Here is a 115,343-nt window from a genome sequence, read left to right on the forward strand (position 1 = left end):
ACAGGGCATTGGCTTTTTTTCTATTTATGTGTGGATAACTTTACATGGCCGATGTAAAATCCGCTCCTTGTCTGTCACTCAACCAGGGAGTACGTCTACAGTGTCTTTGGAGCATTGGAATCTTTGTCTGCAGCGTTTGCAGAGTGAGTTTTCCACATCTCAGTTCAACACTTGGATTCGTCCATTGCAGGCGGAAATGATGCCTAATGGAGAATTGTGCCTAAGTGCACCAAACCGTTTTGTGTTGGATTGGGTGAGTAACAAATATCAAACGCGCATAAAAGAGCTTTTGTCTGAGTTTGCAGGTGACGATCTTGCGCCTGCATTAAAGCTCGCAGTGAAATCACAAAATTTTGCTCAAGCAAACCAGATATCAACGCCTCCTCCACCTATTTCAAATGAGCCAGCGATTAGCCCTTTAAATAATGAAGTGGCGCGCGAGTCCGGTTATCGTCCGGGTTTTGGCTTAATGGATGAAGAAGAAGGCAGCCCAAATGCTGACCTTGAATTTGAAGCACCATTAACCTTATCTGGAGCGGGATTACGCGGAGAGCTTGAACCTTATGAACAGGGGCAGCTGCCATTAACCGCGCCCAAACGTAAAGTACAAGTGGAAGGTGGTATTAACCACGGTGCCAATCTGAACAACTCCTTTACCTTTGATAACTTCATCGAAGGTAAGTCCAACCAGTTGGCTCATGCGGCCGCCTTGCAAGTGGCCGAAAATCCAGGCGGTGCTTACAACCCTCTCTTTATCTATGGTGGCGTTGGTCTGGGTAAAACTCACTTAATGCAAGCCGTTGGTACGGAGATGATGCGTCATAATCCGAATGCCAAAGTGGTGTATTTGCACTCTGAACGCTTTGTTGCCGACATGGTAAAAGCCCTTCAGTTAAACGCAATCAACGATTTCAAGCGTTACTATCGTTCGGTAGACGCGTTACTTATTGATGATATTCAGTTTTTTGCTGGCAAAGACCGCACCCAAGAAGAGTTTTTCCACACCTTTAACGCCTTATTAGAAGGCGGCCAACAGATGATTTTGACCTGTGACCGTTATCCTAAGGAAATTCAAGGGTTGGAAGACCGTCTGAAGTCGCGTTTTGGCTGGGGGTTAACCGTGGCCATTGAGCCGCCAGAATTGGAAACTCGTGTGGCTATTTTGATGCGCAAAGCAGATGAAAGCGGCATTAAGTTATCTTATGATTCTGCTTTCTTTATTGCCCAGAAAATTCGCTCTAACGTCCGTGAATTAGAAGGCGCCTTAAAGCGTGTTATCGCCAACTCGCACTTTACTGGACGAGCGATTACTCCGGATTTTGTTCGCGAATCGTTAAAAGACCTTTTGGCCTTGCAAGACAAGCTGGTAAACATTGATAATATCCAGCGAATTGTGGCGGAATACTACAAAATTAAGATCAGTGATTTGCTGTCGAAACGTCGTAGTCGTTCTGTTGCTCGTCCTCGCCAAGTGGCGATGTCGTTAGCCAAAGAATTGACCAACCACAGCCTGCCAGAAATTGGTGACGCTTTTGGTGGTCGTGACCATACGACAGCCTTGCACGCGATTCGCAAGATTAAAGAACTGCAAGATACGGATTCGGATATCCGTGAAGACTACAAACAATTGATGCGAATTCTGACCACCTGATGGTCTAAGACTTTGAGTTTACGAGGAAAATAATGAAATTTTCAGTCGTCCGCGAGACACTCCTTAAGCCACTTCAACTAGTGGCAGGCGTTGTAGAACGCAAGCAAACTATGCCTGTCTTGGCCAATGTATTGGTGGAAGTGAAAGACCAAGTATTAACGCTTACTGGTTCCGATTTAGAAGTGGAATTAGTGGGTCATGTGCCATTAGACGAGTGTGAAGAAGGCCGAATTACAGTGCCCGCTCGCAAGCTAATGGACATTTGCAAAAGTTTACCTGACAGCGCCGTGATTGAATTCACCCTGGATGACCAAAAAGCGGTGATCCGTTCAGGTCGTTCACGTTTTAGCTTGTCTACTTTGCCAGCGGATGAATTTCCGAATATCCAAGATATGCAAGGTGATCTAACGGTTTCTATCCCACAAAACAGCGTACGTCGTTTGATCGACCGTACGGGCTTTGCAATGGCAAACCAAGACGTTCGTTATTACCTAAACGGCATGTTGCTAGAAGTGGCGGATGGTCAGTTGCGCGTGGTTGCAACCGACGGACACCGTTTGGCGACCGCTGTGGAAGACGCTCAAGTGAGCGGCGACCTAACGCAAGTAATCGTACCTCGCAAAGGGGTATTGGAACTAAATCGTTTGCTAAACGATACCGATGAAGTGGTCGAGCTAACGATTGGTACAAACCATATTCGTGCGAAAGTGGCAGAATATGTGTTCACCTCTAAGTTAGTGGATGGAAAATTCCCTGATTATCATCGCGTTATTCCGCGTAACAACGAAAAAATCGTCATTGCTGATCGTTTGGAGCTTCGTCAAGTGTTCCTACGTGCATCGATTCTTTCTAACGAGAAATACCGTGGCGTGCGTTTGATTCTGTCTAACGGCATGTTGCAAGTCTTCGCCAATAACCCAGAGCAAGAAGAGGCCGAAGAATCTGTGTTGGTGCAATACCAAGGCGACAACATGGAAGTGGGCTTTAACGTTGGCTACTTGTTGGACGTGTTGGGCGTTGTGGACTCTCAGGAAGTGCGTTTGTCCTTGAATGACTCGAACAGCAGTGCCTTGATCGAAGAAGCGCAAAGCCATGCAGCACAATACGTTGTGATGCCAATGCGTCTGTAATCGCCTTTCCGATCAAAGACCTATGACCCGCTTGGTGACTCATTTATTCAATCACCAAGTGGGTCTTCCCCACCCTAAGTAAGGTTTATCTGTTATGCCACTGGTGCGTTTGGACATCTCTCATGTTCGCAACCTTTCTAGTGTGCGCTTCGAACCTTCGCTTCAAGTGAATGTGATCGTCGGCAAAAATGGCAGTGGTAAAACCTCGGTGTTAGAAGCCATTCACCTATTGTCGTTTGGTCGTTCCTTCCGCAGTCATAAGCACAAAACCTATATTCAGCACGAAAATGACGCGTGTCTTGTTTTTGCACAGCTGCATCAAACGCAAGGCAGCCCTATTCGTGTTGGTTTGCAACGTCATCGTGATGGTCAAATTGACGTTCGTATCCAAGGACAACGAGCGCAGTCTGTCATTGAGCTGGCAGAACGTCTCCCCGTGCAGCTGATTAATCCCGATGCCTTTCGATTATTAGAGGGTTCACCCAGCATTCGTCGCCAATTTATTGACTGGGGAGCCTTTCATTTCGATAAAGACTTCATTCCGGCATGGCGAGGCTGGCAAAAAGCATTAAAACAGCGGAATACCTTGCTTAGACGTGGTAAAATATCTCTCAGTTTATTGGCGGCATTTGATCAGGAATTGATCCGACTGGGTGAACAAGTCAATCAATCTCGCAAAGCGTATGTGGAAAAACTCACACCGCATTTTGAACGTGTTTTATCGCTATTAACGTCAGAACTTTCTGTGAATCTTCAGTTTTTCCAAGGCTGGGACGCACAAAAAAACTTAGCGATGGCCGTGGAAGCGGGACGCGAGCGCGATATTGAACTCGGTTACACCCATACCGGACCACAACGAGCGGATTTACGAGTAAAAACCGCCACGGGAGACGCGTTAGATACGCTTTCCAGAGGCCAACAAAAGCTTGTTGTGTCTGCGTTGAAAATTGCACAAGGGCAACTCTTGATCGAAATGGGTCGCCCACTGGTATTTTTAGTGGATGATTTACCAGCCGAGTTGGACGCCAATCATAGACAGAAGCTCTGTCGATTATTGGAGTCGTTAAACAGCCAAATTTTTATTACCAGTGTCGAGCCCGATACAACGGATTTTACTTGGGCTGACACAACAGACGTTCGTCAGTTTGTTATGAATCATGGCGAACTGTCTTTATTGAGCAAAGGTTTGCAGGAGAGTTAAATGAGTGAAAATAATTACGATTCGTCCAGTATCAAGGTGCTCAAAGGGCTAGATGCCGTACGTAAACGTCCTGGCATGTACATCGGCGACACAGACGATGGCACCGGTTTGCATCACATGGTGTTCGAAGTCGTGGATAACTCCATTGATGAAGCCCTTGCTGGTCACTGTGACACCATCACGGTATTGATTCACCCAGATGAATCAATCTCGGTTTCCGATAACGGCCGTGGTATTCCGGTTGATATTCACGAAGAAGAAGGTGTTTCTGCTGCCGAAGTTATCATGACGGTACTTCACGCTGGTGGTAAGTTTGACGATAACTCATACAAGGTTTCTGGTGGCCTACACGGCGTGGGTGTTTCCGTTGTAAACGCCCTGTCCGAAAGTCTCACGTTAACTATCCGTAAAAACGGCAAAGTGTACGAACAGCACTATGTTCACGGTGTTCCACAAGCGCCATTGGCGATTATTGGGGATTCCGACGGAGCCGGTACCACTGTACATTTCAAACCTTCTGCAGACACGTTTAGCAACATTCTGTTCATTTATGACATCTTGGCGAAGCGCCTACGTGAATTGTCATTCTTGAACTCTGGCGTTGCGATTAAATTGAAAGACGAGCGCTCTGGTAAAGAAGACTTTTTCAACTACGACGGTGGCTTGCGTTCATTTGTTGAGCATTTGAACACCAACAAAACACCAATCAACGACATTTTTCACTTCATTTGCCAGCGTGACGACCTAGAAGACGGCATTGCCGTAGAAGTTGCCTTGCAGTGGAACGAAGGCTTCCAAGAAAACATCTACTGTTACACCAACAACATTCCACAACGCGATGGTGGTACTCACCTTGCGGGATTCCGTGGTGCGTTGACGCGTACGCTCAACACCTTCATCGAAAAAGAAGGCCTAGCGAAGAAACAAAAAGTGGCGACAACCGGCGATGACTGCCGTGAAGGTTTGACCGCCATCGTATCGGTGAAAGTGCCAGATCCGAAATTCTCTTCTCAAACCAAAGACAAGCTCGTATCGTCGGAAGTAAAAACCGCCGTAGAGCAAGAAATGGCGAAGCGTTTCTCTGAATTCCTACTCGAAAAACCCAACGAAGCGAAAATCATCGTCAACAAAATGATCGATGCTGCTCGTGCTCGTGAAGCCGCACGTCGTGCCCGTGATATGACGCGTCGTAAAGGCGCGCTAGACATCGCAGGCTTGCCGGGTAAATTGGCCGACTGTCAGGAAAAAGACCCAGCGCTTTCTGAAATCTACCTAGTGGAGGGTGACTCTGCGGGTGGCTCTGCAAAACAAGGTCGTGATCGTCGTACGCAAGCGATTTTGCCTCTAAAAGGTAAAATCTTGAACGTCGAGAAAGCCCGTTTTGACAAAATGCTGGCGTCGGTTGAAGTGGGTACCCTGATCACCGCATTGGGTTGTGGTATCGGTCGTGACGAGTTCAACGCCGACAAATTGCGTTACCACAGCATCGTTATCATGACCGATGCCGACGTCGATGGATCGCACATCCGTACCTTGCTTTTGACTTTCTTCTTCCGTCAAATGCCAGAAATCATCGAACGTGGTCACATCTTTATTGCGCAACCGCCGTTGTTCAAAATCAAACGTGGTAAGCAAGAACAGTACATTAAAGACGAAGCGGCATTGGATCAACACTTGATCGAAGTGGCTTTGGACGGCGCTCACATGCACGTCAACGAAGACGCTCCGGGCATTCAAGGCGAGCCTTTGGCGAAGCTGGTACGAGATTACATTCAAATCGAAGGCGATATCGACCGCTTGGCTCGTGTGTATCCGAAAGACGTCATGGGCAAGCTTCTGTACTGCAAAGCCTTGACGCAAGAAAGTCTAACCAACGAAAGCATTGTTTTAGAATGGGTTGAAGCCATTCGTAACCAAATGCCGCAAGACGCGCGCACCGGTTTCCGTTTTGACTTCTCTGTTGAAAAAGACGACGAACGTAACATCTTCCTGCCAGTGGTCGACATTATGTCTCATGGTGTGTCGAACCGTTACCGTTTTGAAGGTACTTTCTTCAACTCTCCAGAATACAAACGTATTGTCGCGATGTCGGACACCGTGGCTGAATTGTTTGGTGAAGAGTCCTTTATTCAACGTGGCGAACGTCGCGAACCGGTAAAAACCATCAGCGACATGAAAGCGTGGCTAATGAAAGAAGCGTCTCGTGGTATGACCATCCAGCGCTACAAAGGATTGGGTGAGATGAACCCTGAGCAGCTTTGGGAAACCACCATGGACCCTGATGCACGTCGTATGCTTCGCGTCACCATTGATGACGCCGTTGCCGCTGACCAAATGTTCACCACCTTGATGGGTGACGAAGTGGAACCACGTCGTAACTTCATTCAAGACAACGCCTTGAACGTAGCGAACCTAGACGTTTAAGACGGATTATTGACCATAAAAAGCCCCCGATTTCGCGAGAAATCGGGGGCTTTTTTGTTTGCCTAGCGGGCTGTGTAAGCTCTGTTATCAAAGATGCGCTGACAACGCTTTGATGTGTTCTGGTCCAATACCACAGCAGCCGCCGATTAAGGTGGCGCCCTGCTCTTTCCAGCGTTGTGCCCACACTAGATAAGAATCAGGCGTAAGGTCGCTACGCAACTCGTCCAAACCATCATTTGCAGTCGCATTTTTGGGTTGAGGAGGAAATGCGTTGGCGTATGCGCCTAACTGTATGGTGTCTTGGTGTAACGCGGACAAGACGTCTTGTGATAGTTGGATGGCGTCGGCAATGATTTCTGGCTGACAACAGTTAAACAGAATGCCATTCACGCCAACGTTGGCCATCGCTGCGACAGCTTCTTTGACGGTTTCGCCAGAGCGTAAACGGGGCTGATCGGTGGCTTCTGAATCTTCCAATGTAAAAGAAACCCAATAAGGTTTGCTTTGGCCGTCTATTTCATCCACCAGCGCTTTCATTTGCAGGGTTTCCGCCAGCAAGCTTTGGGTTTCGTTTAGCCAAAGATCAACCCGCGGGGCGAGCGCTTCGATAATAGGTCGAGCAATCTGTTCTGCGCGATCCGCTTCGTATAAATCGGCACGGTATGAACCAAATAAGGGCGCTAAAGAACCGGCTACTTTTACTTCTTCATCCGCTTCCTCTGCGGCTTCACGAGCGACGCGAGCAGATTCAATGACCAGTTCCGTCACGCGTTGTTGAAAGACTTCTTCCCCAATATGGAAAGGCACCAAGGCGTAACTGTTGGTAGTAATAACCCGTGAACCAGCGTCTATGTAGGCTTTATGAACGTCTTTGACGATTTCTGGTGCTTCCATCATGGCCAAAGCCGACCATTCTGGTTGTTTAAAAGGCGCGCCGCGACGCTCTAATTCGCGACCCATACCGCCATCTAGAATAGTGATTGAATGCATAACCGCTCCCGTATTGTTAATAGGAGGCATTTTAACCATGAGCGCGACAGATAGACATGGCTTTGATTATAAAATTAGGGTCAATATTTGGTTTTTAAGGGTATAATGCGCCGATATATTAAAAATATCGCCTTACCAATTAAAAAACCTTGGTCTTAGGGGCGTATTCCATAGTTATTCTTCCTGACGGCTTTCCGTTATATTGTCCCGCCAAATACCCCCTATAATGTCTGTATCCATTGCGTTTTTAGCGCAACGGGTGAACAAAACGAGGAATGTTATGAAATTTGGTCTTAAAAAAGCGCTGTCGAGTGTCGCCTTAGTCGGTGCCTTATTTTCTGCTACTGGCTATGCCGCAGAACCGGCTATCGACAGTATTTTGTCGAGCGGTGAACTGAAAGTGTGTTTTGAAGCGGGCTACATTCCTTTCGAAATGAAGACCAAAGACGGTCGTTTTATCGGTTTTGATATCGACATTGCGAAACACATGGCGCGTTCGATCGACGTGAAATTTGTGCCAGTCAACACGGCTTGGGACGGCATCATTCCGGCACTTCAAACGGGCAAGTGCGACATTATTATTGGTGGTATGGCCATCACGCCTCAGCGCAACCTAAAGGTCATGTTTGCCGACACTTACATTGAAATAGGCCAAACGGTGCTGATCAAATCCGAGTTAGAAGACAAAGTGACGTCTTTTCGAGATTTGAACGATCCGAAATACCGACTAGCATCGCAGATTGGCACAACGGGAGCGCAAGCGGCGAAAAAATATTTCCCGAAAGCGACTCTAGATTTGTTTGAAACGTCCGCTGATGCGGTGTTGCAAGTGGCCAATGGCAAGGCGGATGCCTTTGTCTATGACCTGCCGTACAATGCCTTGTATGCGTCTCAGCACAAAGACACAGTGGTGCATTTGGACCAGTCGTTTACGTATGAGCCTTTAGGTTGGGCGATTCGTCAAAACGACCCTAATTTCCTAAATTTCTTGAATAACTACCTTGTTCAAATCAAAAAAGACGGCTCCTACGACCGTATTTACGACAAGTGGTTTAAATCGGATGCCTGGGTCGACAGCATCCAATAACCTTGTATTTTATTATCGCGTTTCAAAGAGCCTACATTATGTAGGCTCTTTTTATAGTTAAGAGAGCTCATGCAAACACAATCTTCACGTTGGCTTGGACACGGGTTATATCTGGTGATCATGGCGGTATTGATTTCTGGCGTGTATTTCGCGGGTCAGAAAATCGATTACTCCTGGCATTGGGAACGCTTATGGTCTTACATAATCAATACCGAATCCCAAGACATTGTCGCCATTACCGATGGAACGGCGGTGGTCGATGCCGCTGGACGACTGTCTATTGAGCCAGACTTTGGCGATGACCCGCAAATCGTGAACGTCTACGACACCTTGGTATCGCGAAATGGCGATTTGATTTTTCAAGGGGACACGATTGCGCGTATCGATGGTTGGCGTTTTGGGCCAATCGCAGAAGGTTTGTGGGTGACCATTAAGATCTCCTTTATTTCGTTGATCTTTGCCGTGTTATTGGGCGTGATGTTTGGTTTGATGCGAGTGGCGCACGGTCAAGTGTGGCGTAATTTGGCGGTGACGTATGTGGAAGTCATTCGTGGTACGCCGCTGCTGGTGCAAATTTTCATTGTGTATTTCTTCATCGGTACGGTGTTTGATTTAGATCGTTTTACCGCTGGTGTGGCGGCCTTGTCTATTTTCACCGGGGCGTATGTGGCGGAGATCGTCCGAGCTGGGATCCAGTCTGTGCCTGTTGGACAGATGGAAGCCGCGCGCTCGCTGGGAATGAATTACGTTGAAGCCATGGCGTATGTGATTATGCCGCAGGCGATTAAACGCACTTTGCCACCGCTTGCTGGGCAATTTATTAATTTGATCAAAGACTCTTCTCTGGTGTCGGTGATTTCCATCACAGATTTAACCAAAGCCGGTCGTGAGGTGGTCAGCGGCAGCTTTGCGCCATTTGAGGTTTGGTTTACAGTTGCCGTGCTGTATTTGGTGGTGACGGGTGGCTTGTCTTTACTTATTCAGCGTTTAGAAAAGAGGTTATCGGCCAGTGACTGATTCAACGACCGCGTCTGCTACTTCAATGCCTTTGATTCAAGCGCGTAACGTCAATAAGGTTTTCCCGAACGGCTGTCATGCCTTGAAAGACGTTTCATTGGACGTGCAACGGGGTGAAGTGGTGGTGATTATCGGACCAAGTGGTTCGGGGAAATCGACTTTCTTACGCACTCTTAATCAACTAGAAACCATCACCTCGGGTGGGATTTTTGTGGATCAAGTGGATTTGACCGATAAGCGCACCGACATCAATGTGGTACGCGAGGAAGTTGGCATGGTGTTTCAGGCGTTTAATCTGTTTCCCCATAAGACGGCGCTTGGCAATGTGATGTTAGCGCCTATGAAGGTGCTCAAACAGAGTAAAGCAGAAGCACAAAAAACCGCTGAGAGTTTGCTAGAGCGAGTTGGTCTTGCGGATCGTATGGGAAATTACCCTTCGCGCTTGTCGGGTGGACAACAGCAACGAGTGGCCATTGCACGATCGCTCGCGATGAAGCCCAAAGTGCTGTTATTTGATGAACCAACCAGTGCGCTTGATCCAGAAATGGTCGGCGAGGTGTTGGATGTAATGAAAGAACTGGCGAAAGAAGGCATGACCATGGTTGTGGTCACGCACGAAATGGGCTTTGCTCAAGAAGTGGCCGACCGTGTGGTGTTTATGGAAGACGGGGAGCTGGTTTTGGAAGAAACTCCAGAACGTTTCTTTCATTCTGATCATCCGCGCTTGCAACGCTTTTTAGGTCAGGTACTCTAACGCTTCGTCTTTTTAGAGCGATGGTTAGAGTACCGAATGAACCAAAAATCCCTCCCTCCGTTAAACTGGCTACGAACCTTTGAAGTCTCTGCGCGCAGTCTGAATTTCACCAAGGCCGCACACGAGCTTCATTTGACTCAAGGTGCCGTTAGCCAGCAAATACGCTTGCTTGAAGGCCATCTTGGCGTGGCGTTGTTTACTCGTCTCCCTCGCGGCTTGGCTCTGACTGATGAAGGCATGTCTTATCTTCCTGTGGTGCAGGATTCTATCTCCAGATTGGCGGCAGCGACCAATGAGCTGTTCAATCAAGATCAACGAACTCCGGTCAAAATCCGCGGTAGTTTGTCCTTCTTTGTGCATTGGTTGGCACCTAAATTGACAGAGTTTCATCGTCTGTACCCTAATATTGATATTCGCTATATCAGTTCCCTTTGGGTGAAAGATTCAGAAGCCGATGACGACTTCGAGATCCGCTGGGGCAATGGCCAATGGCCGGGTTATGTCTCACAGCGTTTAAGCTGGGACAGCCTGTTTCCTGTTTGTTCGCCAGAACTCATCGACCGTTTACCACTGGCGACTACCTCAGACCTTAGCGAGCATACGTTATTGCACGTGTTAGGTTACGAAGAAGGCTGGGGGTATTGGTTGTCGATGGTGAATGACGTAGAGGTGGACCCTTCACGAGGAATGCAATTGGACACACTATTGGCGTCGTTGCGATTGGCTGAGTTGGGTGTGGGGGTCGCACTAGCAAGGTCTTCGATGGTGGAAGACATGTTGGCAGATGGTCGGCTGGTGGAGCCTTTTGATTTGCGTATTCCCGCCAGTGAATCTTTTTATTTGGTGCGTAAATCCGGCACCGAACTGTCGGCAGAGGCCACGGTCTTTTTTGACTGGCTAGAGCGACAAGTCCGTTTATAAATTGGCTAAGACAGAGTGCCCTGTCTTAGCCAATAATTCTACGTCAGGCTAATTACAACGCGGCTTTGATGCTGTCTTCAATAGACGTTGTTGGACGACCAATGAGCGTCGACAGTGTTTTGCTGTCGTCAAACAAGCCGCCTTTCGATGCGCCCACTTCTGAATTCGCCAAAATGGCAGCAAAGCCTTCCGGTAAGCCAACACCGACCAATATCTTGGTGAATTCGGCTTCTGGCACATTGTGGTAGGCCACGTCTTTACCAGATGCCTTGCTGATGGCTGCAGCGTATTCGCTTAGAGTGAAGGCGCTGTCGCCTGCCAATTCATATACTTTGCCTGCTTGTTGGTCTTTCAGTAACACCACGGCAGCGGCTTCTGCGTAGTCGGCTCGTGCTGCTGTAGACAATTTGCCCTCTTCAGCACAACCAACCACACCGTGTTCAAGTGCACCCGCTACACCCATGGTGTAGTTTTCTGAGTACCAGCCATTGCGCAACAACACATGCGGCACACCAGATTCTGCCAACAGCGCTTCGGTTGCGACGTGTTCTTCCGCCAAAATCAACGGCGAGCTGTCTGCACGCAAAATACTGGTGTAAGCAATCAAGGAAACGCCAGCGTGTTTTGCCGCATTGATGACATTGGCGTGCTGAGCGGCACGTTGGCCTACTTCACTGGAAGACACCAACAGCACTTTTTCAACGCCCTGCATCGCAGCAACAAGAGCGTCTTGGTCTGTGTAGTCAGCCTGACGAACTTGAACGCCCTTTTCTGCCAAATCGGCTACTTTTTCTGGATTACGAACCGCGGCAATGATATTGCTGGCGGCGGTTTTTTCTAATAAAGAAGCGATGACCAGACGGCCAAGTTGACCGGATGCGCCTGTGACTAAAATCATTATTTTCTCCTTTGAGTTTTAAGTAGATGAAAGTAGAATACTTCACTAACAAACTTTTAGTAAGTACGTACAAAAAGGTAAGTATGGAAAATATTTTGCAAACCAATCAGAGCGGCATGTCAGGTTTATTTAATAGAGGCGATGTGTTTTCAGATAAATGCCCTTCCCGAGATATTCTGAAACATGTGACCAGTCGTTGGGGAGTGTTAGTGCTGTTTGCGCTGAAAGACGGCGAGACGCAGCGCTTCAGTGAGCTGCGCCGCAAGATTGTTGGCGTGAGTGAAAAAATGCTCGCGCAAACCTTGCAGGCGTTGGAGCTGGATGGGTTTGTGTCGCGAATTTCTTATCCGGTTGTGCCGCCTCATGTGGAGTACAGTTTGACGGAGTTAGGCGTTGAAGTGGCCGCGCGAGTGGCGAATCTGGCGGATTGGATCGAAGATAATATCGCGGATATTTTGGCGATTAAATCCCAAAAAGAAGACAACCTAAACGGCTAAAATCATTCTGTTAGAGCAATAAAATCGCACCATTACCCGTTACTTGCAGGCAATGTGAATACTCACTTACATGCAGTTACATGAGATCACGTTTTTTTACAGAAAATCGTATCAGGCACTATAAAAAAAGCCGCTTTAGGCGGCTTTTGCGGGTGATCATTATAGGCAGAGAAAGGGCTAAATCCCCAGTTTATCTCGCATGTTGTAGTAAGCCGCGCCCACTGCCGTATAAGGTATGCGCAATAAGCGTCCACCAGGGAATTGATATTGTGGCATGCTGGCAAACACGTCAAAGCGCTCCATTTCGCCATCAATCGCGTCCGATAAAATCTCGCCCATGAGATGGGAGTTGGTCACGCCGTGGCCAGAGTAGCCTTGAGCGTAATAAAGATTATCGCCAATTTTGCCGACTTGCGGCATGCGCATCATGGTCAACAGGAAGTTACCTGTCCACGCAAAATCGATTTTAGTGTCTTTCAAGATCGGATACGTTTTCAGCATTTTGGGCACGATAATGGATTCGATCTTCCCCGGATCACGAGCGCCATAAGTGGTTCCGCCTCCGTAAATGAGTCGTCCATCGCCGGACAAACGATAGTAATCCAATAAATAGTTACAATCTTCCACACAACGGTCTGTTGGTAACAGTTGTTTTTGAATGTCTTCTGGCAACGGCTCGGTCGCAATTACCTGAGTACCACAAGGCATGGCTTTCTTTTCCACTTCAGGCAGCAAGCCAAAGATGTACGCATTGCCTGCGACCACAATGGTGTCTGCAACCACGGTGCCTTGCTTGGTAACGACTTTGCCCGGTTTACCCTGCTCTAAACGAATGACTTCGGAATCTTCAAAGATCTGCCCACCGAGTGCTTCAAAGGCGTTGGCTTGGCCAAGAACCAGATTCAGTGGCTGAATGTGACCGCCCTTTTTGTCCAACAAACCGCCTGCGTATCGGTCTGATCCGATGTGATCTTGGATAGACGACGCCGTCAGCAATTCCAGCTCATTGTGGCCATGGGACTCCCACAAGGCTTTTTTGGCTTTCAATTCTTCAAATTGCTTTTTGTTGCACGCTGCAAAGACGTTACCGTGCTTGAGGTCACAATCGATGTTGTATTTTTCGATGCGATGACGAATCAATTCAGAGCCAGCAAACGCCATTTTGGCCATTTTCTGACCAATGTCATCGCCGTAATTTTTGTAGATGTAGTCGATGTCGCGGTTAAAGCTGTTGACGATTTGGCCGCCATTACGGCCTGATGCGCCAAAGCCAATACGCGAGCCTTCGACAACGATAACTCGCTTGCCCTTTTCCGCTAAGCTAAGGGCGGTCGATATGCCAGTAAACCCAGCACCAACGACACAGACATCACAACGATGCTCACCCGTTAGCTGTGGACGAATGGCTTTATCATTTGCGGAGGCCGCGTAGTATGAATTTGCATGAGTAGGGGATGACATAGAGAACCTCTCCTATAGCGTGTAGACGCGTTAATCCGTGCGTCTACAGTAGTGTAAAAAAGCGGGGCTATTAACGCCCCTATTAATCCAACGATGGCTTGCGAGTCTTAGGTTTGGTTTATTTCAGACTGATCCAGGTGTTTTTAATTTCAGTGTATTTTTCCAGCGCATGCCACGATTTATCTCGGCCGTTTCCAGACGCTTTAACGCCACCAAAAGGCACCGTTGTATCGCCATCGCCCCAGGTGTTTACCCACACCATGCCAGACTCTAGTAGACGGCTGACACGGTGCGCACGGCCCAAGTCATTGGTCCAAATTGATGCACCTAAGCCGTATTTCGAGTCGTTCGCCAATTCAATGGCTTCGGCTTCGGTGTCAAACGTCATCACCGCCAACACAGGGCCAAAAATCTCTTCTTGCACGAAGGTCATTGCGTGGCTTGCGTCGGTAAAAATGGTTGGTTTAGCGTAGAACCCCTGCCCTTCTTGATAATCGGGAACGCCGCCTAACGCCAACGTGGCGCCTTCAGCAATCGCACTCTCAATAAATCCTGTTACGGTATCCAGCTGGGCTTTGTCGACCATTGGCCCCATTTTTGTTGCTGGGTCTAATGGGTCGCCGGGTACGTAGGTTTTTGCTGCCTCAAGCAAGGCGACCATGAAGGCGTCCTTGATGCTGCTGTGAACGTACAAACGGGAACAGGCAATGCACACTTCCCCTTGGTTGGTGAAAATGGCCGTTGCTGCGCCTTTGGCAGCCGCTTCAATGTCTTTGCAATCTTCAAAGACGATGCAAGGCGATTTACCGCCCGCTTCTAGCCAAACCCGCTTCATGTTGGATTGACCCGCGTATTGCATCAGTAGTCCTGCCACGCGGCTAGAACCAGTGAATGCTAAGGTGCCAATATCATGGTGCAGCGCAAGGGCTTTTCCAGCGGTGTGACCAAAACCTGGGAGGACGTTGAATACGCCGTCTGGAATCCCCGCTTGCGTTGCCAACTCGGCAATTCTGAGAGCGCTCAACGGCGATTTCTCAGACGGTTTTAGAATGATGCTGTTGCCCGCAGCCAAAGCCGGTGCAATTTTCCACATCACCATCATTAATGGGTAATTCCAAGGCGTAATAATAGCGACAACGCCCAATGGTTCGCGGCTGATCAGTGCCAAATTGTCTGGGTTCGTTGGAGCTATTTCACCGTACAATTTGTCGATGCATTCGGCCGACCAACGTAAGCTGTCGATGGAATCTGGTACGTCGATGCCGACCATCTCCGAAATCGACTTACCCATGTCCAAGGTGTCGATCAAAGCCAATTCGTCTTGGTGCTCTTCTAGCAAATCCGCCCACTTTTGTAAGATGCGTTTGCGCTTATTGGGTGCCATGTTTGACCAGACACCGCTTTTAAACGCGGCTTTGGCCGCCGCGGTCGCCAGATTCACATCGGCTTCGTCACAGCTGGCGACTTTTGCCAACAAGGATTCGTCCGTAGGATTGATACAATCAAACGTGTCACCGCTTTGTGCTGGCGTGAAAACACCATTAATGTAGGCGTTGGAATGCAGGCTAATCGTGTTTCGAAGGGCTTGCCATTCTTGGTAAGTTTTCATATGTAATTCCTTTCTTTGGCGTCCAACAAAAACGCTAAATGGGTTGCTATGAATCTAAACTAACTGAGCAGCGTCCTTTCACACCATATCCCCGTGGGGGTATATCGTAATTTTCCGAATTCTCTAAGATGGCGAAATTGGCTTTAGAACATCGTTTAGTCAGACAAAATAATGAAAAAACTTCTAACAAACTGTCATTTGGAGTACTCAGCTTATGTCAAAGATAACCGTTGCCGCCACGCAAATGCATTGCACGTGGAACCAGCAAGATAACCTTGATCGTGCGGAAAAGCTAATACGTTCGGCGGCTGCCAAAGGCGCTCAAGTTATCCTGATTCAGGAGTTGTTTGAGACGCCGTATTTTTGCATAGAGATCCACGAGCCCTATCATGATTTGGCGACCACGTTGGCTGAAAATGCGGCCTTTAAACGCTTCCAAGCGTTGGCGGCCGAATTGAATGTAGTCTTGCCGTTTAGTTGGTTCGAGAAAGCCGGACAAGTCCGTTTTAACTCCTTGGCAATGATCGATGCGGGTGGCGAGTTGTTGGGTGTGTATCGTAAAACGCACATCCCTGACAGCGATGGTTATTTGGAAAAATACTACTTCAGCCCTGGCGATACTGGCTTCAAAGTGTGGAACACAAAATTCGGTTGCATTGGTGTGGGTATTTGTTGGGATCAGTGGTTCCCAGAAACGGCTCGATCCATGGCGCTGATGGGCGCCGATTTGTTGCTTTTCCCAACGGCCATTGGTTCCGAGCCGAGCCAATCCGATCTCGACAGCATGCCACACTGGACAAACACCATGCGCGGTCATGCTGCCGCCAACCAGACGCCAGTGATTGCGTCCAACCGAATTGGCACGGAACAAGCGGAACACCGTGATTTGGCACTGACCTTCTATGGTTCGTCGTTTATTTGCGATGAACGTGGTGAATTAATCGAGCAAGCAGACCGCGAGAGCGAAGCGATTCTTGTGCACACGTTTGATTTGGAAAAAGTGCGCACTCAGCGTAAGGCGTGGGGGCTTTTCCGCGACCGTCGACCAGAGCATTACGATGTCATCAAAATCCTCGATGGTCAGGTCAAATAGGAGGCTGCATGTTAACCACTCCCAAAGCGGATGATTTTTGGATGCCGGGTGAACACAGTCCTCAGAGTACGGTGTGGCTGGCGTGGCCCACTCGTCCCGATAACTGGCGTGATAATGGCTTGCCTGCGCAGGCGGCTTTCGCGCATTTTATTGAACGTTTAAGCGGCTATGTCACGGTAAAATTGGCGGTGTTGCCAGAGTACGAAGCGCAAGCCAGAAGCATGCTGCCCAGCTCTACTCAGCTTTTTCCCATGGCTTACAACGACGCATGGATGCGAGACATTGGCCCGACGATGGTCGTCAATGACGCCGGTGTTAAGCGTGCGGTGAATTGGCAATTTAATGCATGGGGGGGCGAATTGGATGGACTTTATGACGATTGGTTTGACGATGAAAACGTCGCCACGCAGATTGCTCAGCAAGAAGGGGTAGAACGTTATGACGCGCCTTTTGTGCTTGAAGGCGGCTCGATTCATTGCGATGGCGAAGGCACACTTTACACAACGGAAGAGTGTTTGCTGCACCCAAGCCGAAATCCCGAGCTAAGCCGAGAAGACATCGAAGCGCAGCTGAAAGCCTACTTATCGATTGAAAAAGTGATCTGGCTGCCGTTGGGATTATTCAACGATGAAACCAACGGCCACATCGATAATATTTTGCATGTGGTTCGCCCCGGTGAAGTGTTATTGACGGTGTGTGATGACGAAAATGATCCGCAATACGCCATCAGCCAGCAGGCATTGAACTTATTGGCGGAAACGCGAGATGCGCGTGGACGTCAGATCCTAGTCCATAGATTGCCTATGCCGGGGCCGCTTTATATTCGCGAAGACGAAGCGGCCGGATTGGTACAACCAGATCGTATGGCGCGTGCGGCAGAAGATCGCTTGGCAGGCTCTTACGCGAACTGCTTAATCTGTAATGGCGCCGTGTTTTACCCGTTATTAGACGAAGCGAAAGATCGCGTTGCCCACGATGTGCTGCAGAAAGCGTTTCCACACCATGAGCTTATCGGCATCCCAGCGCGCGATATTTTGTTGGGTGGAGGCAACTTGCACTGCATTACGCAACAGATTCCTGCGTAATGTTTTGCGGGTGTTGCACCCATAAAAATAGCCTAGCGACGCATCGCTAGGCTATTTTTGTTTTACGCTAGGGTTACCGCTTCTTAGCGTCCGGTTTTAATGTCCGTCCATAGACGCACCATCAAACGCTCGATTTTTAGGCCGCGAACTTTTTGTGCGAAGAGTTTCTTTTTCACCTCGCTGCTTGGGTAAATGCCTTCATTGCTCGAAATATCAGGGTCTTGCAGCGCCATCGCGTCGAGGTTAGGGTTCGCGTACGCCACGTAGTTTGAGACATCGGCAATGACGTCTGGACGCAATAAGAAATTGATGAACTGATACGCAGCGTCTTTGTTTTCGGCTTCTTTTGGCACGGCAAGCATGTCAAACCAGATTTGCGTGCCTTCTTTTGGAATGCTGTATTCGATGTTCACGCCATTATCGGCTTCGATCGCGCGGTCTTGGGCTTGAATCACATCGCCAGACCAACCAATGGCCACGCAGATGTCGCCGTTAGCAAGCGCGCTGATGTATTGAGAAGAATGGAATTGTGTCACATAAGGGCGCACGTCTTTCAGCAGTTTGACCGCTTCGCTGTCCAACGCATAATCTTGTGGGTTGCGGCTGTTGGGGTTTTTGCCCAAATAATTCAATGTCAGTGGGTACAGTTCGTCAGGTGAGTCCAAAAACATAACACCGCATTCTTGCAGCTTGGCCATGTTTTCTGGTTTAAACACCAAATCCCAGCTGTTTACGGGAGCATCGTCGCCTAGAACTTCTTTGACTTTATCGACGTTGTAGCCAATGCCCGTTGTGCCCCACAAATACGGTACGCCGTATTGGTTGCCCGGATCGACCGCTTCAAGGAAGGACAATAGTTCTGGGTCGAGGTGTTTTAGATTCGGTAACTTGGCCTTGTCCAATTTGCCAAACACGCCCGCTTGAATCTGACGCCCCATGAAAGACGCCGTCGGCACCACCAAATCATAACCCGAATTGCCCGCCAGCAGTTTTGCTTCCAGCACTTCGTTGCTGTCAAAAACGTCTTGGATGACTTGAATGCCCGTCTCGGCTTCAAATCGTTCAACGGTGTCTTCGGCAATGTAATCCGACCAGTTGAAGAATTTTAGCGTTTCGGCAGAAACGGACGTTGCCGTTGTGCCTAACGCACAGACCATACCCGCAATGGGTAACAATTGACGCATTTTACGGTTTTTCTGTGTCATGATTTGCTTCCTTTAGTGATAACGCTACATGCACCACGCAAGGCTTTTTTATCCTTGTCGTGATGCTCTGTGGATTAAAAATAATTACACATTCAACAATAGATGCTCGCGTTCCCATGAGCTGATTACCCGGTTAAAGGTTTCGAACTCACTGCGTTTTACACCCATATAAGCAGTGACAAAGTCTTTGCCTAAGATGTCACATAATGGCTCACATTCTTCTAGCAAACGTAGGCCTTCTTCTAGCGTTCGAGCGATTTCCACTTCTGGGTAATCGGACGGTGGCTGATTCGTTTTAATCGGATCGGTGGGTTGTAGCTTTTGCTTCATGCCTAAATAACCACACGCCAACGTCGCCGCGATGGCGAGATACGGGTTAGAGTCGGCACCGGGGAAACGGTTTTCGATGCGCGTGCCTTGTGGCGGTGCAAATGGAATACGCAGCCCTGCTGTACGGTTATCAAATCCCCAGTTCATGTTAATAGGCGCGGCCATTTCTGGTGAAAAACGGCGATACGAGTTGACGTTTGGCGCGAAGAAAGAGATCGCGTTGGGTGTGTACGTCTGCAACCCCCCTAAATAATGGTAGAACAATTCGCTCGGTTTACCGTTGTCGTCAAAGACGTTTTTACCGGTTTTGGCGTCCACCAAACTTTGGTGAATGTGCATCGAGCTGCCGGGTTCGTCTTTCATCGGTTTTGCCATGAAGGTGGCGTACACACCGTGTTTGAGTGCGGCTTCTCGAAGCGTGCGTTTGAACACAAACACTTGATCTGCCAAATCCAATGGGTCGCCATGAATGAAGTTGATCTCCATTTGCGCGGCACCAGATTCGTGGATCAAGGTGTCTACGTCCAGCCCCTGAGCCTCGCAATAGCTGTAAAGCGTATCGATGATGGTGTTGAACTCGTTTACTGCATCAATGCTGTATGAACGGCGTGAGGTTTCGCGTTTGCCGGAGCGTCCTGCTGCCGGTTTTAGCTCATAATCTGGGTCGGTATTGGGTTGAATCAGATAAAATTCGACTTCTGGTGCGATGACGGGTTTTAAGCCTTCCGCTTCATAAAGCGATAAAATATGACGCAAAATCGTTCGGCTGGCCAACGGATGCAGGTTGCCATCGGTGGTGTAGCAGTCGTTGATTACTTGAGCCGTGGGTTCGTCGGCCCATGGCACCATGCGCAGAGTATTTGGGTCGGGTTTCAACACCATGTCACGGTCGCTGGCGTCGACAATATCGTAATGATTGTCGGCCCAGTCTCCGGTCACACTTTGCACTAGAACTGTTTCAGGGATGCGCCCTGTCTTTTCTGCAAGGAACTTGAACGTCGGGTAAAACTTACCCCGCGCGTTCCCTGTCATGTCTGCTAGTGTTGACTCGACTTCAGTAATTGCATGCTCTTTTAAAAAAGCTTCAAACTCTGTCATAACTCACCTTAAGTTGGCTGCTTAACGAATATTCCTACGCCGTAATGTGTTTTTTACTGGCTCTTTTTGTTGGGTTTATGATTTCACAACCCGAATAATACTTCGGTTTAAACATTATTTTACTTTGATCATTAAATCAACACCTTGTCAAAAAATAAGTTCATATTACAATTGACACTGCCTATAAAATCGATCAATCATTCGGTTATTGAGTTTTGAATTATGACAGGAGTGCCCCTTGAGCAAACACGAACCGTCTTACTATGAGGCAACCGCAAAAGAGTACAAAAGTCGTCCTCAGCTAGTGGGTGATCACAGTGCCGATATTTGCATTATAGGCGGCGGATTTACGGGAACCTCTGCGGCGTTGCATCTTGCGGAAGCGGGGTTTCAAGTGACTTTATTGGAAGCCAATGACATTGGCTGGGGCGCTTCTGGGCGCAACGGCGGACAAATTTGCCAAGGCCATAACATGGGCCACGCAGAGATGGTCAATAAAGTCGGTAAAGAGACGGCGGATGTGCTGTGGCAAACCTCTCTGGACTCGGTGGAATTGGTCAAGGACTTGGTCGAAAAATACCAAATCGATTGTGATTTAACGGCTGGCGTGCTGCATGTGGCGTCTAAACTAAGCCACGCAACGGACATAAAAGACGCCGTTGAATACAAGCGTCAACAGCTTAAATACGAGGGTGTTGAGTTCCTAGATGCAAAAACCGTCGCTGATAAATTGGGTACAGATCGTTACTACGGCGGTGAATGGTACAAAGATGGCGCGCACATTCATCCGCTTAACTTTGCGCTTGGATTGGCGAAAGCGGCAGAAGCCCATGGGGCGAAGCTGTACGATCATTCTGCGGTATTGGAATACACGGATGGCCAGCAACCTGAAGTCATAACCGCCAAAGGGCGCGTGCGTTGTCGTTATTTGTTGTTTGCGTGCAATGGTTATCTTGGTCACTTGAACGGTCCGGCGGCGCGAAAAATCATGCCGATCAATAACTTTATTATTGCCACAGAGCCGCTTCCTGAACGCGTTGCGGATCGGATCAACCCAGACCGTATCGCGGTGGCGGATTCGAAATTTGTGGTGAATTACTATCGTCTGTCCAAAGACAGAAGAATGCTCTGGGGCGGCGGTGAAAATTACAGTCAGCGTTTTCCGAAAGACATTGCTGGGTTTGTTAAAAAACACATGCTAGCTACTTACCCAGAGTTAGGCGATTATCGTATCGACTATGCGTGGGGTGGCACCTTGGCGATTACGTTAAACAGAATGCCGCACATTGCGCGACAGCAGGAAAATATTTTTGTGGCGCAAGGTTATTCTGGTCATGGCGTGGCGATGGCAACCTACGCCGGTGCGATCTTCGCTAAAGCGGTGCAAGGTTCGTTAGAAGAAGTGGATGCCTTCGAAAAGCTGCCGATGCGAGACTTCCCCGGTGGTACCCTACTTCGCTGGCCAGGTTTGGTCGCTGGCATGTTGTATTACTCGATGTTAGACCGGTTGCCGTAATGCGACGAACGCTGTGCGATGGGTGTGTTTAGTGTTCATGGGTATGTGTATAATTTAAACACTTTATTTGATGTTCTCTGTTTATAAGGAAGCCAATCCCGATCATGGCCAACCCCCCTACGACAATGAAAACCATGCAATCTGTTTCGCCTCGTAGCGAGCCTGTGCAGTCTCGTTCGATTAAACGCGCGCAACAAATTTTAGATGTGACCAGCGAATTGTTAGAAACCGTTGGTTTGAACGATCTGAATACGGCGATTATCGCGAAAGAAGTCGGTATTTCCGTGGGGTCTTTGTACCATTACTTTCCCAATAAACACGCCATTTTGTATGCCATGGGCAAGTCTTGGCTGGACAGCATCGAAGACGTTTTAAAAGGCATTCAGGAGTGGCGTTTAGAAGACATGACGCTGCCCAACTTTATTGATCAAGTTGTCGACATTAATTTGCGTACTTATCGCCAACAGCGCGCGGTATTACGTTTGGTGCAAGCCATGTTTTCGGTGCAGGAATTGCGTGAATTAGACGAACGCCATGATGACATGGTGATTTCTCAAATGGCTAAGGTGTTCAAACGCTTAGGCTTTAAAAAGCACATACGTGAACGGGAACGTATTGCGCGTCTGTACCTAGAAGTAACACACAGTACCTATCTGGTTGTTGTGAACCAAAATGAACGCCGCGCTGCGCGTACCCTCGACGATTTAAAATTGATGCTGACGTGCGTGCTAGAACGACATCTGAATGAACCAGAATAGTCGTTCTTTGGGCATCTTCTAGGTTGATTAGCTTTTTTCTCTGTCTAAGGCATCTAAATGACTGAGGAACAAAGTAAAAATTTCTGACTGCGTGGATGTGTCTAATCGCGCGTGAATGTTTTTGCGGTGTACTTTGACGGTTCCGGCACTGATGCCTAATTCGTTCGCAATGGATTTTGACGAGTGTCCTTTCAATAACAAGCCCAAAATTTCCTGCTCGCGGGTGGTCAATACGCCATGCGCAAAGGTTTTCAGTGCGTATTTTAACGGCCCTGTACTGGATTCCCTCTCGACGAACTCCCCCGCTTGCGTGAGCCAAAATTGGCGGATCAAGGCTTCTAACATGGGGAAAACGCTTTTCAAATTGTTCAGTTCTGTTCGGCGAATCGAGCCGACGGTTTTTTGTCGGCCTAATGACACGGCGCAGGTAGTGGCCGCGTCTAATTCCACCAAGATGTTGATTTCATCGACTAAGTCAAAGTTGCGGTAACAGGTTTGGTAGTATTCGGTTTCTTCGAACGAATCGGGTGACATGTCGACCAAACGATAAACGCCCGGTGCGATCCCGTGTTGTATGGCGTTAAACAAGGGATCTAGCAAGTAGGCCTTGTTTAAATACATACGCAGGGTGTGACTTTGCTCACTTGGGTCACTCGGATGGATCAGCAGTGGCTTTAGCGCTTTTTTGTAGGTCACGATAATGATGGTATCGAAATAGCACAGGTTGCTGAGCACCCCTTCTAACGCAATAGGAAAGCTGGGTACCCGAATGTGATTGGTAAGCGCGCCGAGGTCTTTCATTAAGTCGGGTAAAGACAATTGCCCTCTTAGGGTGTTTTTCTGCATTGTTCTGAAATCCTTTGTCATGTATCGCCGTGTTATCCAGCGTCATGAACTTGCTCTGAGTGTACGGCTTCAAACGAGAAACGGATAAAACGCACACTGCTGGCTATTTTTAATGTGTCGATTGGGTTGAGTTCAAGTCGACTTTTTACTCGGTTTTGTCTTCATCCCTAAAATTGCTCCGCTGGCGCAAAATTTCCATCGACTTTTTTATTCTTTCTGTAGTAAAAATGAATGCATAACCTGAATGATTTTTCGGCTTATATCGCTCGAAAGCGCTGTCCTCAAACACATTAAGGTGATTCTTTATTAATACATATCAGCAAAATAGCTGAAAGTGAAGAAAAGCAGTCATCTTTTAGAGTGTGATTTATATACAAGTGGTTCCATCTTTGCATATACCCACTCGGGGATAGTTACTCACATCATTTGCTCGGGTTAAGGTGATTTATATCGGAAGAATGTGGCTTTAATCCTGTGCAAGCAATATGAAAATCGAAGTAAAGTTCGATTATCAGACGAGTAAGCACAACGTCTTCCGCAGTAAGACTAATTTCATAAGAGAACATTTTATGTCGGATATGTACGAAGGGAACAACGAATTTGATCTGTTCATCACAGATTTAAACGGCAACTTGCGTGGTAAACGCATGCCCTCCAGCGGTTTAAAAAGCGTCATGACGCAAGGGGTAAAACTTCCTCACTCAGTGATTGGTTTTGACCACTGGGGCGACGATGTTCTCGACAATGGTATGGTTTTCGAGACGGGAGACAGTGACGGTGTGTGTTTTGCCGTCCACCCTGAACCTATTTCTGTGCCGTGGGCGGAATCGGCTCGCGACCAAATTTTGGCGATGATGTACAACGCCGATGGCACTCCATTTTACCCAGACCCTCGCCAAATATTGACGCGCATTGTTAAGCGCTTCAAAGATTTAGGCTACACACCTGTGGTGGCGACGGAGTTGGAGTTTTACCTGTTAGACGGCCAGTCCGAAGCTCAGCGTCGACCTTCTCCTCCTATTATCGTAGAAGGCAACGGTGTGCGTTTGAATAAAACCGACTGCTATTCCATTGAAGAAATGGACGGCTTAGAAGGCTTTTTCGCCGAAGTTCGCCGTGCGTGTGAGATTCAAGGCATTCCTGCGGACACCATTATTTCTGAACTAGGCCCCGGTCAATTCGAAATCAACATGAAGCATTGCAACGACGCTGTTCTCGCCGCCGACCATGCGATTATGTTTAAGCGCCTGATCAAAGGGGTTGCACGTCAGCATGATTTTGGTGCGACTTTCATGGCGAAACCGTACGCAGATAAAAGCGGTAACGGCTTCCACGTTCACTTTAGTTTGTTGGACGAGCAAGGCAATAACGTGTTTAACAACGGCACCGAAGAAGGCTCAGGCTTATTGCAGCAAGCGGTGGCGGGATTATTGAACCATATGTCTGATTCTATGCTTGTGTTTGCGCCGCATATGAATTCTTATCGCCGTTTCCAAACCGGAGCGCATGCGCCGACGTTTGCGAGCTGGGGCTATGAAAACCGCACTGTCGCGGTACGCATTCCCGAAAGTGATAATGTCGCGCGTCGTATAGAACATCGTGTGGCTGGCGCGGACGCGAATCCTTATTTAGTATTGGCAGCCGTGTTAGGGGCTGCTTTGCATGGTATTGAAACAAAAATGTCGCCACCACAGCCGATTGAAGGCGATGCGTACGCGATGTCAGAACGTTTCGAACCGCTACCCAATCGTTGGGAATTGGCGACGGAATCGTTTGCAGACAGTGCCTTCTTGAGTGAATACTTGGGTGAAGAATTTGTCCGAGTGTATGGTGCGGCAAAAGAACAAGAACAGCAAAAAATACACGGCCGTATTTCCAATGTGGAATACGAAGCGTATTTGTAAGTGCGTTGCGAACCTTGGTGGCTTTTAGACTTGGTGGCTTTTAGAAGAGTGACTGCAAAAACAGTCACTTTATACAGAGCCACTTTAGAAAGAGTCAGCTTAAAAAGAGTTACTTTAAAAAATAGAGTCCGTTAGAGGCTTTGCTGAAAAGCAAAACGACATCACAACTGGAACCAGCCAATGTAACCTTGGCTGTAAATTGGAGAATTTCACATGAAACGCAATGTATTGAGTGTATTGATCGCGGGTGCGGCATCGACTTTTGCTGTGAGCAGTTACGCCGAAGACGTTCTAAACGTATACAACTGGTCGGATTACATGGCGCCAGGTGCTTTGGAGCAGTTCTCTAAAGAAACGGGCATCAAAGTAAACTACGACGTTTACGACAGCAACGAAGTGTTGGAAGCAAAACTGATGGCGGGTGGCTCTGGCTACGACGTGGTTATGCCATCTAACTCCTTCTTTGAGCGTCAAGTAAAAGCGGGTGTTTACCAAGCCATCGATAAGAGTAAGCTGAGCAATTATGGCAACTTAGATCAAACATTGGCGAAGCAAATCGAAAAACACGATGCGGGCAATGTGCACAACATTCCTTACGCTTGGGGTACGATCGGCATTGGTTACAACACCAAGATGATCGAAGAGCGTTTGGGTACAGCGGATATCGATTCTTGGGATATTTTATTTAACCCAAGCATTGCGGCTAAACTGAACGATTGTGGTATTGCGGTGTTGGATTCTCCTGCGGAAGTGATGTCGGTTGTGAATAATTATCGTGGCGTTGATCCAAACTCAGAAGACAAAGATGACCTAGCGGAATCGGCCAAATTGATGTCGGTTGCCGAAGACAATGTGCGTTATTTCCACTCCAGTAAATACATCTCTGACTTAGCCAATGGCGATGTGTGTGTGGCGATTGGTTATAACGGTGATATTTTGCAATCGCAAAGCCGCGCCGAAGAAGCCGGTCAAGGCGTTGATATCAAGTTTGTGATTCCAAAAGAAGGCACCTTGGTGTGGTTTGATTTGATGGCGATTCCTGCGGACGCGCCTCACCCAGAAGCCGCACACAAATTTATCGATTTCATCCTGAAAAAAGACATCGCGGCGGCCATTTCGAACTATGTGTTCTACGCTGTGCCAAACACCGCGGCGGTTCCTCTTCTAGACGAAGAAGTGGCCACCAACAAAGGTGTGTACCCAACTCAGGAAGTAAAAGAGAAACTGTTTGTGCAAGTGGCTCACACGGCGCGTTTTGATCGCCAATTGACACGTGCTTGGACAAACATTAAAACCGGTCGCTAAGCAGCCTTCTGTACGTGGGTGACACCATTAGGTGTCGCCCTTCTTGAATACTTACCATGCTGACAGGTGTGTTTTATGTCTGTGTCTTCTGTTTCCCCCATCGTTACCTCTCAAACGATGCCAACTTGGCGTCAAAAAGACGCTGAGCCTTTCGTTCGCATTGAACAAATCAATAAAACGTTCGGCGACTTCACGGCGGTGAATAACGTCTCTCTGGATATTTATAAGAATGAACTCTTCTGTCTGTTGGGCGGGTCGGGTTCCGGTAAAAGTACCCTATTGCGTATGTTGGCGGGTTTTGAGTCGCCTACATCGGGTCGCATTATCATCGATGGCGTGGACATGTCGAATGTTCCGCCATGGGAGCGCCCTGTTAATATGATGTTCCAGTCTTATGCTTTGTTCCCGCATTTGACCGTCGAAGCCAACGTCGCGTTTGGTTTAAAACGTGAAGGTTTGCCAAGCCACGAAGTCAAAAAACGCGTCGCTGATATCTTGGAAATGGTACAAATGGGGCATCTTGCTCGTCGTAAACCGCATATGTTGTCAGGTGGTCAGCGTCAGCGTGTGGCGTTGGCGCGTTCCTTGGTGAAACGCCCTAAGCTGCTGTTGTTGGATGAGCCATTGGGCGCGTTGGACAAAAAATTGCGTGAAGAAACACAGTTCGAATTGATGCGATTACAAGACGAGCTAGGCATCACCTTTGTGGTAGTTACTCATGACCAAGAAGAAGCGATGACATTAGCCACACGCATTGGCGTAATGAACAACGGTGTGATCGTCCAAACCGCCGAGCCTCACGAAGTATACGAATACCCAAACAACCGTTTTGTTGCGGAATTCATTGGTAACGTGAATTTGTTTAGCGGCAGCGTGGTGTCGGATGAGCGCGACAGCGCGGCGATCCAATGCGATGACACCAATGGCCTTATTTATTTGGATCACGGCATCAGCTGTGCGCCGAACCAAGTCGTCAGCGTGGCGATTCGCCCTGAAAAGATGCGCATTGCGCGTAACGCCTCCAATACGCCAAATAATTCCGCTGAAGGGGTGATTACCGAAGTCGCGTACATGGGCAGTCAGTCGATTTACAAAGTTCGTTTGTTGTCAGGTAAAGAAGTGCGCATTACCCAACCCAATACCCAACGGGATACGGGCGAGCGCCTAACGTGGGACGATCATGTGTATCTGTCTTGGGATGCCGATAGCAGCGTGGTACTCACATCATGATGACCACTTCCAGCAATACAACTCGACCGAACCTATTGCAGCGTTTGCAAACTATTCGTCTGGGTCGCTGGTGTGTGATCCTGATGCCAATGCTTTGGTTGGCGGCATTCTTCTTCATTCCATTTTTGGTGGTGTTTAAAATATCCCTGTCTGAGGCGATGATTGCGGTGCCGCCCTACTCGCCTTTGTTGGAATGGGACCCTAGCAACGCGTACGCGACCCTCAAAGTGACCTTTGGCAACTATTTATTTTTGTTTGAATCGCGCTTTTACTTAGACGCTTATTTGAGTTCTTTACGCATTGCCGCGGTGTCGACGTTCTTTACGTTATTGATTGGTTTTCCGATTGCTTATCTTATCGCCCGCAGTGGTCCGACCTCTCGTACGATATTGTTGTCATTGGTTATTTTGCCTTTCTGGACGTCGTTTTTATTGCGCGTTTACGCGTGGATGTCATTGTTGAAAAAGAACGGTTTGGTCAACGATACCTTGATGTCACTGGGGTTAATTGATCAGCCATTGCAAATTCTACAAACGGACGTCGCTGTGTACATTGGCATTGTGTATACCTATTTGCCGTTTATGATTCTGCCGCTGTACACCACGCTAGAAAAAATGGACATGAGCCTAATTGAAGCCGCGAAAGACCTCGGTGCAAAACCGTGGCGAGCGTTTTGTCTGGTGACGTTGCCTCTGGCGAAGCCGGGCATCATTGCGGGCTGTTTATTGGTGTTTATCCCGGCGGTCGGCGAGTTTGTTATTCCTGCCTTGTTAGGCGGTTCAGATACGCTGATGATTGGTCGTGTGTTGTGGGATGAGTTCTTCCTGAACCGAGATTGGCCTCTGGCCTCAGCGGTTGCGATCATTATGCTGATTGTTTTGGTGGGTCCAATTATGTTCATGCGTAATGGCAACAAGGAGGCGATGTAATGAAAAATCATTCTTTAGCGCTAAAGCTTAGTGCTGGCTTCGGCTTTTTGTTTTTGTACGCGCCCATTGTGGCTTTGATCATCTACAGCTTTAACGAGTCCAAATTGGTGACCGTTTGGGGTGGTTGGTCGCTGAAATGGTACGTTGAGCTGTTTCAAAATGATCAGATCATGGACGCCGCGTGGGTGAGCTTAAAAATCGCCTTTATTAGCGCGACGTTGGCTTCCATATTAGGCACGTTAGCGGGCTTTGTGTTGAGCCGAATGGGCAAGTTTCGTGGTAAAACCATGATGGCAGGCTGGGTGACGGCGCCATTGGTGATGCCAGAAGTCATCACCGGTTTGTCACTGTTGCTGTTGTTTGTAGCGATGGAAAGCATGTTCGGTTGGCCTGCAGGTCGAGGCACGACCACGATTGTCATCGCGCATACGACGTTTTGTTTGGCGTACGTGGCGGTGGTGGTTCAATCGCGTTTGTCGTCCATGGACGAGACCTTAGAAGAAGCGGCGATGGATTTGGGTGCTAAGCCTGTGTCGTTGTTTTTCTTAATTACCTTGCCGTTGATTGCCCCTGCCATCTTGTCGGGTTGGTTGCTGTCTTTCACCTTGTCATTGGATGATTTGGTGATTGCGAGCTTTGTGTCAGGGCCGGGGAATTCGACCTTGCCGATGGTGATTTTCTCCAAAGTTCGACTTGGTGTTACACCCGAAATCAATGCGTTAGCGACGCTGATGATATTGGTTGTCTCGATTGCGGTCATCGCGGCCATTTTCATTATGCGCCGTCAAAATCGTTTCCAAAATCCTTAACCGCTGTGTTTTTTGAGGTAAATAATTCATGAAGATAGGAATTCTCGCCGCGGGCATTACGCCCGACGTATTGCGCTCTAAGTACCCAACATACGCGGAGATGTTTGCTCAACAGATTGCTGTGTTAGAGCCAGAATTGTCGTTCGAAATTTTTGATGTGCGCTTGGATGAGTTCCCAGACAGCATCGACTGTTGTGATGCTTGGCTGATTACCGGTTCTAAATCGGACGCTTATGGCGATGATCCATGGATCATTCGTTTGTGTGAGTTTATCCGAGAGATAGACGCCAAGGGACAAGTGCTGGTGGGGATTTGCTTCGGTCACCAAGTCATTGCGCGAGCATTGGGTGGTCGCGTTGGTAAATTTGACGGCGGCTGGGGGGTAGGGATTCACCATTACCAAGTGTCTAACGAAGTTGAAACCCCGTTGACTCAGAAAGACATCGCGTTTTGTGCTTTCCACCAAGACCAAGTGTTGGAAAAACCGGAAAAAATGTCGAGCTTTTTGAGCAGTGATTTTTGTCAGTACGCGGGGCTGATTTATCAAGATCGTATTTTGACGTTCCAAGGCCATCCTGAATTCTCGAAGGCGTATGAGAACGAATTGATCGATTTGTACGATGGTGTCACGCTAACGCCAGAAGTCGCTGCTAAAGCGCGTCAGACGGTCGCACAGGACGCAATAGACAATCAGCAGCTCATGGCTTGGGTTGGACAATTTTTAAAAGGCTAACTTGGAAAGGCTAACGCGTCTTTTCTTTTCCCTTTGCCTAATGGTCTTTTTGTGCCGCTCAATGTGGCGGCACAAAAAGATGAGTTGGTGCTTGCTCTCTTAACTTCTCCTCTTTTTCTTGTTTTTCTTTTTCTTTTTCTTGTTTTGCTGTTTCAGCTTCTGTGAACAACACTGTGGGTGTTTTCTTTTTCCGGTCTTTCTATGCTCTCTATTAATTAATCAAGTTGCGTGATTAAATCCAATGTCAATGTGTGGATTCGAACGAGACGCGGTGTCAGGTTCGAGCGTGGCAAATAATAAAAAATGGAAAACACTATGCAGGAATTAACGCGTACGGGGCTTTATTGCGCCATGTTTATTGCCGCGGGCGCGGTATCGGGTCTGTTGGGACCGAGTTTGATTTACCTGTCTGACCTGATCGACGCTTCTGTGGCGGAAATATCGATTGTTTTCAGCGCCAGAGCCATAGGAAATATTCTGGGCGCGTTGTTGGCGGGTCGCATGTTTGATCGTTGGCAAGGTCATCATTATTTGATCGTTATGCTGCTGTGCGTGATTGTTGGATTGTTTCTGGTGCCTTTTTCAACCAGCTTGACCATGCTGGTGGCGCTGTTTTTCTTGCTCGGCGCGGCCGAAGTGTCGGTCAACGCTGGCGGCAATATGATGATGCTGTGGTTGCATAAAGACAAAGTGGGCTCGTATGTGACGATCTTGCATCTGTGTTACAGCTCAGGCTGCATGCTCGCGCCACTGATTTTAATCTTTGCAGAATGGACCGGTCACGGCTACGGCGCGGGATATTGGATGGTCGCTCTGTACGCGCTTATATTGCCGCTGTTTTTGTGGAAACAACCCAGCCCTAGGTTCGAAGCCAGAAGCACTGAAACAGTGCCTGAGACCAAACAAAAGACCACCTTTTTGGCGTTTTTGTTGGTCATCTTTTTGTACGTCGGGTTTGAAATCACCATCGCAGGCTGGATCAGTACCTACGCGATTTTATCGGGCATTAATCACAATGCCGCCGCCATTTTAGTCACATGGTTTTTTGTTAGCTTATCGATTGGGCGTTTACTTTCGGTGTTTTTACTGCGCTGGATAACGCCTCGCCAAGGCATTTATGGCCTGCTGGCCATCAGCGTGACCGGCAGTCTGCTCATGGTGGTATCAGACGCTTCGCTGGTGTTGGCCGCGCTGTGGCTGGGGCTAGGATGTTCGGCGTTTTTCCCCATGCTGTTTTCCTATGCAAACAGCATCATGGCGCTGGACGGCAAACGCACAGGATACGTTTTTGTGTGCTGTGGGCTTGGTGCTCTAGTCGCCCCCTCGTTAACCGGGCCCATCATCGAAGCCTTGAGCGCAAACGCCTTCCCGTATTTGTTGTTGATGCTGGCGATGTGTATGGCATTCAGCTGGTATCGACTGGACACCATGACGCGAGCGAGAGTCGATTCGTAATCAGCCTCCTCGCAAACAAATTTTTTGCGGCTTGCAGTAAGTTGCTCATGGTTAAGATGCCACATCAGCCTCACCACGAGGCCATCGATAAGGTTTAATTGAGTGGTTTTTCAATACACAGAAGTATGTTGTTAATTAGGAGATTGATATATTTGCTTTGTGTACTTATTGTTCATACATCTCATCTACCATGTGTAGAAGGAGTTACGGCACCGTCCCCTTCTGGGGGCGAGGCCTGTCACCGAGCAGATAAAATCTATCAATCTTGATTCAACGATTAAATTGAACGGCTGGCAATATCAGTCTAGGAAGACGTAAGCGCTCACACTGTGAACTTAAGAACTCACGCCAGTAAGGCCAAACATGGAAACTTGCGTTTTTTAACGAAAACTCATCAACCGCTTCCGTCTCTAGTAACTCAGCCATTGTATACTCAGCAATAAAATCAGCCTCAACCAAAGCCTTAACTTCAGGCTCACTCCCCTCAACAGGCATCCCCCAGCGAGTACCCAAGCGAACGTACACTTTTAAAATCAAATTGCCTTCGTTCGTTTGAAGTATTTCACTGCCGCGCACAATATGCATTTGTTGAACAAGCAACTCGGTATGCTCAGTGCGCTTAGGATCAAAACCCTCACTGCACTCTGCTTGAGAAGACTTTAAATAAACATCTTGAATAGACAGGTTATCAATCGCTTTTTGCAAGCTCACACTATTTTTAGTAGCCATAGGCCACCTTTTCATTTAGTGAATGAGAACGCACGACTGTCAAGCTTTGTTTAGTTGTCACTGAGAAATCAACATACTGCACAGCTTCCCATACAGACTCTATATTGGAGCTAACACCTGCGTCTTGTATTAGCTTCTCTAGCATCATTGGAAACGCTTCCGCCATACGCAGCAACCTATCCATAGAATCCGATTGCATTACGTCATCCTTTTCATACTTTGAGAAAGCAACTGGACCACCACCAAAAACTTTCGCGGCTTGCTCTTGGCTTAACCCCCATGTTTTGCGTAACACACGTACCTGCTCACCCGTTAGTAAGCCTTGAACCTCTTTCTTAAACGCGATCATGGCACGCTTATTTAAACGCGCCTCGGTCGTACCGGCTTGCTCACTACCGCAAGCATCGCATTCCGCATAATGGCTTTTGATCTTGCCTGTGTGGCCAAGGTGCTCAACATCAAACCATTCCGTCTTTGCATGCAACTGCCCCATTTCACAAATTGGACATACCTTGTTTTTCATATCTCACCCCTACTGCGATAAATGACAGGAAACCAGCAACAATAGTTTGCCAGCTTTGTTTATCGCGAATTTTACATAGTAATTACAAGGCAATTCCTTGCCTGCATTCTCAATCCATTCCATACGAGCTAAAAAATAGCTATCACACGCCGCCCATGGGCCTGTCGGCTTTTGTACACACCACTCAGAGTTAACATAACGACCATTTAGCAAGGCCTGCTTCAACAAAGCTCGTACATCCTCGATCTCGAACTCTAACCGCTGAACATCTTGAATACACTTTCGAGTCCAGAGATGCGTATGTGCATCCCCTTTATCTAGTAACGCCAGCACTCTGGACTTATCGTAAAGTGGCCCGCTGTCGATATGTGCTCGACCTTCTTCCCGAGATGCAGGTGGTATTCCATCGTATGCACTAATATTGACTGCATTATTTACCATTATGGTAAGTTAATCCACGGTAAAAATGTAAATTTACATGCGAGCATTTTGTACCTCCTTGTACATTATCAAAGGGAGTCAGATCCCATTCCGCCTACACCGCCTGAGCCACGAGGGCATCGGTTAGGTTTAACTGGGTGGTTTTGCTGTCGGCGAGTTTGGCTTTTAGCTGATCGCAGAGGACCATTAATTGATCGACTTTGGCAACGATACGGTGCTGTTCTGTAATAGGAGGTAGGCTTACCAACATTTCACCTACGTCTCCAAGACGAAAACTATTTTTTATCCCTCGTTGAGGCGCGTTGAACTGAATTTTAGCTAATTGAGAACACATAAATTCAGGGAAGTATCTATTTCTTGCCTCCGGCATAAAGCGAAGTAAGCAAGTATGCTGGTTAATATAAGCCTCTCCGAAACCTTCGGGAATTAAACCTAAATTGCCGACCTCACCAGTTATAGATATTAGAAGATCATATGCTTCTAGCCTTGTCCTTGCACCTTCACTATTCTGGGGCGGATTAACATATCTAAGATTATCCAGTCGTAGCTGATAACTGGATTTAGATAGGTTCCCCATTGTTACAAATAAAGCACCTGATTCTGAATAGTACTTTGCCCAGTCACGCGAACCAGATGTAGTAAACATTGCAATATCGTTTACTCTAGCCCACTCCCATCCCTTGGGCAGTTGAAATGGTTTTTCATCATCGCTGATCGGCGGTAGTGGTTTCTGTTTTTTGATTTTCTTTTGTTTAACCAGTTCTTCTTTTTCGGCGGCGATGCGTTTAAGTAGCTCTGATGCGGGCTCGTCGTTAGGATCTTGGGGTACAAGTTTGCCCATCACGGCGAGTTGCAGGATGGTTTGTTTTAGCTGGTCGATGCTTTGTTCGGTGGTAAATAGCAGATCAAAGTGGGCACTTAGGCGTTGCCAGTTTTGCTCTAGCTCTTCGGCATCGGGGCTTTGTAGCAATGTATCTAGCAGGGTTTGCACTAAGGTTTGATGATCATCGAGGCTAGATTCGGTTTGCTGCTCCAAAAGATCGCAAAGCGCCATTAGCTCATCGACTTTAGCAACGATGCGGTGTTGTTCATTTAGAGGAGGCAATGATATAGGACAGTTTCGTAGCTTACCTAAAGAAACAAACTTCTGTACTCCACCACTAGCTTCACGTCTAAGCTCAGCGCTCATCTTTTCCAAATAAAGTTGTAGAAAAACAGGTGAACTCAACTTTAGATCAATATATTTGAATAAAGCTACATTCTTAATGCTGAAGTCGATATCAGTATCAACGATAACTGGATTACCAATACTGCCGATCATAGCAAAAAGGATATCGTATTTATCAACCTTTGATCGCTCGATAATCTTCTTGTGATCTTCTAACGAGATATATTTTACATCATCAAAGTTTAGAGTCCCTGAAGAGAGGTTCTTACTAGTAATTAACGGAATACCCTCAGGGATATTTTTAGGACTATCATGCGTGCCATCACGCACATCATAAACAGAGTCTAATCGAGCCCACTCCCAACCTTCCGGCAGTTCAAAAGGCTTTTCGTCTTCACTAATCTCTGGCAGTTTTTTGGGCTTTTTGAGTTTGCCCTGTTTAACCAGTTCGGCTTTCTCGGCGGCAATAAGATCTAGCAATACCGAAGCAGGCTCATCACTCGGGTCTTGAGAAACCAGCTTGCCGCGTACCGCTAATTCTAAAATCAACTCACGCAGTTTTTTAATGCCGTAAAGTTCTCGCTTACTGCTACCACCACGACCCGCGCTGGATTTTTCTTTAACCGCGCCCGTCCAAAGATCAATATGCTGGGTAATTAGCTGTTGGACATTACCTTCCTGTGAAAAGTCTTTTTGTAGAGAGTGAAGCTCAGCCATTAGCCACGTTCCTCTTCCGAGTCGTCTTGCTGGCTGTTTGCCGTGCTCATTAGGGCATCGCCTAGGATGTTTTTCAACTGTAGGCGCAATTCACTGATCTCGGTTTGCTGCTGTTGGTAAGTTGCCAGTAGCTCTTCAGGGTCGTGCACTTCCACTTCTTCTTGGAATGGGTTTTTAATATCCAAGTTGAAGTTACGGGCGATGATGTCATCAATGGACACTTTCCACGCTTGGTTGGTTTCGACGCGGCTGGCGAAGCCATCTTCTTCATTACCCCACCAATCGATTTCCGTTTGAAACTCTTCAAACTTCATCGGCTTGGATTTGTTGTAGTTCTTCACACCTTCTGGATACGGATGCTCGTAGAACCAAACGTCTTTGGTTGGCTGACCTTTGGTAAAGAACAGAATATTGGTCTTAATACCCGTGTATGGGTTAAATACGCCATTGGGTAAACGCACGATGGTGTGCAGATTACACTCTTCGGTCAGTAGCTTTTTGATCTTGGTTTTTACGCCTTCACCAAATAGTGTACCGTCTGGCAGTACCACGCCTGCACGACCACCCTTTTCATTCGCGGACGGTGCTCGCAGTACTTCGATAATCAGCTGCAAGAATAAGTCGGCGGTTTCACGGGTTTGCATATCCGCAGGGAAGTTTTTTTCGATGCCGTCTTCTTCGGTGCCGCCAAACGGTGGGTTGGTGGCGATCACGTCGATGGTGCTGTCCCAGCTCGAAAGCGGCTTGTTTAGGGTGTTGCCGTGGCGTATTTGGGAAGGCACTTCAATACCGTGCAGCATCATATTGGTGATACATAACAAATGCGGCAGCTGTTTTTTCTCTACGCCGTGAATTTGCTGTTGCAGGGTTTGGTGGTCTTCGGCGGTTTTCACATAGTGGTCTTTCACGTGATCAAAACTGCACGCCAGGAAGCCACCTGTGCCCGCACACCCGTAACATTGATTACTGGTGACAAGGGCTGTAGGCCATGATTTCTCTGCATTGTAGGCGATTTCCAAATTGTCCATAGATTACCATTCTAGATGGTGACATTTTTATATTTTTGTCACCACGCAATACGGTCGTGATTGCGTGATAACAGCCTTAAAATTAGCTCTGCTTTGTTCTTTTACTCAACGTTCCCACCTACACCTTTAAACTTCTCTACAAACATCGCGATTTTTTGGAAAACACTTTGCTTCTTAGTTTTGTATTGAGGGTTCAGCGGGCTCATTTTGGGAAGAGCTTCATTTAGCGCCGTTCCATTTTCACTGGCATACTCTCGTTTCAAGGATGCTGAGATATAACGCTTAGCCGCATCTTCATTGAGACCTTCGGATTCAATCAACTCCTTAGCCTCTCTTCGCTGCTCTGCCTGGGCAAAGGTAAAGAAGGCATCAATAATGCTAGCCTTATCGCCAATATCATCGAGGTTGGTTTGGTTAATAAAGTCTACGATCAAGCTCTCTTTGGCGCGGTTACCAAGGCTTGCTCGAATCAGGCGACGGACTTCATCAATAAGCTCTGCCTTACTCTTATTCTTCTTGTTGTGCTCAAAAATCAGTTCCAAAATATAATCAAGGTTGATCTCTTGGGACTTCAACAAATCTACCTCAAAGACCACATCATCCCAGTCGATGGTGGACTTTTCTTTCTCGTCTGCTGATTTTTGTCGGCGCTGCCAATCGCGCACATCGTTGTACGTCGAGCGGTAGTCTTGAATCTTACGCTCGGCAGGAAGGCGTATGGCCTGCAACTCAGCCAGCTTTTCATCATCCAGGTAATGCTCGGTTTTAAACGCTTCAACGGCTTCTTCGTCGCTCATGTCTACGTCTTGAAGGGCTTTCAAAGTGGCAAACTCATCATAGTTTTGCAGCACGTTTTCTACACGCAAGTACTCACCAAACAGTTTGGCAAAGTCTTTCTTGTCGGACTCTTTTTCTATAGCTGAGGGATCAGGGAAGCGCTGTTCTAACTCGCTTACTACGTCCATAAAACCCCGCCGTGCTTCACCTGTCACCACATCGGTAAAGCCTTCCATGTATTCCTTGTAGCTTTTTTCTAGCACGACATTCTTGGTGTTCTTGTCACCAAACAGGGTAATGGCATCTACCGTGGCCCGTTCTAGATCGCGGAAGGTGACAATATTGCCGAACGTTTTGGTAGCGTCGTAAATGCGGTTAGTGCGCGAAAAGGCCTGCATCAATCCGTGATAACGCAGGTTCTTATCCACAAACAAGGTATTGAGTGTCGGGGCATCGAACCCCGTTAAGAACATGCCGACTACAATCAACAGGTCGATCTCTTTAGATTTAACCCGTTTCGCCAAATCACGATAGTAATTCTGGAAGCCATTGCTATCGACACTGAAGTTGGTTTTAAAGAAGGCGTTGTAATCATCTATCGCTGCATTTAAAAACTCTTTAGCGCTACTATTCATCGCCGAGACATCAAAGCTCTCATCCAAAATCTCGCCCACTGCATCCTGCTCTTCATTGGCAGCAAAGGAAAAGATGGTAGCGATTCTTAATGGCTTTTCCTTGTTCTTATATGAAGGGTCTGCCTGCAATTTGTTGAGGGATTCATAATACAACTTAGCTGCATCCACACTGCTTACGGCAAACATGGCATTGAAGCCCTTAGCAGTCGACTGTAATCGGTGTGTCTTCTGGCGGAAGTTTTTCAGTACATACTGGGAGATTTCGCGAATACGCTCTGGGTGCAATAAGGCCTGTTTGTTTTCAAGAGCACTTAGTTTCTTCTCATCTTGCTCTGTTTCAATAGCCTTAAACTGTGCTCGCACATCGTTATAGTCCACCTTGAACTTGAGCACTTTCTCGTCGCGTATCGCATCGGTGATGACATAAGAATGCAGCTCACGACCAAACACGCTAGCCGTGGTTTCTGCACCTAATGCGTTTTGCGGGAAGATAGGCGTACCGGTAAAGCCAAACTGATAGAATCGTTTGAATTTCTTGTTCAGGTTTTTCTGTGCTTCACCAAACTGGCTGCGGTGGCACTCATCAAAAATGAACACTACCTGCTTGTTGTAGATAGCTAGGTCGCCCTCGCTCTTCATCAGGTTGTTGAGCTTCTGAATGGTGGTCACGACGATCTTGTTATCATCTTTATCCAAATTGCGCTTTAAACCAGCGGTACTGTCTGAGCCATTCACACTGTCAGGCGAAAAGCGCTGATATTCTTTCATGGTCTGATAGTCGAGGTCTTTCCTGTCGACCACAAAAAACACCTTGTCGACAAACGCCAGCTCTGTGGCCAAACGTGCGGCTTTAAAGCTGGTTAAGGTTTTACCAGAGCCTGTGGTATGCCAGATAAAACCACCACTTTCTGGTTTGCTCCAATTTTTCGCTTCAAAGGAACTTTTCACCTTCCACAATATGCGCTCGGTAGCGGCTATTTGGTAAGGGCGCATGACCAGTAAAGTATCGCTGACATCAAACACCGAGTAATGCAGCAACACGTTAAGCAAGGTATTTTTTTGGAAGAAGGTTGCGGTAAAGTCTTTAAGGTCTTTAATCAGGCTGTTATCAGCTTTAGCCCAGTTCATGGTGAAGTCGAAGCTGTTTTTATTGCGCTGGGTGGTATTGGCAAAATAACGGCTGTCGGTGCCATTCGAAATCACAAACAACTGCAAGTACTTATACAGCGAATGCTCACTGTTAAAACTCTCTTTACTGTAGCGGTGTACCTGGTTAAAGGCCTCACGAATAGCGACACCGCGCTTTTTCAGCTCAATTTGTACCAACGGTAAACCATTGACCAGAATGGTCACATCATACCGGTTGGCGTGGCTGCCAGTTTGCTCGAACTGCTTGATCACCTGCACCTTGTTACGAGCAATGTTCTTTTTATCCACCAGGTAGATGTTTTTGATGCGGCCATCATCAAACACAAAGTCGTGAATATAGTCATCGTGAATCTTACGGGTTTTATCCAGGATGGTGTCGCTGGGCTTATCCAGATAAGTTTCCACAAAACGCTGCCATTCGCCCTCTAAAAACTCTACATTATTGAGAGTTTGTAGTTGCTGGCGCACATTGGCCAGCATAGCCTCAGGATTATTTAAGCCGGGTAAAAACTCATAGCCTTGGTTTTGCAGATCCTGAATCAACTCACGCTCTAAGGCATCTTCACTCTGGTAGCTTTCGGCCACTTTCCAATCTTTTTTGTATTTATCCAGAACAATAAAGTTGTTCGATTCGGCGATGGTTTTATAGTCAGTCATCCTGTGAGCCCTTATTTTTTAACAGCTTTTTCATTTCCCGATCAAAATCGGATTCGATACCTTGCTGCTTATTAAACTTATCGTATTCCGTATGGGCTTTCTGCTCAGCCAGCTGCGCGAAACACTTCCGTAGCCTTCCAGAATCTGATACTCATTGAACGCAAGAAACTTGTTCACACTCTCGGCAAAGCCTTCCATGGTAAAGGTATTGCGACGTTCAATAATGCCCTCTATGTAATCAAAGAAGGCCGACACCGCGCGTTCCAACTTTTTGATGTCGTCTTCGTTTAAGTAATTTTTAGCCACCGTGGCATCCGATTTTAACACCCGCCCGTCTGGTGCATTTTTATAGGTGCTCATGCCCATCAGGGCTTGGCTGGCATCGGCCTTTAGCGAAATAATCTCGGCGGCGGTATGGCCGGTAATGGCAAAGTGAAACTTGTCTTGCACATGGGCGTAAAACTGCTGGGTGGTTTTGGACTTAGGGTCGTAGTCGATACTGCACTCGGCAAAAATATCGGTGATCTGCTGATAGATGCGCCGCTCGCTGGCGCGTATGGAGCGCACCCGCTCCAACAGTTCACGAAAGTAGTCTTTACCAAAAAAACGGCCATTTTTCAGGCGTTCATCATCCATGGTAAAGCCCTTGATGATGTATTCTTTGATGAGTGCAGTCGCCCAGATGCGGAATTGGGTGGCCTGAGCGGAATTGACCCGATAGCCCACCGAAATCACCGCATCCAGATTGTAGTACTGGGTTTGGTATTTCTTACCGTCTTCGGCAGTTGTTTCCAAAATGAAAAGAACTGACTCCTGCTGTAACTCACCACTTTCAAAGATGTTTTTCAGATGCTTGGAAATGGCCGGCACGCCCACGCCAAACAGCTCGGCCATACGCTTCTGGGTAAGCCATAGGGTTTCGCCACTGAGCAGAACCTCTACTCTTACCGCGCCATTAGGGGTGGTGTAGAGTAAAAATTCAGTGGTTTGGTCTTTCAGGCTCAGCTGTTTGGTCATAGGGTTCCTTCCTTATGAATGAATGTCTGGGGACAGTATGCTCCTGTGAGCTTAAGCGGAGACATCAGGCCGCCGCCTCTGTATCAGGCTTAGGGAAGCTTAATAGTAAATCGCGGTAATACTCGTATTGCTTTTGGCGTAGTTCGATTTCTCGGGGTAGACCTTCGGTGATCGAATTGATGAGCGCGTCGAATTTGTCGAGGATGGCGACTATACGGGCTTGCTCAGCAAGCGATTTTTCAGGATCGTTTGGATACGGTATTGGAATAGATGTTTTTTTAATATTGTCATTATACAACCGCTTAATCACTCCACCGTCTGAAACATTCCAGTTTGCTATTTGATAAAAATAAAATAGAAATTTGTTCAGCACCTTACTTTCATCATTCTCAAGCCAAACAATGTTGCTATCTTGAAAATATGCATCTTCGCCATCAAAAATTACAGCTCTACCTATTGTGCCGCTAGCGGAAATAAGTACTTCGCCAACGTTAGGGTAGTTATATTTATCCCTGTACTCCTCGAAAATTTCGCGTGAAATATACGAGTTAGGTTCTTTGCCAAATGTTCCAATTTTAAAAAATGGGATGTCACCCGCGTCTAAAGTCTGATTTTTCATAATACGCTTACACATGCGAACTTCGCCAATCCAGCCTAAAGTCTTCCACTCCACATCCCCTTCTTCAAAACTCAACAACTGGTCACGATAGTAGTTGTATTGTTTTTTACGGGCATTAAGCTCGGTGGTCAGCTCGGTGGTCAGCTCGGTGAAGGTGTCCAGTATACGGACGATTTCGGCTTGGATTTCCAGTGATTTTTTGGGGTTGTCTGGGCAAGGGATGGGAATTTGGAAATTTTCGAGCATTGGCATGGTTATGTAAGGAACAGAACCTTTTCTCGAATTTTGAGTAATATATGCTTTCAAAGTATGTTTCAAATAGTGAAATAAATACATCACCTGAACGCATTCTTGAAAGTCACCAACGATATAAGTTCTCTGGTAGGCGTTAAACTTACCCTTGTAGTAATTTAAGTGGCCAACTTGACTTCCATTCCCTGATATTAAAATAGCCTCCAAATCAAAGGCATGTGTATTTATCTTATAAGGTGCTTCCTTGCACGTAAAAAATGGATAGATGCCATCATCTTCCATAGCATTAGCGTTTAATTTACCCGTTGTAATCAAACCGCACAGAGATTTCAGTGGTAGCCATTTTGTGACTGCTCCACCCAGCAGTTTCTCCATAAAACTCAATTGGCTCATCCCTCAATCTCCGCAACGATCCCATCGATATCTAAGCGCAGTTGATCGATCTTGGTGACAGTAATCTTCAGCTCAGCATTCAATTCTGCAATATTGGTTACCTCGCGGGTATCTTTAGCCTCTACATAACTGCTCACCGACAGGTTGTAGTCGTTAGCAACTTCATCATAAGGCACAGACCTAGCAAAGTGGTCCACATTTGCTTTGCTATCAAATACGTCCATGATCGCTTTGACGTGTTCATCGGTGAGGGTGTTGTTATTGGTTTCTTTCTTAAACAGCCCGCTTGCATCAATAAACTGGGTATTGGTGTCGGTTTTATGTTTGGAGAGCACTAGAATCGTTACGGCGATAGTGGTACCAAAAAACAAATTGGGCGCGAGTGAAATGACCGTTTCGACGTAGTTGTTGTCTACCAAATACTTACGGATTTTTTGCTCAGCGCCGCCCCGGTAAAAAATACCGGGGAAGCAAACAATCGCTGCACGGCCTTTGCTCGATAGGTAACTCAGTGCATGTAGCACAAAGGCAAAGTCGGCTTTGGATTTGGGTGCGAGCACGCCTGCGGGCGCAAAGCGTTCATCGTTAATGAGCGTTGGGTCGTCACTGCCTATCCACTTCACCGAATAAGGCGGATTAGAAACGATGGCATCAAAGGGTTTATCGTCACCAAAGTGCGGGTCAGTCAGGGTATTGCCCAACTGCACATTGAATTTGTCATAGTTGATGTTATGCAAAAACATATTCATACGGGCTAGGTTGTATGTGGTGTGGTTTATCTCCTGCCCGAAAAAGCCTTCTTCAATAATGTGGGCGTCGAAATGCTTTTTGGCTTGCAGCAGCAGCGAACCGGAACCGGCAGCTGGGTCGTAAATTTTATTGACGCTGGTTTGCTTGTGCATGGCCAACTGGGCAATCAGCTTTGATACGTGCTGCGGGGTAAAGAATTCACCGCCGGATTTACCGGCATTGGCGGCATAGTTGGAGATAAGAAATTCGTAAGCATCGCCGAATAAGTCGATTTGGGCAGCATCACTCTTTTCATAAAAATCATGACCAAAATCCAGGCCTGCCACGCCCTTTAAAACAGCGGCTAAGCGCAAGTTCTTATCTTTAACGGTATTACCGAGGCGGTTACTGGTGGTATCGAAATCGGCAAACAGGCCTTTGATGTCGCCCTCAGAAGGATAGCCACTGGCCGAGGCTTCGATAGCGGCAAAGGTGGCGGCTAAATCGGTGTTCAGACTTTCGTTGTTGTTGGCGTTTTTAGCCACAGTGGCAAACAGCTGGCTGGGGTAAATGAAGTAGCCCTTGGTTTTAATGGCATCGTCTTTGATGTCTGGCGTGATCACCTCATCGCCGAGCGCGGCGTAATGAATACTGTCGTCACCGGCTTCAATATAGAGGGCAAAGTTTTCGCTGATAAAGCGGTAAAACAAGGTGCCGAGGACATATTGTTTAAAGTCCCAACCATCTACTGAGCCACGTACATCGTTGGCGATGGCCCAGATCTGGCGTTGAAGGGCAGCACGTTGTTGTGAGCTTGTCATGTAGTCTTCCTGTTTATAATTGTTGGTTCGTTATCTTTAAAAGATTGTTCATTGCTATGCCAGTTCGAGCAGGTCACCTACCTGGCACTCAAACAGCAGGCATAGTTTCTCAATGGATTCTAGGTCCACTTTCTGGGCCGTTTCTTTGTAGAGCAGCGTGATAGTAGCGCGACTAAGCCCCGTCTCTCTGGCAACGTCAGCAATACGCATCTTGTGTTCGCCCATCATACGGGCGAGATGGCAGCGGATCATGGCTGTGCCTCTAGCAATTTGTTATTAGAATTAACACCGTAGCATACCAGCAATTATAGATTTGAGTAGCATTTTGTGAGTTCAACTTAAATTATTTCGATCAGAGAGATGCGTTACTTTACTGCTTGGTAATTGGGCACGAAGCCGTTGGTTTTCTAAGGTAAGCTCCAGAATGCATGTCTGAGCATCTAGCAATTGGCTTAGCGCCTTATCGCGCTGTTCTTCCAGAGACTTGTATTTCTCTTTTAGATCCCGGTTTCTCGATCTTTGAGCAAGCATCATTTGCCTAGACGATTTATGCGTTTGCTCATCTTTGTGGGTCTCGATCCAATCTTGAATCTCTGACACCAACTCAGGAAATCGTGCTCTACGAAGCGCAGAAGGGTCTACGCCAGCTTCTTTAGCAACATTGTTCTGGCTCAGTGGTGTGCCTTTTGGGACTATGTCTGGCTTTCCAAGTTTGAGACGCTCAAAGGCATCTCGAAACTTTAATTCAGCTTTACTGATTTTCTTTGGTTCAAGTGTTTTCGATGACATTGATTGCTCGCTCCGCTGATTCTAATTGTGCTTGTAATGATTCATGCATGGGTGAGCCTTCTTCGGCTTCAATAATTTGAATAGAAACCACTTCTCTAAGCTGATTTATCATCGGTAGTTTGTCTTTATCCAATAATGCAGATTTGCATGGCTTTTCTTCGCCGAACCCCATACAGGCGCTTATATTGCTGATACCACCTAATGGGCAGGGAGGCCCTGAGTTTGCGCAACCACCTAGAAATGTTTGTCGGTAACTAATATTGCCTGCCTTCGCTGCTTTGATTAGCTGCTTATGATCTTTTTCAGTTATCTCGTGAAGAATCTGATCCTTCCGTTTCTCACCATGAGGAGATACATATTGATCAGATTGTAAGGACTTAAATTCGCGTACCATTGCCTGGTACATTTGACGCAGATAATAACCACGGGTTTCATCGTTCAGTGGTTCTTTTAGGCGATAATAGTTTTTGCCATAGTATTGGCTCATGGCGCGACTAGCATGCTTAAGTTGGTACTGAAGTGAAGCTTCGCTCACCAATCCACTAGCAAGCATATTTACCGCACCGGTGCGTCTCAGTTGATGCCAGGCTAATGGCCACACTTTACCTACAGCAAACTTTTCAGGATCAAGCCCGTCAGTCAACCGGTTAGCCATCTCTAGATCTGCTTCTGTAATAGTCAGTTCTTTAGCATCGAAAAGTTTTGGCCAGATGTTCCAAATATCGCCATAGGATCGCGCCTTTTTGTATTTCTTGATAGGTTGCTTTAGCGGAGCCCGTGGGCTCCATGGCTCATGAGGTAGAGACTGCAAGACTGGATTTTCTATATCTTCCTTGGCTAATTTGATAAATGGGTTTTCTATAGCAGCTTTCATTCGCATACTTGCAACAGCTGTCATCGCTTTAACTGCAATATCTACAGTTGGTGAAACAATCCAACGAGCGTCGCCATCTTCAATGGTTTTAGTCGTAATACCTTTTAAAAGATGGATATCATTACCCAAAGGATCGGACTCTAGCTCATAACAGTCGGCTCTTAGTTTTCCAGCTTCTTCTACACGCATCAAAGAGAAGTTCAGAATATACGCAAGGCCAGCTTGGCAAACTAAACTCAAATAGCTTGAAAGAGTCACTGGCGCCATCTTATTCTCAGTGTTGCACCACTTTTCTAGAAGCCCCTCAATTTTATAATTCCTAATCGTGTCGCGAAACTTTCCATAAAACACTTTACCTGATTTCTGCAAGCCGATAGATCGCCTGCCGTTAAATGGGGCGTTGATTCCAATCCCTCCAAAAGCCATCGAAAGACTGCCTCCGGAATTTTTTGCATAGGCATCCAAACAAAAATTGTAACAAGCTTCGATGTCATCTTTATGGGCCATAAAGTCATCCAGACATTCTCGCAATCGGGTGATCTGATAATTCCAAATACGAACAGGGATATAAGCGGTTTGTATTGTCTCAATATTTGGTAAAGCTTCGCTAAGAATTTTTATCCCTTTTTCATTGAGTAAGGTAAACCCTAATTGTTCCTCGGCATAACTCAACATATTTAGGTACGAGATAAGCCGATTGCCCCTAGCAGAGTAATAGTTAGCAACGTCTTTGATTACTCTGGGGAACTTATATAACTCGGATGCAACTATGCCGTTATCTGTGCACGCTACAAATAGCGGCTTGATAGACTCAAACTTATGAACTAAATAACGGGCCGAGCGCACAGCACCCGCGCCCCAAAGCCACCAAGCAACTATTTGACGCAACAAAGAGGCATTCTCTGGACTTATTTTTTTTCCTTGCCCTGGCCCATCGCCGAAATGAATGGTTAGAGTGTGGCCTGCCCATGGAGATAGATCCCAACGAACATCGCCATAACGCGAAACCACATTTCCTTTAGCATCAGCAATCACTGGAAAATCGATCGGAGGCGGCCAACTAGATGGCCTGAAATTTTCCGCGCCAGTCGTAATTATCGGTGACTCAATTTGTAATCCTGGAAGCTCAGCAACATTCATACAATCATCTCCAACAATTTGATATGCCCGTCCCAATAAGGGTGATACCTGCCCGAGCGAATTGAATCTTTTGCTTCTTTGACCCACATAGCTCTAATTTGACTACCTGAGGCAATCGCTTCGAGTTTTTGAGTGATTCGGTCGATAACGCGATAACCTGGGTGTACTTCTTGTTTATTAGACGGTTTATAGAGAGCCGTCTCCAAACTCTTTATGTGAGAATGAGAAGCGAGTTTCCAACAATATTCAGAACTCATAATATCTCGATGCTTGGTACAGAAAAGACAACCTTCCGGACTAACGCAATCTGGTTTTGGCGCTTCTTTGGGAAGTTCTGCTATCGATTCAGGTTTATGGCCTTCGTCAATACAAAGACCGGGGCCAGGCGGTGAAAAAGCAGGATCTGTTGCGTTGTGAAAATTAATAATTTCAGCGGCTGCTGATTGGTGATGCGGCATCTCGTAGTCACGTAGAAGAACACCTTTATCGTGTGCCATTTGTTCAGCCGTGAGATTTAGGTCACGACTACGTCTAAGCAACCAATTTACTCGGGTTTTACGCAGTTGCTTAGGCCCAATGAACGCTAGGTTGATTTTCTTGAATGTCTCTTTGGTAGTAGAAAACTTCACTTTAGCGCCTTTCGCGCGAATCATTCCTCTACTCAAAAGAGGGAATAATCGATTGTCATGATCACTAAACCCCGTTTCATCTAGCCAAACCATATATTTTTCTAGGTGCTCACGATACGATTTGAAACAACGAAAAATGGCTTCACCACTACGGCGACCTTTATAAACACGAAAGACCTCAAGATCTTCACCGTTTGATTTCCATCGATAGCTCTCCTTTTCAAGACTCGCTGCTTGGGTAAGATTCATTCCAGTTTGCGCAATAAATATAAGCAACTCTGCTTCTACTCTTTGGTTAAGTATTCCAGAACGCTTGTGTCTATCGAACAGGCTTTCATCATCCGTCAATGGCGCTCTGGCAATCTGAGCATTGCGCCTCATGGTCATACCTTTAATAGAGTTTGTGTCCATACCTGGGTCTATTAAATTCCCCGCTAACGTCAGCACCATGTCACTGCCGACATCAATCAGTATCGGTAACTTTCCGCGGACTGTTGTTACATCCAAGGCGCCGCATATTTTTGTTAGTACATGACCATACTCGAATGTGTGATTTAGGTTCTGCTTATCGGCTTCGGCTCCTAAAACGCGCTTCTTCTCAGGCGGTTTTCTCATTCTTGTTTGAAGTACTAAGTTTTTACCGGGTTTAGCCCCAGGTAGCTGTAATGCTTTTGCAATTAGATCAGCCATTCTTGATACTTGCCGATAAGCGTAATTGGCGCTGATTTCTTTTTTGACATGAGATCTATGAATTTGGAGCTCAGTCCATCGTTTGAATATATCGATTAGCGTTTCTCGAGAAATATGCTCCGAATTAGCATCTGACCAAGAAAAAAAACGCCAAAGTACTTCCAAGCTTGATTCAACTAGTGCCCGAGATTTTCCGAGGCTAATCATAGAAGAAATAGCTTCATGAAAAGCAATAACTAGTGGGATTCGTTCTTCGATTGGCTTGCCAAATTCACCCTTATCTATCGATAACATCGCCGATTTTCGGGCTACAGTTGCAGCATCTTTGAATAGTAGTATTTTCATATCCCATGGCACTTGATGTGTACCAAGTGGAAAACTAGGAAACGTAAGATCTAGCTCACTCATCAGCAGATCCTCTAGCAAGCCCCATGAATAAGCTAGTAAATGCATCTGCCGCTTCGGACATTGCCTTATTAGCTTCGATGAACTTTATGTATTTCATGGTTGTGCTTTCATCTTTATGAAGACAGGATTCCCTCACATACTGAATGGCATCACCAACCGGCATGAACTTAAGTGCAACCCGCATTAACTCCGTTGCAAAAGTTGCTCGAGTTCTATGAAAATAAAATCCACGCAGCACTTTTATGCCTTCTTTTTTACCAGCTGACCGTAGGCGCGACATTTCCACGTTGACGGCTCGGCTATCATCACCACTATATGAATTTCCATAACGTGTAAGAAAAAGCAGACCTTGATCTTCAGGACTTGCTAATGCTTGCCGCTTTAGTCGTCTTGTACTGATTGAATAATCGAGCAGAAGATCAAGTAACTCTTCAGGAATTGGCACCGCCCCAGAAACACTAAATTTTGTTGCCACTGGCGGCCTTGCTCCGGGTCCAACTGCCAAACGCTTCCAACCAACCTCTGGAACAATCGTGGCATCCATTAATGTTTTTACTTTAAGGTCAGTGATGGAACCTAATCTCAAGCCAGTGAAGAAACCTATCCTAAGCATCAGCGAAAGCTCTTCTGTAGACACGTTATCTACTAAAGCTAGTATTTCTTTCATTGCTGAAATGGACACGGGTAATAAGCCATCTTCCAGTTGGATTGCTCCGGCAACTTTGCGATTAGGTATCGAGAGATCAGTACTAGACACACGCATAGTGTGTTCGAGACCAAATGAATTCGTGAGAGTTATTCCTACAGAGCGCTCTTCCCACATTGGCCATTCCGGTGAAATAAGCCGACGTGAGAGCATCCATTTATAGAAACGGATCACTGCCGCCATTCTCTGTGACGCAGTGCTTGGCGCAAGCTCGCCATTATTTCTTGCTGCTACCAAAGCCCCTCTGAAACGAATAAGGCATCGCTCACTTTCTCTTTCAGGGAAATGCCTCCAAGTCATTGACTCAGCTTCCAACCATTTCGCATACGCAAGAAGGTGAGATATATTAGAACGGACTGTTTTTAAATCACGCTTCGAGGATGTGGCTTGATCCAACGCCCAAAGATTAGCTTCAGCCCAAGTTGAATTATCTTCCCAAACAATTTGTGGAAGATTTTTGATTGGTTTTCTTTTTAAGTCTTTCCACTGAAGCGAGCCATCATTTATCTCTGCTCGTCGTGGTTGATAATGGATAAGCTCAAGACTGGCCATTAGGTTCCTCCTTGAATAGCTCAATACTAGTCAGCAAGGATTTCCATCTGAACAAAGAGCTTTTTAATTTGTCACCATTGAAGCATGTATGGTGTGGGATTAAAAGAAGGTATGTAACGTTTGCCGGCGGCAGGGTCCATAATTTGGTCGCCGAGCTTAGGGTCTAGGCGATTGACAATAAATTTGGTTACGGCACGGGGCGTGTAGAACTCCCCCGCATTACCTGCGCTTTGTAGGTCGCGCAGGATTTGTTCGTAAATGTCGCCAAACAGGTGGCGTTCATTGGAGTCGGTGAAGTCGATTTCGTTGAGTTTGTTGATCACCTGACGCAGCAAGGTGCCGTTTTTCATGTAGTTGTAGGCATCGCTAAACGCCTCTTTCACCACAAAGCCACGAGGGTTTAAATCGCGCGGTGCATTTAGTGCCTTCATATCAGGAAAGAGATCATCATTAACGAACTCTAAAAGCTCTTCACCGGTAATGCCTTCTGGGTTGGTGGCCCAGTTGCGCCATAAGTAGTTTTCTGGAATCGGCGCTTTGTACGAATCGTCCATCTCAAACTCTAACTCTTCTTCTTGCGCGTCAAAGACTTTTAAGAAGAGTAACCAAGACATTTGTCCGAGGCGCTGAGCGTCGCCGTCTACACCGGCGTCTTTGCGCATAATGTCTTGAATGGATTTGATAACAGTACTGATTGACATAAGGTTCTCTATTTTTTGAATGCGGGTGACACGCTACGCGTTCACGCCTGCGTAGTTATGTGCGCTGGCGTGGGCGTGTTGAGTATTAGGCTATTTGAGGTTGGTATAGCTCGTTTTCCAAGGCTTTTACCGCGTCGTAATATTGCTCTTTATCATTGTTGAATCCATTTTTGATGATCTCTCTCATGCGACCTATTTGGTCAAATGGGGCGACTTTAAGGACTTGAATATTTTCGATTTCGGATACGCCTTCATCGGCGTATTTGTCCAGCAATCGGGTGAGCACTTCTTGTGCCACGCCATCGAATTTGGTGAAGTAGTTACGCTTTTTCACGTTGTTCGCACGTTCTTTGCGCGTCAATGGCGGCTGATCATAGACGATATGACAAATCATATCGAATGGGTCGAGGTCTTTACCAACCTCTTGCTCTAGTAAACTCCAAATCACGCCCTGTTCTTCGAGCTCTTCGATGATGACTTGTTTTTTATCGGCGTCACGCCATTTTTTCACAAACTCATCTAAGCTGGCGAACTGCTTTTCAACGGTTTTACGGGTGTAATCTTTAAACGATTCTGTAACCAGTTTACCATCAGAATCATAGTACTGTACCCGTTCTGCAAGGACGCTCACTTTTACGCCTTTGACATGAAATTTGCGTACTTTGTCTTCGTCTTCACTGTCGTTGTTTAGGTTGTAGTCTGTATTGTCCCACGCATCGGGATTATCGTGGTGATATTCTGCGTCTGGTTCTTGAATGGCGTCTGGGTCCGAATTTTCGTCTGGAAGAACCCCGTCGTCGTGCCCATCAATAATCGACTCGAATGCGTCATCGGCTTCGAAGTCGCGCGCAGAGGCCACTTTTATTTGCTCTGGTTCGCCATCGAAACGTGGGTCGGCAAACAGCTCGGTGGCTTTTTTGAAGTCTAAAATAGTGAACCAAAGCTTGCCGTATTTATCGTCGATTCGGGTGCCACGGCCAATAATCTGTTTGAATTTGGTCATGGATTGGATGTTCTGATCCAAGACGATGAGTTTGCAGGTTTTCGCGTCGACACCGGTGGTCATGAGTTCTGAGGTTGTTGCGATTACAGGGTACGATTTTTTGGGGTTGGTGAAGTTGCCAAGTTGGCTTTTGCCTTCCTTTTCATCCCCTGTAATGCGCATTACGTATTTATCGTTTTTCATCATTTGTTCGGGATTGAGTCGAACTAATGCTTCTCGCATGCGTCGGGCATGGTCGATGTCGTTACAAAAAACGATGGTCTTGGCCATCGGATCGGTTCGCGTTAGGTAGTTAGTGATGGTTTTAGCGACCAATTCTGTGCGGTCATCGATCACGAGCGTGCGATCAAAGTCTTTCTGGTTATAAATTCGATCTTCTATTAGGTTGCCATGTGTGTCGACCTGATTTTTCTCTGGCCGCCAACCCTGCACATCTTTATCAATGTCCACTCGGATGACTTTATAAGGCGCGAGGAAACCGTCTTCGATGCCTTGTTTGAGCGAGTAGGTGTAAATGGGGTCGCCAAAGTATTCAATATTGGATACGTCTTCGGTTTCTTTTGGGGTGGCGGTCAGACCTATCTGTGTTGCGCTGGAGAAGTAATCCAGAATCTCGCGCCAGTGACTGTTTTCGTCAGCGCTGCCACGATGGCACTCGTCGATAACGATTAAGTCGAAAAAGTCTTCTGATACGTTTTTGTAGGCTTTTTGAAGCTCTTCTGACCCTGTCATGCCTTGATACAGACCTAGGTAAATCTGGTAAGAAGGGTCGATTTTATGCCCTTTTATGATCGTCATGTTGGTATCAAATGGCTGAAAGTCACCAATATGGGTTTGCTCTATCAGCGCGGTACGATCCGCTAAAAACAAAATACGTTTCTTGGCTTTGGCTTTCCATAAACGCCAAATAATTTGAAAGGCGGTGTAGGTTTTGCCTGTTCCAGTCGCCATCACTAATAAAAGACGGTCTTGTCCTTTGGCTATGGCATCGATGGTTTGGTTAATGGCCTGCATCTGATAATAACGCGGCGCTTTACCTTCGCTATCGTTGTAATAGCTCTGGCTCACTAACGGCAGCTGGTGTGCTTGGTAACCTTTCCAAACAATGTATTTTTGCCAAAGCTGTTCGCAGCTTGGAAAGTCTTCTAGCGCTATTTCCGTTTCGATTTGATTCGGGTTCGTTTTATCGTGGAATAAAAAGCCATCGCCATTAGAGGAAAACACAAAAGGTACTTTTAGTAATTCAGAGTAGCCTAAAGCTTGTTGGATGCCGTGACCAATAGGGTATTTATTGGCTTTGGCTTCAATGACTGCCAGTGGCATGCCGTCTTTATAAAACAAAACGATATCGGCAAATTTCGCTCGTTGACGAGCTGCCATTTGCCCTCGAACCACCACCTTGCCATCCGTAATGGGAAACTCTTGGCGTATCTGAGTGTGATCATCCCATCCCGCGCTTTTGACGGCGGGTAGTATGAGTTTGGTGATGATGTCGGTTTCGGTAAGTTTGGCTTTGTTCATCCCTTGAGACATATAGACTTCCATAACTAAACAGGTGTTTGCTTTATGATAATTTACTTATCTTGAGATTGAATTGCTACTCATGTTGCATTTCTCTGAAAAAGTGCCTGACAAATACCCAATAAAATCGGCGACCTAATAAAGACAAACCCGCTGTTGGTAAGCAGTTACTAACAGTGGGTTTGTTGTGCGTTGGGTGTGACGTTCGATCAGCTGTATTTGTGCAATGTGGCGATGGTAAAGGCGGCAAGGTCGGTATAGACAGCGAAGGGAAAATCGATCGCTTTGTACTGCGTCTCACGGCCTTTTCCTGTTAATACCAATACTGGCGAACAACCACGTGCATTTCCTGCCTGAAGGTCTCTCAGAGAGTCTCCGACCATGATGGCGGGGTGTTCTTCGAATGACAGTCCAAGCTCCGCTTCGATGTTTTCGATCATGCCGCTTTTGGGTTTTCGGCAGTGGCAGTTGTCGTCTGGTCCATGTGGGCAATATTGAATGCCGCTGATGGTGCCGCCCTCTGCTTCTACCAGTGCGATCATTTTGTCGTGCATGGCTTGCAGCGTGATGTCGTCGTAATAACCGCGCGCAATGCCGGACTGGTTCGTCACCACAAAGACGTTAAAACCGGCTTTGGAAAGTGCGGCGATTGATTTGATACTGCCCGGAATGGGTTGCCATTCTTCGACGGATTTTACATAGGCGTCGGAATCTTGGTTGATGACGCCGTCTCGGTCTAACAAAATAATCGGTTTAATTTGCGCCATATAAAATGCCTTTGTGTTGAGCGTGTTTTAAGAAAGATGGGGGTTTGACGTTTATTTGGCGTCGCCAATGTCTGCGAAGACAGCGTTACGACACGCTAGGCTGAGGTCGCCAGGAGCCAGACCGATGTCGAGCCCTCGTTGGCCGCCGCTGACGTAGATTTTGTCAAAGTGGTGCGCACTTTGGTCGATGCATGTCACGAGACTTTTCTTTTGGCCGATTGGGCTGATGCCACCGACCAAATACCCTGTGAGCCGTTCCGCTTGCTTGGTGTCTGCCATGTGTAATTTTTTCACGCCCAGCGCACTGGCAGCGCGTTTTAAATTCAAAGTGCCGGTGACGGGCACAATGGCAACAAACACCTGCTTATCATCGCTGACCAGTAAAGTTTTGAAAACACACGCAGGATCTAGGTTTAGCTTTTGCGCCGCTTCTTCTCCAAAATTTGTGCAATCTCGATCGTGTTCGTATTCGTGAATACTGAAAGCAATCTTCGATTTTTTGAGCAGGTTGATCGCCGGTGTCACCGTGTGAATCCTTTTATGCTGAGCAAACGTTTAACGCGCTCTATTTTTGCCAAAACATGGGCGTGAACAAGACCAACAAGGTAAAGACTTCCAAACGCCCTAACAGCATAGAGAAACACAACATCCATTTGGCAGGATCGCTAACACTGGTAAAGCTTGATGCCACGTCACCTAAACCTGGGCCTAAGTTATTTAACGTGGCGGCCACCGCAGACCAGGCGGTTACCTGATCCAAACCCGTCGCCATGAGGCCAATCATTAACACCACATACACCAATAGATAGGCGGAGAAGAACCCCCAGACAGCAGACACAACACGTTCGTTGATCGCTTTGCCGCCGACTTTGACGGGGATGACCGCGTTGGGGTGAATCAGACGTTGAATTTCACGCATGCCTTGTTTGAGGATAAGCAGAATCCGTATTACCTTCATGCCGCCGCCGGTTGAGCTTGCGCAGCCACCAACAAAGGATGTGACGATTAATAAGAACGGTAAGAAATGAGGCCAGCTGGCAAAGTCTGACGTACCAAAGCCAGACGTTGTCGCGATAGACACACTTTCGAAAACGGCGTAACGAATGGAGGTCCCCCAATCGTAAGTCGATGTCATTGCCAGTACGAGCGTGCTTAGAATCACCGTGCTAGAAAGTATCAATAAAAAGAAGCGCGCTTCTGGGTCTTTGAAATAATGCCAAACGCTCTTGTGTCGCCACGCGTAGAAATGCAAGGCAAAGTTGAATGCAGACACGATCATGAAGAAGGTACAAATCATCTCGATAGCAACGCTATTGAAATAACCGATACTGTCGTCGTGTGTGGAGAAACCACCAATCGCCACTGTTGAAAAACTGTGGCAGATGGCGTCGAATAAACTCATTCCCGCAATCCAATACCCCAAGGCGCAAACACTCGTTAGGGTGGCGTAGATGTACCATAGTGCTTTGGCTGTTTCTGCAATACGTGGCGTGAGTTTGGTGTCTTTTACCGGCCCCGGTGTTTCTGCACGGTAAAGCTGCATACCACCGATGCCCAGCATAGGCATGATGGCAACCGCCAATACGATGATACCCATACCGCCCAACCAAGTGAGCAACTGACGATAAAATAAAATCGATTGAGGCAAGTCATCGATTCCCGTCAGGATGGTCGCTCCGGTGGTTGTTAGCCCTGAAATGGATTCAAACAAGGCATCGGTAAAGGTGAGATCTGGCGTCTCGGCCAAAAAGAATGGCACCGAACCGAATAAACCCAGTACCGTCCAGAACAACACTGTGACCAAGAAGCCATCGCGAATTTTTAATTCGCCACGTTCTTTTCGAACTGGAAACCACAGGAAAAACCCGCCCGCAATGTTGATCGCCAATGCGTATAAAAAGGCATTCAGTGCGCCATCGGAATAAATCAATGAAACGATAATTGGTGGTATCAGTGACACACTGAACACCATAACCAATAATCCGATGACACGTAAAATAACACTAAAATGCATACTGCTTTCCTTGAGCCGAACCGTGTTCGTTGGTTTGGCCTGCGTTAAAAATCGGCGGACACTTTTGAATAAAAGCGGTCTTTTTATACCAATGGAAGTTTACATTAAAAGAAAGTTAAACCCACTTGGAACAGTTGCTCAACCGCCGGAATTTGTTTTTTGTTGGTGACAAAGATGATGACGTGGTCTTCTGCTTGGATGACCAATTCACTGGTCGCCACGATCAAATCGTCTTCGCGAACAATGGCACCGATGGTGGCGCCTTCGGGTAGATTCAAATTCGCAATACTGCGACCAACCACTTTTGAGGAGCGATAATCGCCGTGCGCTACGGCTTCCAATGCTTCTGCCGCCCCTTTGCGCATCGAGTGAACATTGACCACGTCACCGCGGCGGATGTAGCTCAATAAAGAACTGATGGTGGTTTGTTGAGGCGAAATGGCGATGTCGATCATGCCTTCTTGCACGATGTCCACATAAGCGGGGTTGTTGATGATCGTCATAACCGTTCGCACGCCCAGTACTTTGGCCAACATAGAAGACATAATGTTGGCTTCATCGTTATTGGTCAGCGCACAGAAAACGTCGGTGGATTCAATGTTCTCTTCTAACAGCAATTCTTGCTTGGACGCGTCACCGTTAAGCACGATGGTATTGTCCAGCGTTTCGGACAAATAGCGGCAACGTTCTGGGTCACGCTCAATGATTTTCACGCGATACTCTTTTTCCAAACTCTGTGCCAATCGCTCACCAATGTTGCCGCCACCGGCGATAATGATGCGTCGATAAGGCGTGTCCAAAGGACGCAATTCGCTCATTACGTCCAATACATCGCGTTGCGCAGTCAAGAAAAAGACTTCGTCATTGGCATGGATGTGCGTGTTGCCATCAGGCGAAATGGATTTACCATCTCGATAAATGGCCGCGATTCGCGTCTGAATAGACGGCATGTGTTCTTTCAAAAAGCTGATTGGTTGGTCGATTAATGGACCACCCTTTTCGGCTTTGACCACCACTAGCTGAACTTTGCCTTCGGCAAATTCCATGACTTGCAACGCGCCTGGGTAACGAATCAAACGACTTAAATGTTTGGTCACTTCTTTTTCTGGACTGATTCGAACGTCCATCGGTAAAGCTTGGTCACTGAATAATTCTGGATAATGTGAGTAAGCACTGGAACGGACACGACCAATTTTGGTAGGGGTTTTAAACAAGGTATGCGCAACCTGACACGCCACCATGTTGGTTTCATCTTGGTTGCTTACGGCAATCAGCATATCGGCGTCATTACAGCCGGCTTGGTTTAACACATCTGGGTGTGCACCGTTGCCTTCTACCGTTTGTATGTCCAGTCTGTCTTGCAGTTCTCTAAGGCGATTTAGATCTGTATCAATGACGGTAATATCGTTATCTTCACTTGCTAAGTTTTCAGCAAGCGTCGCGCCGACTTGGCCCGCACCTATAATGATGATTTTCATAATCTGCCTTTCGCTACCTTAGGGATCGCATTGTGTGTTGTGGTGGTCTTCGGATCTTTGAATTCGCGTGCTTATTTTTTACTCGAATCCAGTAGTGCAAGTTTACCCACATAAAGGCAAATATTTAACTTGAACTTGCGAAATACTCGTAATTATTTTGCCTTATCAACGCCTGTTTTTTTCTGGACTGGTTCTAGGCTAATGAAATCCATTCAGGTCGGTTACTTTACATTTTCAATTTGCTCTCACTAACGTCTTATCAAGAAGGAGCCTTTGATCAAGTAGGCACTTTATTTCAAGCCGGCGTTGTTGGCTCTAAAGAGTTAGACCTAAAATTAAGGCAAAAAAATACCCAGCAAGCTGTGTTTCATGTGAAACAATTTGCTGGGTATTTTCGGGAAATAGAAAGCAGCTCAATAAGTTGGCTGTATCTATCGGTTACTCATCGTTCTTTAGACGCCATTTTTGTTATGCGGTTTTTTGCAGTAGGCAATAATAAAAGCCGTCATGAGCTTCAACCATCGGGAACAGCTGGCGTCCGTGGCTCACTTCCATTCCCCACTCTAAGGTTAGTTCGGGTGCCAATGAATTTAGCGGGACCTCGTTGGCGTCATCTTGTTGAGCCAGAAAATGCCGAATCTGCTGCTCGTTTTCTTCTGGCATCAAAGAGCAAGTTGCATAGAGCATGTGGCCACCGGGTTTTAATGTCTTCCAAACATTCTGAAGGATGTCGCGTTGAATCTCGACCAGCTCGTTAATGTCCGCTGGCTTTCGATTGATCTTAATGTCTGGGTTGCGGCGAATCACACCCGTTGCTGAACAAGGTACGTCGAGCAGTATTTTGTCGAATGGCTCGCCATTCCACCATGAGGTAATGTCACCCGCATCGGCGCAGATCAAGTTGGCTTGGTAGCCTAAGCGTGCGATGTTGGATTCGATTTTTTCCATGCGCCATGGTTCTAGTTCGACGGCGGTCAAATCCAAAGGATGAGCCTGCTCTAATAAATGCCCTGTTTTGCCTCCGGGAGCGGCGCACGCATCCAGAAGTTTTTCGCCTGTTTTCGGTGCCAATATATGAGCAGACAGTTGCGCGGCTTCATCTTGCACACTGGCAAAACCTTCTTCGAAATTAGGTAACTCACCTACTCGCACTGCATTTTTTAGGTACAGAGCTGACGGTGAGAATTCCCCTGCAGTGGATTTTATACCCAGTTCTTGGAGTTGCGATTGATATGTTTCACGTGAAACTCGACTCTCGTTCACTCGGATACACATTGGCGGATGCGTGTTGCTGGCATCGACAATGCCTTCGAACTGCTCTGGCCAATGTTTGTTGAAGCGCTTTAGTAACCACTTTGGTTGGTTGTATTCGACCGATGGTGTCGATTCTAAGCTCTCAATAATTTCATCGGCTTCTCTCTGGTAACGACGCAATACTGCGTTCATTAGCTTGGTTGCCCAGTCTTTTTTCAGCAGTCGACATGCTTCGACGGACTCGTTCACTGCAGCGTGATCTGGCGTGTTCATATAGCTTAATTGGTACAAGCCTAATAACAAGGTCGCGTATAAATCTGTGTCCTTTTCTTCGAACGGGTGCGCCAACAGATGCAATGCAATGCTGTTTAGCTTTGGGTATTGACGGCATACGCCAAAGCAAAGCTCTTTTAATAATGGAATATGTTCGCTGGCAACACTGGTTTGATGGCGAGCCAATTGGGTGCTCAGTGAACCCTGCTGAAGCAAAATATTGGTAATGACTTCGATCGCAACTTGGCGGGCGCTGTGTTGGATAGACACGGTCTCGGTTGGTGTATTCGGTTGGCTCATAATGTTTGCTCGGTAAGGCCAAGGCATTGGCCAATTTCTAGGGCGGCTTTGTGTTTGCCGTTTAGGGCATCTTGAATCTTCATGCGTTTACCACCAGCAAACTGCACTTCACTAATAAGTAGAGACCCTTGGCCGGTTGCGACAATAATACCCTCTTTACTCACCACCAATATTTCTCCTGGTGAAAAGCTGTCGTCGCTCACGGTGGCTATTTGGGCGGCATGAATCTTCATGATGCCAGCCAAGCTGTTGGTGTACGCAACCGGCCACGGAGACAAACCGCGAATTTGACGTTCGATCAATTCTGCAGACTGGGACCAATTTACATCGCCTTCTTGCTTAGTAAGCTTTGCGGCGTAGCAAGTGACACTGTCGTCTTGTTGCTCCGGTACCAAAGTTCCTTCCTTAAATTTTTCCAGTGCGTTAATCAATGCACTGCCACCCAGAACAGCCAAGCGATCGTGCAGCGTGGCAGATGTGTCGCTGGGCTTGATGTCACAATGCGCTTTTAACAGCATTGCGCCCGTGTCCAAGCCCACATCCATTTGCATGATAGTAATGCCTGTTTCAATATCGCCGGCCATCAGAGCACGGTGAATAGGCGCCGCGCCACGCCAGCGCGGTAATAAAGAAGCGTGCACGTTGATGCAGCCAAATTTTGGGGTATCCAGTACCACTTTCGGCAGAATAATCCCGTAAGCGGCTACGATCATAAGATCCGCATCAAGCGCCGCCAGTTGTGCTTTGTCTTCGTCAAGTTTGAAATTGAGCGGCTGAAAAACAGGAATATCATTGGCAATAGCCAGTTGCTTAACGGGGCTTTGAACCAATTTTTGGCCGCGACCTGCTGGGCGATCTGGTTGCGTGTACACGCCGACGAGTTCATAGTGATTGTCCGCTTTAGCGTCTAAAAGCGCCTGTAGGCTGGCGGCGGCAAATTCGGGGGTGCCTGCAAAAACAATACGAAGTGGTGAGGTTGGCATAGGGATTCCTTAACAAAAAATCAGGCCAAAGCCTGATTTTATAAAACGTTGTAATGATCTAAGGCAAAACCAGACGTATCGGTTTAGCCTTGTTTTTGTGCCAGCTTGTGGGCTTTTTCTAGTTTGCTTTTGATGCGGTTGCGCTTCAATGGTGACAAATAATCGACCATAAGCTTGCCATCAAGATGGTCAACTTCGTGCTGAACACAAACTGCCATCAATTCGTCAACGTCCAACGCGAAGGGTTTACCATGTCGGTCTAATGCTTTTACTCGCACTTTGGCGGCACGGTAAATGTGTTCGTAAAACCCCGGAACCGACAAGCAGCCTTCTTGGAATTCGTTTGGCTCGTCGTCCAACACTTCAAACTCTGGGTTAATGAACACAATGGGTTCGTTACGCTCTTCAGAGAAATCCATCACCACAAGACGGTAATGGTAATCCACTTGTGTGGCCGCCAACCCCAAGCCATTTTCGTCGTACATGGTGTCTAGCATGTCGTCGATTTGAGTTTGCAGTGCGTCAGTGAATTCAGTAATAGGCTTCGCAACTTTGCGTAAGCGGTTGTCTGGGTATTCGAGTACAGTTAAAACAGCCATGATCTTTTCCAACGATGTGTCTTTGTTCATGAGAGGAGACGCTCTCTCCTGCTCTTTATATTGACTCTATTGTAACGCAAGTCACGCTGTTGAGCAGTCTTCTCATGGCGGTTTTTTGGTCAATATGATTGAATAGACTTCATAGCCACAGACTATGCGTAGATGGCTTTGTGTTTTTTAGACTCGTTTGGGCAAGGAATGCCCGATAAATACCCACAAGGAAGCTGCTTATTATGCCCACTGCTAACGCCACGGGGTTGTCGTCGACGGATTGGTTGTGCCTGAGTTTTTTGGAAGGCATTGGCCCATCACGACTATCCCGTCTTTGTACTTACCTCGGTCAATTGAACCAACCGCCGTCATTGAGCCTCAAGCATCATTCGGATAGCTTGTCTTTGTTTGATGATTCCACGTCAGCCGACACCATCACTTATGATTTGCTAATAGCGTTAAAATGGCCGCCCATTACGGCTCGCCAAGCGATGGCGTATTTGTCGGATGGAAGCCTTACCAAAGAGCAAGAAACCAAGCGTGATGACACCTTAATGTGGTTAGCGGAGAGTCACCATCATCTTGTTCGCCAAGAAGACGACACTTACCCAGAGGCGCTGAAAGAGATCGGTGTTGCCCCTGCATTTTTGTATGTGAAAGGCCAGTGTGACGTATTGGCATTGCCAAAAATAGGCATCGTTGGCGCCCGAAAATGCACTCGTCATGGACGCGATGCCACGTTTCAATTTGCTGAGCAATTGTCGTCACGGGGGATTTGTGTGGTGAGCGGTGGTGCCATGGGCGTAGATACGGCGGCTCACCAAGGCGCGTTGCACAGCAAAACAACACCCACCATTGCGGTCATGGGAACGGGTTTGCAGCATGTCTATCCCAATCACAATCGTGGATTATTTGAAGACATACTTGCCCAAGGCGGAGCCTTGATAAGTGAATACCCACTAACGACCAGCCCTCGCCCTCACCTTTTTCCGCCACGCAATAGAATCATCAGCGGGTTGAGTATGGGCGTATTGGTGGCGGAGGCATCGATCAAAAGCGGCTCCTTGATCAGCGCCAGTTATGCTATCCAGCAAAACCGAGAAGTCTTTGCCATGCCTGGGCGATTGACGGATCCTCAGTCGGAAGGCTGTCACCAATTACTCCGCCAAGGTGCGACTTTGGTGCGTCATGTAGACGATATTTTAGCGGAGTGTTCGCCTTCGTTAACGGCGTATGATCAAGACAAAATGCCTTCTGCTTCAGCGTCGTTGCATGCTTCCTATCATGCCTTGCCGGAGTCGTCCTCCAGTGACGCCAAAGCGCTGGCCATATTAATGGAGAAGGACGGAGCGCCGATGGATTTTGATGCCTTGATTCGCCAAAGTAACCTGGATGCAGGCATTATGATGCAGGTGTTAATGGAGTTGGAATTGTCAGGCTGCGTGGAAAATCGAGAAGGCCTTTATGGTCGTATTTGACCGACCTTCTTGTATTTATTCTATGCCGCTAAAGATGTCTTTTTTAAGCTGCTTGATATCGCGACGTTCTTTTTTGTTTGGCTTGTGGTCGGACATGATACGGCCACCAAAGGACTTGTTTTCGAGGGCGCGTTTTTCACGTTTTGCAATCGACTCTGGTGTTTCCTCGTAAAGCAATTGCGCTTCGGGGGCACCACGGCGTTGTTCGCTGATGGCTTTGATTTCGACGACTCTTTCATCCCAGCCGAGACGAATGCCAATTAAGGCGCCAATTTCCACATTTCGGCTGGCTTTGCCTTTGCTGCCGTTGTAAGACACCTTGCCACCATCAATGGCGTCTTTACAAAGTGAACGAGTTTTATAAAAACGTGCGGCCCAAAGCCACTTATCTAAACGAACGGCTTGTGGTGCCGACTGCTTTTCTGGTTTACTCATAAAGAATGCGTTGACCCTATTCTGTTGTCATATTTGAGGCTGTTATGCAGGACGTTAGTAGACACCCAATTTTCCAAGCTCTTCAAAAAATAATACACGATGCTGCCGACGCGATCATGGATATTTATCAACGCGCCGATTTGGGTATCGAGCAAAAAAAAGATGATAGTCCTGTTACGGCGGCTGACCTTGCGGCTCATAAGGTCATTCTAGCAGGTTTGCAAACACTTACACCTGACATTCCAGTGTTGTCTGAAGAAGGTGTGGTGGCGTTCGAAGAACGCTCTAATTGGCCCATGTTATGGATCGTCGATCCTCTGGATGGCACCAAAGAATTCATTAAGCGCAATGGTGAATTTAGCATCAACATCGCGTTAGTGGAAAACGGCGCGCCGATTCTTGGCGTGGTGTATTTGCCGACCACAACGGAAGGCTATTTTGGTGTCACCAAAGCGTGGCAAGATTTACCTGTTGGCGCGGTAAAATGGCAAGGTGATGAATACGAAAGCATCAATGTTCGTGAACCGCGTGAACCCATTATTGCCATGACAAGCCGTAGCCACGGCCCTGCGCTTCCTGCGTCATTGAAAAACAAATTGAAACTGACGTACGAACAAGTTCGAGAACTCCCAAAAGGCAGCTCAATAAAAGGCTGCCGAATTGCCGAAGGGATTGCCGATTTGCATCTACGCCGCGGCCCGACCAGCGAATGGGACACCGCCGCTCAGCAAGCCATCATTGAAGCCGCTGGCGGAATGCTCGTTACTCCGGAGGGTAAACCGTTTCGATATAATCAAAGAGAGACCCTACTCAATGGTCACTTTTTTGTATCGGGTGCAGAACTTGCCCCGTTTGTAATGAATTGGTATTTAGAAAATGAGGAAGAAGAGTAACGATTACTCTGCTTCCCAGACCATTTCCATCAAGATGTATAAGTCAGCGGACGATTCATTCCGCTGTTAAGACGATGAATAATGCGCGCCTGCGCTCGCTTGATGAAATCCCTTTGCATCGGCTGAGTGAAAGATCGCGCGATGGCAACCGTTCCTACCAGCGAAACGACGGTTTCTTCCGCTAAGACATCCGCCTCTTCACTGCCACGTTTTTTTAAAATCGTCGCCAGTCGTTCTACTAAGCTGTCAAAGCAAGCTTGATAGGCTTGGCGTACTTTCTCTTCTTTATGCGCCGCATCCGTGACTAAGAACTCCAAAGGCGATGGATGATCTTTGTCGTTTTTAGTCCAGCTCAAATACCTCGCGACTAAGGCTTTTAAGTGTGTTTCTTTGTTCTCGGTTTGCTTGTCGTCCCGCGCCCAAAATGCATTCGATGTGGCGAATTGCATCGCGGCTTCGTACAGGCTGCTTTTCCCCGGAAAGTGGGCATATAAGGCGCCGTGGGTCATGTTGGCCTTCTTCATGATTTGAGTCAGCGTGACGCGATCAAAACCATGGGAGCAAAATAACTTGGCGGCCGCTTGCAAAATTCGCTGGCGAGTTTGTTCTTTGTGTTGTGGCGTATAGGGCATAACGAAGCTCCTGAACGGATAGTAAACCCATTATACAAGGGTGTTTAAATATTATCTTGATCATATAAAGACTCACTCTAGCATGGCTCTTTTCTTTCTGCTGAAATTAAAGAGGATGAACCATGTCGCTTAAAGAGCGTATTGTGATAACAGGAATGGGCATTGTCTCGCCATTGGGCGTAGGTGTCGCATCGGTTTGGGACCGTTTGATTCGCGGTGAATCCGGTGTTCGTGCCCTACTAATGGAAATGACTGAAGGGCTTTCAACCCATATTGCCGGTCAAGTCCCCAGCCATCACGAGCAAGACAACGGTTTAGATGAATCGGACTATCTGTCCCCTAAAGATCGTAAACGTGTAGATCTGTTTACCTTATTTGCTTTGGCTGCCGCCGAAGAAGCGTTAACCCAAGCCAATTGGCGACCTACAACGGCGGAAGACCAAGAAGCCACTGCCACCATCATTGCAACAGGCATTGGTGGCTTGCCGACCATCACGCATGCGCACTCTATTTTGAAGGAGCAAGGCGCTCGACGTTTGTCGCCTTTCACGGTTCCTGCGTTTCTTGCCAATCTAGCAGCGGGTAACGTTTCGATTAAATACGGTTTTAAAGGGCCGATTGGCACACCAGTAACCGCGTGTGCAGCGGGTGTACAAGCGATTGGTGACGCAATGCGTCTGCTGCGTACGGGAGAAGCGAAAGTGGCTCTAGCGGGCGGTACCGAAGCCTGTATCGATCCCTTGTCTTTGGCGGGCTTTGGTGCTTTGAAGGCATTGTCTACACGCAATGATGACCCAGCAAAAGCGTCTCGTCCTTTTGATAAAGACCGTGAAGGTTTTGTCATGGGCGAAGGCGCTGGCTTGGTCGTACTAGAAACCCTTGAACATGCGCTAGCACGAGGCGCGACACCATTGGCAGAGATCGTTGGCTATGGCACCAGTGCGGATGCTTACCATCTGACATCGGGGCCAGAAAGTGGCGAAGGTGCGGCTCGCGCTATGCAAACGGCGCTCAACATGGCAGGTATTTCGTCTGATCAGATTGGCTATGTGAATGCTCATGCGACATCGACGCCTGTTGGGGATCGTGGGGAGATTAATGCCCTACGCCGTGTGTTTGGTGAAAAAGTCACAGACGTAGCAATATCTTCGACGAAATCGGCGACGGGTCATTTGCTTGGTGCGGCCGGTGGCGTGGAAACCATTTTCAGTGCTCAGGCGCTAATGTCAGGTATCTTGCCTCCGACGCTCAACCTTGAAAATCCAGAAGACACCATGGCCGATTTGGATCTTATCCCATTGGTTTCACGTGAAAAAAGTGTCGATTATGTTCTGTGTAATGGCTTTGGTTTTGGCGGTGTAAACGCAGCGATTATCTTGAAGCGTTATTAACCTACGTAAACCACCGAGCAAACTGAAATAAAAAAGGCGACTCCATTGGAATGAGTCGCCTTTTTATTGTTGTGCTGCTAAAAGGTATTGGCTTTAACCATCCATTAGTTGGCTAGGTAACCAAGTAACCAATTCTGGGAACATCATCACGATGACAAGAACCAAGAGTTTTAACAGTACAAAGGGTAGGATAGATTTGTAGATATCCAACATGGTGATGCCCGGAGGCGCAATGCCTTTTAGGTAGAACAAGGCAAAACCATAAGGCGGCGTTTGTACGGCGATCTCAATGTTAAGAATCATTAAGATACCAAACCAAATTGGATCGTAGCCAAGCGACACAGCAATAGGTGTGAAGATAGGCGCACACATTAGGACGATGATAAATTCATCGATAATGAAGCCCAGCAATAACATGATCAATTGGAACAACATGATGACGACAATCGGTGGTAAACCCAAATCTTGGGTGAAACCCGCAACCATGTTTTGAACGCCCATCAGCAAATGGAAGTTACTGAACACGGACGCGCCAACAATAATCCACATCGCCACACTGACCAGCAATGCGGCTTGCATCCCCGCTTTTTGTACCATACGTGGCTTGAAGCGCTTAAAGAAAATCGCCAGAACAATCGCGCCAACGACACCGATAGCACCAGATTCTGTTGGTGTCGCAATGCCCATGATAATGCTACCAAGTACGGCAACGATCAGCAGCAGAGACAACAAACCGTCACGCGCGGTGAGGAATTTTTCTTTTGGCGTTGGTTGAACTTCTGGCACTACATCCATCGGCGCGCGCTTTGGGTTCAACTTACAGGAAATCACCACATAAGCGATCAGCAAAATGATGGTGATCAGCGCTGGAATCAAGGCACCGATAAACATGCGCCCTACGGAGTTTTGTGTAGACGATGCAAACATGATCATTGGAATGCTAGGTGGAATCAAAATCCCTAAGCCGCCGCCAGCCATAATAACGCCAAGTGCGAGGCGTTTATCGTAGCCACGTTCCAACATAGGACGCAGTGCGATACTGCCAGACGTCATGATACCTGCGCCAATGATACCCACCATGGCACCAATCATCGAACATACCACGATGACGCTAATCGCCAATGAACCGCGCACACGGCCGATGAGCATTTGACTCGCGGCGAACATAGCGTCGCCAATACCAGAGCGAGTGAGCAATTGCCCCATGTAAATGTACAAAGGGATAGCCAACAGAATAAAACTGAAATGGGTGGATTCTAGGGTGGTCGGAATGACATTAAAGAGCGCATCGCCCCAAGTCATGTAACCTATGCCCATGGCGATACCGCCAAGCGCCAAACCAACAGGCGCACCTAAGGCAAACGACGCGATGATGCAGGCAAAGAGAATGCCTGTTAATAATTCAATGCTAATCATTGTGCGCTTTCCTCTTGTTCGGACGGTGCTTTTGGCAACAAAGGTTTGCCAGTAATGGCTTGGTGTAAGGAATCAATCCAATCGCTGGAAAGCTGTAAAATAAGCAGCACGCTGGCAATGGCCATCATTAACCAATAATGATGCATGTGCGGAGCCCATTCACTTTGACGTCGATAGTTAAACTGGAGCGCTTCTTCAAACTTACCTATGCTCATTTTGCAAACGATCACCATGAAGAACATGGCAAGGGCGAATGAAAATAGGTTAAATATGCTTTTCGTCCGAGCTGAAACTTTGTTGTAAAGGATATCCACATTGATGTGAGCGCGTTGCTGTTGAGCATAAGCACCGCCTAATGCCGCAATATAGCCAAAGATAAATAAAGAGGTGTCGTAGGCCCAAATAGTCGGGCTGTCTAAGAGGTAACGAGAGAAAACCTCGAACGCCACGACAAAGGCTAATACTGGCATAAGATAGGAAACGGAATTCCCAATGAAAGCCACCAACGCGTGGACTCCAAGACAATAGCGCCTAATCGCAGTCATTATCATTGTTTTGTACCTGTCAGGATGAATCGGAAAAGTAAAACGGCCTTCTTAATGAAGGCCGTTTTAGTTATTGCTGAGTCAATTATTTCTGTTCTTTGCGTAGAACGTCAATCAACTCTTTGCTGTATTTGTCTGCAGCGGCGTACTCATCCCAAAGTTTAGAACCCGCGTCTTTCCATGCGGCTTTGTCGGCAGCACTTGGCTCAGGGCTCCACTGAAGACCTTTTGCTTCCATGTCGGCAACGGCTTCAGATTCCCAAAGTTTAGACTTGGTCATTTGCTCTTGTGCGTGAACCGTTGTTGCGGCTTTTACAATCGCTTGTAGGTCAGCTGGCAGTTTGTTCCAAGCGCTTTGGTTTACGATAATAGGTAACACTTGTGCGCCAGCTAGTGGAAGTGGGTACATGTATTTCGCTACTTCAACGTGGTTGCCGTCGCGGTGATCGATCATGTTAGATCCGATAGAACCGTCGATTACACCAGTAGATAAAGACGTGTAAATTTCAGACCAAGCAAGTGACACCGGAGAAGCGCCTAGGTTGCGAAGGAACTTACCGTATGCGCCTGGTGCACGAATTTTCAAACCTTGGAAATCAGCAACAGAGTTGATTGGCTCTTTAGTGATAACGTAAACCGCTGGCTGAATGTAAGGGTCAAGCCAAACTAGACCTTGTTCGCCGTACGCTTTTTTAAGGATTGGCGCCCAGCCTTTTTGTTGGAACAAGGTTGTCAGTTCACCAACGTCGCTTGTGCCACCTGGTAGACCGATCTCAACCAAGCCTGCTGGCAGTTCGCCTGCGTTCAAAGATTGGAAAGTCGCACCCATGGTGATTAGGCCTGTTTTCACGGCACCAAAAATACCAGAAGAACCCACACCTTCACCATCGTACAATACTTGTACTTTGATGCGGCCGTCAGACATAGTCTCAATGTTTTTTGCCAAATCTTCGTACACAGCACCGAAGGCAGAGCCACGACTGTATAGGTTGGCAAAGCGCCAGTTATAGTCAGCGGCCTGAGCGGCGGAAGAAGCCATTACGCCAAGACCTAAAGTGACTGCTAGAGAACTCGCCACCAATCGTTTTTTTACTTTTAGTATCGTATTAATCATTGAGCTACCTCGAGAGCAAAAAGTGCATAAAAAGATCACGTCTGACTGACGCGATAACTTGTGTTCGATACTTTCAAAAAGGCTTCGTGCGTTAAAGCACGCAAAATCTATCTAAAGTTTTGTGGGTATCAAACAATCAAAAAATTCAAAAGCCCTTAAAAATCAGGCTACTAAGGGAAATGGCCGCACTCAAATTGCGCGCAACGCACAATATTGGTGCAAGTTAATGTTGAAGGTGGCTCATCAATAACGTGACGTTATTTTATCTATAATGTTGAAAACGTGCACTTTTTTTACCTTTTTAGAGAAACGACCGTTCTCCTCGAACAATACGGCAAGCCCGCACCAATTTTGTGCGGGATTTTGCTCGATAGCGAGTCTGCTCCTAAAAAGTCGCTCTATGCGACGTCAAAGCCTTGTATCTGGTTCGCCAATTCTTTTGTTTGGTGGTGAACATTTTTATTGGCCATCTGAATTGACTGGGTTGCAATGTGATTGTCTTTGATGTCGTGAGCGATGATGTCCATGTCTTGCGCCATCTGTGCCGTCGTCAGAGCCACCTCATGGATCGCTTGGGTGATTTCTTGCGTGTTGTTCATTGCTTCTAGGGTGTTTTTCTCGATTTGATGAATGGTGATGACCGCGTGTTCGCCTTGTTCCTTGCTGCGTTCTACTTTGGTTAAACTTAGGTTCATGGCATCGATAACCGCTTGGGTTTCTTTTTGAATGTTTTCCACTTTTGCCGTGATATCACCGGACGCTTTCACGGTTTGTTCGGACAAGGTTTTTACCTCGTCAGCCACAACGGCAAAGCCCCGCCCTGCTTCACCGGCGCGAGCGGCTTCAATCGCTGCGTTTAACGCCAGCAAACTGGTTTGTTCGGCAACACCGACGATAAGTTCGATGACGACGTCAATTTCTTTCGACAGCGCTCCCAATCGTGCCACGCGCTCATTGGTGTCTTGAATGGTACTCGCCACATCACTGATGCTGGACATGGCGTCGCGCATAACATTGACCCCGCTGGTCGCCGATTCATACGCGAGGTTCGCCACACTTTGAACCGCTTGCGTCATGGTTTGTACCGTGTCGGCGGTCGCTGAAATTTCTTCTGTCGAAGCGGCTAAGGTGTTGCTGCGATCTCGAATGCGTTCGCTGCCGCTGACAATGATTTGAATGCCACTGTCTAATTCATCCGCACTGATGACCAGCTTCTCGTTGCTGCTCACCAAGTGGCCAATCAATAAACGCAAATCGTGGGACATTTGATTGGTGGCAATAAATAACTGCTGGAACTCGTCAGGTTTTTGGTTTGGTAGATGTTGTGGACGAGGTCGGAGTTTGCCTTGCGCCACCTCATTTAGTACCACTAAGACAGCGTTCAAATTACGGTTCAAAGAGCGAATTACGGTCGTCAGCACAAGGCCGATGGCCAGTGCCAGCAAAATACAAGCAATCACCAATGACTGTCTGGCTTGTTGAGCCGTTTCTAAGGATTGAGCTTGAGCATTGGCGAGTAAGGTGTTCTGCAAATACGCCGCACTTGCGTCCATGGACTGAGTGTATTGATTGCTTAATAAGGCCAATGTTTTATGTTGCGCTTGGATTTTAATGGACAGCGCGATCACGGGGGACAAGGCGTCTTCATAGGTCTGGATCATAGGGTTAAATACGTCGCCGAAGCCGATGTTATCGACGTTTGTTTTTAGGGCTTGGATAGCGGACTGCAGTGCGACTTGATGTTCGGCATCGCTGTAAGCTAGGAAGTCTTTTTCCTTGGTTCTGACTTCTTTAAAACTGGATGCAAAACTTGCTAAGGCTTTGAGCTGTTCCGCAAGCGCGTGTGCCGATTGATTCAGTGCGCCTAACAGCCCTTGTTCACTGCTTAGACCCAATTCGATGAGGTCTTGCACGTTACTTTCGAGCGCAGACAAGTATTCTGGTTGTAAGGTTTGGCTGGTCGCTAAGAGCGCCTTGCCTTTTTGGTCTATCAAGTCCTCTTGAATGGAAAAACCAGCCGCTGTGTTTTGCTTGATGGTGTCCAATGTGTGCTGGAGAAGGTCAACATTGGCGGGCGACAAGGCCGCCATTTCTCGCTCAAACTTCAGAAAGGCGATCTCGACTTCTTTGACCTGGGTCGTCAGACGATTTAATTCACTGGCGTTATTTGACGCGCTGGAAATTTGGGACAAGTTATAAACCGAATACGCCCCGAATCCCGCGTAGCCCACGCTGACAAGTACAACGATAGCAATCAGCTTTTGACGAACAGATAACGCAATAGGCATAGCAATCCCCTGTGGATCCTTTTCTACGACAAAAAAAGCCTGTTCATCTCATCAAGACAAACAGGCCAAAAAAACGAGCTGGAAGAACAACATTCAGACGAGCAGTCAGCCTGAATTTGTAAGGTATAACCAAGCGGCTACCGCTTATCTGGGAGATTAAGCAGCGCAACCATTCATTCGCTGCTTGCGTGGTAACCGACCTTTGTAACCATAAAGAAGCAGAAAGAGGGATGAAAGTGGAATAAATCAATGTAAAGTTAGAGAATCAACGAACTAAATTACGACAGTCATTTATAACGGTGCGGCGGACAGTCGTCGTATCATAGCCATTACGTGTATCGCGCAAACGAATATTGGTTTCATAGCTTCGTAAGAATAAAATGCATGTCGGTACGGATGGAGAAAGGCAATGAATGTACAAAACTATTCGCTGGGTCAGGTCGGTGATTATGAAATTAAGCAGCTAAAAGTCTTTAAAACGGTCGTGGATTGCGGTGGCTTTTCGGCGGCTGAAACCTCTCTGAACATTGGTCGATCAACCATCAGCCTGCATATTTCCAATCTAGAAGCGCGCTTAAACCTTGTACTGTGTAAACGTGGACGCGGCGGTTTTTCTCTGACAGAAGAAGGCGTCATTATTTACAAAATGACTGAAAACCTTCTGGAATCACTGGATGCGTTTCGCACGACAGTAAACAACTTAAATGCCAGCCTCACCGGCAAACTGCGTCTTGCTCTTTCCGACAAAGTCAGCCTTGACCCTCGTAGCCATTTCCCTGAATTGATTCAACGTTTCTCTACCGAAGCCCCAGAAGTCCTGATCACCACCAACGTGTCTTCGATGTCCAATATCGAACGCATGATATTGAACGACGAAGCCGACATTGGGTTCATTCCCTATCATCGTAAGTTGGACGGCTTAAGCTACGTGCATTTATACAGCGATGACTGCTACCTTTATTGCGGTAAAGATCATCCTTTAGCGACGATGTCAGTGGCAGACCAAGAAGTGCAAGCGGATCAGTTCCCAGCAACTCATGCCGGTTTAAAGCCACACGAAGCGGTCAGTGAACAAATTTCGCAAATGAATTTAACGGCAATTTCGTATTTCTACGACAGTCGCCTAGCACTGATTTTATCGGGTCGATACATAGGATTCTTGCCTAAGCTCTACGCTGAACCGTATGTCACATCGGGAAAAATAGTTGCTGTCGCGCCAGAGCAACGCTCCTACACGCTCGGTGTGGCCGTGATTTGCAAGAAAACCACGCAACCCAATAAACCCCGTGAACTGTTTCTCAAGGTATTGCGTCAAACGGTCGAAGAGTTGATGGTCGCTCCGTATTGAGCGCAGATCAGTATGGCGACTTTGTTGATCCGGATCAGAACCAAAACGCTGAATGACGATCTATACTTTAAATGCTTCTTTGCTTCTTTGCTTCTTTGCTTCTTTGCTTCTTTGCTTCTTTGCTTTCATGTGCGAATAAACAGGCGACTATTATGAAAAAAGTACTCGTGTTGGCGTCCGCTTTACTCACTGCGTTATCAGCCAATGCCTCGTCAGTAAGCGTGGCGTTGGATACGGCTCCAGACAGAGAGAATTCGGGAACATATCGCTATGTTGATAATTTACTTCAATCCTTGAATGATAAGGGCTGGCAAACCGAATCTTATCCGCGCAATTCTGTGGGCGACGAAAGTACGCGCCTTAATAAAGTTCGCGCTGGGACGCTGGATATCTCTATGTCCCAGTATTCCTCAGCGGCGCAATTTGTGCCTGAAATGCAGGTTTTGCAACTCCCCTATACATTTATCAATACAGACCACCAATACAATTTTTTCATCAACAGTGGCTATTTAGACAGTATAAACCGTCGTTTGAGCAGTGAAGGATTGCGTGTATTGGCGGTGATTCCAACGGGAGCCTTCTTGGGGATTTTCAATAACGAGCACCTAGTGAAAACCGTTGCTGACATGTCTGGGTTACGAATGAGGGCACTGGATACGAATCAGCTGACTATTTTTCAAATGATGGGCGCATCGGGGGTATTGATTCCGTTTTCTGAAGTACCGAATGCGTTGCGTCTTGGTATTGCCGATGGCTACTTAAATGCGTCTCCCGTTCCGATCATCTTTAAACACACGGAATTACTGAAATATTTCACCGATGCTAAAGTGATGATGTCCGCACGCCTCGTCTTAGCGTCGCAATATTGGTGGGACAATTTGACCAAGGAGGAAAAAGCGCAATTTTCTGCGTCGTCAATTGAGGCACAAAAGGACGTTTTCCAATGGGTGAATCAGTCTGAAGAAGCCCACCACAAAGCATTAATGGCGGCTGGCATGGAGGTTTATCACCCCACAGAAGAGGATTTGCTGACTTTCAAATCGGCGGTGGCAACCATGAACCAAAAGGTCAAAGGCGTGCCGTTTGAACGTGTTGTGTTGCTGCAAAAAATGGTCAGTGATTACCGACCCAACAACTAGCCTGTGATAAAAATGAAAACGCCGCGCTGGGTTTCCAGCGCGGCGTTTTTTATTGCCTTCAGGACGGTTTAAACAAGCTCTTTGAAGCAGCGTTTAAAGATGTCCATGCCTTCGTCAATGATGTCCATTTCGATGGTTAACGCAGGTAGGAAACGAATAACGTTACCGCGAATACCACAAGACAATAAAACTAAGCCGTTTTCAGCGGCTTTGGCCGATAATTTCTTAGCAAGCTCTGGGTACGGCTTGTTCACATCGCCATCGTGAACGAATTCGACCGCGATCATCGCGCCCGCATTACGTACTTCGCCAATGATCTGTGGGTACTCCGCTTGCATTTCTTTCAGGTGCTTAACGAAGTGAGCGCCCACTTCCACGGCGCGGTCGCACAGTTTCTCTTCTTCAATCACATCAAACACCGCAAGACCGGCTGCACAACCCACCGGAGAACCGCCGTAAGTGCCACCTAGACCGCCAGGAATGGGGGCGTCCATAATGTCTGCTTTACCGACAACGGCGGCAATTGGGAAACCGCCCGCGATGCCTTTCGCCGCCGTCATCAAGTCCGCTTCAATGCCCGCTTGTTCGTGGCAGAACATAGTACCTGTTCGGGCAAAGCCCGCTTGGATTTCATCCAAAATCAACAACATGCCGTGCTCGTCACACAATGTACGAAGCTTTTGTAGGAAGCTGGCAGACGCTTGGTAGAAACCGCCCTCACCTTGTACTGGCTCAATGATAATCGCCGCAACGCGAGACGCTTCGATATCGCACGTAAAGCGCATTTGAAGATCAGCAAGTGCTTGTTCTTCAGTGATTCCTAAGTAGTCATTTGGGTAAGGAACATGGAAAATATCGCTTGGGAAAGGACCAAAGCCGATTTTGTAAGGGTTTACTTTACCCGTAAGACCCATGGTCATGTTGGTACGGCCGTGGAAGCCACCGTTGAACGCGATGATGCCTGGACGACCCGTGTAAGCACGCGCGATTTTTACGCAGTTTTCAACGGCTTCAGCGCCCGTTGTTACGAAGATCGATTTTTTCGGCGTGTTACCTGGCGCCGCTGCGTTTAGCTTTTCCGCCAAAGCAACAGCAGATTCGTATGGGCTAACCATCACGCAAGTGTGTGTAAAGCGTTCAAGTTGCGCTTGTACGGCCGCTTTCACTTTAGGGTGATTATGGCCTGTGTTTACGACGGCGATACCAGCACCAAAATCGATATGGCGTTTGCCTTCCACGTCCCAAATTTCTGCATTGACGGCACGGTCAACGTAAACGGGAGCCATGTTGCCTTGGCCACGAGCGATCGCACTTTCTTTGCGTTTTTGTAGATCAGCGTTGTTCATTTGTTTTTCACCTTTTGAGCGTGTTCTTTGTTTGGGTTTTAAATGTCTTAAGCGTTAAAAGTCGTTTTGCTTAGTTGTTCATCTCAATAGGAAAAACTACGCTAATCCGCCCATGCACAAGTATTTGATTTCAACGTATTCGTCGATGCCGTATTGCGAACCTTCACGGCCACTGCCGGACTCTTTCACACCGCCGAATGGTGCCACTTCACTGGAAATAATCCCCTCGTTGATACCCACCATGCCGTACTCCAAGGCTTCTGATACACGCCAAATACGACCTAGATTTTGGGAATAGAAGTACGATGCCAAGCCAAATGGGGTATTGTTTGCCATGGCAACGGCTTCGTCTTCGGTTTTAAACTTAAACAAGGGTGCAACAGGACCAAAAATCTCATTAGAGAAGATGTCCATGTCTTCAGTAACACCAGTTAAAATTGTCGGTTCGAAAAACTGAGCGCCCGCCGCAGAGGCTTTTGATCCACCGATTAAGGCTTTCGCGCCTTTTGCTACCGCGTCACCAACAAGTTGCTCTACTTTGCTGATCGCAGCGGGATTGATCAGTGGGCCAATGTTGACGCCTTCTGCAAAACCGTCGCCTGTTTTAAAGGTTGCTACGCGTTTTGCTAATTTTTCAGCAAAAGCATCGTACACGCCTTCTTGAACCAAAATTCGGTTTGCGCAAACACAGGTTTGGCCAGCGTTACGGTATTTAGAAGCAATCGCGCCTTCGACAGCGGCGTCTAGATCAGCATCATCAAACACGATGAAAGGTGCGTTGCCACCTAGCTCCATTGACGTGCGTTTTACCGTTTGCGCGCACTGAGACAGCAATAATTTACCCACAGGCGTAGAACCGGTGAAAGACAACTTACGCACTGTTGGATGGCCGGTTAATACACCACCAATGGCTTTCGCGTCTTTACCAACCACCACGTTCAATACGCCGGCTGGAATGCCTGCCTGATGTGCCAGTTCAGCTAGTGCCAAGGCGCACAAAGGCGTTTCGTCAGACGGTTTGATAACAATCGCACAACCTGCCGCCAACGCGGGGCCGGCTTTACGTGTGATCATGGCAATTGGGAAGTTCCAAGGCGTGATGGCCGCCACAACGCCGATGGGTTGCTTGATGGTCAAAACGCGCTTGTCTTTAGCAAACGTCGGAATCACATCACCGTTTAAACGGCGTGCTTCGTCGGCAAACCAGTCAATGAAAGACGCACCATAAGCCACTTCGCCTTTGGCTTCGGCAAACGGTTTGCCTTGCTCTAATGTCATTAAGGTCGCCAGGTCGTCTTGGTTGTCCAGAATCAGCTGGTTCCAACGACGCAATAACGTCGCACGTTCTTTGGCCGTGCGGCCTTGCCATTCTTTCTGTGCTTTTTCAGCCGCTTCAACGGCGTTGGTTGTCTCTTCTGCCCCTAAATCGGCAACGTCAATCAGGTGTTCGCCATTCGCTGGGTTAGTAATGGCGAAGGTCTTGCCAGATTTAGCATCAACCCATTCACCACCAATGTACGAGTGGCTTTTGAGTAAAGAGGGCTGAGATAGTACTGCTTTCATAAGGTACTCCAGACTTGGCTGAATAAGGATCGTTAGTTAAGAACTGCGTTTATTAACTTAGCACTTTTAATATCAATCGATAGTAGGCAATGACAACAGTTTGAAAAATGAGAAGCTATCAACTCAATGTTTGATGGTGTTCAAACATTGTGAAAGGCGTCTTATTTCATTGCGATAAAACCATCATGTTATAGGGATTTTGTGCGATGACACGGGCTGTGTGAAATACCCCCGTGTAGGTATAAACACATCGGCCAAGGGAATTGAGCAGAAAAGCGTGGCTTTCGTCGTCATTAAGCGATTTTTGAGTATAATACGGTCATTATTTGCCGTGCTGTTTGGCCAATAAAAACAGCCTACTAGAACTAAGAGAGGGTATGAAATTGGCACAAAAAAGAGCGGTTGTTCGCCAAAGTTTGCCTGATGTTATTGTGGCGGATCTGCGTAAACGCATTCTGAGTGGTGACTTAGAAGAAGGCACCTTGATCCGTCAAGAGCTGCTCGCCGAGGAATACGATGTGTCGCGTATGCCAGTTCGAGAAGCGCTAAAACGTCTGGATTCAGAAGGGCTGGTGGTTTTCCAAAACAATCGCGGTGCGACCGTTACTAAACATTCAATGGACGAAATTGCGGAAATTTTTGATGTCCGCATTATGCTCGAAGTGGATCTTTTTCAACGTTCTATCCCCAACATGACCGAGGCGCATTTTGCCGAATGCGAAGCAATACTAGAGTCGATGGATGTGTCTTACAAAACCGGTAATATTGCGGATTGGGGGCCTCTTAACGCCACGTACCATGGCAAACTCTATGAAGCCGCTGGGCGTCATTTGACCGAAGTGTTGTTAGCAAGAGTGACCTTGCAAGCCAACCGTTACGTCAGTATGCACATCGACAAATTAGACAACCGCGATAATGCCAGTCTCGACCACCACCGGTTGCTTGAACTGGCACGCCAACGTGACGTAGCCAGTGCAACAGAGCAACTACGCCGTCATTTGGTGAATACCAAAGACCAAGTCATGGCACTGGTAAAACAAACCCGCACGTCATAATTCAACTCTCTGTTCCATTCTTTGCTTTTGATGGCGGGGCTATAGGTGGTCTTGTCATCGGCGCAAAAATAGTGAACAATTGACTCAGTTAAAATTGGATACAAAATACAAATATAACCGATTCATTAAAAAACGAGGGTTTCATGACTTTTACTCCCCACGGAAAACACTTAATTGCTGGTCAATGGGTAAGCTCAGAGCAGCAGTTTCAGTCCTCCCCAGCGCACGGTGCTGCTTATTCTTTTTCAAAGGGTACGGTTGACCAAGTTAATACAGCGGTCACGGCAGCAGAAGGCGCTTTTTATGAATACAGTGGACTGTCACGTGAAAAACGCGCGGCCTTTTTACACGCCATTGCGGACGAAATTGACGCTCGTGGTGATGCCATTACCGCAATCGGCACTTCCGAAACTGGCCTACCAGAAGCCCGTTTGCAAGGCGAGCGAGGCCGTACTTGTGGCCAGTTGCGTTTGTTTGCTCAGCATATTTTGGATGGTGACTATTTAGATCGCCGCCATGACCAAGCCTTGCCAGATCGACAGCCATTACCACGCGCTGAACTGCGTTTGATGCAGCGACCGATTGGCCCTGTTGCGGTGTTTGGCGCATCCAACTTCCCTCTTGCCTTTTCGACAGCGGGGGGCGATACCGCTTCGGCGTTAGCGGCAGGCTGTCCTGTTGTGGTGAAAGGCCACAGTGCTCACCCTGGAACGGGTGAGATCATAGCGGAAGCCATTCATGCCGCGATGAAAGCATGCGCCATACCAGCGGGGGTTTTCAGTTTAATTCAAGGCGGTAGCCGTGATGTGGGCACCGCATTGGTAACGCACCCACTGATTAAAGCGGTTGGTTTTACGGGATCCTTGGCGGGTGGACGAGCCCTATTCGATTTGTGTGCGGCGCGCCAAGAGCCCATTCCTTTCTTTGGTGAGCTCGGCTCCGTCAACCCTATGTTCTTGTTTCCTAATGCCGTTTCACAGCGTGGCGAAGCATTGGCAAAAGGCTGGGCGGGTTCATTAACCATGGGCGCGGGTCAGTTCTGTACGAATCCGGGGATTGCGGTTCTATTAGCGGGATCGGACGCTGACACATTTGTATCCGCAACGAAAGAAGCTTTATCAACTGTACCTTCTCAAACCATGCTAACGGAAGGGATCGCCGAAGCGTATCGTGTTGGGCAACAGCGCATTGCCGCCAGCGCTGGTGTACGCGAAGTGCTTTCGACCAGCTGTGATTTGCGCAATGCAACGCCCTATTTGTACACCACCACAGCGACCGAATGGTTGGCCAATGAAGATCTAGCCGAAGAAGTGTTCGGCCCGTTGGGAGTTGTGGTGTTGGCGGACAGTGTGGATGATATGTTGAACGTCGCGAAACACTTACAAGGTCAGCTTACCTGCACGTTGCACCTAGACGATGCCGACGTCGAAACGGCTCAGGCCTTCATGCCAGTGTTAGAACGCAAAGCGGGGCGAATATTAGCCAATGCGTTTCCTACTGGTGTCGAAGTGTGTGACACCATGGTGCATGGCGGCCCTTACCCTGCCTCAACAAACTTTGGGGCGACATCGGTGGGCACAATGGCCATTCGTCGTTTCTTGCGTCCTGTGTGTTTCCAGGACATTCCAGCGGCGTTATTGCCTGCTGATTTGCGTTAACAAGGGCGCTTCCTTGGGCGAAAAAAAAGCGGTCTTGGTCTCCCAATGCCGCTTTTTGTTTACCCCTTTCATTCTTTAGCGCGCTATTTTTTCAGTTTGAGCAAATCGTCGTACAGTGCCCGTGGAATCTCGAGTGCGTTGCGCTCTAAGTTGAACGCCTGTGCGGCTTGACGACGTTGAGATGGCAAACGCGCGCCTTGGTCGATCACATCGGCAAACAGGCGTTCTGCGCGGTCATTGTTTTCTGCTACGCGACCTCCGCTGAGCATGTTTGGGTCAAAGGCGAGAATGATTTCACCGTGATACGGTGCTTCTGGCTTGCCTCCGGCTGCTTCCATGCTCTCTTTGCTGGTTAGGTCATCAATTAATGGCCCTGCCATTAATTCAATCATCAGCGACAACGCCGACCCTTTGTGTCCACCAAACGTCAACATCGCGCCGTTCATTGCGGCTTCCGCGTCTGTGGTGGGATGACCGTCTTTGTCGATGGCCACACCTTCGGGCAACGGCTTACCGGCACGGCGGTACAGTTCAATTTCACCTCTTGCGAATTGGCTGGTGGCGAAATCAAAGGTAAACGGCGCTTTGCCAGCCCGCGGCCAACTAAAAGCAAAAGGATTGGTTCCCAATAAACCGCGCTTACCGCCAGCAGGTGCTACCCAAGCATGACTTGGCAACATGGCCATGCCTGCTAAGCCTGCTTCAGAGAGCATTTCCACTTCAGGCCAAAGTGCCGAGAAGTGGAAGCAGCGATTAATGGCCAACGCGGCGACCCCGTTCTTCTTTGCTTTTTCGATTAACAATGGCATGGCGGCTTTCATGGCCAACAATGAAATACCGTCGTTTGCGTCTGCCCGCACGACAGAGGGGCCAGTATCCGTAATGATCGGAGTCGCTGTCCCACTGGCGCGCCCCGACCTAATGCTCTCGGCACACATAAACAAACGATACAAACCATGGGAATGACAATCGCCTAATTGATTGGTGTAAATAATATCGGTAATGGCTTGAGCATGAGCGTCATTGAAGCCATTGCTGGTAAGCACAGAATTACTTAACTCACGGACTTCTTCCAAGCTCAGTGTAATGTTGTCGCTCATTTGGTCTCCCTAATTTTTATAAAACGCCATGGTTTGATGCAAACGATATCATGGGGCTGCGTTATTTGAAGCGTTGTGCACGGTAAGCCTCTATTGGGATACTCGGCGCTTTTTCGTTAATTAATTCGGCCACCAGTTCTGCGGTGCCTGCAGATTGGGTAAGTCCCAAATGCCCATGCCCAAACGCATAAACGATACGTGTTGATTGGCTGGCGTAGCTAATGACGGGCAAACTGTCTGGCATGGAAGGCCGAAATCCCATCCATTGCACGCCGTTTTCAGTGTTTAACCCGGGTAAAAATTTCGCCGCTTTATCCAATAGCACTTTTGAACGCTGGTAGTTTGGTGGCAGCTCTAAGCCCCCCAGCTCTACCGCGCCTCCCACTCGTACCCCGTCACCGGCTTTGGTGACGACAAAACCGTGATTGCTAAAGGTAATGTGAGTTTTTAAATCAAATGCACCCGCTGGTAAGGTGGTGTTGTACCCTCGTTCGGTATCCAGCGGAATGCTGTCCCCTATTTGCTGGGCTAACGATTTCGACCAAGCGCCTGCCGCCAGCACCACATGACCGACTTCATAGCTGTGTTCCTGAGTGGAGACGACGACGTCATGATCACGGTGTTTGACGGTCATGACTTGAGCGATCTGTATAGCGCCTCCCAGACGGCAAAAGTGATCGGCTAAATGCTCTGTCCAAGTTTTAGGGTGGACGACGTTTTTCCATTCTGGGGTAAAGCCTGCATGGGTAAAGCGCGGATCGATACCTGGCTGGATGTTGGCGATGGCTTCAGGGCTTTCCAATAACTCAAATTGTACGCCATGCGATTTACGTATTTGCCAGCTTGGCAAGGCAGCCTTGAATTCTGCTTCACCTTCATAAAGCTGCAATTGCCCTTCTCGACGGATAAGATGCTCGCCACTCACCCCTTGGATCTGGCGTTCTAACGCGGCTTTTGACAGTTCCATCAAGTCGGCTTGGGCTTTAAGCGCCGCAGCATAGCGGTCTTTCCAACTAGCGCGCCAGAAATGCAGCATCCAAGGTATGATCTTGAACGCATAAGCCGGACGAATGGATAAAGGCCCCAGTGGGTCCAGTAACCATTTTGGGGCTTTGCGCATAATCCCGGGAGTGGCTAATGGAATCACATCGGCAAAGGCAAACGCACCCGCATTGCCTGCGGAGGTTTCTGCGGCGACGCCTTTACTGTCTAGCACCAGAACTCGCTTACCTTCTTGTTGCAGCTTTAACGCACTGCTGATGCCGATAATACCGGCACCAATGACGATTACGTCGTACATAGGTGAATCACTCACAGCCAATCTCAACGAGAAAAATCCGATACAAAAACGATTAACCGTGTGCCATCACACGGTTAATGTCACCCCGTGACGCAGCGGGTCTGTGGGATTCACGACCATGTTTGCTTCACGAGTAATAAATGCTTGCCCCGTAATAGAAGGGATAATGCCGCCTGCTTTGCTACCTGTTTGGTAACTTAAGGTGTAGCCGCTACCAATGGTGCTTTCTTGGTAAATTTCCTCACCTGGCGCTAAACGGTTATCGGCCGCCAAACAGGACAAGCGTGCTGAACTACCCGTACCACAAGGGGAGCGGTCGTAGGCATCATCTGGACACAAGACGAAGTTACGGGTGTGACCCTTATCCGTTAACGCCGGACCATAGAACACGATATGGTCAATGATGCCGCCATTTTCCCCTTCGATGCCGTTGGCATAGATGGTTTCACGAACCTTAATGCCGACTTCTGTGAGGGTGCGGATATTGTTGGGCAGAACGGGGGTTGGACTGTCATCCACAATAAAGAACCAGTTGCCGCCGTAGGCAATGTCCCCTACCACTTTACCCACGCCTTCTACATCCAGCTCGACGCCTTTCTTAAAGCGGTAACTTACGATGTTTTGCACAGTAACGGTGTTTTTGTCGCTTAACGTGACTTCGACAATGCCCACTGGCGTCTCGATCTTGTGGGTGCCGACACCGATCTTGCCAATATGAGCTAGCGTGGCGGCTAGGCCAATGGTGCCGTGACCACACATACCAATAACGGCCGCAGCATCGAAGTAAATGACTCCGGTGACACAGCTCGGATCGGTAGGCTCTACCAATAGCGCGCCGACCATGGCTTCTTGTCCGTAGGGCTCTACTACTAAGGAGCGGTAAAAATCCTTATGTTCTGTTGCTAGACGTTTCGCCCGATCTGACAAAGGCCCTGATCCAAGATCAGGGCCTCCTTCTAAAATTACTCGGGTCGGTTCGCCTTCTGTATGGCTATCGACGATTTTTAGCATTCTGTTACCTGCATATTGGACAGCACTCCACCTTGTTTTGACCAATCCGCAAACCAAGCTTTGAACAGCGAGTACTGTTGCTCACAGTAGTGGCGCTGAGCATCGTTCAGTTCATCCGTTTCGTTGAAGTGTAAGCGATACTCTTCTTCACCGTTTAGTACAAGTAGATATTTGAAGAACAGTACCAATTCTGGGCCTTCGTCAAAACTCGCCAAAACGCTGAATGCTTCTTCCAATTCTTTAGCGCGAACACGCGCTTCCGCATTGCCTTGCGCCGCCAGGCGAGAAAGATTGGCAAGCAACAACACTTCTTTAGGTAACGCGGTACCGATACCCGTGATGGCACCCACTGCACCGCAGTTAACGAAACCGTGGAATACCGCCGTATCCACACCCACCATCAACAAGACTTCGTCATCTTTAGAAGTAATGTTTTCCGCGGCATAACGTAGGTCTGCGTCGCCACCAAATTCTTTGAAACCGATCAGGTTCGGGTGTTCAGAACGCAGGCTGAAGAACAAATCTGCGCGTGTTGCAAAGCCGTACACTGGGCTGTTGTAAATGATGGCTGGCACATCTGGTGCGGCTTCTAAGATCGCTTTGAAGTGGTTACGTTGAGCCGCAATCACAGTGCCGCGTGACAACACGCGAGGAATGACCATCAAACCCGCTGCCCCCACTTTTTGTGCATGTGCAGCAAGTGCAACCGCCGATTTTGTATTGATCGCCCCCGTGCCCACCACAACAGGGATGCCTGCTTGAGTCAGGCGCTCTACGCCTTCCATACGTTGTTCGTCGGTGAGTAACGGCCAATCTCCCATAGAACCACAATAGACAACGGCAGACATACCCGCCGCGATCATTTCATGGCCTTTCTTCACTAACGCGTCGTAATCTGGTGTACGGTCGGCTTTACATGGTGTCATTAGAGCTGGCATTACACCGTTAAATACTGCTGTGTTCATAATTAGAGTTCTCTTCTGCGATGTTTCAGGATGTTAAGCGCTTATTGGATAAATGTATTTTGTATCCAAAATATACCTAGCGCAAAAAAGAGTCAATAACTGAAAGATGAGTTAAGGAAAAAGACAGATAAAATAGCGTAAAGTCATGTATTTCATTCTAGGAGCGATCATTGCCCTATTTAGATCAGTTTATGCAGCAGTGGAAAGCTTTTTTGACGCAGCAGCTTTCCCTATCGGGTTTGAGTTACCTTGTCTCAGACGCTGATGATGCTACGGATATTAAAGCGAATTCAATGGCGTATTTTGCTTGGTTGAGGACGCATTCCATTGAGCTTGTTGGAATTGATGAAGCAAGGGATGAAGTCGCTTGGGTGATGTTGGAAAAGCAATTAAAAGCTCTGGCGAATAAAGCCGAAAACGGCACATTTGATCTTGTTTCTAAGCTGCACCTTGAAGCAAACCAAATCCAGATAGTTCTCAATTTTAGCTATGATGACGAGCAACATATCGTTTATGTGAGTTGATAAGCATTTCAGACTAGATCTTGTATTTCATGATATGTAAAAGAGAAAAGCCGTTTGATCAAACGGCTTTTTCATTGTCTAAGCTATAGTCTTTAATCAAGCATTCTAAAGGGATGTGCAGACCTTTATTCAAGCTGCGGATCATTCTTAGGTTTAACGGTCTTTTTTTGTTTAAGATCTCGCTGACTCGACTACGTTGACCTAGATATTCGATTAGATCTGTATCCTTTAAATTCATTTGTTCCATGCGAAATTTAATGGCTTCGATTGGATCTGGTGGATCGATAGCGTGGTGCTTCTCTTCATAGGCTTCGGCAAGTGCCGCCAAAATTTCCATCTCATCGCCTTCTGGCGTATTCGGTTTAGCGCCACGTAGGCTACGCATGCGCAAAACAGCAGCGCCTAGATCGTCATCGTTTTTAATGGGTTTAATATTCATTTTCTCTCCTTTACTTAAAGTACCTCTACTAAAGTGAATTGATATCCACTTTGTCGTATTGTTTGTGAGTGCCTACGAACAGTACGTAGCAGTGAGAGCACTCGTAATCTATTTCAACAACTAAGCGGTATTTATTTCCGTGGATATTGAAGATTACCTTGTTATTTTTTACGACACTCGCATTACGATATTGCTCCTTTATATCGTGTGGTGTTTTCCATAAAGCATGTTTTGCTTCATCGTGCCATGCTTTTAGTGGCTGTTCAGAATCCTGAAATTCCTTTTGTTCCCAAAATTTTCTTAGAGTTCTTTTGGTGAATATTCTCATAAGTTTAGCTTTCCCTGCTTGAACTTTCCCATTATGGGAAAGCCTATTGCAAATTGCAATTCATTTTTCCCGTAATGGGAAAAGCCGACGAGAGTCGGCTTTTTATTGGATGAAGTAATATGGACGATTGAGTACGTTTACTTAACCTTCTTTGCTTTCTTATTCGGCATGTCGGTAATCGTCCCTGCACCGAGTTCCGCTGCTAAGCCGACGGTTTCGTGCAGGCTTGGGTGGGCGTGGATGGTTAAGGCGATGTCTTCTAATGTGGCACCTAGTTCGATGGCTAGGGTCAGTTCACCGAGCAATTCTCCAGCGTGGGAGCCAACAACTCCAGCACCTAAGATGCGCTCTGTTGCTTCGTCATAAATGAGTTTGGTTTTGCCTTGGGTTACCCCAGAGGCAATGGCTCGTCCGCTGGCTGTCCATGGGAAAATGGCGGTTTTAACTGGAATATCCTGCTTTTTCGCTTCGGTTTCGGTCAAGCCAACCCAAGCCACTTCTGGAAAAGTGTAGGCAATAGAAGGAATAGCAAGCGGTTGAAAATCGACCTTGTGACCCGCAATCACCTCGGCGGCGGTATGGCCTTGGTGAGAGGCTTTATGCGCCAGCATCGGGCCATGGGTGACATCGCCAATGGCATAAATATTGGGTACAGATGTTTGGCACTTATCATCAGTCAATACAAAACCACGTTCGTCTAATTTGACGCCGATGTCTGCAATGCCAGCGGTTTTACCATTAGGCGAGCGGCCAACGGCAACCAGTACTGCATCGACAGCGAGCTGGCGTTCGCCATCTTTGTCCTTCAAGGTAACGTTTAACGCTTCTGGCGTGGCTTCTATATCGGTTACTTGGGTGTTGGTTAAAAAGCTCATGCGATCTTTGTTTGCTTGTTCGAAGACACGCACTAGGTCTTTGTCTGCGCCAGTCATGATTTGCTCACCCAGTTCCGCCACGGTGATTTTCGCGCCAAGTGATTGATAAACAGTGGCCATTTTTAAACCGATAATGCCGCCGCCGAGAACTAATAAGTGTTCTGGGATACGTTCAAGTTGCAGTGCACTGGTTGAATCTAAAATTCGCGGGTCGTCATAAGGTGGCTATAACGCGTTTAGCTTCCGAGACATTGCTGACGCAGTGGGTATCAAGAGTGCGAGTGTTCACTATCATTATCCGACTAAAGGAGACTTGGTCTCTGCTGTGATGGCTCGTTACACCGAATCGTTCTCTATACAATTACCCGACCCAACAGACGAAAACTTAGATCCAAAAATTATGATCAATGGATTCATCGATGGCTTTAAAGCCAAGATAGTTGATCAGCATGACATGAGCTTGTGTACTATGTTGACCTCGAATAAGGCCACTTTACCTGAAGCGGTTTGTATTGAATTAGCCGCGTTCTATCAGCTGATCTTAGATTGGTTGACTCACGTATTTGTGCGTTTGGATAAGGTTGATAAAAACGCAGGATTCATGCAAGGGAGTCAATTACTGGCTAGTCTCCATGGCGCTTCGATTTTAGTGCAAGGCACGAATCAGCCCGATGTCTTTGATAAAGCTTTGTTTGAGTGGCGCAGTCGATATAAGTAAAACCAGTAAGATATTAATTTGAGGCATTTTATGATTGATGTATCATCAAGCTTTCATAATTCATGCGAAAAGTTTGCTTAATGAGTTCAGCCGAAAAGCACTTATACAATCCCACTTTTGAGTGGCGTTTTCTTTTGCCTAAGTATTGGCTGACGTGGTTGGGCGTGTTTTTCGCGTTACTGATCGCGTATTTACCTGTGTGTTGGCGCGACAAGTTGGCCAGCTGGATCGCCTGTCGATTGCTGCATACAAAAAGCGGTGCGCTTAAAAGAGCTCGTATTAACTTGGAGCAATGCTTTCCGGATAAATCGCTGGAAGAGCGTGAAACCCTTCTAAAAAGAAGCTTTCAAACGGCAGCGCAGTTTTTCATTGCGTATGGCGAGCTGATTGTCCGCAGTAAACGACACTGTGAAAATCGTTGCAATATTATCGGTGGTGAGCATCTGTTCCCGCTTTTGAATAGTGATCAAAATGTCATTGCTTTGGTTCCGCATTGTTGGGCCATTGATTACGCGGGCGTTATGTTGACGGCAAAAGGTCATAAGACTGTTGCCATGATTCGCATCCAAAAAAATCCAATATTGAATTGGCTGATTCATTTACAACGCATCCGCTACGATGCGCGTGTGTATTGCCGTAGTGCGGGTATTAAGCCCTTTATGTCTTCTATCAAAGAGGGGTATTTAGGGTATTACTTACCAGATGAAGATTTGGGAGCCCAGCATTCAGTGTTCACGCCTTTTTTTGCTGCAAACAAAGCCACCATGAAAGGCTTGGGGAAATTGGCAAAATTGAGCAATGCGAAAGTCGTTCCTATGCTCCCTGCTTACAATGCCGACACTGGCCGGTATGAATTGTTTATCTCCCCTCCTTTGGAAAATTTCCCCAGTGGCAGCGAAGAAACGGACGCCTTGATCATGAACCAAGCGCTGGAAGCGATGATCTCTAAACACCCAGAACAGTACATGTGGGTGTTGAATTTACTGCGCACTCGTCCAGACGGTTCGCGTCTTTATTAAAGAGTTCCTTCACGATACGTGTCTTTTCAGTGGTAAACTACGGCCTTAATGAGTAGGCCGTTTTTATTTATTCGATCCAAGACACAACAAGATGGAGCATTTCATGTCAGCAAGTTCACCCGCTACGGAAACGAATCTCGATGTTCAAGCCGTTAAAGCGTATCTCCTGTCTCTTCAAGATCATATTTGTTCGTCTTTAGAAAGCGTTGAACCTTCGGCACGATTTAAAGAAGACGCATGGGATCGCCCTAATGGCGGCGGTGGACGAACGCGAGTGATCGCGGGCGGCGATGTGATCGAAAAAGGCGGGGTGAACTTTTCACATGTTATGGGCGATAACCTTCCGCCGTCTGCGACTGCTGATCGCCCTGAACTTGCGGGTGGTCGTTTTGAAGCCATGGGGGTGTCTTTGGTGATTCATCCCAATAACCCATTTGCACCCACTTCCCATGCTAATGTGCGTTTATTCATTGTGTATAAAGAGGGTATGGCGCCAGTTTGGTGGTTTGGTGGCGGGTTTGATCTGACTCCTTATTATGGATTTGATGAAGACTGTGTCCATTGGCATCAAACGGCTTTCAATGCCGTTGAACCCTTTGGCGAAGGGTATTATGCTCGCTTTAAAACTTGGTGCGATGAATACTTTTATTTGAAACACCGTGGCGAGCCTCGTGGTATTGGCGGTTTGTTTTTCGATGACTTTAACGAAGGTTCTTTTGAGCAATGTTTTGCGATGATGCAGGCCGTGGGTAACGCCTACACTGAGGCGTACTTACCTGTGTTGAAGCGCCGCAAAGACTTGCCGTTTACCGAACAACAGCGCGACTTCCAATTGCATCGTCGTGGTCGATATGTTGAATTCAACTTGGTGTTTGACCGCGGCACGCATTTCGGATTGCAAAGCGGCTTGGGTCGAACCGAATCTATCTTGATGTCTTTACCGCCTGAAGTGCGCTGGACATACGAGTATCAGCTGGAGTCTGGCAGCGAAGAAGCCAAATTGACCGACTATTATCTGACGTCAAAAGATTGGCTTAATCTTGTCACATTGAGTTAATAAATAGCGCGATTATCGCCGTTTAACGTTGTTAAGAGGACGCATTTTGGATCAGTACGCCGTTGCAGGAAACCCCATTGCTCACAGTAAATCGCCCAGTATTCACACCTATTTTGCAGAGCAAACGAAACAAGAGTTGGTGTATTCGACTTTGTTGGGTGACGAGGTCGAGTTTGAAAACCAAGTCAGAGACTTTTTTGAAAAAGACGGCAAAGGCCTAAACGTGACGGTACCGTTTAAAGAACGCGCCTATGCCATGTGCGATATTTTAAGCCAAAGAGCAAAGCAAGCCGGTGCGGTGAATACTTTGCTGATGGGCAAAAATGGCGACCTGTTCGGCGACAATACCGACGGAATTGGCATGGTGAGAGACATTGTCGAAAACCAAAAGCAGAGCTTGACCGGCAAACGCATTCTTATTTTGGGCGCTGGTGGCGCGGTGCGAGGCGTGCTTGAGCCTGTTTTGGCGGAGAATCCAGAATCTGTCACCATCGCCAATCGTACTCTTGAAAAAGCCCAAGCTTTAGCGGATCAATTTGATTGTCTGGCGTCGTCTTTTGACGCGCTTGAAGGCGCTTTTGATGTCATCATCAATGGTACCTCCGCGAGTTTATCTGGCAGTCTGCCGCCATTAAAAGACGAATTAGTGAGCCCCGAAACCTGGTGCTATGACATGATGTACGGCAAAGAGCGAACCGTGTTTTTACAATGGGCGCATGAACGTGGCGCTGACGGGGCAGATGGTTTAGGTATGCTGGTTGGACAAGCCGCCGAAGCGTTTTATTTGTGGCGACAAGTACGCCCTGACACCGCCAGTTTGGTCGAGTCGATGCGCCAGCAAATGGAAGCCGCTAACTGAGCGTCGCGCAAGGGGCTCTCATAAAGGAAAGCAGTATGAAAGTGCAGTGGTTCAATTCGGTTGATCAAATAGGCGAAGCCAAATGGCAAGCGGCTATTGGGGAAACGCGTTATCCGTTTGCGCAATTTGCTTTTCATCAGGCGTTAGAACAAAGCAAAAGCATCGGCGATGGAACGGGCTGGTATCCTGAATACTTGTTGGTGATGGACGATGACGACAGTCCGCTCGCTATCGCTCCAACCTATTTAAAAACCCACTCCCAAGGCGAATTTGTCTTCGACTGGTCATGGGCGGATGCTTACCAACGTTACGGCATGCGTTACTTTCCAAAGCGTATTTGGGCGATACCGTTCTCCCCAGTGACCGGCGTGCGGCTTTTTTCACACCTTGATCCAAAAGGCGATGATGTACCGTTCTCGCATCTGTACCCAGCGCTTGCGGAGTTAATGACCCAAGCGAATCAAGAACGCGACTTTTCCAGCTGGCATTTGTTGTTTACCAAGCCAGAACACGCAGCCTTGTTTGCATCAAACAAAGATCTGGTACAGCGCATTTCCTGTCAGTTCCACTGGTTTAACCGTGGTTATAAAGACATGGAAGATTACTTGTCCCACTTCTCTTCACGCAAACGCAAAACTGCTCGTAAGGAACGCGAAAAAGTCGCGAAGGAAGGCATCACACTGACTCGAACCATCGGCCGCGACTTAACCCCAGCCGACATCGATTTTTTCTATCTGTGCTATCAATCCACTTACGCCAAACGCGGACAACAGGGTTATTTGACTCGCGAATTTTTCGCACAGTTAGCTGAAACCATGGGCGAGCAGATTCTCTTAGTTCAAGCCTATAAAAACGACGAGCCTATCGCCGCTTCTTGGTGTTTCTTCGACGATCATTCTTTATATGGCCGCTATTGGGGTTGTATGGAAGAGGTGGATTGCCTGCATTTTGAAGCCTGTTACTACCAAGGCATCGAGTTTTGTCTGGAAAAAGGGTTACAGCATTTTGATCCAGGCACCCAAGGGGAACACAAAATCGCCCGAGGCTTCGAGCCTGTTTTCAGTCACAGCATTCACTACATCGCCCACGAAGGCTTTCGTGACGCCATTGGCAACTTCTGCGAAGAAGAAGCGCAAGCCGTGCGCGAGTATCATCAAGATACCCAAGAAATGCTGCCGTTTAAGCGGGAAAGCTAGTAATCCCTTTCAATCTAATTAGCAGGCTAACAGAGATGAGATTAATACAAATCTGTGTGAAATTGAGACTGCCATTGTGGTTCTGGAAGAATGTCTTGCAGAGTCATCAGAACAGACTGCCCGAATCCCTCTCGACTGCCGCACACATAAACATTCGCCCCCTGTTCGGTCACCCAGTGTCGAATGTCGTTGCGTGACTGCTGTAACAGATTAGGAACATAGACCCCATCACTGCGTGACCATGCTCGATCAAACCGGTTAAGTACTCCTAACTCTTGGAGCGAAAGAAGATCTTGTGCAAAATAGTCATCATGTTCTTCGTATTGCTCACCAAAAAATAACCAACATGGTGCTTTGTCTTGAGACGCTTGGCGTTTTTTTAAAAAGCTTATAAAGGGGGCCAGTCCAGTACCTGCGGCAATCATAATCCATGGTACATTTTCCTTTGGGTGGAAAGTAACATGCTCACGCACACTGGCTGAAATACGATTACCAGGTGTCAACTGACTCAGCATCCCCGACGCCAGCCCAATGGTTCCATCCGTACGGATATGCTGACGCACTAACAGCTCTATTGTGTTGTCTTCGTAGGATGCAATCGAGTACAGACGTTCGTGCTCATCCTTTTGATCAGGCTGTACTGCCAATAGATCGCCGGCTTCGTAGCGCGCATTGGCACAAAACAATGTCACTCGATGAGCCAAGCGATGCACTTGTCCTGGGTTCAAGCATTCGTTCGCCACCACCGTATAGTCATCGTATTCAAATAATTCAGACGCAGTATGAATACCAAGCAACTCCCCTACTTGCTGCCACCAATGAGCGACCCCTTGGGGATCCATTCGATCGATTTCCGTTGTTGGAATGGCCCTTTGGTAGCCTTTTTTTTCTAGTAATTCAGACAAATAATGACCGAATGCACAAAATGTTTGGTACGTTCGATCCCCCAATGCGAGCACACTGAACTGGGTGTGAGAGGCAGCCGAGTTGGCCTCTTGCAATGTATTAACGAACCGTCGAGCGCTGTCGGGTGCTTCTCCTTGCCCATAGGTACTCACCACAAAGAAGACCCGTTGATAACGCTGCAATGTTTGCTCGGTCAGGGTCGAGATACAGGCAATGTCCATCAGTGCATGGGTGGTATCATGTAGGCGCTGCGCCAAATACTTCGCACTACCCGTTTGGCTGGCGTAGACAATAAGCGCCTGATTGTTGGTCTGGGCGATAGGTAAAAATCTGGCGGCCCAATGTGTGCAAAGCAACGCGACCATAAGTCTTAGTAATTCCCACCATGGCAATACCACTCCCCAATTTGGTAATAAATAGAGTGGTGAAACGATAAGCAAACCACAGGAAAACAAAGTGACGGCAGCATAAAGGCGATAGACTTTATTGAGCATGATAACCAAGCAAAAAAGCATCACAGCGGCCAGTAATACTTGGCTAGAAATCAGGACGCCAACGATAAGAAACCATTCTCTTTGGGTAAACACATGCCCCACTTCGCTCTCAGAGACATGCGCCAACATCCCCTCTTGCAGCTGGTATACAAAATGCCCTGAGAACTCAAAACTAATCAGAGTATCAAGTGAGGAATACAAGGGTAATGGGTGGCTCATGCCAAACTCTAAAGTGGCCCAAATATAACCAAGTCCAAATAGCATTCCCAAACACACCAACCGCATCGCGGGTTCAATCTGTCTTATCGTTTTGATTTGCCAAGAGGATGACACTGACGGCTCCGTTATAAAAACTTTTTGATAATGATTATTATTATATTGGAAAAAATAGTTGTAATCGATTATCATTAGCAAACAAAAACACATTTGAATGCTATTTAATGACAACCAGACTCTCAATCATCAACCGCTGGGCACGATGGCTACATATTTACAGCGCTGCGCCAGTTTTATTGCTGATGCTGTTTTTTTCTATAACTGGGGTGTTGTTGAATCATACCACCTGGCACTTGGGAGAGACGGTAAAGGCAAATCAAACTTTTGATTTGCCAGAATATTTACTTGAGCAGGATTGGCAAACGGAGTCAGCGAAAACGGCTTTAAGTGTCTTAAGTTGGCTGGACAAAGAGCATGGCATTCATGGAATTGACATCGAGATAAGCTGGGAACTCGAAGAGTCCCTGCTGATTCTCACCCTAGAGACACCGGAGGGTAGCTATACCGTTGAAGTTTACCCAGAGGATGAGGTCGCTGAGTTGTTTGTGCTCGATTTGCCATTTTTAGAAATGCTCAACAACTTACACCGTGGCAAACACGTGACGGGGTTTTGGCGCTTTCTTTCGGACTTAGCGGGTATTTGTATGTTCGTTTTTTGCGCCACTGGACTGTGGCTGCTATTGACCAACGCCTTACAACGACAAAGCACACTGAGCTGGGTTGGGCTCGGGTCAATTGTCATGGTAGTGACCATTTTTCTAATGCATTAACAAAGGAGAGCTTGATGCGCTCACTGTTTAAAACCTCTATGTTGGCCGCAACGCTAAGTTTTGCTGGTATCACGCATGCCGCGTCAATGGAGGTGTCTTTTGATATTCCTCAAGTGACAACGGGAAAGTATGCCCGCCCCTATGTGGCTATTTGGGCTGAGCAAGACAAAGAATCCAAACCGCTTCTGGTCTGGCACCTACAAGGACAAGAAGACAAATGGCTGAAAGACCTGCGTCGCTGGTGGCGCAAAATTGGCCGCTATGATGACCACGTTGACAGTTTAACCGGTGCGACAAAAGGTCCTGGTCATTACCAAGAAACTTTAGATCTTGGCGACTGGAGCGAGTTCACCCTGTACGTCGAAGCGGCCCGAGAAAATGGCGGTCGCTCTTTAGTGAAAACCAACATCGATCTAAATAACGCGCAAGCGTACAGCATCCCGGCGGATGCCGAAATCGGCCCCATCCAAATTTCCATTAACCCCTAAATAGTTAGGATTGAATATGTTCAAGACAAGTCTTTGTGCTTTGGCTGTCGTTGCGGCAAGCTCAAGCTTTGCTCACGACCTAATGGTGTTACCAAGCAAATCTATCCTGTCAGCTGTGCCTGCCAATGTTGCGGTTGACGTCACTGCAACGCATGACGTTTACCGTTTTGATAAAGCGGTTTCTCCTGACAATGTGACGGTTTACGGCCCTGACGGTAAGCGTATTCGTGACCTTGGCACCATGGTAAAAGGCGCAACACGTACATCATTTGATCTGGCCGTTACTGAAGAAGGCACTTACAAGATCACCTACGGCTCCAGCATGGCTGGCTACACGACCACTTATGAGATCGGTGAGCGTAATACTCGTAAGCGTCTACGTGGTAATCAGCAGGAAATGGCTGACCAAATCCCAGCGGATGCAAAAAACATCGAAACAACTAAAATGGGCCGTACTGGTGTGACCTACATCACCAGCAAAGCACCAACTGATACGGTATTAAAGCCAAGCAATCAAGGCTTTGAAATGGTGCCCGTGACTCACCCAGCCGATTACATTAACGGCGAAGAAATCGAAATCAAAACCCTAATGGATGGCCAGCCACTAGCGGGCGCGAAAATTGTAGTTAAATCAGAATCTGCAATGTATGGCATTGCCAAAGAGCCAGTTGAAGTCAGCACGGATAAATCCGGCGTTGCTAGCTTCACTCTAGACAATGCAGGTCGCTACAACGCAGCGGTTTCTTACAGTGGTCCAAGCAGTGACCCATTGGCAGATAAAGAGTCTTACACCGTTTTCTACACCTTTGAAGTGGTATACGAATAATGACCAAAGCTACCTTACTCATGGGTAGCCTAGTGGCTTTGCTTTCGAGCAAAGCCATGGCTCATTACCCAACCTTAGACTGCCAACTGGATCAGCAAGAAGTGGTTTGCGTGGCCGCCTACAGCGATGGTTCTGTCGCGTATAACGAGCACGTAGAAGTCCGTAGCTATGACGATGACGTGCTGCAAACACTCACCACAAATGACGACGGTGAAATTCGTCTCGCTCAGCCAGATGGTGAATATTACTTAATCTTTGATCCTGGCCATGAAGACCCTGCTGAGTTCGACTATGCCGAATTCTAATATTGAGATCATTGCACCGGCGGATGGTCGCGGGGAGACTCGTAACTTCCTATTGGTATGTGTTGTGGTGCTTGCTTGTGCCATCGGCTTGCTTTCTATGATTCATTCCTCACCTCAAAATGCCTTATCGGAACTGCCTAATCAATTCAGCAACCTAGCGACTCAGGTGAGCAACGCGGTAGAGGAAATCGAATTGCTGGAAGAAGCCGAGTTGATCAATGCACCTTATCAGTTGGCCGATCTCCCTTTCCCTACATATCAAAATCAGTCATTCATTCAGCTAGACGAACATTGCTTTAGCCTGTTCCAAGGACAATATGTGTTTGTTGTCGAACGTCACGAAGATGGCTGGGATGCTCACTGGGCACAGTCAGAACAAGCCGTTGACTGCCACGCTTCACTTGATTGGCATTCGCTTAACCAATAGGAACCCCCATGCGTTTACTTTTACTCAGTCTTTTGGTGTTACTCAGCTCTCAGGCAAGCGCCCGCTTGCAAGTTGGCATCACATTGCACCCTTACTATTCCTACGTGAGCAATATCGTGGGAGACAAAGCCGATGTGCTGCCGCTGATCGACAGTGGTTTTAACCCGCATAATTACCAGCTAAACCCTGCCGATATCGAGCGTTTGAACAATCTTGATGCCCTAGTCGTGAATGGCATCGGTCACGACATGTTTGCGACCAATACCGTTGATCGTCTCCAACCAAAGAACCTGACCGTCATTTACGCCAACAAAGATGTCCCTCTGATCGGGCACGATGAAAAAGTAAACCCCCATACCTTTGTCTCCATTGATGCCGCTATTCGTCAGGTTTATACCATTGCTAAAGAGTTGGGTGCTTTGGATCCAGACAACAAATCATACTTCCTCAAGAATGCGCTGCAATACGCGAAAACGCTAAGAGCGTTAAAGAAACCGGTTCAGCAAGCACTGTTGAATAAAGACGTCAGCAAGCTGCGCATTGCCAGTACTCATGGCGCCTACGCTTATTTACTTCAAGAGTTCGGCTTAACCGTCTCTGCGGTAATCGAGCCAGCCCACGGTGTTGCGCCAACCGCATCACAACTGGAAGAAACCATCGAAACCATTCGTCAGCAGAACATTGATGTACTGTTCACCGAGCTGAACATGGAAAACAAATACGTGGATCTGATTGAACGCGAGACAGGGATCAAAATTTATTACTTCAGCCATATGACCCATGGCGCTTATAGCAAAGACCAAGTCGAGCAAGAAATGGGGCACAATTTGAGCAAACTTGCCGAGGCACTGAGTTCATGATGGGACCAAGTCTTCATTTATCTAATGTCGGTGTCACAGTAAAAGGACAAGTCCTCGTAACACCACTAAGCCTGCAACTGAAGGGCGGCTTGTGGCACGGTATTGCTGGCCCCAATGGCGGTGGTAAAAGCACCTTACTCAAAGCCATTGCCGGCCTTCACAATCATGTGGGGGAAATCGCCTTACATTGGCCGTCGGATCGCGGACAGATCGGCTACATGCCTCAGTTATCACCTTTTGATGCATCTCTTCCCGTGACAGCGCTGGATTTCTTGCGAATGCATTGCGATAGGCAACCTGTGTGGCGTCGCTATCGTGGCAACCCCAACATAGAGCAAGTCATTGAAAAAGTTAACATTAAAGGGCTGCTCAGTAAGCGCCTTGGCACCCTATCGTCAGGGGAGCGCCAGCGCATCCTATTAGCGTGCGCCCTAGTGAACAAGCCCGATATTTTATTGCTGGATGAGCCGCTTGCAGGGGTCGATAAGGCGGGTCGAGAACAAATTATCGAGATTCTTAGCGCCTTTAAAGCGGAGGGTGGCTCACTCATTATGATCGAACATGACTGGCAAATCTTACAGGCTCATTGCGATACCCTGTCATGGATTGATGGGAGCTTACAGCACCACGATTTTCCTGACGCTATTTTTACCAAGATAAACAGTCATCATATAGGTCTTCGTCATGCTAGCTAATCTGCACAGTTTCTTTTCAGGGCTAGTGGACGCTGGCATGTTACCGACCATGTTCAGTTATGGCTTTGTGGTCAATGCTTTTATCGCCTGCCTGATGATCGGCCCTCTACTCGGTTTATTAGGCACCTTGGTGGTGGTAAAGCGCTTGGCGTTTTTATCTGAAGCGGTTGGACACAGTGCGTTAACTGGTGTCTCTATTGGCATTTTGATGGGAGAGCCCGTAACCGAACCATGGATCAGTTTATTCGCTTTCTCAGTCCTGTTTGCTCTAACACTGCAATGGGTCCGAGGCCGAACGACTGTTCCCTATGATGCTTTGATTGGGGTGTTCCTAGCCTTTGCTTTGGCGCTCGGGGCAGCATTACTGATGTTTGTCGCGAAGAAGATTAATGCACACCTAGTGGAACAAGTGTTGTTTGGCTCTATCTTAACGGCCTCTGCCTATGACTTAGTGATATTAGCTATCATCACCAGCGTGGTGTTAGTCCTCGCGTTTTTCAGTGCCAACGAGGCGTATTTAAATGCCCTCAGTCCCGATATTGCTAGGTCTCGCCGCATTCGTACCACGCTACATGATTATGGCTTTGTGCTTCTGATTGCATTGGTCACGGTGGCCGCTGTCAAAATCATCGGCGCCATCTTGGTCGGGGCTCTGCTGTTAATCCCAGCCGCCAGCGCCAGATTAATGGCGAGAGACTTGAGAGGTATGGTGGGTTATTCCGTCTTGATTGCTACCACCAGCGCCCTCATTGGTGTAGTGCTGCCTATGTATATGAAATGGGCGATTGGTACAGGCCCTGCCATCATTCTGGTGGCGTGTGTTTGGTTTGTTATCGCCATCTCTGTTTATTCATTGCGTAAAGAAGGGCAACCGGCATGCGTATAATCTTTGTTAGCCTCTTCATGTTACTTGCCAATATTGGTCAAGCTGCCAATATTGCGACAGTGTCACCAATCGCTCATAGCATGAGTCGCACTTTAGTCGAAAATACGCCCATTGAGGTTACCTACTTACCCCCTACTCGCTTACCGATCAACCGTATACCGAGTTGGTTAAATCGCTCAGCAACGGAGCCCATGGAGCACTTTGATGCCATCGTCAACATCAGCTCTATGCGTCCAGACCTCGCATTTTACGTGCCTTTGCGCAGTCGCAATATTCGCATTGTGCCGATTGATATTGCCAAGGCTATGATTCCTGGTGGGGAGCAAGTGGCGACCCATCAAGCCGATGAGTACTTCTGGCTAAACACCAATAACGCCTTACTCATGCTCGGCATTTTAAAGCGAGACTTATCCACCCTGTGGCCAGAGTACGCAGAGCAGATCAGTCAAAACTATCAAGCGACTAGCGCTGCGTTACGTCAGTTAGCACTGGACATTGATGATGCATTACTGATGAAGGGTTACGACGCCATTCATCTGGATAAGTCGTCATTAGAGCCGTTTAGCAAGGGGTTATTGCTGCCCACACTTGATCCTTCTGACGCAGAGGGGTTAAACATGATCACTCTCTCAAGCAAAGCTTCAGCAAGCACTTGGCAGGTAGACGACTTCAGTCGCTATAGTGATGTGCCGTTTATTGAGCGCTGGCAACAAGCCATCCAATCCATGCCGTAACAGCTGTTTTTAACGCTCTAATAGAGCGTTTTTCTCTCGACTATCTTGCTCGTCTACCAAAGCGGAGCTCTGTTTTCAGGGCTCCGCTTTTTTATGCTCAAATTAAATGAATGAAAATTTAATGTAAAATAACGTAAATTCACTATTCAAATAATACTCATTATCGATTAGCATCTCCTTCTCATTAAAAATATAAATAACTCTAATATAAATTTTGTATGGATAAACGAATGAAAAACGCGGCTCATAGTTACACTCCTTTCAAAGTAGCACCCATTGCTATCGCGGTCAGCTCTGCACTCGCACTGATGAGCTCAGCAGCTCTTGCAGCAGAGCAAAGCGACATTGAGTTGGAACAGATTGAAGTGGTTGATACAGCACAAGATGGTTATGTGGTGAAATCCGCTGCGAGTGCGAAATACACGCAGGAATTGGTAGATACGCCTCAGACAATCAATGTGGTCAATGAGCAAGTTTTAGAAGACCAAGGCATTACTTCTCTCGAAGATGCTTTGCGTAACGTATCGGGCGTTTCTACTTTTGGCGCTGGTGAAGGCGGTGGTGGTAACGTAAACACAACAGATAATGTGACGATACGTGGCTTTGATGCAAATGGTAGTATTTACTCCGATGGCATCCGTGATGTAGCTGGCTACAGTCGCGATACGTTTAACACAGAACAAATTGAAGTAGCGAAAGGTGCCAATGGTACTATTTCAGGCAAAGGTTCAGCAGGTGGATCGGTTAACTTAGTAACCAAAGCAGCCAACTTACGTGGTGACAAAAACAGCATCAGCGCCTCTTATGATGAAGGTGACACCGCCCGATTAACTGGTGACTTCAACAAAGTATTATCTGAAGACAGCGCCCTTCGCTTAAACCTGATGACTGAACAAGGTGGCGATTACTGGGACAACGGTGAAGAAGAATACAAAAGTTACGCCATTGCACCCTCTTATTTCACTAAGGTCAGTGAAAACACAGACTTAACCATCAACCTTATGCATATGAAGCAAGACAACACTCCTGTGATTGGCTTGCCGTTCATTACTGAAACTGTTGCAACTCAAACAGGTTTATCTGAGGGTATGATTGCAGAACAGTATTGGAGTAATTACTACGGCGTCAAAGGACTGGATTTCGAAGAGGTCGATGCCACAACCCTAACCGCGATTATCAACCATCAACTTAATAACCGCTGGGCTTTTCGCAACCAAACTCGTTTTGGTGTAACAGAAACCAAGAGCATTATTACACGTCCTTGGGCAAACTCAGATGGCACCTATAGTACTGAGCGAGCGAGTACTAACTTTAGCGAGAACCAACTGGCCGTTTCACAGTTTGACTTCTTAGGTGAAATCATAACCGGCTCAATCAAGCACGATCTTGTGGTTGGTGCAGAAATTTATCAAGAAACACAAAAGACACCAAATGTAAGCTTGGATAATGTGGTGCGTTCACAAACCAGCTACGATGCAACAAACCCTGGTGTTACCACGGCAACAGGCTCGTACACAGTGGATGGCTACTCCAAAGATGCTACTGCAACAGGCTTAGCCGCTTACTTAAGCAACACTGCCACGTTAAATGATCAGCTTCAATTAGCTGGTGGCGTGCGACTTGAGAAATACAAGATCGACAGTACACAAAATGTTGGTCGCGGCTCGAGCGCTACATCCGTTAGTGCTGTCGATAAATCAGACCTAATTAGTTGGCACACGGCAATTAATTTTAAACCAACCAACAACGGTAGTATTTACGCCTCTTTTGCTAATAACCAAGAACCTAACGGCAACAACTTATCATTGAATGGTCGTAGTGCTGAGCAAGTAGCAGAATACACAAGCCTAGATCCTATTGAGTCTATCACCGCAGAGGTCGGTACGAAGTGGGAGCTATTTGACGACAAACTTTTGTTGGCCGCAGCGGTTTTCCAAACAAGAAAAGACGTTTACCAAACAGTTGATAATGTCTTGGAAGCATCCGGTGAGCAAGAAAGCAAAGGGGTGGAACTGTCTGTTACAGGCCAACTGACCGATACGGTTAGCATCACTGCTACCTACACTCATCAAAATGCGAAAGTGACTGAATCCTCATCATCGGATGATGTGGGCGATGGATTAAGCTCAGCTCCTGAGGAATCCGCTAGCGTTTGGCTTTCATACAAAGGCGAGAAACTAGGTTTAGGACTAGGCGCAGAATATACATCTGGCAATGACTACTGGCGTCGTAGTGAGGTCTACTTCACAACAGGCGAAGTAACTTTGGTTAATGCCATGGCGAGCTATGCCTTTACTGAAAACTTGTCAGCACAGTTAAATATTAGCAACCTAACGGATGAGCGTTATGCATCAGACTACAGCGCTAAGGGGCACTTCTTGCCTGGCAACCCACGCAATGTAAAAGCAACAGTGAAGTACGATTTCTAAGACGACTTCAATCTAGCTAAATAAGAGCCAAGTGGCTCACCTTTTTTCGCTCTTACAAAGTAGCTGTGTTAGTTTTAGCGCAGCTGCTTTGTCGTTTTAGCTTTCCATTTACCCTCATAAGAAGCGTTTCAACATGTTGTTACACCTCAAAGATATTCTTACCAAAGAGCAAGTCAAAGAGATTCGCCAAGCCTTAGATCAAGCCAATTGGCAAGACGGTAAACTCACCGCTGGTAATGCATCACGACAGCAGAAAAGCAACTTACAACTTAACCAAGAAGACCCATTAGCCCGCAAGCTAGGGGACTTTTTATTGCATACCCTAAGTCAACGAGAAGACTTTATGGGCAGTGCGCTACCAGCCAAGATATTCCCGCCGATGTTCAATCGCTATGAAAGAGGCGGGGCTTTTGGCTTCCATGTGGATAACGCTATCCGCCAGGTGCCCAATACACCAGTAAAGATTCGCACCGATTTGTCGATGACGATTTTCTTGAGTGAACCAGAAGAATACGAGGGTGGCGAGTTGGTCATCCAAGATACCTTTGGCACCCAAGAAGTAAAGCTGCCAGCAGGAGATATGGTGCTGTACCCTTCAACCAGCGTACACAAAGTTAACCCTGTGACCAAAGGCGCACGTGTCAGCTCCTTTTTTTGGCTACAAAGCTTAGTGTCCGATAACGAACAGCGTCGCACGCTACATCAGCTTGATCAAAGTATTCAAGGTCTTAGAAAAGAACACGGCGAAGAAAGCGAACATATCCAAAACCTAATTTGGGTGTACCACAACCTGCTTCGCCAATGGAGCCAAACCAACTAATGTTCAGAACGTCAATGTATTAGGTTGGTACAAGCATTCGGACGTAATGTCCTGCACACTGGCACAGCCACACAGTGCCATGGTGGCTTCCAATTCATCTCGTAGGATGCGCAAGCAATGGGCAACACCTAATGGACCCGCCACAGCTAGAGCGTAAAACACCGAGCGGCCAAGTAAGACCGCATCCGCACCTAACGCAACCGCCTTAAAGATATCACTACCACGGCGAATACCGCTGTCCAATAAAACCGTCGTCTCTTTGCCTACCGCAGCGCGAATAGCAGGCAAGACCTCAATGGTAGCAGGTTGGCTATCGAGTACACGGCCGCCATGATTAGAGACGATGATGCCATCTAGCCCAAGCGAGACAGCACGTTGAGCATCTTGTGCTGACATAACGCCCTTCAATAAAAGCGGTAACTTAGTTTGCTCACGTAACCAAGCAAGGGTTTGCCAATCCGCAGCTTGTCCCATCCAACAGGAAAAAACAGAGTCCCCCTGCGCTGCACTAGGTAGGCTTTCTAAATTCACCGCCCTGACGCCCTCTGGCAAAGAAAAGCCAGCTCGCTGTTCAGCATTGCGTACGCCATTAATCGGCGCATCAGCGGTGACAACAATCGCCTGATAACCGGCCTGCTCTGCACGGCGCACAAGTTGCAAAGTGGTTTCACGGGAGGGCTGGCAATACAACTGGAACCAACGGGTGGCATCTGGCGACATTTGTGCCACATGCTCCAGAGGCGCACTGGCTAGTGTGGACAAACAGAACCCTACATTTTGCGCTGCTGCCGCTTGGATCGTTCCCAGCTCTCCTGTGGGATGAGCCAACTTTTGATAGGCCAGCGGCGCTACCAACAATGGCATGGCCAGATGCTGGCCAAATAAGGTCTGCTGACAACCGCCCTTGGCCATGTCTTCACATAACACGCGCTGCTGTAACAAGATCTCATCGAGCTTTTGACGATTACGCTGGTAAGTCAGGCCATCCATGGCCGTTCCAGAGAGATAAGCCCATGTAGGCGCTGGCAATACTTCTTTCGCATGTTGCTCATAATCCGCTAATGAGCAAACGCCTACAGGGATGGTGGACATCTAAAACCTCTTATTTTGTTCGTAGCGGACGCTCTGCGGGCGGTGCAATGAAACGCACTACGCCCAACAAACGCCATAGTTTGGCAAAACTTTCTGGAGCAAAGTTCACTAACACTGTCACCGCGAGAGCCGATACGGTAATCAGCATCAGCCATGCCATGATACCAATGCCCATTCCCCAGTGTTGTATGGCTGGTACCAAGGTATATAGCAGTGTTACCCAAGCGACACTTTGCAGTACACGGAACTCTTTGTTGGTAATGGTCATTTTCTTATATAGGTCGCGATGATGCTTTTGCACCGACACAGCAAAATGCATAAAGCTAAAGAAGCTGACAACTAAAATTACCCATAATGCGGTCATTTTACGGCTCCTTCTAAGGTGGGTTTACGAGTGGCTGGTTTTGGGGATGCGACACGACGAGCCTTGCTCTGTAAATAACGTGCGGCGGCCAACATAATACCGCCTAATAGCAAGCACATCACATCAAAGCTCAGGCGCAATACATCCACATGAATGATGGCATGCAAAAGGCTAGCGGAAGACGTTAGCGTGTCCAGTACTGGAATCAAGCAGAACAATGCACCAGCAATGCCTAACTGAACCACCCAAGCGCCTTTATTTCGGTAGAAAATGGCATGAATCAATGACAGTAACCAAGCCACGAAGAAACCATTAATTTCCCAGTTAATACGGTTTTCTAATGTGGCAGGCAGTAAGCGGTTTAACCAGAAGTAAACGGCCACCGCCCCACACAAACCGGCAATGCTGGCGATGTTTGTGATGACCACCAATTCATAACCGAATTGTCCCATCTGACGCTTGGCGCGCTTAACCGCCCACAAGACAGAACCCGTTCCCACCATAATGGTGCCCATCACGCCCGCTAAGAAAAATGCCCAACGGGTGATAGCATCGGCGAAACGCGCTTCATGCAAAGTATGCAGCACACCACCGGCGGCACTGAAAAAGGAATTGCTTTCACTCGCTTTCGCTTGGTTACGCTCAATCTCTAATCCCGTGGCAGAGAAAGTAACGCTATTATTAGAACCTCGCTCCACCATCAACATATCGCGATTCACTGGTGAAAAGACAAACGTCGCGTCTGCCGTTAAAGGGTTCTGAATCTGTACTCGACCAATGTCTCCAGCAAACAAAGATTCGGCTTGAGTCAGCATGCTAAGTAACGGCGGTGTTGCTATATCTTGGCGATCTTGATGACGAGCCGTTTGACGACCTTCGCCTCGGGTTCTTCGTTCACCTAAACGCTCACCCTCTGCTTCGCGAACATCGCGATTAGGTCTAGCACGCACTTCTGATGTGTCAGCGCCAGCACGAGCAGCATCTTGTCCACCACGCGGGCCGCTCTCTGCCATTTGCTGTTGGGCATTAGGTGCTTGGTTACGTTCTCCGCCGCCTCCGCGGGTGTTCTCCGTCCAAAATATCAAACTAGAGGACAACAGCAGCAAACCAGAAAAGGTAATCATAATGTGGAATGGCAACGCCAGTACCGCTGTCACCGCGTGGGCATCCGCCCAGCCTAAAGAACGGTTTTTGGTTCGCATCATAAAGAAATCACTGAAAATTTTACGGTGCATCACAATGCCACTTAAGATCGCAATAAACATCGCCATGGTGGCAATTTCGACCACGGCTCGAGCAAAGCCTCGTGGCATACCGTACAACTCAAAGTGGAAGCGATACAGAAAGTCACCGCCTCGGGTTTCTCGACCATCAATGGATTCACCTGTTGCCGCGTTCATGGTTTCTTGAGGGCCACGGCGACGCTGGTTTTCACCTTCGTTCTGCCAACTTAGGCCCACCGTATTCTCACGCACAGTTGGCAGAGAAATACTCCAACTATTGGCATTAGATGCCACCTCAGAAAGACGTTCATAGGCTTTTATAATGGTGTCGTCGGTGACATAAGATGTATGCTGCTCAGGGGTCATCCAATGGCTGATCTCGCCTCGAAAATACGACAAAGTACCGGTCAGAAAAATCGCAAACAGTAACCAACCTAATAAAATGCTGCTCCATGTGTGCAGCCATGTCATGGTTTTACGTAATGGCCCCTTCATACCGTTTGTCCTCCGAGCAACCACCAGCATCCCCACGCTACTACGTTGGTACCTAAAGCAATCCAGACACTACGGTAAAGAGAGTTAATCGCCACGAAGGTCATAATAGAAATGGCGTAATATAAGAAAAACACAAAATGCACGATGGTGCGCATTTCACGCTCAGTGCCGCCAATGATAGTGCCAGTTAGCAAGCTTAACCCAGCAGACAGTACATACCCACCTACCAACGCCAAGGTCAAACGTATTGTCAAAGCCATCTTTGGTGACAACACAAGGTCGCCCCTTTTTTTAATTACATGCAACATGTTTAAACATTTCATCCCTATTTTAAATGAGAATGATTATATTTCGATGTGCTGTTTCAAGCGATACTTTGAATGTAAAGTAAAGTAAATAACATCAAAGGCGATAATGGTTTTTATTTACTTATTTTCGGCAATTTGTAAAGATCACCCCCCTATTTGCCAACTTGATATTTAACTCTATGAAAGTCCTACTCCTTTCTGCTGCTTTAAGCCTGACTCTAAGCGTGTCAGCCATGTACTTTTTTAGCTCGTCTTCAGGTCAGCAACAGCTGCTCTCATACGTCGGCTTGTCGGATGATGCCACGCCATCTCAGAGCGAGCGTCCACGCCGCAATTTTGACGTCAATAACCGTCCAGCAAGGAGCGAATAACCGCCATGGCAATCTTTCGATTTACGATGAAATGTGTTCTGTGGAGCATTGCATTGGGTAGCCCTATTTTCGCTGGCTGGTGGCTTTACCATGACAGCCAAAGCGCTTCCGTTACTTGGTTAACGGATACGGTAAAAACGGGCTCTATTGAGATCACAGTGCCTGCAACGGGAACATTAGAACCCTCTAATTACGTTGATGTTGGCGCACAGGTGTCAGGACAAATCAAAACCCTGCATGTCAGCGAAGGCGATGTAGTGAAAAAAGGCCAGCTGCTGGCTGAGATAGACGCAACGGTGTTTGAAACGGAAGTCAAAAGAAGTCGTGCCAGCCTGTTAAGCCAAAAAGCACAACGAGATCAATTGGTCGCGCAATTGGAGTTAGCTGAAAGTCAGCTTGAGCGAGATCGACGACTCAATGCCCGTGGTGCGGTCAGTAACGATTCACTAAAGCAAAGCGAAACGGACATTGTGGTACAAAGTGCAAAGCTTGCTGCGACCGAAGCAGAGCTTCAAGTGGATGAAGCGGCACTGGAACAAGACTTGATCACATTATCTTACAGCCAAATTTATGCACCGATGGACGGCACGATTACCAGTGTCGAAGTGCGTGTAGGGCAAACGCTGAATGCCAGCCAAAGCGCCCCAACACTGATGACCATTTCCGATTTGTCCCATATGACGCTGCGTGCCAATGTGTCTGAAGCCGATATTCAACGCCTGTCACCAGATATGCCAGTTCGTTTTTCGACACTGGGCAATCCGAATGATTTTTTCTATTCCTCTTTGGAAAAGGTACTCCCGACTCCTCTAGTGAATAACGACGTCGTGCTTTATCAGGTCTTGATTAACGTTGATAACCAAGCTGGACATTTAATGGATGGCATGAGCACTCAGGTCTTCTTTATTGAGGCGCAAGCCAAAGACGTGCTGATTATTCCTTTAGCGGCCATTTCTGAGCGGCCACGCGGCCCTGTGGCTTATATTCCAGGACAAAAAAGTGCCTCGCGCGCAACAACACCGGTAAAAATTGGTCTTAAAAATCGCACTCAAGTGGAGATTATCAGCGGACTGAGCTTAAAAGATATCGTTATCGTTGGGCGAGAGAATGGAACCAGCGGAGAGAAAAGCATCAGTTTAACGGGAGGGTCGTCGAGCAGTCGAGCGCCAATGGGAGGGCGTCGTGGATTGTAAACGTCCGCTGCTGTCAATTGAGCAGGTCAGTCGTCATTACCGCAATGGCGACTCACTAATCAGTGCCTTAGATGGTGTGTCTCTCTCGGTACAAGAGGGTGAGTTTGTCGCCATCATGGGGCAATCTGGATCCGGTAAATCGACCTTAATGAACATCATTGGTTGTTTGGATCAACCCAGTGAAGGGCGTTATCTTATTAATGGCCATGATGTCAGTAAGCTCAATACCAATCAACTCGCAGCATTGCGCCTTAAAACCTTTGGTTTCGTTTTTCAGCGCTATCAGTTATTGCCAACGTTGAATGCTAAAGAGAATGTTGCTTTGCCTGCTCTCTACGCAAATACCGCAAAAGAGAAGCGCTTACAAAACGCTATGACGTTGCTGAAAAAACTTGGGCTGGAAGGACGCGAACACCATAAGCCGAGTGAGTTATCTGGAGGTCAGCAACAACGTGTTTCCATCGCACGTGCAATGATTAATGGGGCAGACGTTATTTTAGCGGATGAGCCAACGGGTGCTCTGGATTCAACAAGCAGTGAGCAGGTGTTGGCTCTACTCAGCGAATTGAATGACCAAGGCGTCACCGTCATTTTAATCACTCACGATGCGGACGTTGCGGCAAAAGCCAAGCGTCAGGTACATATTCAGGATGGCAAAATTCTATCCGACAGCAATGCTTCAAACACCGATCCGGTGAGCGAAAACCCTGAAACCATGCAAGAGCTACCCTCCATTGGCATTGATGAAGCCATCAATATTTCGTTTAAAGCGCTGCGGGCTAATTGGTTTCGTACCATCCTCACTCTACTCGGAGTGGTGATTGGCGTTGCCGCGGTGGTAGCAATGATGGCCATCGGCGAAGGCGGCAAACAGCAAGTGGTACAACGTATTCAGTCTATGGGCACCAACCTACTTCTGGTTCGTCCAGGCGGCGCGAATATGCGCAACACAGGAGACATTGCCACCTTAACAGAGTATGACGCCGAGGCACTGAGTACCCTTGAGCATATTGAGTTCGTGGCACCAGAACGCGAAAGTCGCTCGACCATCCGTTATCGCAGCCAAGATTATCGAGGCAAGATCATGGCCACAACGCCAAATTATATTGACGTAAAAGAGTGGTCTTTATCGCAAGGGGTCATGTTCGACCAACAAGACATGCTCAATAAGGCCCCTGTGATTGTTATCGGTGACACCATTGCCACGTCTTTGTTTGCGGATGAAAACCCAATCGGCCAATACGTGATGATGAAAAGCGCCTTGTACCAAGTGATTGGTGTGCTCAGTACTCAAGGCGCCACAGCCAGCGGCGTCAACAACGATGAAATGGTGCTGATACCTCTATCTACCGGCCTGTCACGGGTGTTTGCTGGTCAGTACCTAAATGGCTTAACCGTCAAGGTGGATGACACGGACAGTTTGGATAGCGTCGAAGACGCCATCCGTGCGCTCTTGATCCAGCGACATGGCACAGAGGACTTCCAAGTGTTGAATACGGCGTCGTTAATCGAGGCTGTCTCAGAAACCCAAAACACCATGACTTGGTTGCTCGGCTCCATTGCCGCCATTTCGCTGCTCGTCGGAGGTATCGGCGTGATGAATATTATGCTGGTGAGTGTTTCAGAACGACGTCGAGAAATCGGCTTGCGTATGGCGACGGGTGCCAAACCAAAAGACATCTTACGCCAGTTTAATATCGAAGCATTGGTGGTGTGCTGCAGTGGTGGCCTACTGGGGATTGCGATTGGGCTGAGTGCCGCCTTAGCCATGTCCAGCTTTAACCTTGCTATCGCTCTGTCTTGGCATCCACCAGCCCTGGCGTTTGCCTCGGCGTTCTTTGTGGGTTTGATTTTCGGTCACGCGCCAGCACGCAAGGCTTCTAAGCTCAACCCAATTGACGCACTCTCGGAGGAATAATGAAGTATCTAATCACCGGCTGCGCCGCGCTATTATTATCCGGCTGCGCCAGTCAGTATCAGTATGAAGCGCCCTCTGTCACTGCAGAAGCTATGCCGACGTATGCCCTTGCAGAATTTTCAGCCAACCAATGGTTAAGCTTTGGCTCCCCTGATCTGGAGGCTTTATTAAGAGCTGCTTTTGAGCATAACTGGACCATCACGGTGGCGGCAGAACGGGTACGTTTAGCACGATTGGCAATCGAGACAGAAGAAGCTAACCAAGGTATCTCAACCACGGCAACCCTCATCGCAGGATCGACGCAAAGCGCCAACACCAATGACCTGAGTAACTTCAGTAGTTCGGATGCGTCGTCACTGTCCTTTACTGCGAAATACGAATGGGATTTGTGGGGTAAGTTGCAAGCCGGGATGGATCAAACGCTGCTGTCAGTGCAATCTTCCCAGTGGAGTTTTGAATCGGCGCGTCTGTCAGTCACGGCTAGTATCGTCAAACAGTACATTGCGTTTTTGTCTCTTAAAGAGCAACTTACCCTTGCGCAAAAAAATTTAGTGTCAGCCAAAGAAAGTTACGATCTTTTTCTAGCACAGCACGAAGAAGGTTTAGTGTCGCGCATTGATCTGATTGATCAACAAGAGACGATACTTAGTCTGGAAGAAAAAATCGAAACCTTACAGTTAAACCAACAAGATCAAGAGCGTGCGTTGGCTCTGTTAACAGGGCAGGCAAACTGGCAAGAAAGTGATCCGCATTTTCGTTTAACGGACTTAACCGTGCCAACGATTGCGTTGAACCAACCAGCAGAGTTAATTCGTCAACGCCCTGACCTAAAAGAAGCGGAAGCATCCGTCAAAGCCGCCTTTTTAAGCAAAGTGGAAACCGAGCTAGATCGTTGGCCAAACCTATCCATTAGCCTTAGCCTACGCCCTTCCGATTTATATGACTTAGCGGAACAGTGGACCGTGACCTTAGCCGAATCCATTAGCTTGGCGCTTTATGATAATGGCGATAACAAGCGCGCTTTGAAAAAGGCGGAAATCAACGAAACCATTGCGCGTATCAATTATCAAAATACCGTAGTGTCAGCATTGCATGAGGTTCAAGATACGTTGAGTGCTTATCAGCAAAGCCGTATATCGTACCGATATGTGCAAATCTCCCACCAGAATCAAATCGTGAAAACTCAACTCACGGAGTATGAATGGGAAGAAGGCGTGCGTGACAAGTCAGATTTAATAAGTGCTCAACGCAGCCTATTTAGCACCGAAGAATCCTTGGTTACAGCAAAACAAAGTGTTCTTAATAGTATTGTCGCGTTGTACCAAGCGAACGGTACAGCGCCTAATTTCTAAACCGTCTACACCTTTCTTGTGATGAGTCGGTAAATGTGTATTTACCGACTTTGTGTGTCTATAACTTGCCACCCATTGTTATGCAAGGTCCGCTATTCACATTATGGCTCTTTAGATAATGCGTTGCAGTTAACGAAACGGCATGTTCCAATATATACCCAAATACAAACAATAATGATTAACATTACCATTCAATTATTTTCTCCCATATGTTAATATTTCTTTAAATTTACTTATCTTTACATTCCTTTGACACTATGGAGCCGCATTATTATGAAACCCACTTTGGTCGCACTGGCTGTTGCATTGGCATCCGGTGCCCTACACGCCGACAATGAACTAAATACACTCCTGATTGAAGGACAGGCAGAGCTTCAAACAACAGACAAAGCTCGCGTGAGTGAAGCCGAAGGTGCAACCACTACGACTAGCGAAGACATTGTTGAAGCACAAGCTTCGAATTTGGCAGACGCCTTGCAAAGCAATGCTGCCGTACAAATCGACGAAGTGGGTGGCTCTCGCGGTAGCACCATTACCGTTCGTGGACAAACGGGTAATGCTGTCAGTGTTCGAGTAGAAGGTGCTCCCAACAACCGTAGCCAGATCATGCACAAAGGCAGCAACGACCGTGACACCATTTGGTTAAACATGGACATGTATGAGTCTGTGACGGTTATCCCTGGCGCCGCGGCAAATACCTACGGCAATGGTTCAACCGGTGGCGTGGTTCTACTAGAAACCAAAGACCCAGAGTCGATTATTCGCGAGGACCGAGATTGGGGCGCCAACCTGCGCTACACCCATGAGACGAATGGTGAAGCAAATGGTATTAGTACGGATGTTGCGAAGCAGTTTAACGACAAATTCTCTGCAAATGCGACCATCTCCGCCAAGGACACTAACGCCTACGAAGATGCGAATGGCGTCAAAACAGACAATGGCGGCACTGGTTCAGATGACCTAAGCTACCTATTAAAAGGTGTATTTACTCCTAATGAAGAGCAGCGCCTAGAAGTCAGCATTCTACAAAACAATATGGACTATTCAGACTATGCTGATGATGGTACCGAAACGAAAAAGAAAGTACGTGATCGTACTTTATCAGGACAATACACCTACAACCCAAAAAACAATGACCTTGTCGATCTAAAAATCCGCGTCTCGCAAGCAGAAAGCGATCAAGATTCCGATGCAGGCACTGGAGATTGGTCAAACACAGGTGGCGTGACAACCACCTACGCAGAAATCGAAAATACCAGTGTTTTCTTCCCGACTCAAAATACCATGCACGTTACCCGATACGGTTTAGATTACACCTTTGATGATGTGCGCATGTCTTACGACAATGATGACGGCACTCCAAAGCAAGTGGAACGTACTTCCATCGGTGCTTATCTGTCTGACACCATGCACATCGGCGAAGATCTGCAGTTAACTGGTAGCTTGCGTTATGACTCTTATAACGCCGATTATGCTGGGCGTGAAGCACAAGGCGAGGATTCTATTAACTCGAAATTGTCCGCGCTTTGGAAGCCATTTGAAAACACAGCCATTCATGGCCTTGGCTTTACCGCGTTAGTGGGTTCTGGTTACCGTGCTCCAGCCGTATATGAAATTTACGGTAAAAAGTTCACATCTGAATACTTTACAGGCACAGATGCTGACGGTGATGGTGTATACGAAACAGGCAACCTAGCCGGGTGTGGCGATGGCAACGGTAACTGGTGTGTCATCGAAAACGAAGACCTTACTGGTGAAACTTCCTTGGACACAGAAGTGGGTCTGACCTTTGAGCGTATGGGCATATGGCAAACCACTGACCGTTTAGATGCCAATATCAGCTACATTCATAACGACTTAAAAGACAAAATCTACAACGAGCTACTGGGCACACTTGATACAAGCATCGGCACTTACAACGGTAGTGCCTACAATGTGCGTCAGTTTGTCAACAAAGACGAAGCCGCCATATACGGTTGGGAACTGGCCGCTCGCTATGATAGCCCTCTTATCTTTGCCAATTTCACATTCCAAGATATGAATGGTTATGTGGTTGAAGACGATGGTACGAAATCCAAAGATACTAGCATTATTCCTCGTAGCATTAGCGTCACATTAGGTACTTACTTTAACGATCAAAAAGGTCGTGTCGGCTTCGATACCAAGTATCGAAAAGGGCGTGTTGAAGAAGGTACTCGAAGCACCAGTGAATACCTGACATACACCGTATATGACGTGTTTGCTTCTTACCGTTTCACTGAAAACCTCAGTGCCCAACTACGCGTTGATAACGTTACTAATAAGCTATACAGCAAGAGCGAGACATCGGAAGACTCAACCACGGGCGAAGATACAACGTCTTACCAACCAGGTAGAAACTTCAAAGTGGGTGTAAATTATCGTTTCTAACCCCTTTAGAAACGATCGCTTTCTTTCTGTTTGAGCAGCCTTAGGGTTGCTCTTTTTTTACTATAAAAACACGTTCTGAGTGTAAATCTAGGTAAATACAAATGAGAAGCAATGCTATTTAAGGGCATAATATGACCAAATTATGACGATTTAATAACTCATTCTATGTATCAGACTTATCGTTCTATTAAACCCTATCTATTTACTGGTTTTATGGCGGTCACTGCGGTGGTTGCATTTGCTCTGCACCAGACCACAGTGACAGCAGCAGCCAATCAATTGTTTATCAGCGAAGTATCGTTTGCCAATAACGATAAGCAGGATTGGATAGAACTCTACAATCCAAGCCTCAACAGTGTTTCCTTGAAGGGCTATTACCTTAGCGACGACCTAGACGACCCCGAACGTTTTCGTATTCCGTTTGATGTCATCGTCCCTGCACATGGCACCGCTTTGTTGCATGGGGAAAAAGCGGAAAATCTACCTATGAATGCGATCAAGCTTAACTTTAGTCTTGGCAATGGTGAAACAGTCACTCTGACCAGTCCACGTGGCAAAACCCAACTGGACCGCATTGCTTTAATCGCTCCGGCTTCTTACAAAGGCCAATTTTCGATAGGCCATAAAATAAAGAATCCTGACATCGTGGAAATTTCCTATCAGCCAACACCTGGAGAACTTGTAGGGGTGACGGCTCGATGAGTAAAACATTAAAAGTTCAGCGTCATGAGGTGAAGTATTACATCAGCTACGCGGATTACGAATACGCGCGCCATCTACTTGCAACCCTCATGCAGCGGGACCCTCATCAAAAAGACGAACGAGGCTACTTCATTCGTAGTCTTTATTTTGATGACGACTATGACACCAGCGTTGAGGAAAAGCTGGACGGGATTGAGCACCGTGATAAATACCGTTTACGCACCTACGACCCAACGCTTAACTGGGTCAAGTTAGAACGTAAGCGCAAGCACAACCAATTTGTGAACAAAAGCTCAGTCCGCCTGAGCAAGGCTGAAGCGCTGCAAATGATCGATGGGGATGTGGACTTTTTACTTGAGAAGGACAGCCAAAGTGCACGTTCTATCTACTTTGATTTAAAACGTAAATTTATCCGCCCGAAAGTGATCGTCGATTACGACCGGGAAGTCTACATGCTCGACTACAACGACATTCGAGTGACGTTTGATAAAAACATCCGCGTTAATACCAGCGACTTAGATCTATTTAACCCGGATCTTGAAACGCAAACTTTGCAGCGCCCGGACACCATCATCATGGAGGTCAAGTTCAATACCTGCTTGCCCTCTTGGTTCTCGACTTTGCTGAAGCTCGATGGCACAACCGCCATGGCGATTAGTAAATATTGCCAAGGCCGAATGCATATGCGCGAGTATTACGGCGACTGATTTATCCCCTTTAACTCATTAACCCTTGAAACAAGACGAAACATCATGGACTCAACTAACCTAAGCCAAATACTCAATAACAGCCTACTCTTTTCGGAAAACACCATGAGTGTGCTGCAGATTTTGTTGTCATTATCGATCACTTTCTTGATGGCAATGTTTATCTATTTTATCTATAAGCGCACCTACAATGGTGTACTGTACTCGCAAAACTTCAACATCACCTTGGTAATGACGGCCATTGCGATCAACGCCATCGTCATCGGCATCAGTGGCAATTTAATGCTGTCTTTGGGCATGGTCGGTGCCTTATCGATCATCCGTTTTCGTACAGCCGTCAAAGATCCTCGCGATACGGCCTTTATCTTTTGGTCCATCATGGTGGGTATCGCCAATGGCGTGGCCTATTACGAGTTGTCATTTATCGCGAGCATTTTCATTGCCATCGTTCTCTGGGGGCTGTCACGTTCGGTCACCTTCGAGCCTGCTTACATGCTTATCATTAAGTATCCACGCAGTAGCGATTGGGCGTCTGTACAGAATATTTTAGATGACCGCAAATTGGTCAACAGCTACCTAACCCGCTCTGACACCCTAAAAGGGGACGTGGTCGAACGCGTTACCGAAGTCAAAATTAAGCGCGGTCAGCAAGAACCTCTTCTTACTCAGCTGCGCTCATGCGCGAGCATCAACAGCTGTGTTCTTCTTTCAAGTAACGGCGAATTTACGGAATAATATGATGAAACACCTATCTCGACGTTGGGCCATCGCGCCTTTATATGCAGCCTTGTTCGCAGCCAGCACTCAGGTCTCTGCGGCCAACAATGCCATTGAACTGAATGTGGCACAGCCACCTTTATCGACCCCAGCTATCTTAGTCAAAGACGGCCGTATCCTCATTACCCGCGGTGGTACTTACCGCCTAACGGGACAAAGTGACAACGGTCAAATCTGGGTCAACACAGGGGACGAGAAAGTTACGTTACAGCTGGATAATATCCAACTGTCCAACGCTTACGGGTCTGCTCTGTACATCGAAGAAGCGGGTGATGTGGATGTCGAATTGATGCCAAACTCCAACAACCGTTTTGAAGACCACAACCACAGCGCGGAGAAAGAAGGCGAAGCAAAACAAAACGCGCCAATTTACTCTAAAGCCGATCTAAAAATCACCGGAGCACCACAAGCCACATTGACCATCGTGGGCCGTTATAAAGACGGTATCGTGAGTAAAGACGATCTTGATATTCGCCGCGCCAACATCAGCATCGAAACCGTAGACGATGGTTTATACGGACAGGACAGTGTCGATATCCGTGACTCTAAGATCCTAATCAAGGCGGGTGACGACGGCATTAAAGCCGACAATGAGGAGCGCGAAGACAAAGGTTTTGTTCACATCGAAGGCAGCGATATTCAGATTTTCGCAAAAGACGATGGCATCAAGGGCGTCCGCAAAGTTGACATTTACAGCGGCAATATTCGTGTCGAGGAATCCTATGAGGGCATTGAGAGTCGTAACATCACGATTCATGGTGGCAATATTTTTGTTAAGTCGGAAGACGATGCTCTGAATATTTCAGATGGCAGTGGCGCCAATGAACCAAGCTTTGGCGAACGTGTGAAAGGCTTTTTCAAAGGCGGTGAGCGTGGTGAACACCCTGAAGGCGAAATGGGCGAACGCCCTCCTCGCGGCGAGCGACCAGAAGGCCAACCTGGTGAACGTCCACCACATGGCGGCGGTAAAGCCAAAGTAGATGGCATCATGACCATCTTAGGCGGCCGCACGCACATTCAATCCAGTGGTGACGGCTTTGACTCGAATGGTGACGCTATGATGAGTGGCGGTGAACTGTTTATCGAAGGCCCAACCAGTGGTCGTGATGGCTATATTGATGTGGATGGTTTCTTCAAACTGACTGGTGGCCGTTTATTTGCCATGGGCAGTGCTGGCATGGCACAAGCCCCTTCTGACGACTCTACTCAGCCAGTTATTCAGATCAACTTAGAAAGCACTTATGCAAAAGGGGCCACCGTCACCATCACCCATGTCGAGAGCAATCAGGTGTTTGAACAAGTGATGCCAATGGACTTCCAATCGTTCACTGTTTCTGAGCCTGAATTCACGCTGGGGCAAACTTACCAAGTGCAAATTAATGGCGAAGACATTACCACTGTCACACTGGAGACCGTCATTACCCGCTTTGGTAATGCTGGACGCGGCGGCCCTAGAGGTGAGCGGGGTGAAAAGAAAGGTTGGTGGTAAGTAGATTGTAGATCTTCACTGTGTCAATCCAGTCTCGTCAAAGATAGGAGACGCTATATTCCTATCTTTGAC

103 protein-coding genes and 1 pseudogene are annotated in these 115,343 nt (G+C 47.4%); 54 read left to right on the forward strand and 50 right to left on the reverse strand.

Going from position 1 to position 115,343, the window contains the following annotated elements; genetic code table 11:
- Window positions 1-100 precede the first annotated feature (100 nt).
- The 4 genes from dnaA (at window position 101) to gyrB (ending at window position 6,406) form a co-directional block, all read left to right on the forward strand.
- Window positions 101-1,651 (forward strand): chromosomal replication initiator protein DnaA, encoded by a 1,551-nt coding sequence (gene dnaA, locus AABA11_RS00005; protein ID WP_265727671.1) that lies wholly within the window; start codon window positions 101-103, stop codon window positions 1,649-1,651.
- 32 nt (window positions 1,652-1,683) lie between these two features.
- On the forward strand, window positions 1,684-2,781 hold the full coding sequence (dnaN, locus tag AABA11_RS00010; protein ID WP_338264389.1) for a DNA polymerase III subunit beta: 1,098 nt from the start codon (window positions 1,684-1,686) through the stop codon (window positions 2,779-2,781).
- A 94-nt stretch (window positions 2,782-2,875) separates the two neighbouring features.
- Window positions 2,876-3,982, forward strand: coding sequence for a DNA replication/repair protein RecF (gene recF / locus AABA11_RS00015; RefSeq protein ID WP_338264391.1), 1,107 nt, complete (start codon window positions 2,876-2,878; stop codon window positions 3,980-3,982).
- Window positions 3,983-6,406: a DNA topoisomerase (ATP-hydrolyzing) subunit B gene (gyrB, locus tag AABA11_RS00020; protein ID WP_265727668.1), complete on the forward strand. Its 2,424-nt coding sequence runs from the start codon at window positions 3,983-3,985 to the stop codon at window positions 6,404-6,406.
- 87 nt (window positions 6,407-6,493) lie between these two features.
- Here gyrB and AABA11_RS00025 read toward each other — a convergent pair whose 3' ends face one another.
- A complete protein-coding gene (locus tag AABA11_RS00025) occupies window positions 6,494-7,396 on the reverse strand; it encodes a homocysteine S-methyltransferase family protein (protein ID WP_338264393.1) in 903 nt (300 codons plus the stop codon).
- 280 nt (window positions 7,397-7,676) lie between these two features.
- Here AABA11_RS00025 and AABA11_RS00030 point away from each other — a divergent pair, with 280 nt between their 5' ends.
- From AABA11_RS00030 to AABA11_RS00045, 4 genes are all read left to right on the forward strand, one after another.
- Window positions 7,677-8,483, forward strand: a complete 807-nt coding sequence (locus tag AABA11_RS00030) for a transporter substrate-binding domain-containing protein (RefSeq protein WP_265727666.1) — start codon at window positions 7,677-7,679, stop codon at window positions 8,481-8,483.
- Window positions 8,484-8,552: 69 nt separating this feature from the next.
- Window positions 8,553-9,500 (forward strand): amino acid ABC transporter permease, encoded by a 948-nt coding sequence (locus AABA11_RS00035; protein WP_338264395.1) that lies wholly within the window; start codon window positions 8,553-8,555, stop codon window positions 9,498-9,500.
- 25 nt (window positions 9,501-9,525) lie between these two features.
- Window positions 9,526-10,254, forward strand: a complete 729-nt coding sequence (locus AABA11_RS00040; protein ID WP_338269611.1) for an ATP-binding cassette domain-containing protein — start codon at window positions 9,526-9,528, stop codon at window positions 10,252-10,254.
- A gap of 36 nt (window positions 10,255-10,290) precedes the next feature.
- A complete protein-coding gene (locus AABA11_RS00045; protein ID WP_265727664.1) occupies window positions 10,291-11,175 on the forward strand; it encodes a LysR substrate-binding domain-containing protein in 885 nt (294 codons plus the stop codon).
- 52 nt (window positions 11,176-11,227) lie between these two features.
- Here AABA11_RS00045 and AABA11_RS00050 read toward each other — a convergent pair whose 3' ends face one another.
- Window positions 11,228-12,073 carry an SDR family oxidoreductase gene (locus AABA11_RS00050; RefSeq protein WP_338264397.1) on the reverse strand — a complete coding sequence of 282 codons (846 nt, stop codon included), beginning with the start codon at window positions 12,071-12,073 and terminating at the stop codon, window positions 11,228-11,230.
- 83 nt (window positions 12,074-12,156) lie between these two features.
- Here AABA11_RS00050 and AABA11_RS00055 point away from each other — a divergent pair, with 83 nt between their 5' ends.
- Window positions 12,157-12,570 (forward strand): winged helix-turn-helix transcriptional regulator, encoded by a 414-nt coding sequence (locus AABA11_RS00055; protein WP_338264398.1) that lies wholly within the window; start codon window positions 12,157-12,159, stop codon window positions 12,568-12,570.
- Window positions 12,571-12,747: 177 nt separating this feature from the next.
- Here the strand turns inward: AABA11_RS00055 and AABA11_RS00060 are convergent, their stop codons facing one another.
- Both AABA11_RS00060 and AABA11_RS00065 read right to left on the reverse strand, forming a co-directional pair.
- On the reverse strand, window positions 12,748-14,031 hold the full coding sequence (locus tag AABA11_RS00060) for an NAD(P)/FAD-dependent oxidoreductase (RefSeq protein ID WP_338264399.1): 1,284 nt from the start codon (window positions 14,029-14,031) through the stop codon (window positions 12,748-12,750).
- 118 nt (window positions 14,032-14,149) lie between these two features.
- Complete coding sequence (locus AABA11_RS00065; protein ID WP_338264401.1) at window positions 14,150-15,640, reverse strand: aldehyde dehydrogenase; 1,491 nt, start codon at window positions 15,638-15,640, stop codon at window positions 14,150-14,152.
- A gap of 214 nt (window positions 15,641-15,854) precedes the next feature.
- Here AABA11_RS00065 and aguB point away from each other — a divergent pair, with 214 nt between their 5' ends.
- Together aguB and aguA are read left to right on the forward strand one after the other, a co-directional pair.
- A complete protein-coding gene (aguB, locus tag AABA11_RS00070) occupies window positions 15,855-16,733 on the forward strand; it encodes an N-carbamoylputrescine amidase (RefSeq protein ID WP_338264403.1) in 879 nt (292 codons plus the stop codon).
- 8 nt (window positions 16,734-16,741) lie between these two features.
- Window positions 16,742-17,818, forward strand: a complete 1,077-nt coding sequence (gene aguA, locus AABA11_RS00075) for an agmatine deiminase (RefSeq protein WP_338264405.1) — start codon at window positions 16,742-16,744, stop codon at window positions 17,816-17,818.
- An 83-nt stretch (window positions 17,819-17,901) separates the two neighbouring features.
- Here the strand turns inward: aguA and AABA11_RS00080 are convergent, their stop codons facing one another.
- Together AABA11_RS00080 and AABA11_RS00085 are read right to left on the reverse strand one after the other, a co-directional pair.
- Complete coding sequence (locus AABA11_RS00080) at window positions 17,902-19,023, reverse strand: extracellular solute-binding protein (protein ID WP_322783814.1); 1,122 nt, start codon at window positions 19,021-19,023, stop codon at window positions 17,902-17,904.
- An 84-nt stretch (window positions 19,024-19,107) separates the two neighbouring features.
- Entirely contained in the window at window positions 19,108-20,451 is a 1,344-nt protein-coding gene (locus tag AABA11_RS00085; protein WP_338264411.1) for a glutamine synthetase family protein, read from the reverse strand.
- 238 nt (window positions 20,452-20,689) lie between these two features.
- Between AABA11_RS00085 and AABA11_RS00090 the strand changes: the two genes are divergently transcribed.
- Window positions 20,690-21,967 (forward strand): NAD(P)/FAD-dependent oxidoreductase, encoded by a 1,278-nt coding sequence (locus AABA11_RS00090; protein WP_338264413.1) that lies wholly within the window; start codon window positions 20,690-20,692, stop codon window positions 21,965-21,967.
- 104 nt (window positions 21,968-22,071) lie between these two features.
- A complete protein-coding gene (locus AABA11_RS00095; RefSeq protein ID WP_338264415.1) occupies window positions 22,072-22,725 on the forward strand; it encodes a TetR/AcrR family transcriptional regulator in 654 nt (217 codons plus the stop codon).
- Between the two features lie 27 nt (window positions 22,726-22,752).
- Here AABA11_RS00095 and AABA11_RS00100 read toward each other — a convergent pair whose 3' ends face one another.
- Window positions 22,753-23,571 (reverse strand): helix-turn-helix domain-containing protein, encoded by an 819-nt coding sequence (locus AABA11_RS00100; RefSeq protein ID WP_338264417.1) that lies wholly within the window; start codon window positions 23,569-23,571, stop codon window positions 22,753-22,755.
- Between the two features lie 569 nt (window positions 23,572-24,140).
- Here AABA11_RS00100 and AABA11_RS00105 point away from each other — a divergent pair.
- From AABA11_RS00105 to AABA11_RS00135, 7 genes are all read left to right on the forward strand, one after another.
- Entirely contained in the window at window positions 24,141-25,475 is a 1,335-nt protein-coding gene (locus AABA11_RS00105; protein ID WP_265727655.1) for a glutamine synthetase family protein, read from the forward strand.
- Between the two features lie 213 nt (window positions 25,476-25,688).
- Window positions 25,689-26,780 (forward strand): polyamine ABC transporter substrate-binding protein, encoded by a 1,092-nt coding sequence (locus AABA11_RS00110; RefSeq protein WP_265727654.1) that lies wholly within the window; start codon window positions 25,689-25,691, stop codon window positions 26,778-26,780.
- A gap of 75 nt (window positions 26,781-26,855) precedes the next feature.
- Entirely contained in the window at window positions 26,856-28,010 is a 1,155-nt protein-coding gene (locus AABA11_RS00115; RefSeq protein ID WP_338264421.1) for an ABC transporter ATP-binding protein, read from the forward strand.
- The gene (locus AABA11_RS00120; RefSeq protein ID WP_338264423.1) at window positions 28,007-28,939 is read left to right on the forward strand and encodes an ABC transporter permease subunit; all 933 of its coding nucleotides are present in this window, start codon (window positions 28,007-28,009) and stop codon (window positions 28,937-28,939) included. Before AABA11_RS00115 ends, AABA11_RS00120 begins: the two co-directional genes overlap by 4 nt.
- Window positions 28,939-29,748 (forward strand): ABC transporter permease subunit, encoded by an 810-nt coding sequence (locus tag AABA11_RS00125; protein WP_338264425.1) that lies wholly within the window; start codon window positions 28,939-28,941, stop codon window positions 29,746-29,748. Before AABA11_RS00120 ends, AABA11_RS00125 begins: the two co-directional genes overlap by 1 nt.
- A 28-nt stretch (window positions 29,749-29,776) precedes the next feature.
- Window positions 29,777-30,481 carry a glutamine amidotransferase-related protein gene (locus AABA11_RS00130; RefSeq protein WP_338264427.1) on the forward strand — a complete coding sequence of 235 codons (705 nt, stop codon included), beginning with the start codon at window positions 29,777-29,779 and terminating at the stop codon, window positions 30,479-30,481.
- Between the two features lie 315 nt (window positions 30,482-30,796).
- Complete coding sequence (locus AABA11_RS00135; RefSeq protein WP_338264429.1) at window positions 30,797-31,936, forward strand: MFS transporter; 1,140 nt, start codon at window positions 30,797-30,799, stop codon at window positions 31,934-31,936.
- A 270-nt stretch (window positions 31,937-32,206) separates the two neighbouring features.
- Here AABA11_RS00135 and AABA11_RS00140 read toward each other — a convergent pair whose 3' ends face one another.
- The 23 genes from AABA11_RS00140 to def form a co-directional block, all read right to left on the reverse strand.
- A complete protein-coding gene (locus AABA11_RS00140; protein WP_338264430.1) occupies window positions 32,207-32,665 on the reverse strand; it encodes a hypothetical protein in 459 nt (152 codons plus the stop codon).
- On the reverse strand, window positions 32,655-33,188 hold the full coding sequence (locus AABA11_RS00145) for a type II toxin-antitoxin system MqsA family antitoxin (RefSeq protein WP_338264431.1): 534 nt from the start codon (window positions 33,186-33,188) through the stop codon (window positions 32,655-32,657). The genes AABA11_RS00140 and AABA11_RS00145 overlap by 11 nt, the downstream gene beginning before the upstream one ends.
- Window positions 33,189-33,197: 9 nt before the next feature.
- Window positions 33,198-33,629 carry a hypothetical protein gene (locus tag AABA11_RS00150; protein WP_338264433.1) on the reverse strand — a complete coding sequence of 144 codons (432 nt, stop codon included), beginning with the start codon at window positions 33,627-33,629 and terminating at the stop codon, window positions 33,198-33,200.
- Window positions 33,630-33,723: 94 nt separating this feature from the next.
- Entirely contained in the window at window positions 33,724-35,514 is a 1,791-nt protein-coding gene (locus AABA11_RS00155) for a restriction endonuclease subunit S (RefSeq protein WP_338264434.1), read from the reverse strand.
- Window positions 35,514-36,542, reverse strand: coding sequence for an N-6 DNA methylase (locus AABA11_RS00160; protein WP_338264435.1), 1,029 nt, complete (start codon window positions 36,540-36,542; stop codon window positions 35,514-35,516). The genes AABA11_RS00155 and AABA11_RS00160 overlap by 1 nt, the downstream gene beginning before the upstream one ends.
- Window positions 36,543-36,643: 101 nt before the next feature.
- Window positions 36,644-39,760 (reverse strand): HsdR family type I site-specific deoxyribonuclease, encoded by a 3,117-nt coding sequence (locus tag AABA11_RS00165; protein ID WP_338264436.1) that lies wholly within the window; start codon window positions 39,758-39,760, stop codon window positions 36,644-36,646.
- A gap of 30 nt (window positions 39,761-39,790) precedes the next feature.
- Window positions 39,791-40,777 (reverse strand): virulence RhuM family protein, encoded by a 987-nt coding sequence (locus AABA11_RS00170; RefSeq protein ID WP_338264438.1) that lies wholly within the window; start codon window positions 40,775-40,777, stop codon window positions 39,791-39,793.
- A gap of 64 nt (window positions 40,778-40,841) precedes the next feature.
- Window positions 40,842-42,041: a restriction endonuclease subunit S gene (locus AABA11_RS00175; protein ID WP_338264440.1), complete on the reverse strand. Its 1,200-nt coding sequence runs from the start codon at window positions 42,039-42,041 to the stop codon at window positions 40,842-40,844.
- Window positions 42,038-43,591 carry a type I restriction-modification system subunit M gene (locus AABA11_RS00180; protein ID WP_338264442.1) on the reverse strand — a complete coding sequence of 518 codons (1,554 nt, stop codon included), beginning with the start codon at window positions 43,589-43,591 and terminating at the stop codon, window positions 42,038-42,040. Before AABA11_RS00180 ends, AABA11_RS00175 begins: the two co-directional genes overlap by 4 nt.
- 54 nt (window positions 43,592-43,645) lie before the next feature.
- Window positions 43,646-43,843: a helix-turn-helix domain-containing protein gene (locus tag AABA11_RS00185; RefSeq protein WP_115469689.1), complete on the reverse strand. Its 198-nt coding sequence runs from the start codon at window positions 43,841-43,843 to the stop codon at window positions 43,646-43,648.
- A gap of 81 nt (window positions 43,844-43,924) precedes the next feature.
- Window positions 43,925-44,380 (reverse strand): hypothetical protein, encoded by a 456-nt coding sequence (locus AABA11_RS00190; protein ID WP_338264446.1) that lies wholly within the window; start codon window positions 44,378-44,380, stop codon window positions 43,925-43,927.
- Window positions 44,361-46,394 (reverse strand): hypothetical protein, encoded by a 2,034-nt coding sequence (locus AABA11_RS00195; RefSeq protein WP_338264448.1) that lies wholly within the window; start codon window positions 46,392-46,394, stop codon window positions 44,361-44,363. The genes AABA11_RS00190 and AABA11_RS00195 overlap by 20 nt, the downstream gene beginning before the upstream one ends.
- A complete protein-coding gene (locus AABA11_RS00200) occupies window positions 46,391-48,121 on the reverse strand; it encodes a site-specific integrase (RefSeq protein WP_338264450.1) in 1,731 nt (576 codons plus the stop codon). Before AABA11_RS00200 ends, AABA11_RS00195 begins: the two co-directional genes overlap by 4 nt.
- A complete protein-coding gene (locus AABA11_RS00205) occupies window positions 48,114-49,379 on the reverse strand; it encodes a site-specific integrase (RefSeq protein WP_338264451.1) in 1,266 nt (421 codons plus the stop codon). The genes AABA11_RS00200 and AABA11_RS00205 overlap by 8 nt, the downstream gene beginning before the upstream one ends.
- Window positions 49,380-49,450: 71 nt before the next feature.
- Window positions 49,451-50,080, reverse strand: a complete 630-nt coding sequence (locus AABA11_RS00210; RefSeq protein WP_338264453.1) for an N-6 DNA methylase — start codon at window positions 50,078-50,080, stop codon at window positions 49,451-49,453.
- Between the two features lie 85 nt (window positions 50,081-50,165).
- Entirely contained in the window at window positions 50,166-52,616 is a 2,451-nt protein-coding gene (gene hsdR, locus AABA11_RS00215; RefSeq protein WP_265727437.1) for an EcoAI/FtnUII family type I restriction enzme subunit R, read from the reverse strand.
- 197 nt (window positions 52,617-52,813) lie between these two features.
- Window positions 52,814-53,371, reverse strand: a complete 558-nt coding sequence (gmhB, locus tag AABA11_RS00220; protein ID WP_265727436.1) for a D-glycero-beta-D-manno-heptose 1,7-bisphosphate 7-phosphatase — start codon at window positions 53,369-53,371, stop codon at window positions 52,814-52,816.
- Window positions 53,372-53,422: 51 nt separating this feature from the next.
- A complete protein-coding gene (gene ybaK, locus AABA11_RS00225; protein WP_338264458.1) occupies window positions 53,423-53,896 on the reverse strand; it encodes a Cys-tRNA(Pro) deacylase in 474 nt (157 codons plus the stop codon).
- Between the two features lie 40 nt (window positions 53,897-53,936).
- Window positions 53,937-55,385 carry a TrkH family potassium uptake protein gene (locus AABA11_RS00230; RefSeq protein WP_338264460.1) on the reverse strand — a complete coding sequence of 483 codons (1,449 nt, stop codon included), beginning with the start codon at window positions 55,383-55,385 and terminating at the stop codon, window positions 53,937-53,939.
- A gap of 104 nt (window positions 55,386-55,489) precedes the next feature.
- Window positions 55,490-56,863 (reverse strand): Trk system potassium transporter TrkA, encoded by a 1,374-nt coding sequence (gene trkA / locus AABA11_RS00235; protein WP_265727434.1) that lies wholly within the window; start codon window positions 56,861-56,863, stop codon window positions 55,490-55,492.
- 468 nt (window positions 56,864-57,331) lie between these two features.
- Entirely contained in the window at window positions 57,332-58,690 is a 1,359-nt protein-coding gene (rsmB, locus tag AABA11_RS00240) for a 16S rRNA (cytosine(967)-C(5))-methyltransferase RsmB (RefSeq protein ID WP_338264463.1), read from the reverse strand.
- Complete coding sequence (fmt, locus tag AABA11_RS00245; RefSeq protein WP_338264465.1) at window positions 58,687-59,673, reverse strand: methionyl-tRNA formyltransferase; 987 nt, start codon at window positions 59,671-59,673, stop codon at window positions 58,687-58,689. Before fmt ends, rsmB begins: the two co-directional genes overlap by 4 nt.
- A gap of 83 nt (window positions 59,674-59,756) precedes the next feature.
- On the reverse strand, window positions 59,757-60,272 hold the full coding sequence (gene def, locus AABA11_RS00250) for a peptide deformylase (RefSeq protein WP_338264467.1): 516 nt from the start codon (window positions 60,270-60,272) through the stop codon (window positions 59,757-59,759).
- Between the two features lie 233 nt (window positions 60,273-60,505).
- On the opposite strand from def, the gene dprA reads away from it, so the two are divergent.
- Window positions 60,506-61,741: a DNA-processing protein DprA gene (gene dprA / locus AABA11_RS00255; RefSeq protein WP_338264469.1), complete on the forward strand. Its 1,236-nt coding sequence runs from the start codon at window positions 60,506-60,508 to the stop codon at window positions 61,739-61,741.
- A 15-nt stretch (window positions 61,742-61,756) separates the two neighbouring features.
- Here dprA and AABA11_RS00260 read toward each other — a convergent pair whose 3' ends face one another.
- On the reverse strand, window positions 61,757-62,176 hold the full coding sequence (locus AABA11_RS00260; RefSeq protein WP_265729568.1) for an RNA-binding S4 domain-containing protein: 420 nt from the start codon (window positions 62,174-62,176) through the stop codon (window positions 61,757-61,759).
- A 44-nt stretch (window positions 62,177-62,220) separates the two neighbouring features.
- Between AABA11_RS00260 and cysQ the strand changes: the two genes are divergently transcribed.
- Window positions 62,221-63,069: a 3'(2'),5'-bisphosphate nucleotidase CysQ gene (cysQ, locus tag AABA11_RS00265; RefSeq protein WP_338264472.1), complete on the forward strand. Its 849-nt coding sequence runs from the start codon at window positions 62,221-62,223 to the stop codon at window positions 63,067-63,069.
- Between the two features lie 29 nt (window positions 63,070-63,098).
- Here the strand turns inward: cysQ and AABA11_RS00270 are convergent, their stop codons facing one another.
- Complete coding sequence (locus AABA11_RS00270; protein WP_338264474.1) at window positions 63,099-63,701, reverse strand: TetR/AcrR family transcriptional regulator; 603 nt, start codon at window positions 63,699-63,701, stop codon at window positions 63,099-63,101.
- Window positions 63,702-63,823: 122 nt separating this feature from the next.
- Between AABA11_RS00270 and fabF the strand changes: the two genes are divergently transcribed.
- Window positions 63,824-65,092, forward strand: a complete 1,269-nt coding sequence (gene fabF / locus AABA11_RS00275; RefSeq protein WP_338264476.1) for a beta-ketoacyl-ACP synthase II — start codon at window positions 63,824-63,826, stop codon at window positions 65,090-65,092.
- A 93-nt stretch (window positions 65,093-65,185) separates the two neighbouring features.
- Here the strand turns inward: fabF and AABA11_RS00280 are convergent, their stop codons facing one another.
- From AABA11_RS00280 to AABA11_RS00295, 4 genes are all read right to left on the reverse strand, one after another.
- Entirely contained in the window at window positions 65,186-66,508 is a 1,323-nt protein-coding gene (locus AABA11_RS00280) for a TRAP transporter large permease (protein WP_338264477.1), read from the reverse strand.
- A complete protein-coding gene (locus AABA11_RS00285) occupies window positions 66,505-67,059 on the reverse strand; it encodes a TRAP transporter small permease subunit (protein ID WP_338264479.1) in 555 nt (184 codons plus the stop codon). Before AABA11_RS00285 ends, AABA11_RS00280 begins: the two co-directional genes overlap by 4 nt.
- A 79-nt stretch (window positions 67,060-67,138) precedes the next feature.
- A complete protein-coding gene (locus tag AABA11_RS00290) occupies window positions 67,139-68,167 on the reverse strand; it encodes a TRAP transporter substrate-binding protein (protein ID WP_265729573.1) in 1,029 nt (342 codons plus the stop codon).
- Window positions 68,168-68,565: 398 nt separating this feature from the next.
- On the reverse strand, window positions 68,566-70,455 hold the full coding sequence (locus tag AABA11_RS00295; protein ID WP_338264481.1) for a methyl-accepting chemotaxis protein: 1,890 nt from the start codon (window positions 70,453-70,455) through the stop codon (window positions 68,566-68,568).
- 409 nt (window positions 70,456-70,864) lie between these two features.
- Here AABA11_RS00295 and AABA11_RS00300 point away from each other — a divergent pair, with 409 nt between their 5' ends.
- On the forward strand, window positions 70,865-71,803 hold the full coding sequence (locus tag AABA11_RS00300) for a LysR family transcriptional regulator (protein WP_265729575.1): 939 nt from the start codon (window positions 70,865-70,867) through the stop codon (window positions 71,801-71,803).
- 152 nt (window positions 71,804-71,955) lie between these two features.
- Window positions 71,956-72,942, forward strand: coding sequence for a TRAP transporter substrate-binding protein (locus AABA11_RS00305; RefSeq protein ID WP_338264483.1), 987 nt, complete (start codon window positions 71,956-71,958; stop codon window positions 72,940-72,942).
- Between the two features lie 68 nt (window positions 72,943-73,010).
- Here AABA11_RS00305 and gabT read toward each other — a convergent pair whose 3' ends face one another.
- Complete coding sequence (gene gabT / locus AABA11_RS00310; RefSeq protein WP_338264485.1) at window positions 73,011-74,288, reverse strand: 4-aminobutyrate--2-oxoglutarate transaminase; 1,278 nt, start codon at window positions 74,286-74,288, stop codon at window positions 73,011-73,013.
- Between the two features lie 96 nt (window positions 74,289-74,384).
- Window positions 74,385-75,851: an NAD-dependent succinate-semialdehyde dehydrogenase gene (locus AABA11_RS00315; protein WP_338264486.1), complete on the reverse strand. Its 1,467-nt coding sequence runs from the start codon at window positions 75,849-75,851 to the stop codon at window positions 74,385-74,387.
- 377 nt (window positions 75,852-76,228) lie between these two features.
- Here AABA11_RS00315 and AABA11_RS00320 point away from each other — a divergent pair, with 377 nt between their 5' ends.
- Window positions 76,229-76,906, forward strand: coding sequence for a GntR family transcriptional regulator (locus AABA11_RS00320; protein ID WP_338264488.1), 678 nt, complete (start codon window positions 76,229-76,231; stop codon window positions 76,904-76,906).
- Between the two features lie 143 nt (window positions 76,907-77,049).
- Window positions 77,050-78,564: an aldehyde dehydrogenase (NADP(+)) gene (locus AABA11_RS00325; protein WP_338264490.1), complete on the forward strand. Its 1,515-nt coding sequence runs from the start codon at window positions 77,050-77,052 to the stop codon at window positions 78,562-78,564.
- An 83-nt stretch (window positions 78,565-78,647) separates the two neighbouring features.
- On the opposite strand, the gene AABA11_RS00330 is transcribed toward AABA11_RS00325, so the two are convergent.
- The 4 genes from AABA11_RS00330 to AABA11_RS00345 form a co-directional block, all read right to left on the reverse strand.
- Window positions 78,648-79,664 carry an Ldh family oxidoreductase gene (locus AABA11_RS00330; protein WP_338264492.1) on the reverse strand — a complete coding sequence of 339 codons (1,017 nt, stop codon included), beginning with the start codon at window positions 79,662-79,664 and terminating at the stop codon, window positions 78,648-78,650.
- 61 nt (window positions 79,665-79,725) lie between these two features.
- A complete protein-coding gene (locus AABA11_RS00335; RefSeq protein ID WP_338264494.1) occupies window positions 79,726-80,979 on the reverse strand; it encodes an NAD(P)/FAD-dependent oxidoreductase in 1,254 nt (417 codons plus the stop codon).
- Window positions 80,980-81,030: 51 nt separating this feature from the next.
- On the reverse strand, window positions 81,031-81,975 hold the full coding sequence (locus AABA11_RS00340; RefSeq protein WP_338264496.1) for a 4-hydroxyproline epimerase: 945 nt from the start codon (window positions 81,973-81,975) through the stop codon (window positions 81,031-81,033).
- Window positions 81,969-82,940 carry a dihydrodipicolinate synthase family protein gene (locus AABA11_RS00345; protein ID WP_338264498.1) on the reverse strand — a complete coding sequence of 324 codons (972 nt, stop codon included), beginning with the start codon at window positions 82,938-82,940 and terminating at the stop codon, window positions 81,969-81,971. The genes AABA11_RS00340 and AABA11_RS00345 overlap by 7 nt, the downstream gene beginning before the upstream one ends.
- Before the next feature lie 170 nt (window positions 82,941-83,110).
- Between AABA11_RS00345 and AABA11_RS00350 the strand changes: the two genes are divergently transcribed.
- On the forward strand, window positions 83,111-83,464 hold the full coding sequence (locus AABA11_RS00350; RefSeq protein ID WP_338264500.1) for a hypothetical protein: 354 nt from the start codon (window positions 83,111-83,113) through the stop codon (window positions 83,462-83,464).
- A gap of 58 nt (window positions 83,465-83,522) precedes the next feature.
- On the opposite strand, the gene AABA11_RS00355 is transcribed toward AABA11_RS00350, so the two are convergent.
- From AABA11_RS00355 to AABA11_RS00365, 3 genes are all read right to left on the reverse strand, one after another.
- Window positions 83,523-83,903 carry a helix-turn-helix domain-containing protein gene (locus AABA11_RS00355; protein WP_338264502.1) on the reverse strand — a complete coding sequence of 127 codons (381 nt, stop codon included), beginning with the start codon at window positions 83,901-83,903 and terminating at the stop codon, window positions 83,523-83,525.
- Window positions 83,904-83,931: 28 nt separating this feature from the next.
- Entirely contained in the window at window positions 83,932-84,231 is a 300-nt protein-coding gene (locus AABA11_RS00360) for a type II toxin-antitoxin system HigB family toxin (RefSeq protein ID WP_338264504.1), read from the reverse strand.
- A gap of 137 nt (window positions 84,232-84,368) precedes the next feature.
- Window positions 84,369-85,310 (reverse strand): dihydrolipoyl dehydrogenase family protein, encoded by a 942-nt coding sequence (locus AABA11_RS00365; protein WP_338269612.1) that lies wholly within the window; start codon window positions 85,308-85,310, stop codon window positions 84,369-84,371.
- A gap of 31 nt (window positions 85,311-85,341) precedes the next feature.
- Here AABA11_RS00365 and AABA11_RS00370 point away from each other — a divergent pair.
- The 6 genes and pseudogenes from AABA11_RS00370 to AABA11_RS00395 all read left to right on the forward strand — a co-directional run.
- Window positions 85,342-85,422: pseudogene (locus AABA11_RS00370) on the forward strand (TetR family transcriptional regulator); the annotation flags it as partial.
- A 12-nt stretch (window positions 85,423-85,434) separates the two neighbouring features.
- Window positions 85,435-85,824 (forward strand): hypothetical protein, encoded by a 390-nt coding sequence (locus AABA11_RS00375; protein WP_338264505.1) that lies wholly within the window; start codon window positions 85,435-85,437, stop codon window positions 85,822-85,824.
- Between the two features lie 80 nt (window positions 85,825-85,904).
- On the forward strand, window positions 85,905-86,843 hold the full coding sequence (gene lpxM / locus AABA11_RS00380) for a lauroyl-Kdo(2)-lipid IV(A) myristoyltransferase (RefSeq protein ID WP_338264506.1): 939 nt from the start codon (window positions 85,905-85,907) through the stop codon (window positions 86,841-86,843).
- Between the two features lie 103 nt (window positions 86,844-86,946).
- Window positions 86,947-87,900: an oxygen-dependent coproporphyrinogen oxidase gene (gene hemF, locus AABA11_RS00385; RefSeq protein ID WP_338264508.1), complete on the forward strand. Its 954-nt coding sequence runs from the start codon at window positions 86,947-86,949 to the stop codon at window positions 87,898-87,900.
- 46 nt (window positions 87,901-87,946) lie between these two features.
- On the forward strand, window positions 87,947-88,759 hold the full coding sequence (gene aroE, locus AABA11_RS00390) for a shikimate dehydrogenase (RefSeq protein ID WP_338264509.1): 813 nt from the start codon (window positions 87,947-87,949) through the stop codon (window positions 88,757-88,759).
- Between the two features lie 35 nt (window positions 88,760-88,794).
- On the forward strand, window positions 88,795-89,955 hold the full coding sequence (locus AABA11_RS00395; RefSeq protein ID WP_338264512.1) for a GNAT family N-acetyltransferase: 1,161 nt from the start codon (window positions 88,795-88,797) through the stop codon (window positions 89,953-89,955).
- A gap of 41 nt (window positions 89,956-89,996) precedes the next feature.
- Here AABA11_RS00395 and AABA11_RS00400 read toward each other — a convergent pair whose 3' ends face one another.
- Complete coding sequence (locus AABA11_RS00400; RefSeq protein WP_338264513.1) at window positions 89,997-91,688, reverse strand: flavodoxin domain-containing protein; 1,692 nt, start codon at window positions 91,686-91,688, stop codon at window positions 89,997-89,999.
- A gap of 107 nt (window positions 91,689-91,795) precedes the next feature.
- On the opposite strand from AABA11_RS00400, the gene AABA11_RS00405 reads away from it, so the two are divergent.
- The 11 genes from AABA11_RS00405 to AABA11_RS00455 all read left to right on the forward strand — a co-directional run bounded on the left by AABA11_RS00405 (window position 91,796) and on the right by AABA11_RS00455 (window position 100,871).
- Complete coding sequence (locus tag AABA11_RS00405; RefSeq protein ID WP_265729597.1) at window positions 91,796-92,401, forward strand: PepSY-associated TM helix domain-containing protein; 606 nt, start codon at window positions 91,796-91,798, stop codon at window positions 92,399-92,401.
- A 14-nt stretch (window positions 92,402-92,415) separates the two neighbouring features.
- Window positions 92,416-92,889 (forward strand): DUF2271 domain-containing protein, encoded by a 474-nt coding sequence (locus AABA11_RS00410; protein ID WP_338264516.1) that lies wholly within the window; start codon window positions 92,416-92,418, stop codon window positions 92,887-92,889.
- Window positions 92,890-92,905: 16 nt separating this feature from the next.
- Window positions 92,906-93,715, forward strand: a complete 810-nt coding sequence (locus tag AABA11_RS00415; RefSeq protein ID WP_338264518.1) for a DUF4198 domain-containing protein — start codon at window positions 92,906-92,908, stop codon at window positions 93,713-93,715.
- Complete coding sequence (locus tag AABA11_RS00420; RefSeq protein ID WP_338264520.1) at window positions 93,715-94,020, forward strand: hypothetical protein; 306 nt, start codon at window positions 93,715-93,717, stop codon at window positions 94,018-94,020. The genes AABA11_RS00415 and AABA11_RS00420 overlap by 1 nt, the downstream gene beginning before the upstream one ends.
- Window positions 94,007-94,447, forward strand: a complete 441-nt coding sequence (locus AABA11_RS00425) for an SH3 domain-containing protein (protein WP_338264522.1) — start codon at window positions 94,007-94,009, stop codon at window positions 94,445-94,447. Before AABA11_RS00420 ends, AABA11_RS00425 begins: the two co-directional genes overlap by 14 nt.
- An 8-nt stretch (window positions 94,448-94,455) precedes the next feature.
- Complete coding sequence (locus AABA11_RS00430) at window positions 94,456-95,307, forward strand: metal ABC transporter solute-binding protein, Zn/Mn family (RefSeq protein ID WP_338264524.1); 852 nt, start codon at window positions 94,456-94,458, stop codon at window positions 95,305-95,307.
- The gene (locus AABA11_RS00435) at window positions 95,304-96,002 is read left to right on the forward strand and encodes a metal ABC transporter ATP-binding protein (protein WP_338264526.1); all 699 of its coding nucleotides are present in this window, start codon (window positions 95,304-95,306) and stop codon (window positions 96,000-96,002) included. Before AABA11_RS00430 ends, AABA11_RS00435 begins: the two co-directional genes overlap by 4 nt.
- Complete coding sequence (locus AABA11_RS00440) at window positions 95,992-96,888, forward strand: metal ABC transporter permease (protein WP_265729603.1); 897 nt, start codon at window positions 95,992-95,994, stop codon at window positions 96,886-96,888. Before AABA11_RS00435 ends, AABA11_RS00440 begins: the two co-directional genes overlap by 11 nt.
- On the forward strand, window positions 96,879-97,622 hold the full coding sequence (locus AABA11_RS00445) for a metal ABC transporter substrate-binding protein (RefSeq protein ID WP_338264529.1): 744 nt from the start codon (window positions 96,879-96,881) through the stop codon (window positions 97,620-97,622). Before AABA11_RS00440 ends, AABA11_RS00445 begins: the two co-directional genes overlap by 10 nt.
- 230 nt (window positions 97,623-97,852) lie before the next feature.
- Window positions 97,853-100,051 (forward strand): TonB-dependent receptor, encoded by a 2,199-nt coding sequence (locus tag AABA11_RS00450; RefSeq protein ID WP_338264531.1) that lies wholly within the window; start codon window positions 97,853-97,855, stop codon window positions 100,049-100,051.
- Window positions 100,052-100,184: 133 nt separating this feature from the next.
- Entirely contained in the window at window positions 100,185-100,871 is a 687-nt protein-coding gene (locus tag AABA11_RS00455; RefSeq protein ID WP_265729606.1) for a Fe2+-dependent dioxygenase, read from the forward strand.
- Window positions 100,872-100,874: 3 nt separating this feature from the next.
- On the opposite strand, the gene AABA11_RS00460 is transcribed toward AABA11_RS00455, so the two are convergent.
- The 4 genes from AABA11_RS00460 to AABA11_RS00475 are packed head-to-tail and all read right to left on the reverse strand — an operon-like array spanning window position 100,875 to window position 104,320.
- Entirely contained in the window at window positions 100,875-101,963 is a 1,089-nt protein-coding gene (locus AABA11_RS00460) for an alpha-hydroxy acid oxidase (protein WP_338264534.1), read from the reverse strand.
- A gap of 10 nt (window positions 101,964-101,973) precedes the next feature.
- Entirely contained in the window at window positions 101,974-102,327 is a 354-nt protein-coding gene (locus tag AABA11_RS00465; RefSeq protein WP_265729608.1) for a DUF3325 domain-containing protein, read from the reverse strand.
- Window positions 102,324-104,045, reverse strand: coding sequence for a PepSY-associated TM helix domain-containing protein (locus AABA11_RS00470; protein WP_338264537.1), 1,722 nt, complete (start codon window positions 104,043-104,045; stop codon window positions 102,324-102,326). Before AABA11_RS00470 ends, AABA11_RS00465 begins: the two co-directional genes overlap by 4 nt.
- Window positions 104,042-104,320, reverse strand: coding sequence for a hypothetical protein (locus tag AABA11_RS00475; protein WP_338264539.1), 279 nt, complete (start codon window positions 104,318-104,320; stop codon window positions 104,042-104,044). The genes AABA11_RS00470 and AABA11_RS00475 overlap by 4 nt, the downstream gene beginning before the upstream one ends.
- 212 nt (window positions 104,321-104,532) lie before the next feature.
- Between AABA11_RS00475 and AABA11_RS00480 the strand changes: the two genes are divergently transcribed.
- From AABA11_RS00480 to AABA11_RS00520, 9 genes are all read left to right on the forward strand, one after another.
- Complete coding sequence (locus AABA11_RS00480; RefSeq protein ID WP_338264541.1) at window positions 104,533-104,724, forward strand: hypothetical protein; 192 nt, start codon at window positions 104,533-104,535, stop codon at window positions 104,722-104,724.
- 5 nt (window positions 104,725-104,729) lie between these two features.
- Window positions 104,730-105,917 (forward strand): efflux RND transporter periplasmic adaptor subunit, encoded by a 1,188-nt coding sequence (locus AABA11_RS00485; RefSeq protein ID WP_338264542.1) that lies wholly within the window; start codon window positions 104,730-104,732, stop codon window positions 105,915-105,917.
- Window positions 105,907-107,835, forward strand: a complete 1,929-nt coding sequence (locus AABA11_RS00490; RefSeq protein WP_338264544.1) for a MacB family efflux pump subunit — start codon at window positions 105,907-105,909, stop codon at window positions 107,833-107,835. Before AABA11_RS00485 ends, AABA11_RS00490 begins: the two co-directional genes overlap by 11 nt.
- Window positions 107,835-109,187, forward strand: a complete 1,353-nt coding sequence (locus AABA11_RS00495) for a TolC family protein (protein ID WP_265729614.1) — start codon at window positions 107,835-107,837, stop codon at window positions 109,185-109,187. Before AABA11_RS00490 ends, AABA11_RS00495 begins: the two co-directional genes overlap by 1 nt.
- A gap of 273 nt (window positions 109,188-109,460) precedes the next feature.
- The gene (locus AABA11_RS00500) at window positions 109,461-111,596 is read left to right on the forward strand and encodes a TonB-dependent receptor domain-containing protein (RefSeq protein ID WP_338264546.1); all 2,136 of its coding nucleotides are present in this window, start codon (window positions 109,461-109,463) and stop codon (window positions 111,594-111,596) included.
- Between the two features lie 165 nt (window positions 111,597-111,761).
- On the forward strand, window positions 111,762-112,298 hold the full coding sequence (locus AABA11_RS00505) for a lamin tail domain-containing protein (RefSeq protein ID WP_338264548.1): 537 nt from the start codon (window positions 111,762-111,764) through the stop codon (window positions 112,296-112,298).
- Window positions 112,295-113,005, forward strand: a complete 711-nt coding sequence (locus tag AABA11_RS00510; RefSeq protein WP_265729617.1) for a polyphosphate polymerase domain-containing protein — start codon at window positions 112,295-112,297, stop codon at window positions 113,003-113,005. The genes AABA11_RS00505 and AABA11_RS00510 overlap by 4 nt, the downstream gene beginning before the upstream one ends.
- 45 nt (window positions 113,006-113,050) lie before the next feature.
- The gene (locus tag AABA11_RS00515; protein WP_265729618.1) at window positions 113,051-113,740 is read left to right on the forward strand and encodes a DUF4956 domain-containing protein; all 690 of its coding nucleotides are present in this window, start codon (window positions 113,051-113,053) and stop codon (window positions 113,738-113,740) included.
- Window position 113,741: 1 nt separating this feature from the next.
- Window positions 113,742-115,271 (forward strand): carbohydrate-binding domain-containing protein, encoded by a 1,530-nt coding sequence (locus AABA11_RS00520; RefSeq protein ID WP_338264551.1) that lies wholly within the window; start codon window positions 113,742-113,744, stop codon window positions 115,269-115,271.
- Window positions 115,272-115,343 lie beyond the last annotated feature (72 nt).

The organism is Marinomonas pontica (assembly GCF_036322735.1).
Classification (GTDB): Bacteria; Pseudomonadota; Gammaproteobacteria; order Pseudomonadales; family Marinomonadaceae; genus Marinomonas; species Marinomonas pontica.

Coding starts and splice junctions, on each gene's coding strand:
- dnaN (WP_338264389.1), top strand. CDS start 1,684: ATGAAATTTTCAGTCGTCCGCGAGACACTCCTTAAGCCACTTCAACTA.
- recF (WP_338264391.1), top strand. CDS start 2,876: ATGCCACTGGTGCGTTTGGACATCTCTCATGTTCGCAACCTTTCTAGT.
- gyrB (WP_265727668.1), top strand. CDS start 3,983: ATGAGTGAAAATAATTACGATTCGTCCAGTATCAAGGTGCTCAAAGGG.
- AABA11_RS00025 (WP_338264393.1), bottom strand. CDS start 7,396: ATGCATTCAATCACTATTCTAGATGGCGGTATGGGTCGCGAATTAGAG.
- AABA11_RS00030 (WP_265727666.1), top strand. CDS start 7,677: ATGAAATTTGGTCTTAAAAAAGCGCTGTCGAGTGTCGCCTTAGTCGGT.
- AABA11_RS00035 (WP_338264395.1), top strand. CDS start 8,553: ATGCAAACACAATCTTCACGTTGGCTTGGACACGGGTTATATCTGGTG.
- AABA11_RS00040 (WP_338269611.1), top strand. CDS start 9,526: ATGCCTTTGATTCAAGCGCGTAACGTCAATAAGGTTTTCCCGAACGGC.
- AABA11_RS00045 (WP_265727664.1), top strand. CDS start 10,291: ATGAACCAAAAATCCCTCCCTCCGTTAAACTGGCTACGAACCTTTGAA.
- AABA11_RS00050 (WP_338264397.1), bottom strand. CDS start 12,073: ATGATTTTAGTCACAGGCGCATCCGGTCAACTTGGCCGTCTGGTCATC.
- AABA11_RS00055 (WP_338264398.1), top strand. CDS start 12,157: ATGGAAAATATTTTGCAAACCAATCAGAGCGGCATGTCAGGTTTATTT.
- AABA11_RS00060 (WP_338264399.1), bottom strand. CDS start 14,031: ATGTCATCCCCTACTCATGCAAATTCATACTACGCGGCCTCCGCAAAT.
- AABA11_RS00065 (WP_338264401.1), bottom strand. CDS start 15,640: ATGAAAACTTACCAAGAATGGCAAGCCCTTCGAAACACGATTAGCCTG.
- aguB (WP_338264403.1), top strand. CDS start 15,855: ATGTCAAAGATAACCGTTGCCGCCACGCAAATGCATTGCACGTGGAAC.
- aguA (WP_338264405.1), top strand. CDS start 16,742: ATGTTAACCACTCCCAAAGCGGATGATTTTTGGATGCCGGGTGAACAC.
- AABA11_RS00080 (WP_322783814.1), bottom strand. CDS start 19,023: ATGACACAGAAAAACCGTAAAATGCGTCAATTGTTACCCATTGCGGGT.
- AABA11_RS00085 (WP_338264411.1), bottom strand. CDS start 20,451: ATGACAGAGTTTGAAGCTTTTTTAAAAGAGCATGCAATTACTGAAGTC.
- AABA11_RS00095 (WP_338264415.1), top strand. CDS start 22,072: ATGGCCAACCCCCCTACGACAATGAAAACCATGCAATCTGTTTCGCCT.
- AABA11_RS00100 (WP_338264417.1), bottom strand. CDS start 23,571: ATGCAGAAAAACACCCTAAGAGGGCAATTGTCTTTACCCGACTTAATG.
- AABA11_RS00105 (WP_265727655.1), top strand. CDS start 24,141: ATGTCGGATATGTACGAAGGGAACAACGAATTTGATCTGTTCATCACA.
- AABA11_RS00110 (WP_265727654.1), top strand. CDS start 25,689: ATGAAACGCAATGTATTGAGTGTATTGATCGCGGGTGCGGCATCGACT.
- AABA11_RS00115 (WP_338264421.1), top strand. CDS start 26,856: ATGTCTGTGTCTTCTGTTTCCCCCATCGTTACCTCTCAAACGATGCCA.
- AABA11_RS00120 (WP_338264423.1), top strand. CDS start 28,007: ATGATGACCACTTCCAGCAATACAACTCGACCGAACCTATTGCAGCGT.
- AABA11_RS00125 (WP_338264425.1), top strand. CDS start 28,939: ATGAAAAATCATTCTTTAGCGCTAAAGCTTAGTGCTGGCTTCGGCTTT.
- AABA11_RS00130 (WP_338264427.1), top strand. CDS start 29,777: ATGAAGATAGGAATTCTCGCCGCGGGCATTACGCCCGACGTATTGCGC.
- AABA11_RS00135 (WP_338264429.1), top strand. CDS start 30,797: ATGCAGGAATTAACGCGTACGGGGCTTTATTGCGCCATGTTTATTGCC.
- AABA11_RS00140 (WP_338264430.1), bottom strand. CDS start 32,665: ATGGCTACTAAAAATAGTGTGAGCTTGCAAAAAGCGATTGATAACCTG.
- AABA11_RS00145 (WP_338264431.1), bottom strand. CDS start 33,188: ATGAAAAACAAGGTATGTCCAATTTGTGAAATGGGGCAGTTGCATGCA.
- AABA11_RS00150 (WP_338264433.1), bottom strand. CDS start 33,629: ATGGTAAATAATGCAGTCAATATTAGTGCATACGATGGAATACCACCT.
- AABA11_RS00155 (WP_338264434.1), bottom strand. CDS start 35,514: ATGGCTGAGCTTCACTCTCTACAAAAAGACTTTTCACAGGAAGGTAAT.
- AABA11_RS00160 (WP_338264435.1), bottom strand. CDS start 36,542: ATGGACAATTTGGAAATCGCCTACAATGCAGAGAAATCATGGCCTACA.
- AABA11_RS00165 (WP_338264436.1), bottom strand. CDS start 39,760: ATGACTGACTATAAAACCATCGCCGAATCGAACAACTTTATTGTTCTG.
- AABA11_RS00170 (WP_338264438.1), bottom strand. CDS start 40,777: ATGACCAAACAGCTGAGCCTGAAAGACCAAACCACTGAATTTTTACTC.
- AABA11_RS00175 (WP_338264440.1), bottom strand. CDS start 42,041: ATGAGCCAATTGAGTTTTATGGAGAAACTGCTGGGTGGAGCAGTCACA.
- AABA11_RS00180 (WP_338264442.1), bottom strand. CDS start 43,591: ATGACAAGCTCACAACAACGTGCTGCCCTTCAACGCCAGATCTGGGCC.
- AABA11_RS00185 (WP_115469689.1), bottom strand. CDS start 43,843: ATGATCCGCTGCCATCTCGCCCGTATGATGGGCGAACACAAGATGCGT.
- AABA11_RS00190 (WP_338264446.1), bottom strand. CDS start 44,380: ATGTCATCGAAAACACTTGAACCAAAGAAAATCAGTAAAGCTGAATTA.
- AABA11_RS00195 (WP_338264448.1), bottom strand. CDS start 46,394: ATGAATGTTGCTGAGCTTCCAGGATTACAAATTGAGTCACCGATAATT.
- AABA11_RS00200 (WP_338264450.1), bottom strand. CDS start 48,121: ATGAGTGAGCTAGATCTTACGTTTCCTAGTTTTCCACTTGGTACACAT.
- AABA11_RS00205 (WP_338264451.1), bottom strand. CDS start 49,379: ATGGCCAGTCTTGAGCTTATCCATTATCAACCACGACGAGCAGAGATA.
- AABA11_RS00210 (WP_338264453.1), bottom strand. CDS start 50,080: ATGTCAATCAGTACTGTTATCAAATCCATTCAAGACATTATGCGCAAA.
- hsdR (WP_265727437.1), bottom strand. CDS start 52,616: ATGTCTCAAGGGATGAACAAAGCCAAACTTACCGAAACCGACATCATC.
- gmhB (WP_265727436.1), bottom strand. CDS start 53,371: ATGGCGCAAATTAAACCGATTATTTTGTTAGACCGAGACGGCGTCATC.
- AABA11_RS00230 (WP_338264460.1), bottom strand. CDS start 55,385: ATGCATTTTAGTGTTATTTTACGTGTCATCGGATTATTGGTTATGGTG.
- trkA (WP_265727434.1), bottom strand. CDS start 56,863: ATGAAAATCATCATTATAGGTGCGGGCCAAGTCGGCGCGACGCTTGCT.
- rsmB (WP_338264463.1), bottom strand. CDS start 58,690: ATGAGCCAACCGAATACACCAACCGAGACCGTGTCTATCCAACACAGC.
- fmt (WP_338264465.1), bottom strand. CDS start 59,673: ATGCCAACCTCACCACTTCGTATTGTTTTTGCAGGCACCCCCGAATTT.
- def (WP_338264467.1), bottom strand. CDS start 60,272: ATGGCTGTTTTAACTGTACTCGAATACCCAGACAACCGCTTACGCAAA.
- dprA (WP_338264469.1), top strand. CDS start 60,506: ATGCCCACTGCTAACGCCACGGGGTTGTCGTCGACGGATTGGTTGTGC.
- AABA11_RS00260 (WP_265729568.1), bottom strand. CDS start 62,176: ATGAGTAAACCAGAAAAGCAGTCGGCACCACAAGCCGTTCGTTTAGAT.
- cysQ (WP_338264472.1), top strand. CDS start 62,221: ATGCAGGACGTTAGTAGACACCCAATTTTCCAAGCTCTTCAAAAAATA.
- AABA11_RS00270 (WP_338264474.1), bottom strand. CDS start 63,701: ATGCCCTATACGCCACAACACAAAGAACAAACTCGCCAGCGAATTTTG.
- fabF (WP_338264476.1), top strand. CDS start 63,824: ATGTCGCTTAAAGAGCGTATTGTGATAACAGGAATGGGCATTGTCTCG.
- AABA11_RS00280 (WP_338264477.1), bottom strand. CDS start 66,508: ATGATTAGCATTGAATTATTAACAGGCATTCTCTTTGCCTGCATCATC.
- AABA11_RS00285 (WP_338264479.1), bottom strand. CDS start 67,059: ATGATAATGACTGCGATTAGGCGCTATTGTCTTGGAGTCCACGCGTTG.
- AABA11_RS00290 (WP_265729573.1), bottom strand. CDS start 68,167: ATGATTAATACGATACTAAAAGTAAAAAAACGATTGGTGGCGAGTTCT.
- AABA11_RS00295 (WP_338264481.1), bottom strand. CDS start 70,455: ATGCCTATTGCGTTATCTGTTCGTCAAAAGCTGATTGCTATCGTTGTA.
- AABA11_RS00300 (WP_265729575.1), top strand. CDS start 70,865: ATGAATGTACAAAACTATTCGCTGGGTCAGGTCGGTGATTATGAAATT.
- AABA11_RS00305 (WP_338264483.1), top strand. CDS start 71,956: ATGAAAAAAGTACTCGTGTTGGCGTCCGCTTTACTCACTGCGTTATCA.
- gabT (WP_338264485.1), bottom strand. CDS start 74,288: ATGAACAACGCTGATCTACAAAAACGCAAAGAAAGTGCGATCGCTCGT.
- AABA11_RS00315 (WP_338264486.1), bottom strand. CDS start 75,851: ATGAAAGCAGTACTATCTCAGCCCTCTTTACTCAAAAGCCACTCGTAC.
- AABA11_RS00320 (WP_338264488.1), top strand. CDS start 76,229: ATGAAATTGGCACAAAAAAGAGCGGTTGTTCGCCAAAGTTTGCCTGAT.
- AABA11_RS00325 (WP_338264490.1), top strand. CDS start 77,050: ATGACTTTTACTCCCCACGGAAAACACTTAATTGCTGGTCAATGGGTA.
- AABA11_RS00330 (WP_338264492.1), bottom strand. CDS start 79,664: ATGAGCGACAACATTACACTGAGCTTGGAAGAAGTCCGTGAGTTAAGT.
- AABA11_RS00340 (WP_338264496.1), bottom strand. CDS start 81,975: ATGCTAAAAATCGTCGATAGCCATACAGAAGGCGAACCGACCCGAGTA.
- AABA11_RS00345 (WP_338264498.1), bottom strand. CDS start 82,940: ATGAACACAGCAGTATTTAACGGTGTAATGCCAGCTCTAATGACACCA.
- AABA11_RS00355 (WP_338264502.1), bottom strand. CDS start 83,903: ATGAATATTAAACCCATTAAAAACGATGACGATCTAGGCGCTGCTGTT.
- AABA11_RS00360 (WP_338264504.1), bottom strand. CDS start 84,231: ATGAGAATATTCACCAAAAGAACTCTAAGAAAATTTTGGGAACAAAAG.
- AABA11_RS00375 (WP_338264505.1), top strand. CDS start 85,435: ATGGCTCGTTACACCGAATCGTTCTCTATACAATTACCCGACCCAACA.
- lpxM (WP_338264506.1), top strand. CDS start 85,905: ATGAGTTCAGCCGAAAAGCACTTATACAATCCCACTTTTGAGTGGCGT.
- hemF (WP_338264508.1), top strand. CDS start 86,947: ATGTCAGCAAGTTCACCCGCTACGGAAACGAATCTCGATGTTCAAGCC.
- AABA11_RS00395 (WP_338264512.1), top strand. CDS start 88,795: ATGAAAGTGCAGTGGTTCAATTCGGTTGATCAAATAGGCGAAGCCAAA.
- AABA11_RS00405 (WP_265729597.1), top strand. CDS start 91,796: ATGACAACCAGACTCTCAATCATCAACCGCTGGGCACGATGGCTACAT.
- AABA11_RS00410 (WP_338264516.1), top strand. CDS start 92,416: ATGCGCTCACTGTTTAAAACCTCTATGTTGGCCGCAACGCTAAGTTTT.
- AABA11_RS00415 (WP_338264518.1), top strand. CDS start 92,906: ATGTTCAAGACAAGTCTTTGTGCTTTGGCTGTCGTTGCGGCAAGCTCA.
- AABA11_RS00420 (WP_338264520.1), top strand. CDS start 93,715: ATGACCAAAGCTACCTTACTCATGGGTAGCCTAGTGGCTTTGCTTTCG.
- AABA11_RS00425 (WP_338264522.1), top strand. CDS start 94,007: ATGCCGAATTCTAATATTGAGATCATTGCACCGGCGGATGGTCGCGGG.
- AABA11_RS00430 (WP_338264524.1), top strand. CDS start 94,456: ATGCGTTTACTTTTACTCAGTCTTTTGGTGTTACTCAGCTCTCAGGCA.
- AABA11_RS00435 (WP_338264526.1), top strand. CDS start 95,304: ATGATGGGACCAAGTCTTCATTTATCTAATGTCGGTGTCACAGTAAAA.
- AABA11_RS00440 (WP_265729603.1), top strand. CDS start 95,992: ATGCTAGCTAATCTGCACAGTTTCTTTTCAGGGCTAGTGGACGCTGGC.
- AABA11_RS00445 (WP_338264529.1), top strand. CDS start 96,879: ATGCGTATAATCTTTGTTAGCCTCTTCATGTTACTTGCCAATATTGGT.
- AABA11_RS00450 (WP_338264531.1), top strand. CDS start 97,853: ATGAAAAACGCGGCTCATAGTTACACTCCTTTCAAAGTAGCACCCATT.
- AABA11_RS00455 (WP_265729606.1), top strand. CDS start 100,185: ATGTTGTTACACCTCAAAGATATTCTTACCAAAGAGCAAGTCAAAGAG.
- AABA11_RS00460 (WP_338264534.1), bottom strand. CDS start 101,963: ATGTCCACCATCCCTGTAGGCGTTTGCTCATTAGCGGATTATGAGCAA.
- AABA11_RS00465 (WP_265729608.1), bottom strand. CDS start 102,327: ATGACCGCATTATGGGTAATTTTAGTTGTCAGCTTCTTTAGCTTTATG.
- AABA11_RS00470 (WP_338264537.1), bottom strand. CDS start 104,045: ATGAAGGGGCCATTACGTAAAACCATGACATGGCTGCACACATGGAGC.
- AABA11_RS00480 (WP_338264541.1), top strand. CDS start 104,533: ATGAAAGTCCTACTCCTTTCTGCTGCTTTAAGCCTGACTCTAAGCGTG.
- AABA11_RS00485 (WP_338264542.1), top strand. CDS start 104,730: ATGGCAATCTTTCGATTTACGATGAAATGTGTTCTGTGGAGCATTGCA.
- AABA11_RS00495 (WP_265729614.1), top strand. CDS start 107,835: ATGAAGTATCTAATCACCGGCTGCGCCGCGCTATTATTATCCGGCTGC.
- AABA11_RS00500 (WP_338264546.1), top strand. CDS start 109,461: ATGAAACCCACTTTGGTCGCACTGGCTGTTGCATTGGCATCCGGTGCC.
- AABA11_RS00505 (WP_338264548.1), top strand. CDS start 111,762: ATGTATCAGACTTATCGTTCTATTAAACCCTATCTATTTACTGGTTTT.
- AABA11_RS00510 (WP_265729617.1), top strand. CDS start 112,295: ATGAGTAAAACATTAAAAGTTCAGCGTCATGAGGTGAAGTATTACATC.
- AABA11_RS00515 (WP_265729618.1), top strand. CDS start 113,051: ATGGACTCAACTAACCTAAGCCAAATACTCAATAACAGCCTACTCTTT.
- AABA11_RS00520 (WP_338264551.1), top strand. CDS start 113,742: ATGATGAAACACCTATCTCGACGTTGGGCCATCGCGCCTTTATATGCA.